At 34.2% G+C, this 92,663-nt stretch carries 89 protein-coding genes and 1 tRNA gene (1 of these 90 running past the window's edge); 39 read left to right on the top strand and 51 right to left on the bottom strand.

Annotation, left to right across the window (positions count from 1 at the left end; genetic code table 11):
• Positions 1 to 268: 268 nt before the first annotated feature.
• A tRNA-Ala gene (locus tag PQO00_RS08870) sits at positions 269 to 342 on the bottom strand.
• A gap of 238 nt (positions 343 to 580) precedes the next feature.
• Between PQO00_RS08870 and PQO00_RS08865 the strand changes: the two genes are divergently transcribed.
• The 13 genes from PQO00_RS08865 (at position 581) to PQO00_RS08805 (ending at position 12,322) form a co-directional block, all read left to right on the top strand.
• On the top strand, positions 581 to 2,074 hold the full coding sequence (locus tag PQO00_RS08865) for a TlpA disulfide reductase family protein (protein ID WP_274184484.1): 1,494 nt from the start codon (positions 581 to 583) through the stop codon (positions 2,072 to 2,074).
• A gap of 627 nt (positions 2,075 to 2,701) precedes the next feature.
• Positions 2,702 to 3,139 (top strand): HPP family protein, encoded by a 438-nt coding sequence (locus PQO00_RS08860; RefSeq protein WP_337992830.1) that lies wholly within the window; start codon positions 2,702 to 2,704, stop codon positions 3,137 to 3,139.
• Positions 3,140 to 3,424: 285 nt separating this feature from the next.
• The gene (locus PQO00_RS08855) at positions 3,425 to 3,949 is read left to right on the top strand and encodes a sigma-70 family RNA polymerase sigma factor (RefSeq protein WP_274184483.1); all 525 of its coding nucleotides are present in this window, start codon (positions 3,425 to 3,427) and stop codon (positions 3,947 to 3,949) included.
• Positions 3,950 to 4,276: 327 nt separating this feature from the next.
• On the top strand, positions 4,277 to 4,609 hold the full coding sequence (locus tag PQO00_RS08850; RefSeq protein ID WP_274184482.1) for a helix-turn-helix transcriptional regulator: 333 nt from the start codon (positions 4,277 to 4,279) through the stop codon (positions 4,607 to 4,609).
• Between the two features lie 58 nt (positions 4,610 to 4,667).
• Positions 4,668 to 5,291: a hypothetical protein gene (locus PQO00_RS08845; protein WP_274184481.1), complete on the top strand. Its 624-nt coding sequence runs from the start codon at positions 4,668 to 4,670 to the stop codon at positions 5,289 to 5,291.
• Between the two features lie 5 nt (positions 5,292 to 5,296).
• Positions 5,297 to 5,764: a DUF6428 family protein gene (locus PQO00_RS08840; RefSeq protein ID WP_274184480.1), complete on the top strand. Its 468-nt coding sequence runs from the start codon at positions 5,297 to 5,299 to the stop codon at positions 5,762 to 5,764.
• 22 nt (positions 5,765 to 5,786) lie between these two features.
• Positions 5,787 to 6,419 (top strand): low molecular weight phosphatase family protein, encoded by a 633-nt coding sequence (locus PQO00_RS08835; RefSeq protein ID WP_274184479.1) that lies wholly within the window; start codon positions 5,787 to 5,789, stop codon positions 6,417 to 6,419.
• A 3-nt stretch (positions 6,420 to 6,422) separates the two neighbouring features.
• Positions 6,423 to 7,454: an ACR3 family arsenite efflux transporter gene (gene arsB, locus PQO00_RS08830; protein WP_274184478.1), complete on the top strand. Its 1,032-nt coding sequence runs from the start codon at positions 6,423 to 6,425 to the stop codon at positions 7,452 to 7,454.
• Positions 7,455 to 7,670: 216 nt separating this feature from the next.
• Complete coding sequence (locus tag PQO00_RS08825; RefSeq protein WP_274184477.1) at positions 7,671 to 8,939, top strand: chloride channel protein; 1,269 nt, start codon at positions 7,671 to 7,673, stop codon at positions 8,937 to 8,939.
• Between the two features lie 437 nt (positions 8,940 to 9,376).
• Positions 9,377 to 10,501, top strand: a complete 1,125-nt coding sequence (locus tag PQO00_RS08820) for a Fic family protein (RefSeq protein ID WP_274184476.1) — start codon at positions 9,377 to 9,379, stop codon at positions 10,499 to 10,501.
• 127 nt (positions 10,502 to 10,628) lie between these two features.
• Positions 10,629 to 11,180 carry a YcxB family protein gene (locus tag PQO00_RS08815; RefSeq protein WP_274184475.1) on the top strand — a complete coding sequence of 184 codons (552 nt, stop codon included), beginning with the start codon at positions 10,629 to 10,631 and terminating at the stop codon, positions 11,178 to 11,180.
• A gap of 172 nt (positions 11,181 to 11,352) precedes the next feature.
• Positions 11,353 to 12,012 (top strand): DUF1801 domain-containing protein, encoded by a 660-nt coding sequence (locus tag PQO00_RS08810; RefSeq protein WP_274184474.1) that lies wholly within the window; start codon positions 11,353 to 11,355, stop codon positions 12,010 to 12,012.
• A gap of 94 nt (positions 12,013 to 12,106) precedes the next feature.
• Complete coding sequence (locus PQO00_RS08805) at positions 12,107 to 12,322, top strand: hypothetical protein (RefSeq protein WP_274184473.1); 216 nt, start codon at positions 12,107 to 12,109, stop codon at positions 12,320 to 12,322.
• Between the two features lie 390 nt (positions 12,323 to 12,712).
• Here the strand turns inward: PQO00_RS08805 and PQO00_RS08800 are convergent, their stop codons facing one another.
• The 5 genes from PQO00_RS08800 to PQO00_RS08780 form a co-directional block, all read right to left on the bottom strand.
• Positions 12,713 to 14,905, bottom strand: a complete 2,193-nt coding sequence (locus tag PQO00_RS08800; RefSeq protein WP_274184472.1) for a PepSY domain-containing protein — start codon at positions 14,903 to 14,905, stop codon at positions 12,713 to 12,715.
• Positions 14,906 to 14,917: 12 nt separating this feature from the next.
• A complete protein-coding gene (locus PQO00_RS08795) occupies positions 14,918 to 15,415 on the bottom strand; it encodes a DUF2271 domain-containing protein (RefSeq protein WP_274184471.1) in 498 nt (165 codons plus the stop codon).
• Between the two features lie 4 nt (positions 15,416 to 15,419).
• A complete protein-coding gene (locus PQO00_RS08790) occupies positions 15,420 to 16,901 on the bottom strand; it encodes an ankyrin repeat domain-containing protein (protein ID WP_274184470.1) in 1,482 nt (493 codons plus the stop codon).
• Between the two features lie 158 nt (positions 16,902 to 17,059).
• Positions 17,060 to 17,965, bottom strand: a complete 906-nt coding sequence (locus tag PQO00_RS08785; protein ID WP_274184469.1) for a DUF6607 family protein — start codon at positions 17,963 to 17,965, stop codon at positions 17,060 to 17,062.
• A gap of 1,135 nt (positions 17,966 to 19,100) precedes the next feature.
• On the bottom strand, positions 19,101 to 19,895 hold the full coding sequence (locus tag PQO00_RS08780; RefSeq protein WP_274184468.1) for a universal stress protein: 795 nt from the start codon (positions 19,893 to 19,895) through the stop codon (positions 19,101 to 19,103).
• Positions 19,896 to 19,955: 60 nt separating this feature from the next.
• Here PQO00_RS08780 and PQO00_RS08775 point away from each other — a divergent pair, with 60 nt between their 5' ends.
• The 4 genes from PQO00_RS08775 to PQO00_RS08760 all read left to right on the top strand — a co-directional run bounded on the left by PQO00_RS08775 (position 19,956) and on the right by PQO00_RS08760 (position 23,530).
• Positions 19,956 to 20,456 (top strand): GNAT family N-acetyltransferase, encoded by a 501-nt coding sequence (locus PQO00_RS08775; protein ID WP_274184467.1) that lies wholly within the window; start codon positions 19,956 to 19,958, stop codon positions 20,454 to 20,456.
• Positions 20,453 to 21,778 carry an MATE family efflux transporter gene (locus PQO00_RS08770; protein WP_274184466.1) on the top strand — a complete coding sequence of 442 codons (1,326 nt, stop codon included), beginning with the start codon at positions 20,453 to 20,455 and terminating at the stop codon, positions 21,776 to 21,778. Before PQO00_RS08775 ends, PQO00_RS08770 begins: the two co-directional genes overlap by 4 nt.
• A 307-nt stretch (positions 21,779 to 22,085) precedes the next feature.
• The gene (locus PQO00_RS08765; protein ID WP_274184465.1) at positions 22,086 to 22,541 is read left to right on the top strand and encodes a 6-carboxytetrahydropterin synthase; all 456 of its coding nucleotides are present in this window, start codon (positions 22,086 to 22,088) and stop codon (positions 22,539 to 22,541) included.
• 236 nt (positions 22,542 to 22,777) lie between these two features.
• Entirely contained in the window at positions 22,778 to 23,530 is a 753-nt protein-coding gene (locus PQO00_RS08760) for a UDP-2,3-diacylglucosamine diphosphatase (protein ID WP_274184488.1), read from the top strand.
• Here PQO00_RS08760 and PQO00_RS08755 read toward each other — a convergent pair.
• The 4 genes from PQO00_RS08755 to PQO00_RS08740 form a co-directional block, all read right to left on the bottom strand.
• Positions 23,527 to 24,795 carry an MFS transporter gene (locus PQO00_RS08755; protein ID WP_274184464.1) on the bottom strand — a complete coding sequence of 423 codons (1,269 nt, stop codon included), beginning with the start codon at positions 24,793 to 24,795 and terminating at the stop codon, positions 23,527 to 23,529. The two genes, PQO00_RS08760 and PQO00_RS08755, sit on opposite strands and share 4 nt — an antisense overlap.
• 520 nt (positions 24,796 to 25,315) lie before the next feature.
• The gene (gene recJ / locus PQO00_RS08750; RefSeq protein ID WP_274184463.1) at positions 25,316 to 27,004 is read right to left on the bottom strand and encodes a single-stranded-DNA-specific exonuclease RecJ; all 1,689 of its coding nucleotides are present in this window, start codon (positions 27,002 to 27,004) and stop codon (positions 25,316 to 25,318) included.
• 3 nt (positions 27,005 to 27,007) lie between these two features.
• Positions 27,008 to 28,915, bottom strand: coding sequence for a peptide-N-glycosidase F-related protein (locus PQO00_RS08745; RefSeq protein ID WP_274184462.1), 1,908 nt, complete (start codon positions 28,913 to 28,915; stop codon positions 27,008 to 27,010).
• 99 nt (positions 28,916 to 29,014) lie between these two features.
• Entirely contained in the window at positions 29,015 to 29,443 is a 429-nt protein-coding gene (locus PQO00_RS08740; RefSeq protein ID WP_274184461.1) for an OsmC family protein, read from the bottom strand.
• 144 nt (positions 29,444 to 29,587) lie between these two features.
• On the opposite strand from PQO00_RS08740, the gene PQO00_RS08735 reads away from it, so the two are divergent.
• Positions 29,588 to 30,178, top strand: a complete 591-nt coding sequence (locus PQO00_RS08735) for a carboxymuconolactone decarboxylase family protein (RefSeq protein ID WP_274184460.1) — start codon at positions 29,588 to 29,590, stop codon at positions 30,176 to 30,178.
• A gap of 161 nt (positions 30,179 to 30,339) precedes the next feature.
• Positions 30,340 to 31,122, top strand: a complete 783-nt coding sequence (locus PQO00_RS08730) for a toxin-antitoxin system YwqK family antitoxin (protein WP_274184459.1) — start codon at positions 30,340 to 30,342, stop codon at positions 31,120 to 31,122.
• 69 nt (positions 31,123 to 31,191) lie between these two features.
• On the opposite strand, the gene PQO00_RS08725 is transcribed toward PQO00_RS08730, so the two are convergent.
• The 5 genes from PQO00_RS08725 to PQO00_RS08705 form a co-directional block, all read right to left on the bottom strand.
• The gene (locus PQO00_RS08725; protein ID WP_274184458.1) at positions 31,192 to 31,764 is read right to left on the bottom strand and encodes a uracil-DNA glycosylase family protein; all 573 of its coding nucleotides are present in this window, start codon (positions 31,762 to 31,764) and stop codon (positions 31,192 to 31,194) included.
• An 11-nt stretch (positions 31,765 to 31,775) separates the two neighbouring features.
• Complete coding sequence (locus PQO00_RS08720; protein WP_274184457.1) at positions 31,776 to 32,120, bottom strand: HopJ type III effector protein; 345 nt, start codon at positions 32,118 to 32,120, stop codon at positions 31,776 to 31,778.
• A 6-nt stretch (positions 32,121 to 32,126) separates the two neighbouring features.
• A complete protein-coding gene (gene rsmI / locus PQO00_RS08715) occupies positions 32,127 to 32,798 on the bottom strand; it encodes a 16S rRNA (cytidine(1402)-2'-O)-methyltransferase (protein WP_274184456.1) in 672 nt (223 codons plus the stop codon).
• Positions 32,795 to 32,977, bottom strand: coding sequence for a hypothetical protein (locus tag PQO00_RS08710; RefSeq protein WP_274184455.1), 183 nt, complete (start codon positions 32,975 to 32,977; stop codon positions 32,795 to 32,797). The genes rsmI and PQO00_RS08710 overlap by 4 nt, the downstream gene beginning before the upstream one ends.
• 66 nt (positions 32,978 to 33,043) lie before the next feature.
• A complete protein-coding gene (locus PQO00_RS08705; RefSeq protein WP_274184454.1) occupies positions 33,044 to 33,784 on the bottom strand; it encodes a hypothetical protein in 741 nt (246 codons plus the stop codon).
• A 107-nt stretch (positions 33,785 to 33,891) separates the two neighbouring features.
• Between PQO00_RS08705 and PQO00_RS08700 the strand changes: the two genes are divergently transcribed.
• The 4 genes from PQO00_RS08700 (at position 33,892) to PQO00_RS08685 (ending at position 37,233) form a co-directional block, all read left to right on the top strand.
• Positions 33,892 to 34,533, top strand: a complete 642-nt coding sequence (locus PQO00_RS08700) for a thymidine kinase (protein ID WP_274184453.1) — start codon at positions 33,892 to 33,894, stop codon at positions 34,531 to 34,533.
• Position 34,534: 1 nt separating this feature from the next.
• Positions 34,535 to 35,644, top strand: coding sequence for an alanine racemase (gene alr / locus PQO00_RS08695; protein WP_274184452.1), 1,110 nt, complete (start codon positions 34,535 to 34,537; stop codon positions 35,642 to 35,644).
• A 59-nt stretch (positions 35,645 to 35,703) separates the two neighbouring features.
• A complete protein-coding gene (mscL, locus tag PQO00_RS08690; RefSeq protein WP_274184451.1) occupies positions 35,704 to 36,105 on the top strand; it encodes a large conductance mechanosensitive channel protein MscL in 402 nt (133 codons plus the stop codon).
• 138 nt (positions 36,106 to 36,243) lie between these two features.
• Entirely contained in the window at positions 36,244 to 37,233 is a 990-nt protein-coding gene (locus tag PQO00_RS08685) for an aspartate-semialdehyde dehydrogenase (protein WP_274184450.1), read from the top strand.
• Between the two features lie 188 nt (positions 37,234 to 37,421).
• Here the strand turns inward: PQO00_RS08685 and PQO00_RS08680 are convergent, their stop codons facing one another.
• Entirely contained in the window at positions 37,422 to 38,381 is a 960-nt protein-coding gene (locus PQO00_RS08680) for a M20/M25/M40 family metallo-hydrolase (protein ID WP_274184449.1), read from the bottom strand.
• A 112-nt stretch (positions 38,382 to 38,493) separates the two neighbouring features.
• Between PQO00_RS08680 and PQO00_RS08675 the strand changes: the two genes are divergently transcribed.
• From PQO00_RS08675 to PQO00_RS08640, 8 genes are all read left to right on the top strand, one after another.
• Positions 38,494 to 40,632 (top strand): prolyl oligopeptidase family protein, encoded by a 2,139-nt coding sequence (locus PQO00_RS08675; protein ID WP_274184448.1) that lies wholly within the window; start codon positions 38,494 to 38,496, stop codon positions 40,630 to 40,632.
• 69 nt (positions 40,633 to 40,701) lie between these two features.
• Complete coding sequence (locus PQO00_RS08670) at positions 40,702 to 41,094, top strand: hypothetical protein (protein ID WP_274184447.1); 393 nt, start codon at positions 40,702 to 40,704, stop codon at positions 41,092 to 41,094.
• Between the two features lie 130 nt (positions 41,095 to 41,224).
• The gene (locus PQO00_RS08665; RefSeq protein WP_274184446.1) at positions 41,225 to 42,307 is read left to right on the top strand and encodes an efflux RND transporter periplasmic adaptor subunit; all 1,083 of its coding nucleotides are present in this window, start codon (positions 41,225 to 41,227) and stop codon (positions 42,305 to 42,307) included.
• A 22-nt stretch (positions 42,308 to 42,329) separates the two neighbouring features.
• Positions 42,330 to 45,578 carry an efflux RND transporter permease subunit gene (locus tag PQO00_RS08660; RefSeq protein WP_274184445.1) on the top strand — a complete coding sequence of 1,083 codons (3,249 nt, stop codon included), beginning with the start codon at positions 42,330 to 42,332 and terminating at the stop codon, positions 45,576 to 45,578.
• Complete coding sequence (locus PQO00_RS08655; protein ID WP_274184444.1) at positions 45,571 to 47,019, top strand: TolC family protein; 1,449 nt, start codon at positions 45,571 to 45,573, stop codon at positions 47,017 to 47,019. Before PQO00_RS08660 ends, PQO00_RS08655 begins: the two co-directional genes overlap by 8 nt.
• Before the next feature lie 381 nt (positions 47,020 to 47,400).
• On the top strand, positions 47,401 to 48,312 hold the full coding sequence (locus PQO00_RS08650; RefSeq protein WP_274184443.1) for an ABC transporter ATP-binding protein: 912 nt from the start codon (positions 47,401 to 47,403) through the stop codon (positions 48,310 to 48,312).
• A 201-nt stretch (positions 48,313 to 48,513) separates the two neighbouring features.
• Positions 48,514 to 49,824, top strand: a complete 1,311-nt coding sequence (locus tag PQO00_RS08645; RefSeq protein ID WP_274184442.1) for a phosphoribosylamine--glycine ligase — start codon at positions 48,514 to 48,516, stop codon at positions 49,822 to 49,824.
• Positions 49,825 to 50,053: 229 nt separating this feature from the next.
• Entirely contained in the window at positions 50,054 to 50,506 is a 453-nt protein-coding gene (locus PQO00_RS08640; RefSeq protein WP_274184441.1) for a GNAT family N-acetyltransferase, read from the top strand.
• Positions 50,507 to 50,509: 3 nt separating this feature from the next.
• On the opposite strand, the gene PQO00_RS08635 is transcribed toward PQO00_RS08640, so the two are convergent.
• The 9 genes from PQO00_RS08635 to pdxA form a co-directional block, all read right to left on the bottom strand.
• Positions 50,510 to 50,974, bottom strand: a complete 465-nt coding sequence (locus PQO00_RS08635; protein WP_274184440.1) for a 3-oxoacyl-ACP synthase — start codon at positions 50,972 to 50,974, stop codon at positions 50,510 to 50,512.
• Positions 50,949 to 51,659, bottom strand: a complete 711-nt coding sequence (gene mtgA / locus PQO00_RS08630; RefSeq protein WP_274184439.1) for a monofunctional biosynthetic peptidoglycan transglycosylase — start codon at positions 51,657 to 51,659, stop codon at positions 50,949 to 50,951. The genes PQO00_RS08635 and mtgA overlap by 26 nt, the downstream gene beginning before the upstream one ends.
• A 367-nt stretch (positions 51,660 to 52,026) precedes the next feature.
• A complete protein-coding gene (locus tag PQO00_RS08625) occupies positions 52,027 to 53,160 on the bottom strand; it encodes an FAD-binding oxidoreductase (RefSeq protein ID WP_274184438.1) in 1,134 nt (377 codons plus the stop codon).
• Between the two features lie 584 nt (positions 53,161 to 53,744).
• Positions 53,745 to 55,100: an acetyl-CoA carboxylase biotin carboxylase subunit gene (gene accC / locus PQO00_RS08620; protein WP_274184437.1), complete on the bottom strand. Its 1,356-nt coding sequence runs from the start codon at positions 55,098 to 55,100 to the stop codon at positions 53,745 to 53,747.
• A gap of 86 nt (positions 55,101 to 55,186) precedes the next feature.
• Positions 55,187 to 55,669: an acetyl-CoA carboxylase biotin carboxyl carrier protein gene (gene accB / locus PQO00_RS08615; protein ID WP_274184436.1), complete on the bottom strand. Its 483-nt coding sequence runs from the start codon at positions 55,667 to 55,669 to the stop codon at positions 55,187 to 55,189.
• 21 nt (positions 55,670 to 55,690) lie between these two features.
• Complete coding sequence (locus PQO00_RS08610) at positions 55,691 to 56,692, bottom strand: beta-ketoacyl-ACP synthase III (RefSeq protein ID WP_274184435.1); 1,002 nt, start codon at positions 56,690 to 56,692, stop codon at positions 55,691 to 55,693.
• A 179-nt stretch (positions 56,693 to 56,871) separates the two neighbouring features.
• On the bottom strand, positions 56,872 to 57,072 hold the full coding sequence (rpmF, locus tag PQO00_RS08605; RefSeq protein WP_072400476.1) for a 50S ribosomal protein L32: 201 nt from the start codon (positions 57,070 to 57,072) through the stop codon (positions 56,872 to 56,874).
• Between the two features lie 9 nt (positions 57,073 to 57,081).
• Positions 57,082 to 57,618: a DUF177 domain-containing protein gene (locus tag PQO00_RS08600; protein WP_274184434.1), complete on the bottom strand. Its 537-nt coding sequence runs from the start codon at positions 57,616 to 57,618 to the stop codon at positions 57,082 to 57,084.
• A gap of 74 nt (positions 57,619 to 57,692) precedes the next feature.
• Positions 57,693 to 58,739 carry a 4-hydroxythreonine-4-phosphate dehydrogenase PdxA gene (pdxA, locus tag PQO00_RS08595; RefSeq protein WP_274184433.1) on the bottom strand — a complete coding sequence of 349 codons (1,047 nt, stop codon included), beginning with the start codon at positions 58,737 to 58,739 and terminating at the stop codon, positions 57,693 to 57,695.
• A 350-nt stretch (positions 58,740 to 59,089) separates the two neighbouring features.
• Between pdxA and PQO00_RS08590 the strand changes: the two genes are divergently transcribed.
• The gene (locus PQO00_RS08590) at positions 59,090 to 59,683 is read left to right on the top strand and encodes a riboflavin synthase (protein ID WP_274184432.1); all 594 of its coding nucleotides are present in this window, start codon (positions 59,090 to 59,092) and stop codon (positions 59,681 to 59,683) included.
• Here PQO00_RS08590 and PQO00_RS08585 read toward each other — a convergent pair whose 3' ends face one another.
• The 14 genes from PQO00_RS08585 to PQO00_RS08520 all read right to left on the bottom strand — a co-directional run bounded on the left by PQO00_RS08585 (position 59,684) and on the right by PQO00_RS08520 (position 70,678).
• Complete coding sequence (locus PQO00_RS08585; protein WP_274184431.1) at positions 59,684 to 59,878, bottom strand: PID-CTERM protein-sorting domain-containing protein; 195 nt, start codon at positions 59,876 to 59,878, stop codon at positions 59,684 to 59,686.
• 395 nt (positions 59,879 to 60,273) lie between these two features.
• Positions 60,274 to 61,407, bottom strand: a complete 1,134-nt coding sequence (locus tag PQO00_RS08580) for a type II secretion system F family protein (RefSeq protein ID WP_274184430.1) — start codon at positions 61,405 to 61,407, stop codon at positions 60,274 to 60,276.
• Positions 61,407 to 61,871, bottom strand: coding sequence for a prepilin-type N-terminal cleavage/methylation domain-containing protein (locus PQO00_RS08575; RefSeq protein WP_274184429.1), 465 nt, complete (start codon positions 61,869 to 61,871; stop codon positions 61,407 to 61,409). Before PQO00_RS08575 ends, PQO00_RS08580 begins: the two co-directional genes overlap by 1 nt.
• Positions 61,861 to 62,193, bottom strand: a complete 333-nt coding sequence (locus PQO00_RS08570) for a hypothetical protein (RefSeq protein ID WP_274184428.1) — start codon at positions 62,191 to 62,193, stop codon at positions 61,861 to 61,863. The genes PQO00_RS08575 and PQO00_RS08570 overlap by 11 nt, the downstream gene beginning before the upstream one ends.
• The gene (locus PQO00_RS08565) at positions 62,181 to 63,449 is read right to left on the bottom strand and encodes a hypothetical protein (RefSeq protein WP_274184427.1); all 1,269 of its coding nucleotides are present in this window, start codon (positions 63,447 to 63,449) and stop codon (positions 62,181 to 62,183) included. The genes PQO00_RS08570 and PQO00_RS08565 overlap by 13 nt, the downstream gene beginning before the upstream one ends.
• On the bottom strand, positions 63,446 to 63,907 hold the full coding sequence (locus PQO00_RS08560; protein WP_274184426.1) for a hypothetical protein: 462 nt from the start codon (positions 63,905 to 63,907) through the stop codon (positions 63,446 to 63,448). The genes PQO00_RS08565 and PQO00_RS08560 overlap by 4 nt, the downstream gene beginning before the upstream one ends.
• Positions 63,897 to 64,652 carry a tail fiber protein gene (locus PQO00_RS08555; RefSeq protein WP_274184425.1) on the bottom strand — a complete coding sequence of 252 codons (756 nt, stop codon included), beginning with the start codon at positions 64,650 to 64,652 and terminating at the stop codon, positions 63,897 to 63,899. Before PQO00_RS08555 ends, PQO00_RS08560 begins: the two co-directional genes overlap by 11 nt.
• An 87-nt stretch (positions 64,653 to 64,739) precedes the next feature.
• The gene (locus PQO00_RS08550; RefSeq protein WP_274184424.1) at positions 64,740 to 65,801 is read right to left on the bottom strand and encodes a hypothetical protein; all 1,062 of its coding nucleotides are present in this window, start codon (positions 65,799 to 65,801) and stop codon (positions 64,740 to 64,742) included.
• A gap of 87 nt (positions 65,802 to 65,888) precedes the next feature.
• Positions 65,889 to 66,908, bottom strand: a complete 1,020-nt coding sequence (locus PQO00_RS08545; protein WP_274184423.1) for a hypothetical protein — start codon at positions 66,906 to 66,908, stop codon at positions 65,889 to 65,891.
• A gap of 40 nt (positions 66,909 to 66,948) precedes the next feature.
• Positions 66,949 to 67,950, bottom strand: a complete 1,002-nt coding sequence (locus PQO00_RS08540; protein ID WP_274184422.1) for a hypothetical protein — start codon at positions 67,948 to 67,950, stop codon at positions 66,949 to 66,951.
• Positions 67,951 to 67,962: 12 nt separating this feature from the next.
• Positions 67,963 to 68,625, bottom strand: a complete 663-nt coding sequence (locus PQO00_RS08535) for a hypothetical protein (protein WP_274184421.1) — start codon at positions 68,623 to 68,625, stop codon at positions 67,963 to 67,965.
• 3 nt (positions 68,626 to 68,628) lie between these two features.
• The gene (locus PQO00_RS08530) at positions 68,629 to 69,357 is read right to left on the bottom strand and encodes a hypothetical protein (protein WP_274184420.1); all 729 of its coding nucleotides are present in this window, start codon (positions 69,355 to 69,357) and stop codon (positions 68,629 to 68,631) included.
• Between the two features lie 466 nt (positions 69,358 to 69,823).
• Positions 69,824 to 69,988 carry a hypothetical protein gene (locus tag PQO00_RS08525; protein WP_274184419.1) on the bottom strand — a complete coding sequence of 55 codons (165 nt, stop codon included), beginning with the start codon at positions 69,986 to 69,988 and terminating at the stop codon, positions 69,824 to 69,826.
• Between the two features lie 450 nt (positions 69,989 to 70,438).
• The gene (locus PQO00_RS08520) at positions 70,439 to 70,678 is read right to left on the bottom strand and encodes a hypothetical protein (protein ID WP_274184418.1); all 240 of its coding nucleotides are present in this window, start codon (positions 70,676 to 70,678) and stop codon (positions 70,439 to 70,441) included.
• Positions 70,679 to 70,854: 176 nt separating this feature from the next.
• Between PQO00_RS08520 and PQO00_RS08515 the strand changes: the two genes are divergently transcribed.
• The 3 genes from PQO00_RS08515 (at position 70,855) to PQO00_RS08505 (ending at position 72,692) form a co-directional block, all read left to right on the top strand.
• Complete coding sequence (locus tag PQO00_RS08515; protein ID WP_274184417.1) at positions 70,855 to 71,244, top strand: hypothetical protein; 390 nt, start codon at positions 70,855 to 70,857, stop codon at positions 71,242 to 71,244.
• 6 nt (positions 71,245 to 71,250) lie between these two features.
• Positions 71,251 to 72,150: an IS1380 family transposase gene (locus PQO00_RS08510; RefSeq protein ID WP_274184416.1), complete on the top strand. Its 900-nt coding sequence runs from the start codon at positions 71,251 to 71,253 to the stop codon at positions 72,148 to 72,150.
• Between the two features lie 296 nt (positions 72,151 to 72,446).
• Positions 72,447 to 72,692 (top strand): helix-turn-helix domain-containing protein, encoded by a 246-nt coding sequence (locus PQO00_RS08505; RefSeq protein WP_274184487.1) that lies wholly within the window; start codon positions 72,447 to 72,449, stop codon positions 72,690 to 72,692.
• 365 nt (positions 72,693 to 73,057) lie between these two features.
• Here the strand turns inward: PQO00_RS08505 and PQO00_RS08500 are convergent, their stop codons facing one another.
• The 12 genes from PQO00_RS08500 to PQO00_RS08445 form a co-directional block, all read right to left on the bottom strand.
• Positions 73,058 to 73,693, bottom strand: coding sequence for a hypothetical protein (locus PQO00_RS08500; protein ID WP_274184415.1), 636 nt, complete (start codon positions 73,691 to 73,693; stop codon positions 73,058 to 73,060).
• Between the two features lie 37 nt (positions 73,694 to 73,730).
• Entirely contained in the window at positions 73,731 to 74,051 is a 321-nt protein-coding gene (locus PQO00_RS08495; protein ID WP_274184414.1) for a hypothetical protein, read from the bottom strand.
• A 95-nt stretch (positions 74,052 to 74,146) separates the two neighbouring features.
• Entirely contained in the window at positions 74,147 to 74,515 is a 369-nt protein-coding gene (locus tag PQO00_RS08490) for a hypothetical protein (RefSeq protein WP_274184413.1), read from the bottom strand.
• Positions 74,516 to 74,525: 10 nt separating this feature from the next.
• Positions 74,526 to 78,452, bottom strand: a complete 3,927-nt coding sequence (locus PQO00_RS08485; RefSeq protein ID WP_274184412.1) for an RHS repeat domain-containing protein — start codon at positions 78,450 to 78,452, stop codon at positions 74,526 to 74,528.
• Positions 78,453 to 78,457: 5 nt separating this feature from the next.
• Positions 78,458 to 83,419: a hypothetical protein gene (locus PQO00_RS08480; protein ID WP_274184411.1), complete on the bottom strand. Its 4,962-nt coding sequence runs from the start codon at positions 83,417 to 83,419 to the stop codon at positions 78,458 to 78,460.
• A 13-nt stretch (positions 83,420 to 83,432) separates the two neighbouring features.
• The gene (locus PQO00_RS08475; RefSeq protein WP_274184410.1) at positions 83,433 to 84,011 is read right to left on the bottom strand and encodes a hypothetical protein; all 579 of its coding nucleotides are present in this window, start codon (positions 84,009 to 84,011) and stop codon (positions 83,433 to 83,435) included.
• Positions 84,011 to 84,712: a hypothetical protein gene (locus tag PQO00_RS08470; RefSeq protein ID WP_274184409.1), complete on the bottom strand. Its 702-nt coding sequence runs from the start codon at positions 84,710 to 84,712 to the stop codon at positions 84,011 to 84,013. Before PQO00_RS08470 ends, PQO00_RS08475 begins: the two co-directional genes overlap by 1 nt.
• Before the next feature lie 79 nt (positions 84,713 to 84,791).
• A complete protein-coding gene (locus PQO00_RS08465) occupies positions 84,792 to 85,328 on the bottom strand; it encodes an OmpH family outer membrane protein (protein WP_274184408.1) in 537 nt (178 codons plus the stop codon).
• A 34-nt stretch (positions 85,329 to 85,362) separates the two neighbouring features.
• Positions 85,363 to 86,652, bottom strand: a complete 1,290-nt coding sequence (locus PQO00_RS08460) for a tail fiber protein (protein ID WP_274184407.1) — start codon at positions 86,650 to 86,652, stop codon at positions 85,363 to 85,365.
• Positions 86,645 to 87,526, bottom strand: coding sequence for a hypothetical protein (locus PQO00_RS08455; protein WP_274184406.1), 882 nt, complete (start codon positions 87,524 to 87,526; stop codon positions 86,645 to 86,647). Before PQO00_RS08455 ends, PQO00_RS08460 begins: the two co-directional genes overlap by 8 nt.
• Position 87,527: 1 nt before the next feature.
• Positions 87,528 to 88,442: a tail fiber protein gene (locus PQO00_RS08450; protein WP_274184405.1), complete on the bottom strand. Its 915-nt coding sequence runs from the start codon at positions 88,440 to 88,442 to the stop codon at positions 87,528 to 87,530.
• A 4-nt stretch (positions 88,443 to 88,446) separates the two neighbouring features.
• The gene (locus tag PQO00_RS08445) at positions 88,447 to 89,409 is read right to left on the bottom strand and encodes a hypothetical protein (protein WP_274184404.1); all 963 of its coding nucleotides are present in this window, start codon (positions 89,407 to 89,409) and stop codon (positions 88,447 to 88,449) included.
• A 591-nt stretch (positions 89,410 to 90,000) separates the two neighbouring features.
• Here PQO00_RS08445 and PQO00_RS08440 point away from each other — a divergent pair.
• From PQO00_RS08440 to PQO00_RS08425, 4 genes are all read left to right on the top strand, one after another.
• Positions 90,001 to 90,675 (top strand): response regulator, encoded by a 675-nt coding sequence (locus tag PQO00_RS08440; RefSeq protein ID WP_274184403.1) that lies wholly within the window; start codon positions 90,001 to 90,003, stop codon positions 90,673 to 90,675.
• Between the two features lie 248 nt (positions 90,676 to 90,923).
• Positions 90,924 to 91,361, top strand: coding sequence for a prepilin-type N-terminal cleavage/methylation domain-containing protein (locus tag PQO00_RS08435; protein WP_274184486.1), 438 nt, complete (start codon positions 90,924 to 90,926; stop codon positions 91,359 to 91,361).
• Positions 91,362 to 91,838, top strand: coding sequence for a hypothetical protein (locus PQO00_RS08430; protein WP_274184402.1), 477 nt, complete (start codon positions 91,362 to 91,364; stop codon positions 91,836 to 91,838).
• A gap of 4 nt (positions 91,839 to 91,842) precedes the next feature.
• Positions 91,843 to 92,663, top strand: the 5' portion of a protein-coding gene (locus PQO00_RS08425) for a GspE/PulE family protein (protein WP_274184401.1). The gene runs 586 nt beyond the window's last position; only the first 821 of its 1,407 coding nucleotides appear in the window; its start codon is at positions 91,843 to 91,845; its stop codon lies beyond the right edge, outside the window.

Below are 92,663 nucleotides of genomic sequence, written 5' to 3'. Positions count from 1 at the left end.
CTTTTGTGTTTTTAATTCTCTTTTTCCTCGCTAATCAAATGAAAATTATCAAATGGAAGAATTAAAAACAAAAAATAGCATCAAAATTTAATTAAGGATGCTATTTTCTGAATGCGCCTAAAAATTTAGTTATTTTAGGATGATACAACTGGTTCGGCACTCGTCGCAGACGAGCGCTAGCGGGGGAATAATATTGAATAAAAAACACGCTATAAGCGTGCTACGTATAAAAAAGACAGTTACAAAAATTTGTAACTGTCTTTATAAGTGGAGAAGATCGGATTCGAACCGACGACCTCTTGACTGCCAGTCAAGCGCTCTAGCCAACTGAGCTACATCCCCATTATCTTTGTTTACAGTATATACACGCTTACAACACGTTTTATAACATTTAAGCTATGTTGCATTTACCTGCAAAGCGATGCAAATATATACATTTAAGTGCAAAAACCCACCACTAAATTCCACCACCAGTTAAAAATATTTAAACACGAATTTAATTACAAAAAGGGTTATATTAGTCTTAATAAACCAACATTTGGTTAGCATATAACGAGTTACCACACATTAAAACAAAAAAATGAAACGATTTCAAATAACTACAATAGTTCTACTATTAGGTCTTATAAGCTGCCAGAAAAACCAAAGTGAAAAAGAAATCATTATCACAGGAAAAATAACAGGAAAAATTCCCGATATCATTGAATATACCGCTCCTATAAATGGCATTAGCTTTTTTGGATTTAAAGATACCACCAATACAGATTCTTTAGGTAATTTTCAGATAAAACTAATGATTGACGAACCTTGCTTTATTGAACTGTCAAACGACTACAAAGCTTATGGAACTGTGATTGCAGAACCTGGAATGGAATATGACGTTCTTATTAATACCGAAGGTAAAAAAAACACATTTAGAGTGAAGAGCAACAATAAGGATGGTCAAGAATTGTATAATCAGATTGAAAATCGGAGTATGATTGCTGGTGGACATTTTGAATTGGAATCAAAGATATATATGAAAGACAGTATTGAATCAGAAATAATTCAAAAGATTGACGAAAGGAAGGAAGCTGAAATATTGAAATTTAAAAAATTACTAGAAAAAAAAGTTATCTCTGAAAGTTTCTATAAGTTAGTTAGTACAGACCGAGAATATTTTTTCAGTGGCATCCAAGGCAGTGTTGCTTTTGTAAACTATCTTTTAAGTGAAAGTGGACGTAACACATTAAATAAAGAAGAGTTCAGTGCATTATGGGAAAGGATTTTTAAATCACAACCCATATCTAATACCGAGCTGTTAAAATCACCTTGGTTTTATTATTACACAGAGAATTATTTGCGGTATAATGAACTTATAAAAGAGTCGATTGCAATAGAAAAATTATCAAATATTAGGCAAAAAGATTCAGTTCACACACATAATATTGAAAAAGCAAAGCAATACTTATCAGACAAACAATTAGAATATTATTATGCCGCATATATATATTATGAAGCAATCAATAAAAATTATGAAAAAGAATTGATATCACTTTTTCAACAATTTAAAAATGAATATCCTACAAGTCAGTACAGTCAATTTATAGAGCCCGAAATTATACCGATTATTGCATTTCATAAAAAGCAAAGTGATTCATTGAACGAGAAAATAAAATTCATTGACGATTTTAGTAATATAAACTCATTAAAAGAAGTCGTGAAAGGTTTAAACGCAAATCGTATTTATGTGGATATATGGGCAACTTGGTGTGGCCCGTGCAAGAAAGAGTTTCAATATAATGCTGAATTGTATAAATTTTTAAAATCAAAAGACGTGACTGTGGTTTATATTTCTATAGATAAAGAGAGCCGAGAGAAGAAATGGCGAGAAATGATTAATTACTATGAATTGGAGGGATATCATATTCGGGCAAATAAGTTATTAAATACTGATTTACACAACCTACGAGGTAAAGATGCATTCGGTATACCTTGGCATATCTTGACTGATGGAAACGGGAACATTATCAAGAAATATATTAGTGGTCCTTCTCAAATTGAAACTTTGGAAAAACAATTAAACGAGAAATAACGTGTGGTAACACCGGTAGCCGTTGCGCAACCCTATAATTTTTCAAAAACATGATACTAAAACGCCCATTTTAAGGGCGTTTTTTATTTTTCAATAGTTTTTATAATCTAATACCAAATAAACATCAAAACAACCTATAATGTTTGTTTAGTTCACTATCTTTCATTTTAAAAATAGGTGTTCATGAATCTTCGATTTCTTTTTAGCTCTTATTTCAATATAAAACATGTGCTCAGCTTGACTGGGTATATAACCGTAACGAATGCTATGCTTAGATTTTCTTTTTTATCTGATCTAAAAATAATTCAAAATTTTTACGGTTATTTTGAAATTCATTTGGTATAATACAACAACTGCAATACCAAGAACGAAGGTAAACAAAAGTGAAAATTTAAAGGTATTTTCGCAGTATTAGAAGTCAAACCAATTTGAAAATTTAAGTGTACGGAACAGGAAAGCGAAAAAGCGAAAAAATAAGAAAAAAAAATCAATAGAAATGTAAGGGTTTCAAGATATGTAATTTATAAAGAGATATTAATCGACTTTAGAGAACATTTTTGGTCTTTTATTGGAGCATTTTTTGGGATTGGACTAATTGCGTTTATTCAATCTTTCTATTTGCCTGAATTGGAAAGCATATTTTTGATTGGTTCCTTCAGAGCTTCAAGTGTACTTATTTTTGGCGCAATACAAAGTCCATTAGTACAGCCACGGAATTTTATAGGTGGACAATTAATTTCAGCGTTGATTGGAGTAACCATTTTTAAATTTGGTCCAAATATAATTTGGACTGCAGCACCACTTGCAGTAGCAACTTCAATTATTGCTATGCAAATTACTAAAACCTTACATCCGCCCGGTGGAGCAACTGCACTTATCGCAGTCATTGGAACTGAAAAGATAAAGGTTTTGGGCTATTTTTATATAATTTCACCTGTTTTAACCGGATGCTTGATATTATTTATTATCGCCCTGATTTTTAACAATGTGACAAAACATAGAAAATATCCAACAAATAGTGGATTGACTAGGGTTTTTAAGAGTAAAGGGCTGAATAAAAAATAAATTGAAAACAGAAAGCCTGCACACAATAAATCAGTATATAAAAAATACTCGGTACTAGGCATATAAAAAAACAAAAAATGTATCTTTTATGATGTTTATTAGTCTACTTAATGAACCATAAAATTGTAAAATTATGAATAATTGTAAATGCACTAATTGCGACTGCACCAAATGTAATTGTGAAAAGTGTTTAAAAAGCAATTGTCCTTGTGATAAATGCGAATGTAATAAATGCACTTGTTGCTAAAGGTCTGTTTATAAACAGACCTTTATCTATTTTTGATTATGGAAACTCAAAAGATATGGAGTAATTTCAATGAAGATTTATATTTCTTCATTCTCAAAAAAGTAAAAAATAAAGACGTTACAAACGATATTTTTCAAAATACATTCTTGAAAATCCATACTAATTTATCAAAGCTCAAAAATGAAGAAAAAGTAAGAGCGTGGATTTTTCAAATTGCCCGTAACGAAATAGTTAATTACTTTAATAAAGAATCCATTTATGTAGAAAATTTGAGTGTAAATAAAGAAATTTCTTTAAAAAAATATCAACACATATGTTGCTTTGATAAATTCATAAATGATTTACCCGAAATTTACATACAAGTAATTGAATTGATTTATATAAAAGGGCAAAAACAAAAAGAGGTTGCAACAGAATTAGAAATCAGTCTTGAAAACGTAAAAGCAAGAATTAAAAGAGCTAAAGACATTTTAAAGAAAAAATTTAACAAATGTTGCAAATATGAGTTTGATAAAAATGGTAAGTTAATTGGGGAATCTAATTGCTCTATTTGTAAAGAATAATAAAAGTACACCTACCAACAATAAAGTATACAAAAAATTGCTAGTTTTAGCTAAACCAAAGTTAATTGCTCGTTTGCTAGCTTCTAATTTTCCTTCAAGCGTGGGCGAAGCGAACAGACGAAGCAAAATCTTCGCTCACAAATACGCACTTATCTAAATACATAACCTTACCTACAAGCTAAAAACCAGCCGCACAAATTGTACATTTATTTTTTTTCACCACAAAACGCCAACACTTAAAAAAAGAGCAGTTTTTTTGGACTTTACTAAAAAAATTTTGAACATATATATATTAATCGTAATATTGCAATTAAATAATATGTTAGAATGGGTTTAACCAAATCAGAAATATTTACCGATGCGCAGAATGATATAGCTCTGTTTGCAAAAGCATTTGCACATCCTGCACGTGTTGCTATTTTGCAACAGCTATTTAAAATGGATAGCTGTTATTGTGGAAATTTGGTAGATGATATTGGTTTAGCACAGCCCACCATATCACAACATTTAAAGGAGTTGAGAAATCTTGGATTGATAAAAGGTAATGTTGAAGGCACGAGCGTTTGTTACTGTATTGATAAAGAAAACTGGGAAGGGATGAAACAGATGATGATGCAATTCTTCAATCAAAACATACAGACACCCAATGAATGCTGCTAAAAAAAAATTTGATATCATTAATCGTTTTATTGCGATAAATTAATATAAACCTAATGTAATGAAAACAAAAAAAATCCTTTCTCTAATGCTCATTTCTATATTGGGCATTCAATCATTCAAAGCACAATCCATAAACCAAAAGATTGAAAAATCGGTTGTTGAAATTGGAGAGACATTTACATCAATCCCTAATGATAGGTTGATGGTATTAGACCAAATAGCTTTCAAATTATTTAAACAGTACGATGGTATCAACACAGTAGATGTAATAATTGTTGACGAAAACAATAGTGAAGCGAGCCAATTAGCTATGATATGGTTAAATACAGGTTTGTTGTATTATGGGCATCAGCAAATGAGCAATATCCAATCGGCTGGTACAAAAAATAACCCTAATACCATTTTAAATCTAAACGATTTAAAGCAATTTGGTTTTAAGGTGATAAACAATTCTTCAAAATCTCTTAAGATTAAATATGGTTCTGGTTCTTGGAGTATATATCCTAAATCTTTACAAAGTTTGAATCCAAAATCAGATGCTATTGAAATTGTAATAGTAGAAGGAGTTATGAAACATAAAAACACCATCGTAATTACCTTTTCCAATACAGAAAGTATAGCAAGGGAAATGCTTTATCTTGCTACACGCATCAATAACTTGTTCGGAACAAAAAATAAATAATCACTATGAAATTATCACAAGTAAAATTAGCATTAAAAGAGTTGGGCACTATAGGTTTTAAATTACCAAATGGGGAATTAGTACCAAACCACTTTCACGTTACAGAAGTTGGTAAAATCACAAAGCATTTTATTGATTGTGGTGGAACTGAAAGAAACGAAGAAGTTGTAAACTTCCAACTTTGGAATGCAAACGATTATGACCACAGGTTACATCCAGAAAAACTACTGAATATCATTGAACTTTCTGAAAAAGTTTTGAAAATAGATGATTTAGAAATTGAAATAGAATATCAATCAGAAACGATTGGAAAATTCGGTCTTGATTTTGACGGAAAAAATTTCTTGTTAACTAATAAAAAAACCGACTGTTTGGCAAAGGACAAATGCGGAATTCCAGTTGAAAAGACAAAAGTAGAACTATCCACCTTGAATGATGAACCTTGTTGTTCACCAGATGGAAATTGTTGCTAAAATCAATTTAAATTTATAAAAAATGACAACAACAAAACCAACTCTATTTTTAGAAATAGAAAATTTAATCAAAGAATTTAATCCTAAAACTATTTCAAATGAGCGTAGAGAAGTTTTACAACCGCTAATTGATTTTATCCAGTCCAAAATTTCAAATAATCAAGAAATTAGAATCAACTTTATCTGTACCCACAACTCACGAAGAAGTCATTTGTCGCAAGTTTGGGCACAAACAATGGCAAATTACTTCAATATTAACAACGTGTTTTGTTATTCGGGCGGAACAGAGGCAACAGCACTTTTTCCAATGGTTGCCGAGACGTTGAAAAAGTCTGGTTTTCAGATTAAAACGATTTCAAAAAACGAGAATCCTGTTTACAGTATTAAATATGCTGACAACGAGCATCCAATAATAGGATTTTCAAAAAAGTTAGATGACGACTTTAACCCAAAATCTGAATTTGCAGCAATTATGACTTGCTCACAAGCTGATGATGGTTGTCCATTTATTGTAGGTGCAGAAAAACGTATCCCAATAACTTTTGAAGACCCAAAAGTATTTGACAATACGCCACAACAAGCAGAAAAATACATGGAAAGAAGTCTGCAAATTGCAACAGAATTATTCTACGTTTTCTCTCAAATAAATTCATAAAAAATGGCAACAAAAAAATTAAGTTTTCTTGACAGAAATCTAACTTTGTGGATATTTGTCGCAATGGCTTTTGGTGTTGGACTTGGTTATTTTATTCCAACATTCCCAAATATTATAAACTCATTCAATAGCGGAACAACAAATATTCCGATTGCAATCGGTTTGATTTTAATGATGTATCCACCTTTGGCAAAAGTCAATTATTCATTATTGCCAAAGGTTTTTAGAAACACAAAAATCCTTTCTATTTCACTTATTCTTAATTGGATAATTGGTCCTGTTTTAATGTTTGTTTTGGCAATTACATTTTTAAGAGATTATCCAGAATATATGGTCGGACTCATTTTAATTGGTTTGGCTCGGTGTATCGCCATGGTTTTGGTGTGGAACGACCTAGCGGAAGGAAGTAGCGAGTATGGAGCTGGTTTGGTTGCTTTAAATAGTGTTTTCCAAGTTTTTGCGTACAGCTTTTATGCTTGGATTTTTATAACAGTACTTCCGCCCTATTTTGGTTTTGAAGGCGCTATTGTAGATATTTCAATCAGCACAATTGCAGAAAGTGTAGCCATTTATTTAGGTATTCCTTTCTTATTGGGAATTTTAAGCAGATTAATATTGGTAAAACTAAAAGGCGAAGATTGGTATACAAATAAATTCATTCCAACAATTTCGCCAATAACTTTAATTGCTCTGTTATTTACCATTATTGTTATGTTCTCGCTGAAAGGGGAATTGATTGTAGAAATCCCAATGGACGTTGTGATTATTGCAGTGCCTTTACTAATCTATTTTACCTTAATGTTTATTATTGGATTTTTTGTTACCAAAGCAACAGGATCAGAATATGACAAAACAGCCTCAGTAGCCTTTACAGCGGCCGGAAATAATTTTGAATTAGCAATAGCAGTTGCCATTGCAGTTTTCGGACTGAATTCAGGACAAGCATTTGCAGGAGTAATTGGTCCGTTAGTAGAAGTTCCTGCATTAATTTTATTGGTTCGAGTTTCCTTTTGGTTGCGGAAAAAGTATTACTGAAAAACCAAAACTACGCCAAAAATCGCAAAAGAGTATGTCTTTGCCAATGCTAAAAACCAAGCTGAACAGAAAAACAAGACGTATATAAAAATAGTGGTTTAAGTGCTAATCTGAACCACTTTTTCCTTTAATTCAGTATCTTGCCTTCCAAAAAGATAGTGCTATAAATCCGCTACTTTTCAAGATATACAAATCGTTGTAAACAGAACCAATAAAGTGAAATTAAAACGAAGAAGAAAATTAGTAACGTATTTAAACATTTTAGACCAACCTGTCCGATTCAACCCATTCGTTTTCAATCGGACTTTTTTGTTATGGGCTTTACTTGGATTAATCGGTGGTGTAATAGCAGGAATTTATTGGATTGGACTTGGGTTTCTCACTCATCAATTAGCCTTTTTTAGTGGTTGGCAAGTCATTCCTGTAATGGCAATTTGCGGACTTTTAGCAGGTTTGATAATTCATTTCATAGGAGACCCGGGAGAAATACATTTAATTGTAAACAACATCCGATTTAATAAAGGAAAACTTGACCCTAAAAACAATCCCTCAATGATACTTTCATCATTATTATGCGTCGCATCAGGTGGAAGTCTCGGGCCAGAAGCGCCATTGGTACAAGTGACAGGCTCAACAGGTACTTGGATAGGAAAATTGTTTCGGCTTAAAGGCGAAGAATTACGGTCATTAAGTATAGCTGGAATGGCTTCGGGGTTTACCGCCTTATTTGGAGCACCTTTGGGGGGTAGCCTCTTTTCATTAGAAATACTTCACCATAAGCATGCAGTTGAGTATTACAAAGCCATAATTCCTGCGTTTGTTGCAAGTTGCTTTAGCTATTTGGTATTTGCTTTAATCATCCACTTGGGACTTGGTCCCGTTTGGGATTTATCTGCGTATGAATATTCAGGAATTTTTGATTTTGCTTATGCAGTTCTGTTCGCAATTATTGGAGCCGTTTTTGGTTGGGCATTTATTTTTTGTACCAAATTTTTCAAATCAGTTTTCGAGAAAAGACCAATTCCCATTTATATTAAAACGCTAATTGGAGGAATTCTACTTGGTACAATAGCACTCTACTTTCCATTAACCCGATACTTCGGACATCACGAAATTAACGAGCTGCTTTCAGGAAACTTTCCTTTGACTTTATTATTTGCCATTTTGGTCTTTAAGATAATCGCCATTTCAATAACCGTAACATCAGGTTGGAGGGGCGGTTTTATTATTCCTTTGTTTTTCGTAGGTGCGACTTTAGGACTAATAATCCATCAATTATTTCCAACCATTAACTTGACTTTAGCCATTGTTAGCTGCATGGCTGCAATTAACGCTTGTGTAACTAGAACCCCAATGAGTACAACCATTTTACTTGCTACTTTGACAGGCTTCGGACATTTCATCCCAATATTATTTGCGAGTTTGACAGGGTATTTTTTAGCACCGAGAATACCTTTTATAGGTTCTCAAATGGAAAAAGAATAAAGAAATACAGCCAAGACTCTTGATTACTTAACAATCAAGTATTAAAAATAGAGTTATAGCTACAAAGACGCGCCCTTTAGGAAGAACTGTGCAAAAACCCACCACTAAATTCCACCACCAGTTAAAAATATTTTAAATATGAATTTTCTCTATATTTATCAAGGAATTGTGCAACAGGCACAATGTATAACCGCAATTACGGCAGATTCGACTACATCCCAATCCACTCGGAATTGCTAAAGTAAGTGTCAAACCAAAAATAATCACTAATTTAACCGGTAACTGACGGTTATACGTATTCCGTTGGCAACATTAAATAGCACCTTTCGTTAATTAATAATTTAAGCGTATTCTTAATTTACATCTCCTCTTATTTAATATTTTTGCAATATTATTAATTAAGAGGTATCTTTGTTTAAGTTATACTTAAATGAAAAATGAAAACATTCAAATCTGGTAATTATATAAACCTAGGAACTCATAGAAGCTTTCAGCCTACTAAAATAAATCAACAATGGACTATTGACAATATGGAGGTATTAACTCTTTTAAGTCAAGCAGACAGACAACTTGGAAGGCTTGATATGTATTCTGAATACATTCCAAATATCGATTTATTTATCAGTATGCACGTTTTAAAAGAAGCAACTCAATCAAGTAAAATTGAAGGAACAAAAACAAATATAGAAGACGCTTTATTAGATAAAGAAGATGTAAATGAGGAAAAAAGAGATGATTGGGAAGAAGTGCAAAATTATATCGAAGCATTAAATTCTGCTATCAAAAATTTAGAAAAATTACCTTTTTCCTCTAGATTAATACGGGAAACCCATAAAATACTACTACAAGGAGTAAGAGGAAAACATAAACTTCCTGGAGAGTTTAGGAGTAGTCAAAACTGGATAGGAGGAGCAAGTATCAATGATGCTACATTTGTTCCACCAATTCACACAAGTGTTAATGAATATATGGGTGATTTAGAAAATTTTGCCCATAATATTGAATCATATTTCCCCGATTTACTTAAAATAGCATTAATACATTATCAATTTGAAACAATTCACCCCTTTCTTGATGGTAATGGTAGAGTTGGTAGATTAATGATTACGTTGTATTTAGTTGAGAAAGGAATATTAAAAAAACCTATTCTCTATCTTTCTGATTTTTTCGAAAGAAACAGAATGTTGTATTATGACAATCTAACAAGAGTTAGGGAGAAAAATGATTTAAGTCAATGGTTCAAATTCTTTTTAGTTGGAGTAATAGAAACTGCAAAAAACGGGATAAATACATTTGATAGTATTTTAAAACTACAAAAAGAAGTTGAAATTAAACTACAAACATTAGGAAGTCGCTCATATAATGCACAATTGATTTTAAACCATCTTTACCAACGACCAATTATAGACGCTCAAAAAGCTAAAGAATTGACAGGTTTATCGTCACCTTCCGTTTACAAGTTGATTGAAGAACTAGAAAAACTAGAAATATTAACTGAAATAACTGGTGCGAAAAGAGGGAAAATTTATTTATTCAAAGAATATACGAAACTATTTAAATAAAACGTTACCCAATAACTAAGTAAATGCTTGTCCTCTACCACTTTGAAAATTTTTGCAGAATTTTCAACTTGGTGTGTACTTGCAAAATTAACTACTAAACCACGCAACTACTCATAGCGAGATCGTTGTGCAACATACTGAAATGACTATAAACTATAAACTCACTAATTCTGATTTTTTAGAATATCAGCTTTACACTTCTTCAAAATCTGAAACACATAAAAAGAGACGTAGAAACAGTCGGGTTTTAGTCCCAATTCTATTTCTACTGTACGGGTTTTATTTGACTAAAAGAGATGAAAATTACATCGGAATTTTAGTTTTCGGAATCACAGCTATTTTGTGGTTTATTCTTTATCCATTGTATTCCAAATGGCGATATGAAAGACATTTCAAAAAACACGTGGAAGAAAATTATAAGAATCGCATTAATAAACCTGTGGAAATTGAATTTAACGAAAACTCTGTGAATGCCAAAGATTTCACATCTGAAAGTAAAATAAACGGAACTGAATTAAAAGAACTGATTGAAACGAAAAACCATTTCTTTATTAAATTAACAACTGACTTATCTCTAATTGTACCAAAACACTCGATTGAGAATCAAATGGAATTTAAAAAGCGTGTGACTGAATTAGGAGCTGAATATGTTAACGAACTGAATTGGAAATGGAAATAAAAAAGTACTAATGGCAACACCGTGTCCTATAATTAATTGAATGGTTCTAGCCTACTTACGAAAATCCTCACTCTATTTTCTATTTGGTTTCTATTTGCTAAATTAGGTGCTTAAACACGTAACAAACCATATAAACATGTTGTGCAACATTTAGGAAAAACCTCAAAAACCAATGAGCGAAGACATAAATAAATATCTTAACGGACTTAAAAAATGGAAGTTGGAATTGAAAAAACTTCGTGAAATTATTCTTGATTGTGGATTAAAGGAAGAATTTAAATGGATGCATCCTTGCTATACTGACAATGGAAAAAATATAGTTTTAATTCATGAGTTTAAAGATTACTGTGCGATTTTATTTCATAAAGGAGTATTACTCAAAGACCCTGAAAACATTTTAATACAACAAACAGAAAACGTACAATCGGCAAGACAAATACGATTTACCGACTTACCCGAAATCGAGGAGCTTGAACCGACTATCAAAAAATACATCCGAGAAGCAATCGGAATTGAAAAATCGGGAAAGAAAGTTGAAAAGAAACAAACTTCTGAATTTAATGTCCCAGAAGAATTGGAACAAATCTTTTCCGAAAATGCCGACTTTAAAAAAGCGTTCAAGAACTTGACTGCTGGACGTCAGCGAGGCTATCTTTTATATTTTGACAAACCAAAACAACCCAAGACAAAAATATCTCGAATTGAGAAAAATATGGAAAGAATAATGGATGGTTATGGATTGAATGACTGTGTTTGCGGACTTTCAAAACGAAAACCGAATTGTGATGGTTCGCATAAACAATTAGAAGGTTCTGGAAAAACCGAATGGTAATGAAGTTGCTAAAGAAAGTTTTAAAAAAGACTTACCATCAATAAAAATCAATTTAGTATCAAACTCATTTACGGGCTATGCAGGATGCAACAGAATGAATGGAAAACTGAACGGGGATACACTGTTTGGAGAGTACACCTTTATGTCTGAAGGCATTGAAAGCAAAAGAGAAGTTGCTTTTTTAATAAAAGACCATCAACTTATTGAAGGCTATGGCGAATTAAATGAAGACAGAACTGCCTTTGTTGATAAAAACAACATAAGTTACACTTCTACAATGCCATTGACAAAAACCGATTGTGATAAATGAAGAACTTCCTGTTTGTTTGTATATGGTAAGGTGTACTCTCATTTACGGCAAACGTGTTTAGAATTGACTGCCAGTCAAGCGTTATAGACAACTGAGCTACATCCCCCTTTATCTTTATTTACAATATATACTATACGCTTACAACACATCTTTTAACATTGAAGCTATGTTTCATTTACTTGCAAATCCATGCAATTAAGTGCTAAAACCCACCTGGAAAATTCGGTTAAAATTTTATTTAAAAACAGGCTTCTTTGAATATGGTGACAAGCCCCACTCAAAAAAGAAATTAACATTTCTAAACAATCTAAGAAAAGAAAAATAGTAAAACGTTGATGCTATTATATTTGAGATAAATTCAAGAGACACCTCCCTTATACAATAGTTCATTCAATAACAATCCATTTTTATTTGATTCATATTCAACGGTATATTTAATTTAGACGCTGAAATCTTTTCCAGGGTTTCCAAAACACCATTTCGCATAGCAATAGAACCACAAACCATAACAGTACCACCATTTTTCAAAACACGGGATATGAGTTCGTTTTTTTCTTCTAAAGTATTCTGAACATACTTTTTTTCATTTTCTTCATTCGAAAAACTTAAATAAAGCCCCGATACATTTTTGTTATAAAACGCTTTGTCAATTTGTTTGGCGTATATTTTATAGGAATCTTTTGTACGACCTCCCCAAAATAAATAGTTTTTGGTTTGATGGCGGTTTTCATTATTGATCATTCCCAGAAAAGGGGCAATGCCTGTTCCGTTAGCAATCATAACCACTTCCTTTACTGATGTAGGAAGGTGAAATTCTTTATTTTGTTTTATATCTGCCGATATAATATCATTTTCCTTAAGTTCACTAAAGTACTTTGAGCACGTACCAAAGGCATGTTTTTTAATACTTAGCAGTATCTTATTATTTAGTTTCCCAATGGAATACAAGCGCTCTACAGGATCATTTTTAGGATAGACACTTAGTAAATCTCCAGAGGTAAACGTCTCCTTTTGCATAGGCTCTAATTCAATTAAAAAAGAGTGGTCTGAGTTAATTTCAGATCTATAGACCACTTTAAACAACTTTGCTTTTTTTGAATGGCCCACTTTTATCGGCTCTTCAATTTTCAGGCTTAAACCTTTGATTTTGCTCCATAATTCTGCCCACCCCTTAAAAGCATTAAAAGATTGATTATTTATTTTATAAAGTGATAAACTAGGGATAAATTTTTGATGTACTTGCAATAAAGAATCAACCACAATGGCATATTTACAAAAGCCCTTGTAAGCTAAAGAGCCAAAACCTACAACCGAATATTGAAGGGTGTTTTGCTGAGGAACCTTACTAATTAATCTTTCAAAATACTTTGCATTAGTAGGGGCTTCCCCATCTCCATAAGTAGAAGTAAATACCACCAAATGTGCTGCTTTTTTATAATTCGAATAATGATTTAATTCTGAAACAAAAACCGACTTTCCTTGCGCAATTAAAGCATGGTACAAAGCTTTGGCAAACCCGAAGGTACTTCCTGTTTCCGAACCAACCAGAATAATATATTCGGCAGTATCCTTACTAAACTTATTTTTAATTTGGATCCTGTTGCTTCTTCTGTTTAGTGTCATAGCAAACCCCGAATACATAAAAAACAAGATGGCAAAGCACGTAAACAACAAAACAATAGACCATAATGTGGAACCTTGCCCTGTATGCAACACCATACTCCAACTAGAAGCCAAGGTCACCAAACTATCTTTTTTTTCACTTACTACCCTTCCATTGTACTGGTTTACAAGCAATTCTTTGTCTTTCAACTTTAAAACAAAGTAATCCTCAATAGCGTCGGAAAAAGGAAATTCAACATGCTTTATATCATTTAAGGTGATTGATTTAAAAAGGGGGAAGTCTGTAATATTTAATTTTGAAGTTTTAGTTAAAACGTCTTCATTTAAAACATGTTCGTTTTTATTTGAAGGCAATAACGAAAACTTTTCCAGGGATAAATATACACCTGAAAGGGTAACAATAATAAGCGGGATTAAAGTATATCTCCCAATGATAATATGATAATATTGCTCGAAATCTTCTTTAATGGTTTTTGAAAAGAAACGTTTTATGCCGCCTTGTCGCTTTACAATTAAAAGCAGGCCCGTAATCGCCATTAAAAACAGTAAAAAGGATACAAAACCAACAATAGCGCGCCCTGTGGACTTTAAAAATAACGATCTATGTATAGTGGTCGCAAATTTAAAAAGGGGCGCTTTTTCAATAATATCGCCTGTTTTTTGAGCGGTAAAAGGGTTTATATAAAAGGTTTCATTTTTTCCTTCTTTTGTAAAAACGGAGGCTATTACAAAATCATTTTTATCCATTTCTATATATACGACTTCATCATATGCACCTTTTAAGTTTTCAATGGTTTTAGAAAGTGAAAGGGCACGGGCATTTTTAACAGCATACGGTTTTTGCTGATCTAAAATGGGCTCAAAGGCCAAAATAATACCTGTTAATGCTGCTAATAAGATAAAAATAGAAGCTGATATAGCCAGTGTTAAATGACTGTATCTCCATATAGAAATGGTCATTTTAATGATATATTATTGGGGCATCATACGCACATAACGTATAAAACCATTGCCTTCAACTTTACTTTTTACAGATTCGGAAGTTAATTCAAACTCCACATCATTCTTATAATACGCCTGGTCTTCAACGGCCGACTCAAAACGGATCTTGCAACCTTTGTCAATCTTATCATCGTCTATTTGAATCACACTTATCGTCCGTCCGCCTCCACTAATAGTTGCTCCTGTAATGGCGTCTATATTTGTACGGACTTTTCCGTGAAAGCTCCACCATTCGGTAATATCAGAATACCATTCGTCATCGTCTCCTTGAACATAAAGTGTTTTTTCGTAGCTGCCATCTGGATTTAACAATGAAACAACTATATAAGCCCCTTCACCTATATAATTGGTCATTTGTATCATACATTTATAAGACGATTCATTTGTAAGCCTACTTTTAAATCCGAAAAAAACAAATAGAGCTATCGTGAATATGGGAAGCATTTTAAAAGCCAATCTATCTCTCATAATATTATTTTAGAAAATTGATATTTTGTTTGTTTAACAATTCGTTCTCTTTGGCCAAATCGTAAACAGATTCCCCAAAATTAGTTTTGATGTCTTTATTAGCTCCTATGGACAGCAAATATTTCAAAGCCTTTAAGTTTTTTTCTTTCATAGTCAACACATGTAAAGCTGTTAATCCGTCTTTATTTTTAATATTTATATCGACCCCTAGAGTATTCACATATTTTAATAAATCTATATTACCGGTATCGACAGCTAAATGAAACAAGGTATTTCCATTTTTTTGAATCGTGGTAATATCAAACCCATTGTTAGATAATATATTCACCTTATGATGGAATTCTTCCTGCTTTTTAGCTTGAAATGATTTGATCAAATAATACGAAAGATTATTTCCTCTAGCATCAACAACATGGACATCTGCTCCTTTTTTAATCAAAAGACTAATGATTGAGGGCACATTACCCATAGATTTAGTTAAAGCAGATTGTCCATTATTATTAACAAGGTTAATGTTTTTTGTGTCTTCGGCCAGCTTGCTAATAATGCCTATAGAGTTTCTTCCAGAAGCGTTAATAAGTGCCGTATTGCCATCTTTATCTATTTGGTTTACGTCCACTGCCTTGCTTATAAAATAATTGAATGTTTCAAGATCCTTATTTCCATACGCCAAATTATGAAGCGGTGTAACACCATCCTTATTAGTAATATTGGCATCAACCCCTAAGCCCTCTAAATATTTAAAAAAGTCAAGTGAATGGTATCCGTTTCTTGACCCTCTAGTGGCTAACAACATGGCATTTCCTCCTTTATCATTTAGTTTATGTGAAATACCTTTTTCAATGAGTTTCTCAAGCATGACTTTATTTCCAGCTTTGGCCGTATAATGAAACACCCCATTGCCATCATTGTCTTCACTAGCTAGATCTAATCCTTTATCAGTAAAATAATCAACAATTTCAAAATTTTTAAGATGGGGCATCAATAACAATAAAGCATTTGCCCCATGTTCGTCTACATCACTTTTTATATCTATCCCATTTTTAATACATAAATCATAGATATCAAGATTAGTGATCCCAGCTACTGCCGCAAATGTTAAAACCGAAAAATGATGGGCATCTTTTAAATCCATTTTGGCTTTCATAGAAATAAGATATGTCATTAATTCCATGTTATTTTTGTAAGCTGCCCAAAAAATATATGTTCGTTTATCATGTGTGAGCTTGTTAACCCCATTACCTTCTTTTGATAGTAAGTGCTTGATGACCCTATTTGGTGCTTTTTCCAAAATGGCATAAACGATAGCATCAAAACCATGAGGATTTAATGCTGTAGCGCTATGGCCTTCTTCAATTTTTTCTTCTATGGATTCGATGGTCGGATTCGTTTTCCAAAAATCTCTTTCCCAAAATACATTTTCAGACTGCGCCTGTAAAACATTTACAAACATTAGACATACTATAAGACATTTAATAGTTTTCATATAGTTTAAAATTTATAGCGTAATGTGGTTCCAAAAGTTGCTGGGGAAATTCGGTTTAGATAAACCGTTTGACCATAAGCTATACAGATACCGTTTATTATCAGTAATAATACTCGTGTGCTTTTCTTTTTTAAGACTTGGTAGATTTTTGTTTTGGCTTATTTAATTACAAAAGATTCTATAACCTTGTTAATGGCATCGGCCTCTGTATAATCTTCAGAAAACAGGTATTTATAAAGTAATTTATTTTCAACTTTAGATTCTAAAGCTAAATTTTTATTTCTGCCGTAAACATCAGACCATTTAGAACGGACTAAAGCCCACTTTTCCTGGTTTTTAACCCACCAATCTGCCGCAGCTTTGCATCTACTATCATCAACTCTTACATAGGTATTATAACCTTTTTCTCTTGCTAGGAGCATATCTTCTTTTCCTTTTTCGCGAACCACCTTCGCATTATCCTGGTCATGTACCCACCCATTTTTAGTGATTTCCTGACGGTTGCCCCTAACCGTTATATTGTAATCGTTGCGCTTGGTATATTCCCTTCTTGGAAGCGGAGCATCTGTCATATTTTCCCAATAACTCTTCCCGTCTACATGCACCCATGTTGCAGAACCTTCATATCTTGGGCTATCATCAACTTGATATACTTTTTGAGTCCATTGGCCTTTAACTTCAGCCTTTGGCTTTGAGACATAGTTCCAAGTATTATCCCCATTAAACATATAAAAATTAGTGTTTTCGAAAAGCCAATCTTGTCTCCAGTGCTTTACTATGTGCGGTTTAGACGGATCTCCTACTTGAAGTAAGTGTTGGATCGAAATTTTGTTTTTATCGTTCTCAACTAACTGTGCCCACTCTAAAGCTTTGTCTGTTTTGGTTTTTGATGGTTTGTAAAGAGAATCTTTACTGTAATTAAAAGTTTCTGCAAAATTGAAGGTAACCTCGTAGCATCCACACATTTTTTTAATGGCTTCTGCATCTTGTTTTTTCTTGCTTTGAGCATTTCCACACATTGAAAATGTTAACACTAATAGTGGCAAAATTGCTAATTGTTTCATTTTTAATGATTTGTTTTTATTTAGACTGAATTTAAATAATATATGTTCGACAAATGTAATTAAGAATGATTCTAAATAAAAAATATTTAAGCATTTATTTTCAATTTTTTTCAAGCTTGGTGTTCTTTCGAGAATTAATACCAATTACCGTAAAATAAAAATAGAAGTGGTTTAAACTTTTTTGATTGAAGCGAAAAATAGTGATTTTATTCCCACATAAAGGCTTTTTTGCACTGCATAGCATCGCTACGGAGTAATAAAAAGATAAAATGTGGGGATAAAAGGGCATTTTGCAGCCAATTATAAAAAGTTTAAACCACTTCATATAGTCAAACCAAGATAAAATGCCATTCGAAGCTATTTTTTCAAATCAGAAACAATATCATCTTATCAATTGTTTTTCATATATATTTAGACCAGTCAGGTTTTTAAAACCTAACTGGTCTGGGCTGTAAATAAAAATGGTTTTTTTGAAGTTTGTGCTGAGCCTTTCCGCTTTGGTTTATACTGAACGGAATAGAAAGACCAGCTAAAGTCGAAGTACTGAAATAAAAAGGAGAAAAGGCAGTTTTCTACAGAAAATATCACATGGGAAATGGTATTATACCAAATGAATTTTAAAATGATTGGTAATAAATTTGATTTATATTTTCTTTAGATGTGATAAAAAACAAATGCATAGCCTAGTTCAATGTCATTAAGTTAAGGAAATTTGTTCTTTATTTGTCACATTGAGCGCAGTCGAAATGCTAATAAAAACTAGAACTTCAATTGGTCTTCGACTGCGCTCAGACTGACATTACGGCCTTAACTTAATGACATTGAGCCTAGTTATGGTTATGTTTTTTATTGAAATTTAAAGGAAATTGTAATCGAAGATTCTTGAACTCCTTTTATAAAAATAAATGATAGTGAGCTAAACGGTTTTAACCTGTTATTTTGAAGTTTATTTGGTATTATGTCTTATTTTATGCTCAAATTGGTATTATTGCGAAATAATGATACCGCCAGCATTTCTAGCTCAAAAACTACCGTGTGTACACATCTTTAAAAAAGAAGGTTTAATTAAAGCAATACGACGACACCAATAAATTAAAACATTGCATGCTAGTCAATAGCTATGTATTTCTGTCGATTATTTTAACCCTCTTAAAACTAAAACGGGTATTAAACTTGAGAAATCTTTCTTCAAAATGACATTCTTCTCCCATTTTTTAGTAAAAAAACCTCTTTTACGCCTAACCACACAAAGCAGGTCTGGATTATAAGATTGTAAATGTTGTAATACCCCCTGAAACGTCGTTGCATTCTCTGTCTCTGCCGTATTATCTACAGTGTCTTGTAGTTTTTGCCCAATCACAAAATCGCCTTCGTTATAATACGGCGTTTTTACCAACAACATATTTACTGTAGCCTGAAAATTGTTTTTAATTCTTAATAATGGATCTAAAGCATCATGCTTTTTGATGATGGCAGATTTAATGGCTAATAATACATTACTAAATGGTTTAAACTTGTATCCTTCAGGTACGATTAATGCAGGTATCTGGGTTTGCTTTATAATTTTTCCTGAGGTTTTCCCTAAAAACACCTCATCTCTAATGGAATTCGTTCTGGGTTCTACTATAATTAAATCAATATCGGCTGCTTTACTTACCAGTTCAAGAGTGTCGACTAACTTTCCTTTTAAGACCTTTGTAACGACCTCGACATTTTTAGTATCTATCTTAGAGACCAAATCCTTCAAAAAAGCTTTGCCTTCCCGCTCTATTATATCGTCTACTTTAATCATGGTTCCCGCCTTTGTATAGACATTATACACCTGTACAATAAAAAGTTTTGCCTTTAAAGCTTCAGCAAAATCTACAGCATATTGCAAATGGCTCAAAGCATTTTTCGATGATCCCACAGGAACTAGAATATTCTTCATAATAAATATAGTTTACTGACTAAATTTTTAACGATATTTATGCAAAAATATAACATTTAAATGATTCGTAAAGGGAACCTTTCAGATATTGGTCGTATTATGGAGATTACCAAATCTTGTGCTGTAACTATGATAGAGAAAAACATTTATCAATGGAATGAGCATTACCCCAACAAAGAAGCTTTTTTAAAAGATGTTGAGCGTGACGAATTGTACGTTTTAGAAATTGAAAACACCATCATTGGTTGTATGACCATTTCTACTTTAATGGATGAAGAATACATTCCTATTTCATGGTTAACTAAAAACACAAACCATATTTACATACACAGGTTGGCCGTGCATCCAACATATCAAGGGAAGGGATATGCGCAAGAACTTATGACTTTTGCTGAAACATTTGCTACAAAGAACCACTATATCTCAGTACGACTAGATACCTTTTCTCAAAATCATGGGAATCAAAAATTTTATGAACAGCGTGGCTATAAACGTTTAGGAAACATTTATTTTCCTAAACAAAGTAAGCATCCTTTTTATTGTTATGAATTAATACTGTGAGTCCCGATATCAGTCTAAAGCATATAAACAAATTAGCCATACCAGCACTTATTTCTGGTATATCAGAGCCTATTCTATCATTAACAGATGCTGCCATAGTTGGTAACATAGATTTAAACGCTACCGAATCTTTGGCAGCAGTGGGCATTGTTACCACATTCTTATCTATGTTGATCTGGGTATTAGGACAAACACGAAGTGCCATCTCGTCTATCGTATCGCAATATGTTGGTGCCAATCAACTGGACAAAGTAAAAAACCTGCCTGCACAGGCTATTTTCATTATTACATCCCTAAGTGTTTTGATTATAATAACGACCTTTCCTTTTGCTCAAAGTATTTTTAAACTATACAATGCCTCCGGTCCCATTCTAGACTATAGTGTCGATTATTATAAAATTCGTGTTTTCGGATTTCCTTTTACGTTATTTACTATTGCTGTTTTTGGAGTCTTTAGAGGTTTACAAAACACTTACTATCCCATGATCATTGCCATTATAGGTGCCTCTGCCAATATTATACTGGACATTATTCTGGTGTATGGTATTTCGGGTTTTATTCCCGCTATGCATATAAAAGGAGCGGCCTACGCCAGTATTATTGCGCAATTAATAATGGCTGCTTTTTCAACCTATTACCTACTTAAAAAAACATCCATTCCCTTAAAAATAAGTTTTCCTTTTAATAAAGAAATCGATAGGTTTATCATCATGATCCTTAATCTATTTGTTAGAACACTGGCTCTTAATACTACGCTTTACTTTGCTACTCGTTTTGCTACAGGTTATGGTGCTGCTTATATTGCAACGTATACCATTGCTATAAATTTATGGTTTTTTGCAGCTTTTTTTATAGATGGTTATGCTAGTGCAGGTAATATTCTATCAGGAAAATTATTTGGTGGCAAAGCCTATAACCTACTTCTTAAACTAAGTAATAAACTAATTAAATATGCTCTAATTATTGGTATATTACTAGCACTGGTCGGTGCTATTTTCTATTATCCAATAGGACGCCTTTTCTCTAAAGACCCAGAAGTTTTAGCACTTTTCTATGACTCTTTTTGGATGATACTTATCATGCAGCCCTTATGCGCTTTAGCATTTATTTTCGATGGTATGTTTAAGGGCCTGGGCAAAATGAAAACTTTAAGAAATGTACTACTATTCTCGACCTTTATCGTTTTTATACCCATGCTTTTTTGGTTAGATAGCTTAGGTTATAAGCTACACGGTATATTTTTTGCACTTACATTTTGGATTCTTGCCAGGGGCCTTCCCTTAATTGTAAAATTTAGAAAAATATTCATTCCGCTTTCTTAACTTTGCAGTATGGTATAATAAATCGATATGCTATTATTGCTAACCTGTCGTTTTCAACAAATTAACATAGAAGAAAAAATACAAAACACCCCGATAAAGGTTACAAAATAGGTGTTTTTATTGGCTCCATATTACCGTTTGTTGTCCTTGTATTAATGGCATATTCAATTTATAGATATAACAAAAAGAAGCATCAATAAAGAATCATTATGGATATTATGTCATTTATAAGCGGAAACGGATTATTTCTGTTATTAGCTTTAGTTTTAATAATTGTTTATCTCGTAAATAAAAGAAAAAGAAGATAATGGGTCATCACATTCGCATCACAAAGCAATTTTCTTTCGAAACAGGTCATGCCCTTTACGGGTACGACGGTAAGTGCAAAAATGTACACGGCCACAGTTACAAACTATCGGTAACGGTTATAGGAAAGCCCATTACAGATAAAACTCATGTAAAATTTGGAATGGTTATCGATTTTGGGGATTTAAAAAAAATCGTACAGGAGGAAATTGTTAATGTATTCGATCATGCTACGGTATTTAATAAAAACACCCCGCATGTAGAACTTGCTAAAGAACTGAAAGATCGCGGGCATAATGTGCTATTGGTAGATTATCAACCTACTAGTGAGATGATGGTCATCGATTTTTCTAAAAAAATAAAAAAGCGTTTACCAGAACATATTTCGTTGCACGCATTAAAACTTCAGGAAACCGACACTTCTTTTGCAGAGTGGTATGCTTACGATAATCAGTGATCAGTCCCAGTTTACAGAGTTCATTAAAGGTTTCAAGTTTTTCTTCGCAGCTTTGCGCCTTTGCGCCTTTGCGAGAAACATTTTCAGTGTTCAGTGTTCAGTGTTCAGTGTTCAAAACTTGTGAAATTCTTGTCAAAAAAACCTAAAATCGACGACATCGTTTCAATTGAGATCTAAAACTAATCAATAATGAGATTCCTGCCTGCACAGGAATTAATTATATTTACAGCATGCAAATTCAAATTCCTAAAGGAAAAAAAATATACTTTGCCTCCGATAACCATTTAGGAGCACCCACCAGGGAAGCATCGCTCCCTCGGGAAAAAAAGTTTGTAGCATGGTTGGACGAAGTCAAACAAGATGCCGCCGCTATTTTTCTTTTAGGCGATCTGTTCGACTTTTGGATGGACTATAAAAGTGTCGTTCCAAAGGGCTTTACAAGAACATTGGGTAAATTAGCCGAAATCTCAGATTCTGGCATCCCCATTTATTACTTTGTTGGCAATCATGATTTATGGATGAACGGCTATTTTGAAGAAGAACTAAATATTCCTGTTTATCACAAACCAAAAGAATTTACATTTAACGACAAAACATTTTTTATTGGTCATGGCGATGGATTAGGGCCAGGGGATAAAGGCTATAAACGTATGAAAAAAGTGTTTACAAATTCATTTTGTAAATGGCTATTCAGATGGCTACACCCTGATTTAGGGGTTAAAATGGCACAATATTTATCGGTAAAGAACAAACTTATTTCTGGTGAAGAAGACGCTGAATTTTTAGGCGAAGATAACGAGTGGCTGGTGCAATATTGTAAACAAAAACTAGAAGACAAACACCGTGATTATTTTGTGTTTGGACACCGTCACTTACCTTTAAATATAGACCTTAAAGACCAATCAAAGTATATTAACCTAGGCGATTGGATTAAATATTACACTTATGGTGTTTTTGATGGAGAACGTTTTGAGCTAAAAGAGTATTAATCGGCATTCTCATGAGCCTCAATATCCTTTGTTAAGTCCAACTTTCTAAACGATGGCGACACCAATCCCGTAGTTATAACGGTTATTAAGGTCATCGTACCTCCAAAAACAACAGCTGTAACAGCTCCCATATATTTTGCGGTGATGCCGCTTTCAAAAGCTCCCAATTCGTTAGAAGAACCAACGAACATAGAGTTTACAGAAGACACACGCCCGCGCATATGGTCGGGTGTTTTAATTTGTAATATGGTTTGTCTAATTACCATAGAAACACCATCTGTCATGCCACTAAAGAACAGCGCTAGTAGTGAAACCCAAAAAATAGACGACAATCCAAAGACTATAATACAAACCCCAAATCCGAAGATAGCGGCCAATAATTTCATACCTGCATTTTTACTTATTGGTATATATGCTGTTACCAACATGGTTAAAAAAGCACCAACAGCAGGTGCGGCACGTAATACCCCAAAGCCTTCACTTCCTACTTTTAAAATATCCTGGGCAAACAAGGGTAATAAGGCAATGGCACCACCAAATAAAACAGCCACCATGTCTAAGGTCATAGCCCCTAAAATGGCTTTTGTTTTAAATACAAATCGAACCCCTTCTTTAAGGCTCTGTATAACGGGCTCTCCAATTTTAGGGTTTAAAATAGGCTTCCGCTTTATTTGAAATAAAATAATCAAGGACAGCAAAACCAACCCGAAAATAATGCAAAGCGACCAATGCACTCCTATCCATCCAATAAAAAGCCCTCCAAATGCAGGTCCTAAAACACCTGCCATTTGCCAGGTAGAACTATTCCAGGTAGCAGCATTGGGATATATTTTTTTAGGAACAATCAATGCCACCAAAGAAAAAATGGTCGGCCCGAAAAAAGAGCGTAAAAAACCACCAAAAAACACGAGACCATAAATAACGTAAAGTATTGTTTTTGTTGCCCAACCCTTAACGATAACGTCCCAGGTCAATAAAAACAGCCCTAAACTAATCAATGAAAAGGCCGCAATACATAAGGCTAAAAGATTTCGCTTTTCCTTCTGATCTACAATATGCCCCGCAAATAAAGCCATGGTAAACGCCGGAATTATTTCCATGAGGCCTATGATTCCAAGAGAAAGAGGGTCTTTAGTTAAGGTATAAACCTGCCATTCAATAATAATAAATTGCATAGACCATCCAAACACCAATATAAAACGAACCAATAAAAAAATATTGAATTCCTTAATTCGTAAGGCTGCATACGGGTCTTTTTTCGCCATGTTTAATTAAAGGGTTTTGTTTTCACTTTCAGTAAATTTTTAATTGATTGTCCGTAATTTATCATAAACCTAAAAATATATTGTTTTGTCATCTCGAGGAAACGAGAGGTCTCATTGATTATCAACAGATTCCCTGCCTGCCGGCAGGCAGGTTCTCTTCGTTCTGAATGACAAAAATAGCATTATGTATGATTATGGACATTCAGATTTTTAAAAAAATAGGTGAAACTAAAATATGAAAGACCTTTATTTCATTTTTATGTTAAAATTTAAAATAAGAAAGGCCTTTGTTTCATTTTTATGTTAAAAACTAAAATAACAAAAAGAGCTATTTTACTTTTATCACAAATTTTAAAATTGAACTCATCTTGACTTTTTGTGTTTAACCGAAAATGAGATAAAATTTACCCAAATAAGGCACTTTTTGAAAGGCATAGCATAGCTACGGATAATAAAAGTAACGAAATATGGGTGGATTTTAGCCATTTTTTAGGAAATAGAAAAAGTCAAGATGAGTTCATTATTTAATATCTCTCAATTTCAATTGTAAACTCACGTCTCCGTTCCATTCATTTTCATCAATAGAATAGACTGCTTTAAAGGGTTTTCCGTTAGAGATCAAATCCAATTTATCTCCCATACCAAAACCAATACAGACCATATTATTTGCATCGGGTTGTGTCACTGTTAATCGTAAATGTGTTTTATCTGCTCCCACACACTTACCATAACCTGTATCCACTAAATTTTCAGTTATAAAAATAGGCGTCATATTATTGGGCCCAAAAGGAGCAAATTGTTTTAAGATCCTGTAAAACTTTGGCGTAATATCCTTTAAGTCTATTTGAGCATCTATCTTTATTTCGGGCGTTAGCAGGTTTCTATCAATGGTTTTGGCAACCTGTTCTTCAAATGCTTGTTTAAAAGCTTCGTATTGCTCCTCTTTAAGGGTTAGTCCAGCAGCATATTTATGACCTCCAAATTGCTCAATATGATCGGTACACGCCTCCAAAGCACTATAAACATCGAATCCTTTGACCGATCGTGCCGAAGCCGCTAATTTCTCACCGCTTTTTGTAAATACCAAGGTTGGCCTGTAATAAGTTTCCGTTAATCTAGAAGCCACAATACCAATAACTCCCTTATGCCATGTTTTATCGTAAACAACAGTAGTAAAACGTTTCTGTTCTTTCTGTTCTTCAATTTGCTGTAGTGCTTCTTTCGTAATTTGCTTGTCTATTTCACGCCTGTCGAGGTTATATTCATTAATTTCAGAAGCATATTTTTTTGCCAAATCCTCTTCCGCTTCTGTTAATAAAGCCACTGCATAATTACCATGTTTCATACGTCCTGCGGCATTGATCCTAGGGGCAACTATAAATACAACATCGGTAATAGTGAGTTCTGTTTTTTTAACCTGATCTAAAATAGCTTTGATCCCTGGTCTTGGATTCTTATTGATTACTTGAAGCCCAAAGTAGGCCAATACTCTATTTTCTCCAGTAATGGGCACAATATCGGCTCCTATAGCTGTGGCCACCAAATCCAAATACCCTATTAGATCTTCAACCGTTTTATTTTCTTTTGATGCTAATGCCTGTATTAATTTAAAACCAACACCACAGCCACATAATTCTTTGTATGGGTATTGGCAATCGTTGCGTTTAGGGTCTAAAACAGCAGCTGCATTCGGGATTTTGTCTCCAGGCCTGTGATGATCGCAAATAACAAAATCGATACCAAGCTCTTTAGCGTAAGCGACTTTATCAACAGACTTGATACCACAATCTAACGCTATAATAAGCGAGAAATCATTTTCTAGGGCAAAATTGATCCCCTTATACGAAATACCATACCCTTCGTCATAACGGTTGGGAATGTAGGTATGTACAAGCTCATATTTAGATTTTAAATAGGTAGACATTAAAGCGACCGCGGTTGTTCCGTCGACATCATAATCGCCATAGACCAAAATGTTTTCATTATTGGCCATGGCTTTTTCAATACGGGCAACGGCCTTATCCATATCTTTCATTAAGAACGGATCATGTAAATCGCTTAAACGGGGCCTAAAAAACGTTTTAGCGTCCTCGTAAGTTTCGATACCCCGTTGCAATAACAATGATGCAACGATGGGATCTACTTGAAGCGCTTCCTGCAAAGCTTTTATTTTTTCTGGTTCCTGTTTAGGTTTTAATGTCCAACGCATGTATTATTCCTTTAAGCGAATACGATTTTTATACATTTCTTTTCCATCGACAAATACCTTAACATAATACCTCTTTTTAGGTAAATAAGACAGGTCGAAACTAAGAGTCCCTCTACCAAAATTGGTATAAGAATGTGTTTCAAGTATCTGCGTTTCATCTTCTTGATCTACAATAAGGACTTTTACATTTGCGGGTTTATTTGAAAAGTAATCTAATGTAAAAGGACCATTTGTTCTCGCTGGAAAAGCAGCTATGGATGGCATATTATCCAACTCGTAAGGCATATCTGTTCTTACCGAAAAATGATAGTTGATACGGCTTCCAAAATCTGACCTAAATTGCTTTATGGCATTCCCTAAGGAATCTAATAATTTTACTTCACCGCGGCCATCTTTTGCTTTAAACCAAAACTCTAAGCCATCGCCTTTAGTGTCACTAAACATAAAACTATAATTTCCTTTTTTAAGTTTAATAGTATCTTGATAAATCGTATTGGGTTTCATATCTACACTATCCTTTTTAAAAAAAACATCTCCAAAACTATCTTGGATGCTGTACATATTTTGACCGGGTTTATTATTGGTTTTATAATATACAATAATATTTTCTGGCAAAATATTAGGTCGTACATAACCGGATTGCTGTTTGTTATCGGCTATAAAAGCATCTTTTTTTCCATTAGGTTTTAGTAATTCAACATGAAAATTTGCAGATTCTTTTTTACTGAACACCTCTGTGGGGAGTGTAATAATTGCAGATTCACCAAAAGAAATATGGCCAGTCCATTTAAAGTTTTGAGCACGCGCTCCTTCAATAAAATATTTTATGTCCATTTTCTTTAATGGCTTGCTCCCATTATTTTTAACCTGTATTACAGGTAAGCCCCCTATGGGGTTTTTTCTACTATGTTCTAAACGTGTTGAAGGTTGGATAATATCTACTAAGGTGACATCGTTAGCCGCATTTACTTCTCCGTATTCTATAACGTAAGCCGTTAAAAGCTCATAAGCACTGGGGTTTTCTGTTTCATAGGGTTCCATATTAATGTCTACAGAAAATGATTCATTGGCTTTGGTCTTTAAAAACACTTCATCTGGTTGTACCAAATACCCAGGACACCAATTAGCACGATCGAAAATCCAAGTCCCTGCCTGAGGATACAATGGGTTATCGCCACATTTTTTCCATAGATCCTGGTGATCTACAAGCGTTCCATTAAACACGATATCTCGGTATTTGCTGCAAAACTCACCACAACCATTGGCATCCATGCCATGTCCTGTTTGATGAATTTTAATTTTCGAGAAATTGGCTTTAGGGTTTGCCTTTATGGTTACAGGTTTTAAATGGTTTTCAATAGGATCGTCTTTATATCCATATTTATAATTACCGTCATAAATTTTGTGAATGTCCACTGGATTGGCAACAGGGCTACCATAAGTTATTTCAAAATCTACGGTTACTTTCCAGCCTCTGGTTTTATTATCTTCATACCCTGTATGAATATAATCTATTTCTACGGTTTCTCTTAATATCTGACTAAAGTCGGTAATATCTACCCGCCATTCGAATCCCCAATCTTTTTGAAAAAAACCGCCGTAAGGTGTTAACATACGGGCAATTTCGTATACTGTAGAATCGTTTTCCTTTCTGGCTTTAATATGGTCTACATAATCCCAATCGGCACAACGCATCTTATCGGGGCACTCAAACTTTAGATTTAAAATAATACTACGTATTTTCTTTGTTTTATCAGGAAAAACGGCAAATCGTTTATAACTGTTACGCCCTTTTGAGGGGTCTGTAACAATCGTTTCTTGGTTATGGGAAATCACATGCGTTTTTTGTTGTGCATAACTTATAATACTATTTAATAATAGGCCAGTAATTAGTAAATGTATTTTATTCATTTAAACTTTTATTTATTGAACCCGTTTAAACTTTTTCAATTGGTTAAAACCTGCCTACGCAGGCAGGAAACTGGTAATTTTCACTACAATCCAAAAAATTTAATCGCCTTCATTATGAAAATGTATGTCTGTTTTTATTTCGGCAAACTGACGAAACATTTCCATAACACCGCAATATTTTTCGACAGACAGATCGACTGCTGTTTTTATTTTGTTTTCATTCAAATCTTTTCCATAAAAATGGTAATCGACAGAGACTTTGTGATAATATTTTGGGTGTTCGTCTGTAAGCTCTCCTTCTACAACCATTTTAAAATCATCTATTTTAACTCTCATTTTATTTAAAACGGAAATAACATCCAATCCAGAACATCCCGCAAGCGACGATAACATCATAGCCTTGGGAGCCATTCCCGAGTTAGTACCTCCAAAATCTTTTGATGCATCCATCATTATTGATGGCCACCTTGGATTGTCTGATTCAAATACCATATCTCCTTTCCACTGCGTGGTAATTTTGTCTGCCATATCTAAATTTTTTTTGTTTCTTGTGTAAAATTTAAAAAAATCCGGTTACAAGCAACATCCTTAAACAGCTCAAATCGCGATGAGATCTATAATCTTAATTGATGTTTCTTGTTGCTTCAAAAATACTACTAAAAAATAAAAAATATGCCCTTAGTGACACCTTTATCTGCAGACCACAATTTAGAAACTAAAGAACTTGCGGAATTCTTTAATGAAACGCTTGGGTTTTGTCCAAATTCAGTGCTTACTATGCAACACCGGCCCGCCATAAGTAAAGCTTTCATTAATTTGAATAAAGCCGTTATGGCCAACGAAGGCAGGGTGACCTCTGCCTTAAAACGTATGATTGCCTGGGTAAGTAGCAACGCTACGGGCTGTAGATACTGCCAAGCACATGCCATTCGAGCAGCAGAACGCTATGGTGCCGAACAAGAACAGTTGGATAATATTTGGGACTATAGAACACACCCTGCATTTAGTGAGGCCGAACGTGCTGCTTTAGACTTCTCTTTACAAGCTTCCCTAATACCAAATGGTGTTGATGAAAACACTAAAAAACGTTTATATGAACATTGGAACGAAGGTGAGATTGTAGAAATGTTAGGTGTTATTTCCCTTTTTGGGTACTTAAACCGTTGGAATGATTCTATGGGGACTTCTATTGAAGATGGTGCTGTTGAAAGTGGCGAAAAACACCTTGGAAAATATGGCTGGGAAAAAGGTAAACACAAATAATTTTTAAATAAATGCTTAGTGGTTAAATAACGGATATTTAATCTATTGGGTTTATTTTATAGGAGGTTCTACGGTTAGAAACATAAATAATTTCCAACTAAACACTTGGCGATTAGGCAATTATTACTTATGTTAGCCTCAACTATTATAACCCAAAAATAATGAATTTACCTACAACAACCGCTCGCATGCTCCTATTTTGTGCGCTCTTAAGTTTTTTTAATTGCAACAATAAAGCAAACAAAGATCACAGCATACCGAATTACATTCCAAGAAACTCATATTTTGTAGACTCTTATGATGATGTGAAAATTTATAGGGACAACAGTACTAAAGAACCTATGGATGGGTACTTCATCGTTGGTAATAAAACAACCAAATGGGAAGAGTTTCATATTAAAGAAGGTCTTTTATATGGCGATTATGTTTTCTATCATCAAAATGGAGAGAAATTTATGCATTCCACATATAAAAACGGAAAACTTCATGGTGAAGAAATTACATATTTCCCTTCTGGAAAAGTGAAAAAAGAAAGTCATTATAAAAACGGGGCACTTAACGGGAAAGTTATATCATATTTTGAAAACGGTCAAATACTTTCTGAGTCTGTACTTAAAGATAATCAACCCATCACTTCAATAACATATAACGATACAGGGGACATTGAATCTAAAATGTTTGTTGAAAACGGAAAAAATATTACACAATCCATTAAAAACGGTAAGGTGTTTAAGGAGCAAATATCATCTAATTATGATAATTTTGAAGGCGTAAAATTTTATAATGACGATAACACTATGAAAATTTACCTCCAGATGTTAGATGAAGGAAATGACACTTATTTAGTTGAGCTAAATGAAGAAGGTGAAGAAATAAAACGTATTAATGTTGCTACTAATCCTAGAGAAATCTCAAAATACAGAGAATATATAAGTAGTCTTTAATAACTGTTTTTTTATAGAGCTCATTTAAACTTTTTCGCTATAATCCAAAAAGTTTAAATAAGTTCATAATTAAATCAATTGTTTTACCCTTGTTTGCAACTCAGGTAAAACCCCAATATCAAACCAGGGGTTCTTTGTTAACCAAAAGCGGTTTCTTGGTGAAGGATGTGGCAGGGGCAAATAGCCCTTTGGCAAGTAATCTCTATAATTCGCTACTGTTTCGGTCAATGTTTTCTTAGCTTCTTTTTTTAAATAATATTTTTGGGAATACATGCCTATTAAGATAACCAACTCAATATTTGGTAACTTATCCAATAATGGTTCGTGCCATTGTGGGGCACATTCAGGGCGAGGCGGTAAATCGCCCGTTTTTCCTTTTCCAGGGTAGCAAAAACCCATTGGAATTAAAGCTATTTTGGTTTCATCATAAAACTGTTGGTCTGTAACATGTAGCCATTTTCGTAATTGCCTGCCACTCGGATCGTCCCAAGGAATGCCTGTTTTATGAACCCTTGTCCCAGGGGCTTGACCAATAATAACAATTTTAGCAGCAGGATGTGCTGTTACGACAGGGCGAGGGCCCCATGGTAAATGTTTTGAACATATGGTACATTGCCTAATATTGTGAAGTAAGTCGTCCACTACATAAAAATCTATTTTTCGCTCAGCGGTTCTTCATTAAAAGAAAGACCATCAAAACCTGTTTTTATAAAATTTCTAATGTTCTGGTGACCAGAACCGTTAGGATCATTCAATACCTCTTCGTAATAAAACTTACCAAAACACGCTAAAGTTTCTTCTTTTGATAAACGCTGTGCTTTTGCAAAGGCAAACAATTTGCAAGAACCGGAATTCTCCCCTTTTTTATTCTGTAATGTTCCATTTAAAAATGTCGTTGGTGAGAAATTGTAATTTGCTTCAATAACGGCCATTGTTTCAGAAAATTCAATACTTTTTGGAGTGTTTTTAAGTTTGTTTTTAAATAGTTCTATTGTCATTAAATTTTATTTTTTACCACCCACAACAATCACAATTTCTCCCTTTGGTGGTTTATTAGTATAATATTCTAAAACTTCTTTGGCTGTTCCTCTAATGGTCTCTTCGTAAAGTTTTGTGAGCTCCCTGGATACTGATACCTGTCTTTCCTCACCAAAATATTCGCAAAAGTGGCCAAGTGTTTTTACTAATTTATGCGGGCTTTCATAAAAAATAATAGTTCTGGTTTCTTCTGCCAGTAACAGCAATCGTGTTTGCCTCCCTTTTTTAACAGGCAAAAAACCCTCAAACACAAACTTATCGTTTGGCAGTCCGGAATTCACCAAAGCCGGTACAAACGCGGTCGCTCCGGGAAGACAGTCCACTTCAATATTATTTTCTATACACGCTCGGGTCAATAAAAACCCTGGATCGGAAATAGCGGGTGTTCCCGCATCACTTATTAATGCTACGATTGTTCCGCTTTTTATTTTATGAACAACACTTTCTACCGTCTTATGCTCATTATGCATATGGTGTGATTGCATAGGTGTTGTGATTTCAAAATGCTTTAAAAGTTTTCCAGAAGTCCGCGTATCCTCTGCAAGAATTAGATCAGCTTCCTTTAAAACTTCAACAGCCCTAAAAGTAATATCCTTTAAGTTTCCTATAGGTGTTGGTACGATATAGACTTTGCTCATTGTTCCCTAATTTGTTTTCCTAAAAAATAAGATGGAAAAATTAATACCAATCCATAAAATGAAAAGCCTACAAGCCCATGTCCCGCATAATAATGTGCTACTGTTGCCAATACCATATCAAAGAAAAAACCTTCAACCATTTCTGTGCTTGTAAAGTACATAGAGGCAGAATATCTCATTAACAAGCACAGTGCTTGCCCAGTATAAGATTTTGTTTATTTTCATCAGGTTATGGTCGGTACGTTTTACTCAAACTTACTTTCTATAATTTGCATAAACCGTGTCTCAAACTCTTCTTTATTAACCCAATTATTATAATCTGGCTTTATAATGTCTTCAATTAAACGTTTTGCTTCACCAAAAGTAACCGATGTGTTTAGCTGGGAAACGACACGATCATAATCTTCATTTTTACCATCGAATAAATGTTTTATAAAAGCAATTTTATCATTAAGCCCAATGTTAAACCCGCCTGTTTTTAATTTGTCGTTCAATGATTTTTTTTCATCTACTTTTTTATTCTGTACTTTAGAAACAGGTTCAAAAATCGGGGTGTCCTTAAACCCCTCTGTAATTTCTTCCAAATCTGTTTTATGGTATTGCTTAGGAAGGGCTTCTTCAAAAATAGCATCAACTTCCTGCGTTTCATGAGGCATTTGTGCTACCATGTCTTTAATCTTTTCTATAACAGGTTCCATAATATCGTCCTCTTCGACCTCATCAAGATTAATATAAATTTTATCTTCAATTTCGATATTATCACTAACCTTGTTATTAAATGCTTTATCTAGCATACCAAAAAAGGACGAGTCACTTCCAATTGTGGGCAAACCATCTTCAAAATTCTCGTGAGCAAACTTTAATACCGACAATTTTTCATAAAGGGATGCTACTTCTGTATGCATCTTAATAATATCTTCTTTCCCTTTTAGTTTGAGAATTCTATGCGCTATACTAATGAGCTCCGACTCTAACTTCTTCTTCATTGTTTATAATTTTTAAATTATTGCTGTTTTGGCTTTTGATTTTTAATAAATTTACGCCACCTTTATACAAACCAATAATTGCTTTGTTTTAGTGCTAAAATTACGAAATGTTTCTCGAAAATACAGTAAATCATAAAGAACAATTTGGATGGATTGAAGTTATCTGTGGTTCCATGTTTTCTGGGAAAACAGAAGAATTAATCCGTAGGCTTAAACGTGCCCAATTTGCAAGACAAAAAGTAGAAATTTTTAAACCTGTTGTTGACGTACGTTACAACGAAGAAATGGTTGTCTCCCACGATGCCAATGAAATTCGTTCGACACCTGTCCCTGCTGCCGCTAATATTCCTATTTTGGCCGATGGTTGTGATGTTATAGGTATCGATGAGGCTCAGTTTTTTGATGATGAAATTGTACGGGTCTGTAACGATTTGGCAAATAAAGGTGTTCGGGTTATTGTTGCCGGACTTGATATGGATTTTAAAGGAAACCCTTTCGGGCCTATGCCTTTTTTAATGGCAACTGCAGATTATGTTACAAAAGTACATGCCGTTTGCACTCGAACCGGTAATTTAGCTCAATACAGCTATCGCAAAGCCAAAAGCGATAATTTAGTGCTTCTTGGTGAAGTCGATGAATATGAACCCTTAAGTAGGGCCGCTTATTACAAGGCCATGATGCGCGATAAAGTTAGAAATATGAAAGTAAACGATGCCGAAGAAGTGCCCCCTAAACCCAACAATACCTAAGATGCCCAAAGCGCAAGAAACGGTACTTGAAATTGATTTAAAAGCGCTTAAACATAATTTTGAGTATCTAAAATCAAAACTCCGGAAAAACACCAAGTTTTTAGCTGTAGTCAAGGCTTTCGGCTATGGCAGTGATGCCTGCGAAATAGCAAGTTACTTGCAAACATTAGGCGCCGACTATTTTGCCGTAGCCTATGTAAATGAAGGTGTAGCGTTACGTAAAGCTGGAATCACAAAACCTATTTTGGTTTTACATCCGCAGGCCGTAAACTTAAAAACATTAATAGCATATTCCTTAGAACCAAGTTTATACAGCATAAAGATCTTAAAGGAATTTATCAACATAGCTACATTAAAAAAACAATGTGATTATCCTGTTCATATAAAATTCAATACAGGTTTAAACCGACTTGGTTTTTGGGAAAATGATGTTGATGATATCGTTTCGGAAATAAACAAAACAGACACCGTAAGAGTCACATCTATTTTTTCCCATTTAGCTGCAAGTGAAGATTTAAATGAAAAAGAATTCACTCTAAATCAAATAACAAGCTTTCGTTCTATTTCTAAAAACCTCATGGACAAACTAGCTTACAAACCTATGCTCCACATGTGCAATACTTCGGGGATATTAAATTATCCTGAGGCACATTTTGATATGGTAAGAGGTGGTATTGGCCTTTACGGGTTTGGAAATTCTGACAAAGAAAATAAAAACTTAATACCTATAGCTACTTTAAAAACCATTATTTCCCAAATTCATAAGATTGAAAAAGGGGAATCTGTAGGATATAACAGAGCTTTTAAATCTAATTCATTTTTAAAAACAGCGACACTTCCCATTGGCCATGCCGATGGCATTGGTAGACAATATGGTCATGGAAAAGGCTTTGTGACCATAAAAGGACAAAGAGCCCCTATTGTTGGTAATGTTTGTATGGATATGATCATGGTCGACATTACCAACATAGATTGCAAAGAAGGGGATGAGGTTGTTATTTTTGGACAAGACACGACCGCAGAACAATGGGCAAAAACGACAAACACTATTTCCTACGAACTTATAACCTCTGTTTCACAAAGGGTTAAACGCATTTTTTCTAATAAATAGCTTAACAAATATAAACTTTTAACTATTTTAGTATTCGCTAACTAAAAATTTTAAAGATTATGCTTAAAGAATTCAAAGAGTTTGCAATGAAAGGCAATTTGGTAGATATTGCCGTTGGTTTTGTAATGGGTGCTGCCTTTAAACAGGTCGTAACCTCTTTTACCGGAGGTATTGTTTCTCCTTTAATTGGATTGATTTTTAAATCGGACTTCAAAGATGTAAAATGGATCATTAAAGAAGGGGTTGCCAATGCCGAAGGTACAGTTGAAGGAGAAGTTGCGGTATTAATAGGGGAATTTGCTACTAATGTCATAGACTTTATCATCGTTGCATTTGTGATGTTCATGGTTGTTAAGGGCATCAACAAAATGAAGAAAAAAGAAGAAGCAGCTCCTGAGGAACCTAAAGGGCCTTCACAAGAAGATTTGCTTACAGAAATACGAGATTTGCTTAAAAAATAACTATTTGTTAAATAAATAACAACGTGTTATTTGTTGTTAAAAAGACCTCATTTAAAGAAAATGAGGTCTTTTTTTAGATTCTAAAATAGAATTAATACTTAATTTTGTTCGAAAGAAATTTATTAAATATTATACAAAATGAAAGTAGCAGTTGTTGGAGCCACTGGCATGGTTGGCGAAGTGATGCTTAAGGTATTAGAGGAACGTAATTTTCCCGTAACGGAATTATTGCTTGTAGCATCAGAACGTTCGGTTGGGAAAAAAATAACTTTTAAAAATAAAGAATATACCGTTATTGGTTTAGCAGATGCCGTAGCCGCAAAACCTCAGATTGCTATTTTTTCTGCAGGAGGAGATACTTCTTTGGAATGGGCCCCTAAATTTGCAGAAGCTGGTACTACGGTGGTTGATAATTCTTCGGCCTGGAGAATGGATCCTACTAAAAAACTGGTGGTTCCTGAAATAAATGCTGGTGAGCTAACTAAAGAGGATAAAATTATTGCTAACCCCAATTGCTCAACCATACAAATGGTTATGGCATTAGCACCTCTTCATAAAAAGTATAAAATGAAACGCGTTATCGTTTCTACCTACCAATCGGTTTCCGGTACGGGTGTAAAAGCTGTAAAACAATTAGAAAATGAAATTGCGGGGATTGATGGCGAAATGGCCTACCCTTATCCTATTGGTAGAAATGCGCTACCACATTGTGACGTTTTTTTAGAAAATGGTTATACTAAAGAAGAAATGAAATTGGCTCGCGAGCCTCAAAAAATATTTAATGACAAGACTTTTTCTGTTACGGCAACAGCGGTTAGGATTCCAACTGCTGGAGGGCATTCGGAATCTGTAAATGTAGAGTTTGAAAATGATTTTGACTTATCCGATGTTCGTAAAATGCTTCACGAAACACCTGGAGTCGTGGTACAGGACAACACAGATACCAACACATATCCAATGCCAATTTATGCACACGATAAAGATGAGGTTTTTGTAGGTAGACTTCGAAGAGACGAAACACAACCAAATACGCTTAACATGTGGATTGTTGCCGATAATTTACGTAAAGGCGCAGCAACAAATACCATTCAAATAGCAGAATATCTGGTTGAAAAGGGTTTGGTGTAAGTTCTTTTAGCCTGAAAAAATTAGAAGACCTGACAGGTTTTTAAAACCTGTCAGGTCTAATAGGGTTACAAAATACGTTACTTTTTAAACACAAGCTCTGCAAAGTCGCAGACTTCGCAGGAATATATTATACTAAAAAGCATACTAAGTTACAAACTTAACACAGTCATTATCTTTAATTAAGTTGCTTAATCCTGCTTAATAAATGTCATCTCATAAGTCGTGGTAGCAAGTTTCATGATAGTTTTATAAATGTATTCACAAACCTGTTTTTCTCCTTTAATATTTATTAAATCAATAGTATCTTCTGGAGTATGATACTGCGGATGTGCCCCAGTGTGCATCCCTAAAACAGAGCGGTTTTTTTTATAGAAAGACACATGATCGGACCCCCCAACAGAACCAGCATGCACAACGGGGTTTAAACCTAAGGACTTTCCTAATTCTGACATAAAATTTACGCCGTCCGGAAATGTACCTGCACCTCCCATATAAACCTGTTTTTGGTCATTTAATCTTCCAACCATATCCATGTTGATCATTAATTTAATTTGGGATATGGGCACTAATGGATTTTCCACAAAATACTTACTTCCTAATAAGCCCTGTTCTTCGGCTCCAAAAGCAATAAACAAAATACTTCGTTTTAATTGTTGTTGTTGAGAGACTATTTTTTCGGCAATTTCCAATAATGCAGCAGTACCACTGGCATTATCGTCTGCACCATAATGTATGGCATTTTTTTTATCCGATTTAGACGAAGGCCCTCCTAGCCCCAAATGGTCGTAATGCGCTCCTAAGACAATATATTCGCTTTTCAAAATAGGATCGTTCCCTTCAACGAAACCAATCACATTACATGTTTTCACAACGGGTTTCTTTTCAATGCCTTTTTCTACACGCAATGCCGCTTTAAAGGTTTGCTTATATTTCTTTTTAATGGGATGGACCCCCATTTTTTTAAATTCGCTTTCTATGTATTTTACAACAAGCTTGTTCCCCTTTCCTCCGGGGTACCTCCCACCATTTACTTCAGAGGTTAAAAATAACAGATGGTCCTTTAGCTCATCTTCTGTTATTTCTGCCTGGGAAAATACACTAGCACAAAAAATAGTTAACAATAGAAATAAAGTCTCCTTTTTCATCATTTCTTTATAAATTTATCCAAAAGTGTGATAAAGGTATAATAAGCATCCTTAATATTCAGCAAATACATAAACGATTTTGTTTATTTTTGGAACATGTAAAAACACATCTGTCATGAAAAAAATAATTATAACCCTATTAACCCTATTAATTTTAGTGGCTTGCAAAAAAAATAACGAAGAAAAAAAAGCTGTAGTTGTGAATTATCCTGAAACAAAAACCGTAGACACTATAGACACTTATTTTAATGTAGAAGTAAAAGATCCATATCGTTGGCTAGAAGACGACAGAAGCCCAGAAACTGAAGCTTGGGTTAAATCACAAAACGAAACAACATATGGCTATTTAGACCATATTCCGTTTAGAAGCGAGCTAAAGGAACGTCTTTCAAGTTTATGGAATTATGAAAAAATTAGCGCTCCTTTTATTGAGGGCGATTATACTTACTTTTCTAAAAACGATGGTTTACAAAACCAAAATGTGATCTATAGAAAACAGAATCATGGCACCTCTGAAATCTTTTTAGATCCCAATACTTTTTCTAAAGATGGCACGGTATCTTTAGGAGACGCCAGTTTTTCAAAAGACGGCAGCATTTTAGCATATTCCATTTCTGAGGGCGGTAGTGATTGGAGAAAAATTCTTGTCATGGATACCGAAACTAAAGAAATTATAGAAGACACCCTTATAGATGTGAAATTCACCCAAATATCCTGGTATAAAAACGAAGGGTTTTACTATTCCAGCTATGATAAACCAAAAGGCAGTGAGCTTTCTGCAAAAACAGATCAACATAAAGTATACTATCATAAATTAGGCACGCCCCAAAAAGAAGATATCTTAATTTTTGGAGGTACTAAAGAAGAAAAACATCGCTATATATATGCTCATGTTACCGAAGACAATAAATATTTAGTTATTACACCTCGCGTCTCGACCTCTGGAAATAAGCTGTATATAAAAGACCTTTCTGTTCCTAACGGTAAATTGACTACGGTCTTGGATCATACAGACAGTGACACTAATATCATTGAGAACGAAGGCAGCAAATTGTTCTTGGTCACCAATCTTAACGCTCCAAACAAAAAAATAGTTACGGTCGATGCTTCCAACCCAACGCCGGAAAATTGGGTAGATCTCATTCCAGAAACCAAGCATGTCCTAAATCCGTCAACAAGTGGAGGCTACTTTTTTACGGAATATATGGTCGATGCCATTTCTAAAGTGATGCAATATGACTATAACGGTAAATTGATTAGGGATATTAACTTGCCCGGTGTTGGAAAAGTGAATGGTTTTGGTAGTAAAAAAGAAGAAAAAACAGATTATTACTCTTTTACAAACTACAACACGCCTACTAGTATTTATAAATTGAATATTGAAACGGGGGCATCTGAGCTGTATTGGAAGCCTTCCATAGAATTCAATAGTGACGATTATGAAAGTAATCAAGTGTTTTATACCTCAAAAGATGGTACTAAGGTACCCATGATAATCACTCATAAAAAAGGGCTTGAGCTTAATGGTAAAAACCCGACTATATTGTATGGTTATGGCGGATTCAACATTAGCCTAAACCCCTCATTTAGTATTACAAATGCCGTTTGGATGGAGCAAGGTGGTATTTTAGCCGTTCCGAACCTTCGTGGCGGCGGCGAATATGGTAAGGCCTGGCACGATGCGGGCACCAAAATGCAAAAACAAAATGTATTCGACGACTTTATCGCAGCAGGCGAATACCTCATCGAAAACAAGTATACAACTTCTGATTATTTGGCTGTAAGAGGTGGTTCTAATGGCGGTTTATTAGTCGGAGCCACGATGACCCAACGTCCAGATTTAGCAAAAGTCGCTTTACCAGCGGTTGGCGTGCTGGATATGTTACGATACCACACCTTTACCGCTGGCGCTGGTTGGGCTTATGATTTTGGAACTGCAGAACAAAACAAAGACATGTTCGAATACTTAAAAGGATACTCCCCCGTACACAATGTAAAAGCAGGCGTGCAATACCCTGCCACGTTAATAACGACAGGAGACCATGATGATCGTGTGGTCCCTGCGCATAGTTTTAAATTTGCTGCCGAATTACAAAGCAAACAAACAGGTAGCAACCCGACCTTAATACGCATTGAAACCGATGCTGGCCATGGCGCCGGAACACCTGTTAGCAAAATCATTGAGCAATATGCCGATATATTCAGTTTTACACTTTACAATATGGGGTTTGAGATGTTGCCTAAAAGCATTTAGCCACAAAAATTAAAGACTCCATTCTAAAAATTTGGTAATAAATAAATATTAAAATAATTTTGCGCCTTGATGAGCAAAAACATATTTAAATATTTATTTATTATCAACATTGTTATCCTTTCTGGGATTTCAGGTTTATATGCTAATTCTTTAGCGAATAATAGTGATATATGCTCAGTTCATCAAACTGAAATTAATAACAACGTTACTTTCAGACCGCTTCAGCAAAACAATGATAAAAATTTAATTTTTGAAATTGCTGAAACCCAAGAAATAGAAAATGAGGAACCTGTTTCTAAGAGCCATCATGATTCTTTTCAAAGCTTTTTAGCTGAACGCTATTATATTTCAGCTTTAAATGATTTATTGCTTCAAAATCATAAATACTTATACCCTTATAAAAACTATCACGATAAGTCTTCAACAAAACTACATGTAAGACTTCAGGTATTTATTATTTGATAATACTTTTTTAGTGCCAACCAACATTCTGGTTTATACACATTTTCAACATTACATTATTTAGCTAGTAAATCCACCGTATTTACTAAGCTATCATTCATTTTATCTTCAAATTATTTTCAAAAAAATTATGAAAAAATCATTCGTTTTCATGAGCTTATTAGTGCTCACAATATTAACAAGCTGTGATGCCAAAAAAAAAGAAAAGAAAGAACACACAGCCTTTTTAGTAACCAATCCAATAAAAAAAGACACTTCATTAACTAAAGATTATGTGAGTCAAATCCACGCTTACAGGCACATCGAGATAAGGGCTTTAGAAAAAGGATATCTTCAAAAAATATCTGTAGACGAAGGGCAACATGTTAAAAAGGGACAAGCTATGTTCCAAATTATGCCAAATATTTATCAAGCAGAATTAGAAAAAGCGAAAGCAGAATCGAAAGCTGCCGAAATAGAATTACAAAACACAAAATTATTAGCAGACGGTAATGTAGTTTCTCAAAACGAATTGGCCTTAGCTAATGCCAATTATCAAAAAGCAAATGCCGAAGTTGTTTTAGCGCAAACCCATTTAGGTTTCACAAAAATCAAGGCGCCTTTTAATGGTATTATGGACCACCTTGAAGCAAGAGAAGGGAGTTTATTGGACGAAGGCGAATTGCTCACTACACTTTCAGACAATAGTAAAATGTGGGTCTATTTTAATGTACCCGAAGCCGAATATTTAGATTACATAACTGGCCCGGACAAAAACTCTAAAAAAGAAGTCGAGCTATTAATGGCCAATAACAAACGTTTTAACCAAAAAGGTATTGTTGAAACTATTGAAGGAGAGTTTAACAACGAAACCGGTAACATTGCATTTAGAGCTACTTTCCCTAATCCTGATGGAATTTTAAGACATGGCGAGACCGGCAGTGTTTTAATGTCCGTTCCTTTTAAAGGCGTTATCATTATACCTCAAAAAGCAACCTTCGAAATTTTAGACAAAACCTATGTTTTTACAGTAGATAAAAATAACACAGTAAAACAAAAAGAAATTACTATTGGTGCCGAATTGCCTCATTTGTTTGTTGTTAATAAAGGCTTATCGGAAAACGATACCATCTTGTTGGAAGGTATTAGAATGGTAAAAAACAACGAAAAAATCCACACCAAATTCCTAGAGCCAAACAAAGTGTTGGCCGCGTTAGATTTATATGCCGAATAATTAGAATTTAATCTACAAAAACATGTTTAAAAAATTTATAAAAAGACCCGTTTTGGCCATTGTCATTTCGGTCATTATAGTATTTGTTGGTGGACTTGCCATAAAGCAATTGCCCATCTCACAATTCCCGCAAATTGCACCAACAACGGTAAATATTTTTATTGCCTATCCCGGTTCAAGTTCGGAGGTATTGGTAAATTCCACGCTAATTCCTTTAGAGACTGCCATTAATGGTGTACAAGGTATGCGCTATATTTCTTCTGATGCTACAAGTGCAGGAGAAGCAACCGTTAGGGTTATTTTTGAACCTGGCACGGACCCAAACCAAGCAGTCGTTAGGGTTAAAACGCGCGTAGACCAAGTGATGCCCTTATTACCAGAATTAGTACAACGTGAAGGTGTTATTATTACGCCTATTCAGCCTAGTATGTTAATGTACGTTAACCTGTCCAGTACCGATAAGAATAATGACGAAAAGTTTCTTTACAATTACGCTTATACTAAGATTATCCCAGAAATCCAGCGTATAAATGGTATAGCCAGTGCCAAAATTTTAGGAAGTAGAAAATATGCCATGAGAGTTTGGTTAAAACCAGACCGCATGCGTGCTTATAATATTTCTGCTGAAGAAATTTTGGAAGCCATGGAAGAGCAAAGTATACTAGCAAGACCCGGTAGATTGGGTCGAAGCTCTGGTATATCTTCTCAAGCTTTGGAATATGTATTGACCTATCAAAACCGATATAATGAGCCCGAACAATATAAAGACATCATTATTCGCGCTAACAAAGAAGGCGAAATTATAAAACTTGCAGATGTTGCCGACGTTAAGTTAGGTAGTGAGTTTTTTGATATTTATTCCAATTTAGACGGAAAACCTTCGGCTTCCATCGTATTAAAACAAACCTTTGGCAGTAATGGTAGCGATGTCATCGAAGCCGTAAAAGAAAAACTTGCCGAACTTGAGCAAGAACTACCGCCAGATGTTGATTTTCTAATTAGTTATGACGTATCCAATTTCTTAAATGCATCAATAGACCAAGTATTACATACCTTACGTGATGCCTTTATACTTGTTGCTATCGTTGTGTTTTTATTTTTGGGCGATTGGCGTTCAACCTTAATTCCAATTATTGCTGTTCCAGTCTCTTTAATTGGTGCCTTTTTTATTATGCAATTATTTGGGTTATCCATAAACCTAATCACATTGTTTGCATTGGTATTGGCCATTGGTATTGTGGTAGATAACGCCATTGTTGTTGTAGAAGCGGTGCATGTAAAAATGGAAGAAGAACATCTTACCCCTTACAAAGCGTCGTCTGAAGTTTTGGGTGAAATTGGTGGTGCCATCATCGCAATAACCTTGGTAATGGTTTCGGTATTTATCCCCATTTCGTTTATGACGGGGCCTGTTGGTGTATTTTACCGCCAATTCTCAATTACCATGGCCGGTGCCATTGTTATTTCTGCAATCGTAGCATTAACGCTAACACCTGTTTTATGTGCCATGCTACTGAAAAACAACCATGGTAAAATCAAAAAATCGCCAATAGACCGATTTATCAACTGGTTTAATAAAGGCTTCGAAAAAATCACAGGAAAATATGTTCAGATATTAAACAAAATTGTTGCCAGACGTATTGTAACCTTCGGGATTTTAATCGCTTTCTGTGCCGGAATATATTTTACAAACAAAGTCTTACCAGCAGGTTTTATCCCAAATGAAGACCAAGGGATGATTTACGCCATTATTCAAACGCCTCCAGGAGCAACCTTAGAGCGTACTAACGATGTAGCTAGAAAACTTCAAAAAATTTGCGAAGAAACCGAAGGTGTAGAATCGGTATCCTCTTTAGCAGGATATGAGATTATGACCGAAGGCCGTGGTTCTAACGCGGGAACCTGTTTAATTAACCTAAAACCTTGGTCTGAACGCCATCATTCCGTTCATGAAATTATGGAAGAACTGGAAGAAGAAACCAAAGATTTAGGTGCGGTAATAGAATATTTTGAGCCACCAGCAGTACCGGGATTTGGTTCATCGGGCGGATTCGCCATGCGTTTATTGGATAAAACCAACTCAACCGATTATCATGAATTTGAAAACATCAATAATAATTTCATGGAAGCTTTATCTAAACGAAAAGAGTTAACGGGATTATTTACCTTCTTCTCTGCCAATTATCCGCAGTACGAGTTAAAAATAAACAACAAAATTGCCATGCAAAAAGGCATAACCATTGGAAAAGCCATGGAAAACCTTAATATTTTAATTGGTAGTACTTACGAGCAAGGGTTTATTCGTTTTGGACGCTTTTTTAAAGTGTACACGCAAGCTGGTCCGGAATACCGAAGATTACCATCAGATTTAGAAAAGCTGTTTGTAAAAAATGAAGAAGGCGAAATGGTGCCCTATTCGGCATTCATGACTATTGAAAAGAAATTGGGGCCAAACGAAATTACCCGATACAATCTATACAATTCTGCATCCATTAGAGGTTTGCCTGCTAAAGGTTTTACCAGTGGCGATGCTATTAATGCTATAAAAGAAGTAGCTGCAAAAGAATTACCAAGAGGTTACGATATTGCATGGGAAGGCTTATCTTTTGACGAGGCCAATAGAGGTAACGAATCCATCTACATTTTTATTATTGTATTGATATTTGTATACTTTGTATTAGCCGCACAATATGAGAGTTTCTTGTTGCCATTGGCAGTCATTTTATCGTTGCCCGTTGGTGTTTTTGGTTCATTTATTTTACTAAAAGCTATGGGATTGGCCAACGATGTTTATGCACAAATTGGTGTCATTATGCTGGTTGGCCTTCTTGGTAAAAATGCCGTATTAATTGTGGAATATGCGGTACAAAAACACAGACAGGGCGCCACGGTTTTAGAAGCTGCCATTGAAGGCTCTAAAGCACGTTTTAGACCCATTTTAATGACCTCTTTGGCATTTATTGCTGGTTTAATTCCTTTGGTTGTGGCAACAGGTGCAGGCGCCATAGGCAATAGGACCATTGGAGGCTCCTCTTTGGGCGGTATGCTAATAGGAACCTTTTTTGGTGTACTTGTTATTCCTGGCCTGTACTACGTTTTTGCAAAAATGTCTGACGGTAAAAGCCTGATTAAAGATGAGGTTTTCGAGCCCCTTTCTGAAGAATTCATTAGAAATAGTGAAGCAGAAAATCAAGCAAGAGCCAATACACTTCGCATTACCAAGTTGAAGAAGCTCATTAAAAATTTAAGAAAAAACAACAAAAATGAATAACTTAAGATCATATATAAAAATTAGCAAACTATTTTGGGTTGGTTTCCTAATGGCCATGACATTGTTTTCATGTGTACCTACCAAGAACATTAGAGAAGCAAACATAAACGTGCCTGAGCGGTATAAAAACTTAACTAACGATACACTAAATACGGCAACGGTTAAATGGAAAGACTTCTTTTCAGATTCATATTTAATCGCTTTAATTGATACTGCCCTAACCCATAATCAAGAGCTAAATATTATGCTTCAAAAAATTGGTATGGCACAAAACAACATCAAAGCCAAAAAAGGAGAATACTTGCCTTTTGTAGGTATTTATGCAGGTGCAGATGTTGATAAAGTGGGCGAATTTACGCGAAATGGTGCCGTTGAAAAGAATTTGAATATTGTTGAGGAAGAAGCATTTCCAGAACCCTTAACCCATTTTTCAGTTGGCCTTTCCGCTTCTTGGGAACTTGATGTTTGGAAAAAACTTCGCAACGAGAAAAAAGCAGCAGTTCTGGAATATTTAGCATCTGTTGAAGGTAAAAACTTTATGGTTACACAGTTGGTTTCAGAAATTGCAGGTGCTTATTATGAGCTTTTGGCATTGGATAACCAATTAACCATTATCCAACAGAATTTAGACATTCAACAAGATGCACTTAAAATGGTTAAACTTCAAAAAGAAGCTGCCCGTACAACGCAACTTGCCGTAAGGCGTTTTGAAGCCGATGTCTATAAAAACCGAAGCAATAAGTACCAAATTCGGCAACAAATAATAGAGACCGAGAATTTGATTAATTTTTTGGTCGGACGCTACCCACAACCTGTAAAACGAAATTCCGAAACATTTTTAAACAGAAAAATCGACACCATGTATTCTGGAATTCCTTCACAGTTGTTAACCAACCGTCCAGATATCAAACAGGCAGAGCTTGAACTTTTGGCTTCAAAATTAAATGTAAAAGTTGCCAGAGCTCATTTTTATCCTTCGTTTGGCATTAAAGCTGGTATTGGCCTAGGGGCCTTTAAAACTAAGTTTTTAACAAGTACGCCAGAATCTTTGGCGTATCATTTAGTCGGGGATATGGTGTCGCCTTTAATAAACCGAAATGCCATTAAAGCGACGTATAACAGTGCTAATAATAAGCAACTGCAAGCGGTTTTCGACTATGAAAAAGTTATTTTAAATGCATATATGGAGGTTTCAAACCGTTTATCCAAGGCTGAAAACTTAAAAGAAAGCTACTTTTTAAAGGGAAAACAAGTAGAAGGTTTAACCCAATCTATAGACCTTTCCATCCAGTTGTTTAAATCTGCAAGGGCAGAATATACCGAGGTTTTACAGACACAGCGTGAAGCTTTGGATTCTAAAATTGAACTTATAGAAACCAAGAGGAACCAATTGCTGGCCCATGTAAAACTATATCAAGCTTTAGGAGGTGGTTGGAATTAGTTTTTATTTAACGTGAGTTCGATGTAAGCGTAATATTATTGAACAGACTATCAATAATTTAATTCTGGTTGTCAGGTTGAGTACTTCGGTAAACTCAGCACAGGCTCTGTCGAAACCCATTTAAATAGCAGGTTTTAAAAACCTTTCGGCTTTAGTTTATCATGAGTACTTCGACTACGCTCAGTATAAACTAAAAGACGAAAGGCTCAAGGCGACAAATCGCATTATTAGTAAATTTATTGTTAAAAACTCCCTTGCCTGCCTGTCGGCAGACAGGTTTTAAATCGAACTCTCGTTATTTATTTTTAAAATCCTATCAAATTAAACCCGCTCAATAATCAAGAGCGGGTTATTTGTTTTATTTTTGTGTGCAAAATAGCAATGCTGTACGTTAAAAACATATCATTTTCATATAAAAAAACACCTGTTTTAAAGGCCATTTCTTTTAAAGCAAATCAAGGTGAACATGTCTCTATTATTGGCGAAAGCGGCTCTGGTAAAAGCACGCTTTTAAAGCTACTTTATGGTACTTACGATTTAGAGGAAGGGCAGATTTTTTGGAAAGGCGAAGAAATTTTGGGACCTAAACACAACCTTATCATTGGACCGGAATTTATGAAGTATGTCGCCCAGGAATTCGATCTCATGCCGTTTATTACTGTTTCCGAAAATATTGGTGCTTTCCTTTCCAATTTCTATCCCGAAGAAAAACAAGCGCGCATCAACGAGTTATTGGATGTTGTTGAACTAAAACCTTTTGCGAAAACGAAAGTTAAAGAATTAAGTGGCGGACAAAAACAACGTGTTGCCCTGGCAAGGGCCATTGCCAAACAACCTGAAGTCATTTTATTGGACGAACCTTTTAGCCATATCGATAATTTTAAAAAACAATCTTTACGCAGAAGTCTATTCAAATACTTAAAGGAAAAGAACATCACCTGTATCGTTGCAACGCATGATAAAGATGATGTATTATCTTTTTCTGATTATATGATTGTTTTGCACAACACTAAAATGATAGCTAACAACACCCCTAAAGACTTATATAATAATCCAGAAAACAAGTTGATCGCTTCTTTCTTTGATGAATTTAACGAGATAGATGGTAAAATTGTTTATGCCAATCGGTTAAAAGTGGTTGCTACATCCAATTTAAAAGCTATAGCAAAACAATCTTACTATAAAGGATATTATTATTTAATTGAAGCTTATTTGAATGGTGAAACCATATTTTTTGAGCATAAAAAAATGATTGAAAAAAACACAGAAATTTATTTATTAATTGAAAAATAGTATATTTTTGATTATGAAGTAGTTTAAACTTTTTCTTATGGCTGCAAATTTATCTTGTTTCACCCTGATTTTGACTTTTCTTCGCAACGTAGCGAAGGCTATGTCGCTCGAAAAAGCCTTCATCAGGGCAAAAAATCTTTAATTTTCGCTTCAAAACAAAAAGTTTAAACTACTTCTATAAAAACTCTGTTTCTATAACGGTTGAAAACACTACATAACGTTAAAAATCCCCAACCAAAAAGATCGTTTCTTTTTGTGTCAAAATGGGGTGAAATACTTGATATTGCTTATGCAATACAAGAAGAAGGACACTCGGTAAAATTTTTTATCGAAGATAAATTATCAAGAGAAATAGGTTTTGGCTTTGTAAAAAAAGTCAACGATTGGCAAAAACATATCGATTGGGCAGATATTATTGTATTCGATTATACAGGATATGGCAAGATCTGCGACGATTTAAGAGCTTCAGGCAAATTAGTTATTGGTGGCTCCCAATACACCGACCTGTTAGAACTCGATAGAAATTTTGGGCAAGAACAGCTTAAAAAACATAAAATAAAAACACTTCCTTTTAAAGAGTTTACAAACTTTCAAGACGCCATAAAATATGTAGAACAAAAGCCAGATACCTATGTCATTAAACCTTGTGGGGAAATACAGGACTTAAAGCAATTATTATTTGTGGGGAATGACGATGAAGGTATAGATGTTATTAGGGTTCTTAAAGCCTACGAGAAATCATGGGGCAATAAATTCGGGAATTTTCAATTACAAAGAAAAGTTCGAGGTGTCGAGATATCTGTAGCAGCTTTTTTTAACGGGAAACAATTTTTAAAACCTGTTAACATAACTTTTGAGCATAAAAAACTATTTCCCAATGAACTTGGCGTTTCAACGGGCGAAATGGGCACAAGCATGTTTTGGGTAAAAGAGTCTCCAATTTTCAATGCTACACTAAAAAAGTTCGAAACCTCATTAGCAAACAACAACTTTGTAGGGCATATAGATATTAACTGCATTGTAAATGGCAACGGAATTTATCCATTAGAATTTACATCCCGATTCGGCTACCCTCAAATTTACATCCAACGCGACGGTTTAAATGAACCCATTGGAAACCTATTATACAAAATTGCCAATGGAGAAAACTTCATTATAAACACAAAAAAAGGGTTTCAAATCGGAGCGTATATTGTCGTTCCGCCTTTTCCCTTTACAGATAAAAAAAGTTTTGATTTATTTTCAAAAGACTCTGTTATAATATTTAAAAAGGAATCAAAAGAAGGCATACATCCCATACATATAAAACGTATAAACAACGAATGGCTAATAACGGGTGCCTCGGGTATAGCCCTCTTAATAACAGGAACAGGTATTACCATGAAAGATGCACAACGTATGATGCAAAATCGCATAAGCAATGTTATTGTAAATAACAGTTACTACAGAATAGACATTGGAAATCGTTGGATGGAAGATTCGGATAAACTTTGGGCTTGGGGACTCATGTAAAAGGAAATGAATAAAACAAGGATCAACTATAGTCAAACCAAGATAAAATGTCATTCCAAAGATATTTTTTTAGACCTGAAACAATAGGGTCTTATCAGTTGTTTTTCTGCTTTAGACCTGTCAGATTTTAAAACCTAACAGGTCTGGGCTGTAATTTTTATAATGATTTAGCTATAGTATTTTTGATTTTTATCAAACCTATATAACATATTTTATCTAACTTCATTTTATGTGTGTAGAAACGACCTTTAAAAAGTGTAAAAAAAGCGCCTTATTTTTTAGCATCCTACCTTTAGAGTGGCAAGATATTATTATACCCCAATGGGAGCACTATAAAGACGCTTCTATTATTTACGTATTAAAAGAGAACAAAAAAGTTATAGCTGGAGGTATTGTGTTTTCAAAAACACCCCCAAATGCAACACTTCTAGAACTTGAATACGATTATTTGTTCGAATATGGTTATCGCTACTTGGGTTTTATTTTTGTACTGCCAGAATATCGCAATAAAAAACTAGCAAGTAAATGGTTAGAGGCGTTAAAAAGCTTAGACAAAACCCAGAAATTCTGGTTGACTATTGAAGAATATGCATTAAAATCGTTTTACGAAAAAAATGAATTTAAGATTATTGACGAAAGCACCTCTTCTAAGTATAAAGAATGGGTTTTAGTCTTAACATAGTTTTTATATTATTTCTTGAACGATAAATTTCCGCTCTCTAAAAATCACCTCATCACCAAACTGTTTTCCCATCAATAACCGTCCTATAGGCGTACTGGGAGAAATAGCATAAAACCGAACCCCATCAACAGTTAGTTCGCCAACACTAATTGCTATAAAATAATTCGCTTTAGAAGTATAAACAATACTCCCTAAACCTACTACTTTTAACGTTTTGGAAATATCTATTTTAGATAGAATTTCCTTAACTTTTTGAATTTCGGCCAATTGATTCCCTGCTTTTTCACGTTCTAACTGTAGCATAGCACGCCCCGTTTCATGTTTATCTCCCGCACTGCTTTTAGTTTCTGAGGTTAATGAAACTTGTATTTCGCTTATCGTATTCTGTATGGTCTGAAACCTATCATTTACAACGTTTATACATTGTAAATAAAGGGCTTCTTTAATTTTTAAGGGATTTTTTTTCATGCTTAGTATAATCTAGTTGTCCAAAATAGTTCATTTGTTTTACGATCCAAGTCTTTCTGGCCTGAATATAGTTTGATGCCGGATTTGCTTTATAAACTCTCGGGTTTGGCAAAATAGCGGCCATGGCAGCGGCTTCTAACTGCGACAATTTACTTGCTGGTTTTTTAAACCAATACTGCGATGCTGCTTCAGCTCCATAAATTCCATGCCCCATTTCTATACTATTTAAATAGACTTCGATGATACGCTCTTTGGTCCATATCCATTCAATTAAAAAGGCAAAATAGGCTTCTAACCCTTTGCGAAACCAGCTACGCTGGGGCCATAAAAAAACATTTTTTGCCGTTTGTTGGGTTATCGTACTGGCACCTTTTAATCTTTTACCTTTTTTATTATCCCTATAAGCTTTTTCAATCGCTTTTATATCGAATCCGTTATGGGTTAAAAAGTTTTGATCTTCGCTACAAATGACTGCTAACTGTAAGTTTTTGGAAATAGCATCGATCGACACCCAATCGTGTTTCCAAAAGGTCTTTTTTATGGCATCTGAATTTTCAAAATGCCTTATTACCATAAGGGGCGTCACAGGAACAGGTACCCATTTATATAGAAAAACAAGCCCTATAGATGCTATAATGAACCATAATATGGTTTTAAATATAAATTTAAAAAAACGCTTTATCACTTGAACATTTTAATTTTTAAGATTCCTTATTTCTTAGGTTCCTGCTTTAACGGGAATGACCATCCTGCCTGGCTGGTAGCTACGGTGTACCCACATCTTTTTTTAATATAATGAACAAAAGCTTATTTCCCTTTTTACTTACTTTTAGCTCACAGATCTAATTTGATAAATCGGAGTTCGTGAATCTTCGATTTTGCTCACTCATCTTATTTGATAAGTCGGAGTTCGTGAATCTTCGTTTTCTTTGCTCGTCCAAAGAAAAGTAACAAACCTGCCTGCCGGCAGCTACGGCAAACCTATACAGAAAGCACAGAAGATCATGATGTGGGTACACCGTAGCTGCCGCAGGCAGGTTAAACGGAAACTCCTAGCCTAACCTAAGAGGGTTTTCTTCGATTAAATCTGCTAATTCCTTTCCAACCAAACTCCCTATGGCAACACCCATACCCCCTAAACGAACTCCGCAAAACACATGATTTGATACTTGTTTTACAAGCGTTTTTTTCTGATTCCCTAATCCCATAATGCCACTCCATCTATGATCGATTTCGAAATTGGTTTCTGGTAAAACAATTGTTTTTAAAAGTGTTTCCAATTTATTTTGGATTAAATCTGTTTGGTTAAACGCTACGGTTTCTTCTCCTTCAAAATCAAGATGTCGACCTCCGCCCAGTAATATTCTATCGTCAATATTTCTAAAATAATAATAGCCTTTATCTAAATGAAATGTCCCTTTTATATGAAGGTTTTTAACAGGCTTCGTAATGAGCACTTGAGCACGGGCAGGTTTTACGTTTTCATCTAATAATTGCGATGCAAAACCATTCGTGGCTATTAATAGTTTAGACGTTGAAAGCTCAAATTGATCCGTTTCTATTTTTACCTTATCGATGGTTTCTGAAAAACTTTTAACAGTAACATTGTTAAGAATTTTTATTCCTTTTTTAAATGTCAACTGTGTTAATGACGCCATCATTTTTCCCGTATCAATTTGTCCTTCAAATGGGTTGAAAATATATTGGTTCTCTATGTTCTGAAATTTAAAACTATTGGGTTTTATGCTAAATACATCTTCTTTGAATATAGGCTGAAGCAGTTTGTTTATATATGCCCTTTTTGAAAGACATGCCTCTAATAACCCATCTTCTTTTGTGAATAGCTCATAACCTCCAAGTTCTTGATAGTTAATGGTGTTATCCCCTAAGGTTTTACGTAATAATCGCAAGCCATCCATCCGCTTTTTTACGAGTTCTAAAACTTCAGATTCGGTATGTGTCTTTAAATCTTCAAGGATTTCGCTTAGACTGCCAAAGCAGGCAAACCCAGCATTTTTAGTACTCGCTCCTTGGGGCAAGATCCCTTTTTCGAGTACCAAAATATGGGCTCTAGGAAAGCGTTTCTTTAAATTTAAAGCACAATTTAGGCCAACAATACCGCTACCAACAATAGTAAAATCTATATTAGTTAGCCAGCTTTTTATTTCCCAATATGACAGGTTCAAGGTGTTCGTTGTTCGTTGTTCGTTGTTCGTTGTTCGTTGTTCGTTGTTCGTTGTTCGTTGTTCGTAAAAATAGCGATTTATGATACCAATTATTGTTTGAATTTAATGTAAAATGACCATTTTTCCTTTCTGTGATATAGAAATATAAAGAGGAAAAGAATAATTTATTGTGGTAAACATGGCACGTTCTATATATACAGCTAAATCAGAATGATGTGTCATAAAATATTCTTTCTTATGCTAGGGATGAGATCAATTAAGCAGAGGTATAAAAAAGTATTATATTTTCATTCAGAGTACTTCGACTACGCTCAGTACAGGCTATAGCGAAGAATCTTATATCAATAAAGATTAGCACATTATATTTTCAAGAGATTCTTCATTGCATTCAGAATGACACTTTTTAGACCTCTAAAATTTATGACATTTTATCTTGATTCAACTATAGCTTTGTTAAGAGTTAAGAATAGAAGAGCATCCTTTTTCGTATCTCAAAAAGCTATAATAGAATCGCCTTACTTTTGTCTTTTTTAGCAAAAGTAACACCATAAAAAACTCCGAAAGTAATTTCGGAGTTTAATGGCTTATTCTTCTATTTCTTCTTTTTCTATGACAAAGTCTTCCATAAACTTAGTAGTGTAATTTCCTGCTAAGTAATCTGGATGCTCCATAAGCTGTCTGTGGAATGGAATGGTCGTTTTAATACCTTCTATTACAAACTCATCTAGGGCCCGCTTCATTTTATTAATGGCCTCTTCTCTGGTTTGTGCCGTTGTAATTAACTTAGCAATCATAGAATCGTAATTTGGCGGGATCGCATAACCGGCATAAACATGTGTGTCTAAACGCACACCATGTCCTCCTGGAGCATGTAACGTCGATATAACACCTGGTGATGGACGAAATCCATTAAATGGATCTTCTGCATTTATACGACATTCAATAGAATGCAATTTAGGCGTATAATTTTTTCCGGAAATAGGTACGCCTGCCGCTACCAAAATTTGCTCACGAATTAAGTCGAAATCTATGACTTGTTCAGTTATAGGATGTTCTACCTGAATACGTGTATTCATTTCCATAAAATAGAAATTACGATGCTTGTCTACCAAAAACTCTATAGTCCCCGCACCTTCGTATTTAATATATTCTGCTGCTCTAACAGCCGCCGCTCCCATATCATCACGAAGCTTTTTTGTCATGAAAGGAGATGGCGTTTCTTCAGTTAATTTTTGATGACGGCGTTGGATTGAACAGTCTCTTTCTGATAAGTGACAAGCTTTACCTCGAGAATCTCCTACAACTTGAATTTCAATATGCCTTGGCTCTTCAATAAGCTTTTCCATATACATATCGTCGTTACCAAATGCAGCCTTACTTTCTTGTCTTGCCGAGTCCCACGCATCTTTTAATGCCTCTGGTTTCCAAACGGCACGCATACCTTTACCACCGCCTCCGGCTGATGCTTTTAACATAACAGGATAACCTGTCTCTTTTGCTATTTTTTCACAGTCTTCAAAGGTTTCTATAATACCATCACTTCCTGGAACACATGGCACGCCTGCAGCTTTCATAGTCGCTTTAGCATTTGCCTTATCTCCCATTCTATCGATCATCTCTGGTGAGGCTCCAATAAATTTTATACCGTGTTCATCACAGATTTTCGAAAATTTAGCATTTTCGGATAAAAATCCATATCCCGGGTGAATCGCATCTGCATTGGTGATCTCTGCTGCTGCAATGATGTTAGACATTTTCAAATAGGACTCACTACTTGATGCTGGTCCTATACAAACAGCTTCATCTGCAAATTTAACATGCAAACTTTCTTGGTCTACAGTCGAGTAAACAGCTACTGTTTTAATACCCATCTCTTTACAGGTTCTAATAACACGTAATGCTATTTCACCTCTATTGGCTATTAATATTTTTTTGAACATAACTTGTTGAATTAAAAATTACAAATTCCAATCACCAAATTCCAAACATTGGATTTCGAGATTTGTGGGTTGGAATTTTTAATAGGTTATGACGGGTCTACTAAAAATAGTGGTTGATCAAATTCTACAGGTGAAGAATCGTCAACTAATATTTTAACTATTTTTCCTGAAACTTCAGATTCAATTTCATTGAAAAGTTTCATGGCTTCAATAATACAAAGTACATCTCCTTCTGCAATGGTTTGCCCTACCTCTACGAATAAAGGTTTGTCCGGTGATGGTTTTCTATAAAAAGTCCCAATGATTGGAGACTTGATCGTAATGTATTTTGAGTCGGCTTCTGCTGTAGGTTCGGTTTTTTGAGCCGTAGCTTCAACTGTAGCTGGCTGCTGTACAGGAACTGAAGCAGCCTGAGGTATATGAGCGGCAGGAACCTGATGCACGATAGTTGTGTCTGATTCTGATCCTGTTCTAATAGTAATTTTAATATCGTCCATCTCTAATTTAACCTCACTTGCACCAGATTTGGCAACAAACTTGATTAAGTTTTGAATCTCTTTTATATCCATAATTTTGCAATTAGTTAATGGTTAGTTTATTGTATTATATGCCCATTTTAAATAAATGGCTCCCCAATTAAATCCGCCTCCAAAAGCGGCAAATATTATATTATCTCCTTTTTTAAGTTTCGATTCGTAGTCGTTTAAAAGCAATGGTAATGTTGCAGATGTCGTATTGCCGTATTTTTCAATATTCATCATGACCTTTTCTTCTTCTAAATTCATACGTTGTGCTGTGGCATCAATAATGCGCTTATTTGCTTGATGCGCTGCCAACCAAGAAACATCATCTTTAGTCAAGTTGTTTCGTTCTAGCACTTTAAGCGTTGCATCTGCCATATTGAACACGGCATTTTTAAACACCGTTCTTCCTTCTTGAAAGACATATTGTCCCCCTTGATCCAAAGTTTCTGGTGTTAGCGGAAAAGAAGACCCTCCATAGGTAGCTCGTAAAAACTCCCTACCAGAACCATCACTTCTTAAATATTCATCTTGAAGTCCTAAATTCTCTTCATTTGGTTCAAATAAAACAGCGCCTGCTCCATCACCAAAAATGATACAAGTAGCTCTATCTTTATAATTAATAATGGAGGACATTTTATCTGCCCCAATTAATAATACATTTTTATACTTACCTGATTGGATATAACCCGCTGCTACAGACATCCCAAACAAAAAACTAGAGCACGCCGCATCCATATCGAACGAAAAGGCATTCACGGCTCCAATATTATATGCTGTATAAGCTGCAGTTGAAGCGGCTTTCACATCTGGAGTTGCTGTCGCGACAATAACAAGTTCTATATCTTTGGGATCAATACCTCTTTTATTAATAAGGTCTTGGGCAGCTTTAATGGCTAAGTAAGAAGTTCCTTTTCCCTCGTCTTTAAGAATCCTACGTTCTTTAATTCCCGTACGAGAGGTAATCCATTCATCATTTGTATCGACCATAGTTTCAAGAATTTGGTTGGTCAATACATATTCTGGCACATATGCGCCTACAGCCGTAATTGCTGCTGAGAGTTTACTCATAATTTTATAGTTAATTCGGCCAAAAAATCATTAGAATTGGACAAAAAAGTTCAAATTTTGGTGAAAACTACTAAATTTTAGTTTAATAACACACAAATAAATTGTTTTTGTCTTAGAAAAAACACTTCATAAAAAAAAACGCCCACATGTGAGCGTTTTATTATATGCGTGCATACTATTTATGCTACGTTTTCTACCTCAGAGTTGTCAATTAAAACCTGACCTCTGTAATATAATTTCCCTTCATGCCAATGAGCTCTGTGATATAAATGAGCTTCTCCAGTGGTTGGACATGTAGCAATCTGTGGCGCAGTTGCCTTATAATGAGTTCTTCTCTTATCTCTTCTTGTTTTTGAGATTTTTCTTTTAGGATGTGCCATTTTTATATTTTATTTATCCGTTAATAGTTTCTTTAATGTATTCCAACGAGGATCTATATCCTCTTTTTCTTTATCTTCTTTAAGCTTTGGGCTCAATTCTTCTAGCTTTTTAAGTATGTCCGAATTTAAAGTGCCATCTTCAACGCCTGGATGTACTCTTTTAGTTGGTACGGCCAGCACAATCAATTCGTAAATATACTGTTGTATATTAATCTCATAAGTTCCGTGAGGAATTATAAGAATATCAATATGTTCATCGTTATACACATCTCCAAATTTCACCACTAAATCAAACTCATTTTCTATGGTTTGATTATATGGTTCGTTTGTTAGATCGCAATTAAGATTAACCCATCCCGAAACTTTAAAATGCAGTTCAAGTAATGTTGTTTTCTTTTCAAGCTCAACATTTACATCGATGTTTACATCATTAAATTCTTCATACTCAAAATATTCAAAGAACGCTTGTTCAATCTTGTACTCAAAAAGATGTTTCGCTATTTTTAACCCTACAAATGGAATTGTAAACTCTTTCAATGGCTTCATTTTCTCATCTATTTTGAGCCTGCAAATATATGAATTTTTATGTTATGCAACATTACTTATAAACATTTTTTTGTTTATACCTTTTTGTTTGCTTTTTTTAACGGATTTATGGTAAGTTCTTCATAATCAAATCTATTCTTATAGATCTGTATGGCTGTAAAAACAGCTTCCTTGAATGAACTTGAATCCGCCTTTCCTTCTCCTGCTATTTCGTAAGCGGTACCATGATCTGGCGAGGTTCTTACCTTATTTAGACCTGCCGTATAATTAACCCCTTGACCAAAAGATAATGTTTTAAAAGGAATTAAGCCCTGATCGTGATATGTGGCAATGATAGCATCGAAATTTTTATAATTATTAGACCCAAAAAAGCTGTCTGCAGCATAAGGGCCATACACTAATTTTCCTTCCTCTTTGATTTTTTTAAGGGTAGGCCTTAAAATAGCATCATCTTCATGACCAATAACGCCATTATCACCTGTATGTGGATTAATCCCTAAAACAGCAATTTTGGGCTTGCCAATTTTAAAATCCCGTTTCAGGGAATCGTAAACCATATTTATTTTTCTTACGATTAAATCTTCTGAAATATGCCCAACAATATCTTTTACGGGCACATGATCTGTTAATAATCCAACTCTTAATGAATCGGTTACCATAAACATTAAGCTTTCTCCTTCTAGCTGTTTTGCTAAATAATCGGTATGGCCAGGGAATTTGAAATTTTCCGATTGAATATTATGCTTATTTATTGGTGCTGTGACCAAAACATGGACGTCATTGTTCTTTAATGCTTTTGTTGCTGCTTCTAAAGACTTTATAGCATACTCACCTATTTTGACATCGGCTTTTCCAAATTCAATTTTAACAGGAGCGTTCCAGCAATTAAACACATTAACTTTTCCAATTGCCAATTGATCTATGTTATTAATGTTATGAAAATTAATACCAGATTTAAAATGGGTCTTAAAAAAAGTCATGGTTTTTGCGGAAGCAAAAATGACTGGTGTACAAAAATCCAGGATTCTTGCGTCTTCAAATGTTTTCAAAATTATTTCACTACCAATACCGTTTAAATCCCCTATCGATATCCCTACTATTATATTTTCTGTTTGTACCATTAAAATAACAACTTTTGTTCGTAATTTTGATGCTATACCAAATTAGCATATCAATAACCTATTGTATTTGTTTCTTTTTGTTCGTATAAAATATAATCGTAACTAATCCCAGTGTCCCAAAATTAAGGGAACAATATGGTTCAGGTACATTGAGCGCAGTCGGAATGCAGCTAAAACAAGGTTTTTACAATGTCTTCGACTGCGCTCAGACTGACAATTCATCCTTAACTTAAGGATATTGAACTTAGGCCATGCTAGATTTTATATGAACAAAAAATAATTCAAAATAATAATGCTTATTTTGAATATCGTTTGGTACGGCAAATTTAACCAAATAAAAAGAGAATAATATGTTTACAGGAATTATTGAAGATATAGGTATTGTTTCTAACTTAAAAGAAGATCTGGATAATCTCCACATATCCATTAAAAGCAATATAACGGCAGAATTAAAAATCGATCAGAGTGTTGCCCACAATGGTGTATGTTTAACGGTCGTAAATATTAATGATGATGAATATACCGTGACGGCTATAAAAGAAACATTGGACAAAACAAGCCTTAATACCTTAAAGATCAATGATAAGGTGAATTTAGAGCGCGCCATGAAACTAGGGGATAGACTTGACGGACATATTGTGCAAGGCCATGTAGACCAGACAGCTACTTGCACCAAGATAGAAGAAGCAAATGGCAGTTGGGTATTTACCTTTGCTTACGATGCTTCCCTTAACAATATTACTATAGAAAAAGGCTCTATAACAATTAACGGCACCAGTTTAACGGTTGTAAATTCGAAAAAAGACAGCTTTAGTGTTGCTATTATACCTTATACATACCACCATACCAATTTTAATACTTTTAAGATAGGTACTACCGTAAACTTAGAGTTTGATGTTTTAGGAAAGTATGTGGCTAGACTGATAGCGTTGAATAAACAATAGTTAATGATCCCTATTCTTGATCAATAACTTTCTTACGCCATAAAATAAAGCAAAAACGATTCCCATTAGCACCCCTCCATCAATAGGAAGACCTGGTGGCGGTCCCGGTGGCGGTGGCGGATCTTGGGCAAAAGACACAAAGCTTATTAATAAAAATAAGACCGAGGCTAGTATTCTTTTATTTTGTACTGTCATGGGGTCACAAATGTATTAAAAAAAGCGAGGTCGCAAAAAAAACATGTTATTATTCATACAAAAATATCCACGAAACGACATAAATCATCGTTGAAATGCATGTTTTGGCTTATCATTAGATGGTAATGACCAATTACTTTTTTGTTAAAAAAGCATCTGTTTACACAAAACAATCCCCCTTTTTTATTTTACGGAGTAAAGATATATAATTTAGTGGTAAAAATATATCAAATATTAAGTACTTAATTTTCAGTTGCTTATATAAGAATTATCTGACGTATTAAAGTTACAATTCTGATAGGCTTATTCAACAACATCTTTAAGCCTATTTGCCATGTTTTTCTTTTGCTTCTACTAAATACTTTATGCTTAATAAAACAACATCGATTACCTTATTAGCCCATAACACTGCTCAATTTAAACATTGGCAAGTACATGGCAACTAAAATAACCCCCACCAAAACACCTACTATCAAAATAATAAAGGGCTCCATAATGGTCGATAACATTTTGGATTGTTGTTGTACTTGTGTATTGTATTGCATATTGAGTCTATCAAAAATATATTCTGTTTGATTCGTTTCTTCTGCTACTTTTACGAGTGCTATCATTTTATCATCGAACAGTTTATGATGGCCTAAACTTTTACTGAGTGGTTCTCCTTTTAGGATATGCTGTTCAACAATTTCCAGAGCATGCTGTAGCGGATAAAAGTTGATCATCTGCTTTACGAGCTGAATACTGTTGACCACTGGAACTTTAGAGGCCGTGAGCAATGAAACGGCTTGTGTAAATTGCGACAAATAGACTGTTTTAACGAAATTCCCTATAAAAGGGGTTTTTAAAATAAGTTTATCTTTTATCTGTTTTATCCGTTTCTTTTTATTTAAATAAGATTGTGAAATTATAACACCTATAAAGGCAATAAGAATGATCCAACCATAGCTACTTAAAAAGCCTGAAACCTTAATAATAAATTTTGTGATCCCCGGCAGGTCTACACCTTGCTGTTCAAATATATCCTGAAACATGGGGACTACATACTGCAGCATAAATACGACTACCAGAACAGCGGTAGTCAATATAATAATAGGGTAAGTCAAGGCGCTTATCAGGTTTCTTCGCTGTTCGTTCTTTCTGGCAAAGAAACTTCCCAGTTGCTCGCTTACCTGCGCCAAGGTCCCTGTTTCTTCTCCTATTTTTATAGAGTAGTATTCATAGCTGGTAAATTGTTTGTCTTCTCTTAGGGCATCCGATAGGGTTTTACCCGATACTATATCCTTTAAAATCTTATTTACGGTATCCTTATTCTGGCGCTTCTTTTGTGAGTTTTGAATGAGTTCCAGTCCATCTTTTAACGAAACGCCCGCTTTTAACAAAACGCCCATCTCGGTATAAAAGTCTTCTTTTATTTTATTTGAAAAAGTGTTCTTAAAGAGTGTGATTTCCTTTTTTAGAAAAGAAAGATTCTCTGTCGGTTCTTCTTTTTCTGAAGCTTTCTTGGATATGTTATCTAACTGAAATGCCATTAATTCATGTATTGGGTCGCGTCGTTTTGTTTATATATAAAGAGCTGCTGGCTTTGCAGGGCTTTGGTGGTCTCTAACTTTATGGCATCCATGAATCCGCTTTGCTTTTCCTGGCCGTCAAAAAAGATCGTTTTATGCTGTAATGGGAGCTTAAAAGTGTCCAAACCTTTTACTATATACGCTTTGGTAAACTTATAGTTTATGGTGTCTATTTCTGAAGTAAATATCAGTTTGTCTTCCATCCCATTATAACTGATTTTTGCATATCTATTGAAATCAATCCATAGTGCCTGTTCTAGCTTATCGAGCTCTGTGCTTTTATTAAAATTGCTCTGAATACTGCCCATATGCCTTTGTACTAAAGACAGTACAGAAAATGCCATGCCCACAACGATACTGGTTATAATGATAACGATAATCATTTCGCTTAATGTAAAGGCCTCTATTTTATGTTTAGTGTTCAATAATGGCTTTATTAATGGTTTTATCGGTTTTTGTATGTATGGCTTCAAACTGTATAATCTCTTGTCCTTTAGAATGCTGTGATTCTATGGTGACCTCCCAGGCCTTATAATTATCATAGTAGGGCAAGGTCAGTTTATTGTTTTCATATAGGTATTGTAGTTCATTTAAATGGGCATTGATATTTCTGGTATTATTTTTAATGCTGTTTGAAAACAAATTGTTCAGTATCATGCTAGCTATCATAAATACAACAACCAAGAGCACTGTGGCAACTAAGGTTTCCATTAAAGTGGATGCTTTTATTTTTTTTAGTACAACCATTTCGCAATCCCTTTTTTGGTGTTCTTGAATGGGAGCCCTATATATTCCTGGGGCAACTTATCCACTTCTATCGTACCATTATAGATATGGTTTTGGTATACCGACCCCGATTGATTGGCTACAAAGCCCGCCGTGTACACACTGCCATATACATTTCCTAAAAGCTCTAGGTTTTTATTGCAATACACTTCTCCTGTGATGCTTGCACCTTCATCTATAAAGACTTGTGATTTATAATTTTTAGTGCTTCCCAAGTAAGTAATAGCTCCTTTTATTTTGGTTCCTTTTTGTATTTTAATAAATGGGGTTTCTTTTATGTTGCCTACGACCTCTGTTGTGCTATTTTCTTCTTTTAAAACTAGCGCGCTGGGATAATTTAATTTACAGTTGTTTCCAACAATGATCTCTTTGGTCGCAAAGGCCTGAAAGGTACCTTCTACATAATTTGTAAGTTCTATTTTAGGGGCCATCAAGACCACGTCCCTTAATTTCGATGATGCATCTACTACTATTTTGGTTTCAGATTGCACCAAGATGTGCCCTGTCAATGATATCTCTGAAAGATTAATAATCGATGGGTCATAGATAACTTGTAAGGGGCTGTAAAATGAATTCTGATAGGTTCTGCTTTTATTTAAATCTAAAAAATATTCTGAATCGACACCTTTATAAATATGCGCTATGGACTTAATTTGTTCGTGGGTCTCTAGAGGAAGCTTAGGTAATTGGGAGCTTGTTCTTTCTGTTCCATAGATAAGGTGTTCTCCATAATAGGAGTGTCCAGATATATTACCGGTCCGCACCCCTTGTTTTGGCAAATAAACGACGCCTTCTATTTTGGTATGGCCTACGACTACCAAAGGCCTGTTATTATCCTGTAGGTATAAGGCTGTTCTATTAATTTCTGGCTGTGCGGTCCCTGTTAGGGCTATTTTTTTAAAGACCTTGGTTTTTATCTTGGAAACGGCCGTTACTTTTTTAAAGAGACCCCAATAATCCTGATGTACTTTTAATGTTTTATAGTCTTGATCATTTAGGCTAACTGAAATGGTATCGTTTAACCGAAAATCATTATTCAAAGCATGGTGTATGCCTTTATCGGCATTGTTAACTGTTTCTATAACGAAATCGGTTTGAGTTTTAAAGGTTTTATGGGTATGTATTAAAAGGATAAAAGCGGCCAGCAATAAGGCGATGACCACCACGACGAACATGGTAAGCTGTAAGGCGCCTGCTTTTAATTTTAAAAACATCATGTTTTTTGAATGGTTTTTCTTGCTTCCTTATAAGTTAGCGTTACGCTATTACTATTTCCTTTTATTAATTTAACGCCATGAATGGTCTGCCCTATTTTCATGAGGTTTTGCTGACCATTAATGGACACTATAAACACTTTGGTCTTGGTATCTTGTTTTGAAATACTACCATGATATAAAACCGGTAACCAAACTACTTTTGGTTGTGTTGGCTTCTTAAACGTTCTTTTTGGTTTCTTTTTTACCAACAGGGTACCCAAAAAAGGATCTCTATTGACGGGTTGAATGGAAAAGGTATCGACCTCTATTTGTGCTTTTGGGTTAAAAGCCACTTCAAAACCTTGTTGAACCACATCTGGCGCTACAGGGTTTATCGTAGACACGATTCTATAGCCTATGATGCCCCAAATACCCAGAACCAAAGCCAATAATACATATGTCTTTGTTTTATTCTTCACCTGTTCTTTCTAATAGTTTTTCAACTAACAAAATAAGGGTTTCATTTTTAGATTCTAAATTTTTAATTCTTTTTTCTTGATTGATCGTATATAGGGTTAGCTCTTCTATTTTTTGAAGGAGCTTTACATTCATTTCAGCTAAATGAATGCCTTTTTCTTGCATTTCTTTCTCTGAAGCAATTTCTGGCAAGTGTTTGTTCTTCTTAATAAATACTTCTGTATCTTCTAAATCAGGGAGATTATAATCGTCTTTAAAAACAAAATCTGCACCTGCATTTATTGTTACTTTTACTTCTTGGGCATGTACTTTTCCTGCTACGGTAAGTTTTGAGTCTGGAGAGGTAGTACCGATACCAACATTGCCATCAGATTTAATTGTTATTTTATTTTGGTTATCATGTTGATTATTAACACCAAAATTTATACGAAAACTTGAATCACCATTTCCGTCAGTCGTCTGCCTCGTTATAGACCATACATCTCTATTTGACGAGTTATTGCCTTCAATAAAATTAATTGACGACCCCCAAGTACCTGATGAACTAGAAATAATATCCAACTGTGCATCGGTAGCTTCAACTATAAAACTTGAATATATAGATTTTATTCCTACGTTATTTTTTAATATATGCAATTTTGTTTGTGGGTTGCTGGTTCCAATCCCCACTTTATCCCCAGTATCCGTTACTTGTGAAAACCCAAAGTGGCTTAAAATCAAACTTAAAATGATTGCTGCTTTTCTCATGATTATATTTTCGCTAACTATTATTTACCTTTAATATATGTTTTTTATATGAAGCATATAGGCATACTAAATATCCTTACAAACTTTTTATTTTTTGGATTCGAGTTTTTCTAACCTTATTTGTAATTCAAAAAGTTTTTCATTGAGGGATTTCAATTCCATAATTTCCTGTTCTTGTTTTTTTATTTTAGAACTTTGTTTTTTTATTTTCTTTTCTTGGGCAATGGTATACAAAGTCAATTCCTCAATCTTCTGTAATAATTTAGCATCCATTTCTCCTAAAAAAATGCCGTTTTTAGCGACTTCCTCAGCAGAAGGAATATCTTGCAAATGCCCTTTTTCTTTGATATGCTGTTCTACTTCTTTAAGTGTTGGTAGCTTGTAATTGTTTTCGAAAACGAAATCTGCCCAATTAGCATGTAATGCGACTTTAACTTCTTCGGCTGCTATTTTCCCTTGAACGCCTAGTTTAAAGCCTTTGGTATCCGTAGTGCCGATACCTACATTACCAAAACTAGGTTGAAGTAATAAATTCCCACCTCTATACATTCTTAAATGTTCATATTCTGTTGTTTCATTATTAGTCACTAACTGTAAATAATTACTAGCACCGTTATATTTTATAAAAGCTCCTGATTTATTTGTTGTATTCTCAGAATATTCATTCCACCTAATCACCCCACTATCCTCTTGATTAACGGAACTGTTATTTAAATATATATTACCCTCATAAGAAGATATATTCCCCACTACCTGTAACTTTTCATTTGGATTTGTTGTGCCAATACCGATTTTACCACTTGATCTTACTGTAAATAAATCTGTTCCACCAGTCATATCCACATTATAATTAATATTTCTTACTCTAAAAGCATTTCGTTCGTTAGCATACATCCAAATAATGGGAGAAACAATATTATTGCCATTAGCCACACCAAATCCAGCATGTTGGTCGGTAAACCCTAATAGATTATATGCAGTAGCGCTATGCCCCGTATTTAACCAGTTTGAAAATACTCCATCGGATTTAGTTCCAACAAAAGCATGATCACCAGTAGCACTATCTGTAGATGTTATCCCTGGATGTGAAATTTGCGAAAACCCCAAATGACTTAATATTAAACTTAAAATAATTACTGTTTTTCTCATGACCTATTTGTATTGTTAAATTGTGCTGCTTTACAACTGTATATTATTTCTTCCATTATATTAAAATGACAAGTCCTTAATAACTTTTCACTTTCCAGATTCCAACTTTTCAAGTCTCCCTTGCAATTCAAGAAGTTTAGAGTTAATAACCTTTAACGTTTCATTTTCCTCTTCTAATTTGTTCATCCTTTTCTCCTGAGCTATGGTGTAAAGCGTTAATTCCTCAATCTTCTGTAATAACTTAGCATCCATTTCCCCTAAAAAGACACCATTTTTAGCTACTTCTTCTGCGGAAGGGATGTCTTTTAAGTGGCCTTTTTCTTTGATGTGCTGTTCTACTTCTTTAAGTGTTGGCAGCTTGTAATTGTTTTCGAAAACGAAATCTGACCAACCTGTTTCAACCTTTATTTCTTTTGCCTTTATGTTTCCGTTAACTGCTAACTTATACCCAGGTTGCCTGTTTACTGTACCAATACTTACTATGCCGTCATGACTTATTCGCATTCTATTTTGACCTAATGTAAAAAAATCGACACCAAAATAGCCGGACATATAAGTATTTTGAGGCTCAGCAAATGTAGTTGACCCGTCTTGGTAACCATGAAATCCAAAGGCATAATGATTTATATATTGCCCGTCATACAAAAAATCATCATTGCTTGCTAAAACAATACCTGGTGAATCATTATCAACATTGGTTGCTGATCCTATTCGTATAAGGCCATTAACTTGTAGTTTTTCATATGGAGCCATAGTACCAATACCAACATTGCCATTATTTTTTATTATCATTTTATCTGATGCATTAGATGTTTCTGAAACAGTTCTAAAAACTGCTATGTCTCCAGATTTAGAACCAAAATGCAAAGCACTACTACCATAAATTTCGTTTGGATCCAACAATAACATACTCCCATTGCCGCTATCAAGAGTTAAATAACTATTATTTGGAATCCATTTGCCTCCTAAAGTATTTCCGAGTCTTTTTACTTCTAATTTTGCAGATGGAGAGGTAGTGCCAATTCCCACCTTATCACCAGTATCGGTTACTTGCGAAAACCCTAAATGACTTAACATTAAACTTAAAATAATGGTTGTTTTTCTCATGATTGTATTTTTGCTAATTACTATTAAATCGTAAAACTTTTTATTTTTTGGATTCGAGTTTTTCTAACCTTATTTGTAATTCAAAAAGTTTTTCATTGAGGGATTTCAATTCCATAATTTCCTGTTCTTGTTTTTTTATTTTAGAACTTTGTTTTTTTATTTTCTTTTCTTGGGCAATGGTATACAAAGTCAATTCCTCAATCTTCTGTAATAATTTAGCATCCATTTCTCCTAAAAAAATGCCATTTTTAGCGACTTCCTCAGCAGAAGGAATATCTTGCAAATGCCCTTTTTCTTTGATATGCTGTTCTACTTCTTTAAGTGTTGGTAGCTTGTAATTGTTTTCGAAAACGAAATCCGCCCAATTAGCATGTAATGCGACTTTAACTTCTTCGGCTGCTATTTTCCCTTGAACCCCTAGTTTATAGCCTTTGGTATCCGTAGTGCCGATACCTACATTACCCGTCGAGTTTTCTATTCTCATATATTCTGTATAACTACCTCCTAAATCCCTTCCAAAAGTTAAATGAGAATTATTAGATGCAATGGCAGCATCGTTGGATCCATCATTTCCAAGGTATAGAGCGGGGACATTACTATTTGGCCTATTAACTGCTAATAATTGATGTGTGTAGCCTCCACTAATTTGAAGCTTAGCAAATGTTGGACTTGAAGTCCCAATACCAATATTACCAGACTTTAATACAGTAAATACTCCAAATTTATTGGTATTTGCCTGTCCATCATTAATATAAAGTTCTAATCTTCCACCATTATTTGGATTATGAAAGTTATAAGTATCATTACTATAGGCGTCCAAAAAAGTCATCCAGTTCCCCCAAGTAGAGCTAACACTCAAATGATCGCCGTTATATAATGTATGGGGCAAACCTAGTCTAATATTCCCTTCCACTACTAACTTTTCTGAAGGCGTTGTTGTACCAATACCTACGTTTCCAGAAGTTGGGAAAGTATTGGTCTGTGCATTTAGCCGTAAACCTATAAATAAGCTAAGGCTTAATATAATGGCTGTTTTTCTCATATCTATTTTATATTATTTAATTGTAAAACCTTGTAATGTATATGCCGTTTCATAGCTTGCGTTTTTTGCCTTCACACGCCATTGATAATTCCCTACGCTTAAGTTACTTTTAGAAAAGCTTGCTATTGAAATCGTTTCATTTTCAATAACCTCTGTGGGGTTATCAAAATTGGGCGTTGCTATTTGAAACACATAATTATCTGCGCCATCCAGAGTTTCCCAAGAAAAATTTATAGTATCGGTCGTTGAAAATTCCACATTATTTGCTGGAGCTGTTATAATAACCGTTTCATTGGAAATGTCTTTGGGTTCAGAAGCGGCCAGTGTAAACTCATAAGATGCATAGGCTGTTACATATCCCGAATTTTCGGCACGTACGCGCCACTCGTAATGACCAGGACTCAATGTTTTTGTAAATGATGTCACAGCCATAGTTGAGTCGGTTACTATCTGTGCTGCATTTTCGAAATTTGGTGTGGCTATCTGTAACTTATAATTTTCTGCATCTTCTACAGCATCCCACGTAAAAACAACGTCTTTATCGGTTACAACCGTATTACTTTTTGGCGCTAGTCCTATTACTGTCTTATCCGAAATATCAACTACTTCGGTTATATGCTCACATCCCATAATGCACAAGGGCAAAGCCAGCACTATATTTTTTATTAACTTCATAAATTAAAATAATTTTGTTTTCTTTTTTGCGCGTTTTGAAGACCGATAGGTTTTATTGGGACAATGACTAAACTCACTTACTAAATCAACAATGTTTATTTGTCGTCTGTTATTTTCCTGCCAACAGCAATTAGAACCCTTGTACCCAAATACAACGCCTCGATTAAATGGAATAACTTGTGTTTTTGCTCCGCCTTTGTATAATTGCAATACATAGGTTTTTAGCCCTTTTTCAACTAAAAATACCGCATCTGCATTCATAACGGCATCTATATCGCTTTGACCTAAAGCCCATGAAATACTTGTTATAATATTAGTATGCGCATTATGGCCTAAATAATTTTTTACAGACCTGTTGTTTGTATCGTTTAGGGCATCTATCATAGCTACTTTATCGGCTATTTGTAGCTTAATATATCTGGGTTTGTTTTTTACTGAATCGATATAATTAACTCTTACTGTTGCAGATTGCAATGCTTCGGCCTTATTAAAAGCTTTATAGGCTTGCTTGTTAAACGGCATAAGTTTTACAGATATTTTTAACGGGGCTGTATAATTAGGAAGAGCAGCATTATTAAATTCTTCTTGCAGTATAAAATCTTTATCCAAACCAACGCTGCCTAAAGAAACTTGCTGTGTTGTATTTGTTTGGGATCTTTGGCGTAAATCTATTGTTTTACAGCCTTGCAAAAGCCAAACAACAAGGCATATTAATAAAAAGTTTTTTAGCATTTTTCTACTTATTTTTCGCAAATAAAAGTATGGCTTTTTTTATAAAAAAAGTAAGGATTCCCCTTAGAATTACTAAGGTTTTTACTTAGAAATTATGAAACGTCCTTATCTATGCTTAAACCAAGATTATTTGTAATCATAATGCCTATATATATTCATTTTATTGGCTTTTCATCCATAGAACGTGAGGGAGCGGGTGTAAGTTAAAATACAGAAAGTCAATTGTTAAGATACTTGTCGCGCGCTAAATTAACGTGTTATTTTTAACTGCCCCTTTTTAACCTTATATCTTTATTGTGTTATGCCTTTTTAAAAAAATTAAAGTGTCTTTTAAATTTACATAAAAAATTTAACTATTGTTAAACAAAAAATATACCTATAAGTAAATGAACGAGTCTTGACTTTTTCTGTTTCCTAAAACTTGCCTGCGGTAGCTACGGTGCCCTTATATTTCTATAAAAGCTTTTCATTCTTTTATTTTCTTACTAGGTACTGCCACTAAACGCAGTTTAGCGGGAGCGAGGTCGTACATTCTTAACTCAAACGCATTCAAGCCAGTTTCTTCATCCTTTTCAGAATATTCACCTTGATAGCCGTAACGATAATACCCAACGATATTCCTGTTAGGCATTGCCATCCCGAAGGGATAACGCCTTATACACTATTTCAGTACTACTTTTGCTTTAAAAAACGTATGATTAATCCTAAAATTAATCAAAAACTAAAGTATAAAAAAACCACCTAGTTTCCTAGATGGTTCTTATTAATTTATCTTGAAATTCTTATTTACGAAGCTTTAATGGACTTTGATAAGTATCAAAAACTTGAAGTATTTTTATTTCATTATTATTAACTGACTTGTAGATAATTTTAAAATGTCTTATAACCATTCTTCTATAAGGTTCTCCCAAAAATTCATCTAATTGATATTGTTTAACATATTTAATACTTACACCTGTATTATAAATATCATTAATTACATTTCGGGCTAAATTTTCAGATTTAGTCTTCTTTTTACTCTTTCAAAAATGTGCTTTATATCATTTTCAGCACTCTCTGACCATTCTACTTTTAAACTCATCTACCAAGAAAGCATCCGTTTTTTTAATTCCTCGGATGAAATAAAGTTGCCTTTTTCGGCATCTTTAACTCTTTGGATATACTTTTCTTTTGTTAATGGCTCTCCCTGAACTGTATAAGCTACAATTTCATCTTTGTTCTTAATTGCTTCAACGAAATCCAACACTTTAGCCAGCATAGAAGAATCCTCAATGGCATTGAGTTTATTTAAAATGATATTTCTTAATTCTACTGTTCCCATAATAATAACAAATATACAAATTATTAAATTTCTTTTATATATAATACCCCCGCTCCCGCTAAGCTGTGCCCTAAATCCGCATGTCTTTAGATAAAAACAACCGCAAACCTTTGTAAACAAATAGTTTGCGGTTTTGTGTGTTTTCACCTAACTTGGTGTTGCTTACAAAACACACTATGAAAATACTTAAATCTTCACACATAAGTCCTTTTGGAGGATTAAATCTTGTTTTACAAGAGTTTGAAAACAAAAGAATAGGACATCTATTAGAGCAACACTTACCAAAATTGCCCACTCAATGTAAATATTCTTGGAAAGACTTATTATATTCTTTTTGGTCTATTTATTTCTGTGGCGGTGATTGTATGGAGGATTTAGGTGGTAATTTTCGTGATCATTTAAAAGATAACTACTTTTTAAATATACCAAGCCCAGATAGAGTTTTAGACAGGTTTAAAGAATTATCTATTCCTAAAAAAATATTGAAAAGTCCACGCGGGAAAAAATCGCACCAGTTTAGCATTAATCAAAAAGTCAATGCTTTAAATTTAAAAATGTTAAAATAATTGCAGGTGTTCTCAGAAAGGGAACTTGTCTTGGATTATGACAATACTTTTATTTTCAATAACAAAGCCGATAGTGCCAATACCTATAAAAAGGCATATGGCTACTGCCCTGGAATTGGCATTACAGGGAAACATGTTGTGTATGCAGAAAACAGAAATGGCAATAGTGACGTTAGGACTTTACAAGACCAAACGGTATCCAGGATGTTTGATTTATTGGAACAACACCATATCAAGATTAAAGCTTTTAGAGCAGATAGTGGTTCGTGTCTTTATGAAGTGATTAAACTAGCTAATGAAAGAGCAAATCGTTTTTATATAAAAGCTCGTATGAATGCTGCTCTGGCAAGAGCTATAAGTCAAATTGAATCTTGGGAAAAGATTGAGTCTTTAGAAGAGACTATGTACCGTGGAGAAATAAAATACACGCCTTTTGTAAAGACACATAGAGAATTGAAAAAAGCAGAGCCTCTTCAAACATATCGTTTAGTGGTCACTAAAACTAAAAGAAAAGATAGACAGGTAAATTTATTTACTAATGAAGCTTACATTTATTCTGCCATCATAACTAATGATTGGGATATGAGCAATGATAACATTGTGTTTTTTTATAATCAGAGAGGGACTGTAGAAAAAGAATTTGATGTTTTAAAGAATGACTTTGGGTGGAACCATGTGCCTTTCTCAAAGCTTGAACAAAATACCGTTTTCCTTTTGTTTACCGCAATGTGCCGAAATTTATATCAATACATAATCACAGGGTTTTCTAAAACATATAAAAACCTAAAAGCTAACTTTAGAATCAAAAAATTCATCTTTAGATTTATCTGCATCCCTGCTAAATGGATTAAAACGGCTAGACAATACAAACTTAAAATATATGGAAACATACATTTTAAAACCTAGCTATATTTTATAAAAACGCTCTTTTAAATATTGTAAAACCATAAAAGAAAGATTGAAACGCTTTAATGGGGAAACTATGCTTTATTTGTAATACTAAAGAACTGAAGATCTTATCAATTTTATTGATTTTAAAAAATTTGTACCAAATCGCATAATGATATTATCTATTTGAATAACATACGGATTTAAGGCACAGCTTAGCGGGAGCGGGGTAATCTGTTTTTTGCTTTATAACTTTTTCCTTAACGCCACTAACAAATGCTAGCGGTAGCCGTTGCGTGCTAAACTAGCGGCAGCTGGGGGGGGGTAAATATGAGCGTGGAGATGCTATTCCTTCTATTGAGGTTTCTAAAAAAATTGCCGATGCTTTTGAAGTGTCTTTAGATTATTTAGTTGGAGAAGGTGTCAACGCTTCTTTTGATAAAAAAACGGTACAGCGTTTACAGGATATTCTTAATCTTGACAAGGAAACTCAAAGTGTATTGTTTAGATTAATTGATACCATGATTAGAGATACCAAGGCTAAAAAAGCATACTCCTAATTTTATTGCATAAAAAAACTACCCTATCTCTAAAGTAGCTTCTTTAATATTTTATTTCTTACTCATACTCGGTACTAGTTACAAACTAGCACTAGCGGGGCAGCTGGGGTAGCCGTTACTTTGATAAACTAGCACAAGCAGGGCTAAAAAGGCTTATACCTAATTTTAATACATAAAAAAAGCTACTCTATTTCTAAAGTAACTTTTCTCATTATATTTTCTCACTCTTAACGCCACTAGTTTTGAAAACTAGCGGTAGCCGTCACTTTGATAAACTAGCACCATCAGGGGAAATTTGAGAGGTTTGAGAAATTACCGTATTCATCCTCAACACTATAAGAATTTATTTTCTTTAACATGATAAGCTATATAAATAACTTTTTTGTAAATACATCCTTTAAAGTTGTCTCATTTAACAGTAATATTTCATAGGGGTCATGAGTAATTTTATAAATATTTTTTTCTTTATCAACCGCAATAAAATCACCATCTTCTAAATTGAGGATGTTATAATATTCTTTATTAGATAAGGAGACTTTATATACTTCGGAAGGATTAATTAGTTCTTTTTCATTAGCATTAAGAAATTTAGAAAGCTCTTTAAAGTCCTCATTATCACTTTTTATAATTTTAACATTATTTGTATCTGTTCTATCTAAATTCAGACTAACTCCCTTTTTAGGAGGGACTATAGCGTACCCATTAATTGTACCAGTAGACACATAAATAGTATAATTATAGGCTGTTCCTTTTTTATCGAAAACTTTAATATTAGTTATTCTATAATTATGTGCTTCTAAATTATCATACCTTTTTAACACTTCAGGGTTGTATGTGAATGCTACATACCCCGGTATATCACTAACATTAGTTAAAACACCTTTAAGCAAATTATTATTTACCTGTTCTAATAGCTCTTTTTCATTTATTTCACTTAAAACAAGTTTGAGCAATTCTATTTCCCAATCTTTGATTTTTATTCTTTTAAATAATCCAAACATTTTTTTCCTTTATATCATTGAAAAAACCAATATACTATTAAAACTTTGTAAACCAATTATACTTTCCAGAGAAAAAACCTATTTCTGACTTAAACCCTTTTCTTAAAAATCTATATCTAAATTTATCTACTAGGGCATGTTGTACCGTATTTAATTTAGCAACACTTAACCTGTTATTAACCAACCAATTAGGAAAACTATATGCTCTTTGCACCCTCTGTGTAATAAATACATGATGAAATTCTGTACTTATTCTCTGAACACTTGTGGATGTCTCTATCTTTGCTAGAGTTTGAGTACCTCCTCGAGCTTTCTTAAATTGAGAAAAAGTTTTACCTCCCTTTCTTACATAATTCACTATCTTGGGAAATTACCGTATTCATCCTTAATACTGTAAAAGTGTATTTTCTTTTTCAAAATAGACTTATTGAGTCATTTATCATTAAATTTACTTTAATAAATATCCACTCTCTCACAATAAAGTGAAACATATTCTCCTTCTTTTATATCCTTTGGTAATGGAAAATCTAGCTCTAATACAAATTCTCCAACTCTAATTCTATTATTATTCCTTTCTATAACTTCCCCAGAAAACTCATAATCATAAGAGTTATTTAACTTTTTTACCAAGCTTTTTCTTTCATTATCAATTATTAGAATGTTAGAAACTGAAAACAAATAAATAGTCTCAAAATCATGGTTTTCAATATCATATTCGAAAGGTTGAGAATAACACAAAATATCAAAGGTTCCATCCGTCAACAACACTTCAGCTTCCTTTGCACTTTCAGATATCCAATTTATTTTCTTAATTTTTAACATAATTTTGTATTTAATATCCAAACATATTTGGTGCTTTTTTTGCCAATTCTTTAACAGTTTTTAAATGAAAGCTTGTTATTGCTCCTGTCGCCCTATCAACTCCAACAAATGCATATTTAGCACTTCCTTTTCCTCCAATTAATCTAATGTATCCATTTAACTGTGGTACAAATGTACCTGTATTTATTACATGATTTGCATCATCTATATATTTAGTTAATGTATAGATTTTTTCTCCCAATGCTTTCATGACACTACTACCGTGTTTATTAAAATGTGTCAAAGCACTTCCTGGCTTAAAACTTCTTACCCCTTGAGTTAATAACTTGACTCCTGTATTGGCTGTTTTAATTACTTTTGTAGTTCTCAATAACTTTAAACCATGCTTAAGCAAACCTAACTTAGGAACGGGAGCAATTGCCATAGCAGTTTCTAAGATAATCTCAGCAGCTTGCCCTGTTGCAGCATGCATACTAGAAATCATATCATCATATTGAGGTTTGTAATAAAACTGATACGCCCATTGGTTAAGTGCATTATCTCCAGTAAAATTGGTGCTGTACATGTTATTGTACTCTTTTAATGTACCATCAAAAGAGCTTTGCCACCAATCTGTAGATACTTGCTGAAATGTACGCATCCCACTAAAATCAAAGCTCTTTCTGGATTTAGAATAGAATAAATATACAGGGTCTAAGTCAACAGGAGGGTCATCCGGTCCTATAGACATACCGCCATCTGGGTCTATGTTAGTTATAGGGTTATTTCCCATACCTAAATAAGGCGATGCAAATTGCCCATAAGGGTCTGTACTTAACCACCTTCCAATTCTGCCATCCCATAATCTTAACTGGAATGCTTCCTTTCCTGTTTCTCCATCCAATTCTTGGCCTTGAAATGCATACCTGTAGTCGGCAGCAATATTCCTGAATGGCATTGGCATACCAAAGGGATAATAGTCTGAATATGTATTACTACTACCTGTAACCACAGCCCTAACATTACCTAAATGGTCTGTTACCTCATAGCTAGTAGCACCCGTAGTTTTGTTATAAACCCCCAATCTGGAAACACCATATACAGGGTACTCTTTAGCACTTAAGGCTACATTATGTGTTGTGCCATGAGCGCCTTCGTAAATTGCCAAAACATCTCCAGATAGGTCTCTAACGTAATACGTATCAAACCAGTTTAAGCCATTATCATTGGTTACTTCTTTACGTATACGTTGGCCTTTATCGTCATAGTATAAATTTAGATAGGGTTGTCCGCCTTTTTCTATTTTAGTAACCAAACCAGAATCGTTATAAAAATACTCTATATCGTCCTGAACATTTTTAACTAACTGGCCTATGCTGTTGTATTCATAATTGTTATTAGACTGGGATGCTAAATCACCAACATTTGCATTACCTGCTGCATCACTTACATGATTTAATTGGTTTGTTGACCCGTTATAATGGTATGTAAAGTTATCCATAGCATTATTACCAGATTCTGTATTCTTATTTCTGATCAAGGTTAACAGGTTGCCATTGGCATCGTAGGTGATATTATCTACATCGTAATCTGTTGTATTGGTGTTATAGCCCCCTGGGTTTATAATTTTTGCAGTGAAATTACTTCCGTTTTGAGCATGGAAGCCCGGTTGTAAAGTAATGCTCCCTGTGGCTTCAATATTTAATGAGTTACTACTGGTAGTTACTGCTGTAGACGTTTCGTGTTCTTCCGCATTGGTTTCAACTATTGGGCTATATGTACCGTAATCTGCTTTGCTTAACCATTTGTCATTATTATAGGTATAAGCATAGGCGTTTTGTAACGTATTAGGTGTTGGGTCTACACCCTTAATTGCCCAACGGGTTGCTTTTATTCTACCGTCGTACCTGTTAATACCTTGTGTAGATGTTGTTATAGGTTTTGGCGTGTTTGCTCTATTATAATCACCATTATAATAGTCTATATGCATACCAAAAACATCATTGGTATCACCCCCAGGGTCTTTGGCACTGTTTAAAGATGGATGATTGATAGCTTTTAATTGCCCTTGCAAATTATATACGTAGTCTATGCCCTGAAGATTATTACCTAAAATGGTACGCTTTAGCTCTCCTATTTCTGTGTACTCATAGGTTGCCTGAGTAGTAAAACTAGAATTGTTTGTAGAGGTTTTTACCTCGATTATTTCACCTACATTATTGTAAATATATTGATGAGCAAATAATTCTGACGGTACATGTTTTTGATAAATAACCTTAGTAACCACTCCTTTTATAGGGTCATATTCATAATCTATAGTTTTTGTTCCTAAGCCTTCTATATCTTGTACCATCCATTCTATACGACCATGGATATCATAACTGTACCAACTGGTTGTAGTAGTTGGTGTTCTGGTATATGTTTTTGAAATATTACCTGCTACAAAGTTTTGCTTGGGATAATTACTGGTGCTAATGCTCGCAGCATTTAAGGCCGCTATTAACTCTGGGTCTCCATTAGGGTCTTGTGGATTATCATATACCGTGATGTAACGGTCTTTACAATTATTGACGTCTAAAACTGTAGTTACCGAAACACTGGATAATGCTCCCTCGTACACCCCATTTTCAACAGGTCTTTCATATTCATCGTAGTTAGTATATGAAAACTCATTGTTAAGCGCTTGTTCTGAATCTTGAGAATATCGAATCTGCCCATCTTCTCTATAGATAAATTCAACATGGCCTTCATCTGGGTCGGTAACTTCGGTTATTTGGTCTAAAGCATTATATTTATAAACACTTTTTAGCTGATGGTTTGGATTTTCTGTAGTTAAATTGAAAGATGCCGTATCAAACCCTTTGTATTGGGTAGTTTCAGATAGACGTCCTACTTTATCATAATAGTTTAAGGCATAGTTATAATAATTCACCTTATAGCGAATACCTTTGGTATTGCCTGGTGTTGTTATTAGCCCTGAACTACTTATGAATGATTGGGTGTTTTCTATGGCTGCTAAATATTCTACACGGTAAAAGTGACCACCTGTCATTTGCGAAGTTGACACCATTTCTTCTGTACGTAAGTCAAAAACCTTATAATTACTGCTGTTTCCTAAAAACTGAATATCACTGTTTACTATACCTTGAGGGATATGAATATCTACAAACCCTTGTTTCCCAATTACAGAAACCACTTCATATTTAACATTGCCTCCAGAACGTGCAACGGCTAATAATTTACCTTCACCATCCGAGAACGAAACAGATTCAACACCATGCACATCTATATTTACAGTTTTGTAGAACTTTGTAATAACTTCTTCTGAAGGTTCAACTGTATCAGGTGTGCCAAAATACCCTTTACCAAATACATAATACATTTCTTGGGCTGCTGGCATGGTATAGGTAAAACCATTAAGCCATTGTTCCTGCCCATTTACATTTATCTTATTCCCCCCGATAGCTTTTAAAGTGCTTCCCGGATTAAGTTTGCTATATATAGTCCTTACAAAAGGATAATCGGTTACATCTTGATAGGATTCATTTGTGTTATTTTCACTGTAGTACCACCCCAAAGAGTTTGTTTGGTTTCCTATTTTTTCTGGATCTTCGGGATTGCTTTCAAAATCTGAATTTGTATATGGGTTACCGTTTGTCTTTTTTATAAAGCCTGAAGAATACAGAAATGTTCCATCACTTCTAATAGGAGCACTTAGAGACTGTAATGCAGGTCTTCCTTTTGCGTCGTTTAAAGTTTGTGTTGCCCAAGTTTTTCCTGTTTTTAAATCTATACTTTGTGTTTGTAAACCTTTACCTAACTCATCAAAATAAGATTTGGTGTTTGAGGTAACATTTCCGTTTATATCAAATGTTTTTGTAATTACCCAATTCATATCTTCTTGGGCAAATAGTCCAAATGTTAGCAATAACATTAAAGAGGTTAGAATATTCTTCATAGTTATTATTGATTTTTATAGTTATAAATATTCTCGCTTGTCTTTTTAAACCCTCCGGTTATAACGCCTGGTACATCAATAATTTCGGAATAGGTCTCGGTCAATCTTCCTTGTGAATCGTAAACAAAGCAAACAGATAGGTTGTTTGCATCTGTAATAAACGTTAGTTCATCCCATTCGTTATAGACATATGTTGTCATTGAAGATTGCATAGGATGTATTCTAAAATCATCAAAATATACATTACCTCCTCCAGAAGTTAACACCACATTTTGTTCACTGGCGCTTAATGTCATATAATGGTTCATTAACACCCAATCTCCCGCAGGAGTAACCTCTCCATTTAAAACTGTTGAAGACCCGGAGCCTATTTTAATTTGGGCATTAAAGTAGTTGTCTTTATGAACCCAAACAGAGATTTTGTAGCGCTCTGCTCTATGTTCATTCGCTTTTAAAACTACTCCAAATTCATTCCCTGTATTTAGTTTTACAGAGTATTTACCTGTATGCCACTTTTCTGATGATTGGTATACAGCTCCTTTAATCTCATTTTCTAAATAAATGCCTCCAGATTTATATTCTGCACCACTATAATACATCTCTCCATACCAAGAATTACCTGTTGCTAAAACCTTGGAATCTTTATCTCCCATTTTAGTTGAAGCTCTATTATCATTTATATCCTTGAATTCTAAAGGTGATGAGTAACGCGAATATTTTGTAATTTCTGATACCTCTTTCCACTCTGAAGATTGGGATGTTGATGCCCAATTAAAGTTATCTGAGAAATTTTTTAAGGTTCCATCATCGTTAAGGTCTCCTTCCCAAACATATTCTTTATGTCGTCGCCAAACTTTAGCATCGTTATCCGTTTCTAAAGTTTCAGAACCACTATTTGACCTATAACTCCAATTGTTATTCCAAGTAGATATTTCTACACCTGTTTCTTTCCAGTTTCCACTTACAGGGTCTTTAATAAAGGTATAATTTGCTGTATTTTGTGATAACATATTTTCGTTATCTACATCATCTACTTTAGATCCCATATCTGGGTATTTATGGTAAGCAGGAACTGACTTAGATTTTATTTCTGTACCATCGCTTGCCACCGATAATATTTCATTGGCTCTACCGGTAATACCGTCTAACTCTCCAAACTCTGAGGTGAATTCAAAACCTCCTTTATATTCGGTTGAATGTTTTAGTAAGTTTGGATATTTTATTCTTGCAGACGAATTTACCAACCATCTATCTTTTTGAGAGGTGTTATCTGTATAATCTACAATTTTATAGGTTTGGTAGGCCTCTTTAGTAACCCCAACCTGGTTAGGGGTTTGATCAGTAGGACTGTAATAGGTGTTTTCTATTTTACTAAGTAAATGATCTTCATTATTAAATGTAGACACCTCCAATAATTGACCCAATGCTGCTAGGTTATCTTTTACAGTATAGCTGCTCACCACAACGTCTTTATTTGCTGTGTTGTTTGTATGTTCTTGTGTTGTAACGTCTATCTCATATAAGTCGCCAAACTTAATGTCGTTTGCTTCTTTCTCTTTTAAGACTTTAAATTTATACTGTATTTTACCTTCTGATTGATTATCTGCACCTAAAGCTTCCATAGACACATATTCATACATGACTCTTGGTGGTGGTAATTCGGCACTGTAGGGCAACTCTTTCTGTAACTCAGGTGCAAAAGGCAAATAACTTATATAGCCTATTCCATCTCCATTTTCACCATAATTGTATTTGGTTGTATAAGTATTTGAAGTTGTGCCATCTGTAGTGACTAAACTTGAGACCCTGACACCTCCATTATTATACACATAGGTTTTATCTACAGGAGCAGTAATTTCTAAAACATTTTTATGGTATTTAGGTGATAGGTCAACACAATTAAAAATTGGCCCTGAAACACTATATGCAGCATCTGCTGTTACTAAGTACTCTTGGGTTCCAAGCTGTTGTGTTACAGTCCCTTTTCCTGAATATGTTAATAAACGAACATACTGCTGTCCATCACATATAAACCTATTAAAACTGATATCTACTCTTTGACCAATCAAAAAGTTATAATCCATATTAGATAAATTTTTAAAACTATACGATTTGTTATCAGAACCATAAATTGAAGCTTCAAAGTTTTCATCATTTTCTTTAAAAATAATAGTATGCCCTACTACACTTTTAAACTTATTATTCTCATAATTTATTTGAATTTTTCCCCCTTGTGGTGTTGTAATTTCATTTAAAGACCACAAGCTATTATCATTTATATAATAACCAAACCCATCTTTATCATCTTTGTTATATGTATATGAGGTGTTATTATAGCCAAAACTGTATGAGGGGATTAATTCTTCTCCCTGTTTACCTTTAAAGTGAACAGATTTTAACGTCAAACTACCATAAGAAGGTAAATTCGTCCTTGGCCTACCAACAACCAAACTATTATCGTACTGGAAATCCACTACTTTCAATGCTTTAGGCAGAATACTATTAATATTATCGCTAATATCTAGCACATTATCTTTCAAGTTATACCATGCCTCTTCTAAAGGCTTACTTGAATTATTATACAGTATATCAATATGGTTCTCATTAGATGCACTATAAGTTCTATCCAATGTATCATCTTCTTCTTTTACTAAAATTATTTTGTCCAATTTTAAAGGCTCTTGTTCTGGAATAGTAAAACGTGCTTGATAAGCACTGCTGGTTTGGTCCTCATCATCAAGATGGACCACAGATTTATAATTCCATTGCGAAGACAAAGCATCGTTACGAGGACTTTTTATAAATAAGGCTGTATGTGTTCTTGTCTTAACTTTATCTAGGTAATAAACCTGTTTTCGCCCCCTTATCCATGTTTTAATATCACTATTATTCTGGTCTATAAAATAATCTTCTGCATAAGGGCTTTTCCAAGCAAAAGCATCAGACCATTTACCATACTCAAAGGCTACCCAATAACCATAATCTCCTTTATCTGCAACACCATTGTTATTGGTGTCAAAAAAATCTGGACCAGTAATGGCTGTTAGCAACCAATGTGTTGCATAAGGTTCTAACTGGCGCTTTTCAAAATAGGATTGGCTCTCATTAGGTCTAGCAGCTATAGTACCAAATGTTCGGGTAACTGTTTCATGGTTATATACAGGTAGTGAATAGTGATACGTTTTACCATCAAGTGATGTTATCTTAAAAGCTCCAATGGCATCCTCAGGGATGTTTGAATTAAGAAGCGCATCATACCCTATTTCAGGAAGCAAATACCCATTAGATTTTATGGAATTATAATTGGCACTTATATCTTCATTGGTAAAATAGTCTACATAAGTTGCGTTCTTACGTCTGGGTTTTGCCGTAAGTTCTACACCATTATTATAATATGATAAAATATCACTATTAGCGGTATTGTAATTAAAAGAAGCTTCATTAACCCCTAAATAAGTACTGATTTCATTATCGAGATAAAAATAAGGCTTGCTATCAAATTGAACATAATTAGGGAAATCAGTAGTAGAACCATCCAAAGAATATCTTAATTCGTAACCTAGATTATTTTCTTTGTTTGCTAAACCAAATAAATTTCCATTTTCAAACAATCTAGATGACATGCTCCCAGACAAACCTTGAGCTTGAATATTATAATTATCATAGCTTGGAAATATAGCATTATCAATATCCATTTTAGATTTAATTGAAAAATCATTCGCATCTAGCGGAACTTCATAAATATCCATAAAAGCTTCTTTTTTTTCAGTCTCATCTATACTACAGTTTGCATCTGGATTTCCACTTTGACAAAATGGAATTGAATTAGCCTCAGCTGTTGCCTCAGCTAGAGAATCAAATGTTTTCCTATATAAGATTTGACCTGTTGACGAATGAAAAGCAGTTAATGTATATATGTATTGATTACTTGTTCCTTCATAAAAATAAATAGGCCCATTAACAATATTCTTATCTTTTTTTCCTAAATAATACCTGAATTTCTGCTTACCAAATGACAAACTAAAAACACCTATAGGTGTCGGCACAGATAGCGGCACTTGCCAACCACTGGTTTTAGTCGTATAATTACCCATGTTAACAGTATTTTCAAATTGAAGATTCAAACCACCACCAAGGCCTCCATCAACATCATTTCCTGTTTTATTTGTTACACCAGCATCAATACCAATACCATTAGAAGACAATGTTATTCCTAAAGACACAGTGTTGTCTTTTCCACTTTCTTGAGCGATGCTAATATTAACACTTCCATTACTAGAGACGCTAAAACCTGTACCGTTATTATCAAAGCCTATTGAACCACCTAAGCCCCCATTAGTACTTGCTCCAACACCAACCGATAACCCTCCACTGGTAGTTAGCCCTAAATTCACACCAACACCATCTGTACCCGCTTTTATTGAACCCCCAAGCTTATTATCTCCTCCCAAATCAAACCCATAACCAACACTTACATAGCCTCCTAAACTTCTATTACTTCCCCATGAAAACCCCAAACCAACAGATGCCGCACCATAGGCTGAATATCCTAAAGACAAACTGTAGATAGATTCTTCATCACCTTCATCGTAAAAATACTCAGTGAGTAATACATTATTATAATCGTCCGGGTAACCATTTACTGATCGGTTTATGGCTCCCGCATTTAGGTTCCAGCCTAAACCTGTCCAAGATGCTTCTTGATCCATAGCAATTCCTGCATGGTATGCCAATGCTAATGGGTAGCCGCCTTCTGGCGAGGGCACATTTATTATTGGTAAAACATAGGTAAAATCTCCTGTTGACAGGTTTACCATATCTGTTGCATCTATGGGCTCAAAACTTGCAGCTTCTGGAGCATTTGGTCCTTGGGCATATAGCTTTGTAGCTATTGAACTTATAATTAAAATAATAATGAAACCAAATATGGTTATCGGTTTCAAAAAAGGTAATTGGAGTTTCTTCATTGGGTGTTTTTATTTAATTACAATGATTATTATAGAATTTGACAATTTCTATAATGTCTCTTTTTTTTAATTCTTTGTTCTTGATTTTATTGGTCAGATCTTCACAATCTTTAAAAAACGCTGTTGAGCCTTCTATGAAATTTTTAGAAAATAACCGATTGGAAGCAAGATGGATAACTTCATCGTCGCTTTGCTTTTTTAGATAGTAATTTTCTATGGTATAGGGCATTCTACCCATTCCTGAAGCGAATGGGTTCATGTAACCACTAGAACTGGTTATGTATAAGGATACTTTACCTTTTTCGATTTCTTCTAAGACTTTAAATTTGCCCGAACTCTCTACCTTAAAATATTTGTATATTTTAAAATCATCTTCAGAATAATTAACTTTTACAGAGCCTATTTCAGAAAAGTGGATTTTATGGATTTTATTTTGACCGGATAACTTATACTTAAATTTGGAACCGCCTATTTTTCCTTGAACAATTGATTTACTACCATTGCTAAGGATTAATTCGCAGCTCTGTAACTGGGCATTTGCTAATTGTATAAAGCTGCAAATTGTAAAAAAAAGAAATAAACTTTTTTTCATTAGTTAAATTTTAGCATAGGTTCTTTCTTGATTTTTTCTATTGGAATTTTAAATTTCACTTCTCCCGTATACAGCCCTAAATCTTCTATAGTGAAATTTAAATACTCCTGTTTTAGTGCTTCATTGTCTCTAGGATATACAAACATGATGGTAGTAGCCCTACTCATACCATACATACGCGGATAAATAAAATCCGCCATTTCTAAAGTGTCTTTACTTGGCGTGTACACATGCACCTTTTCGTTCATTCCAAATGCCAATTGATTTACCATGGCTCCAAATTCGTTTCTGTTTTTTGGGGCTACACTTAATAGCTCTTGATTGTTTTTACTCATGCTTAAATTAAAGTACAGGTATTTGTTGTACTTGTTACGTAATGCATTAATTTTATTACCGTTAACGCTATCTCCTAGCTCTTGCTTTACCAACATATCCGTAGGGTGATACATTAGGGTATAATCTACACCATTTATAGTTTTATGCTGGGTATAGCCATTTTCAGGAGTTTTTATGTACTCTAAGAGTTCGGATTCGTTATTGAATGTTTTTTGGGTGCAGCTAGAAAAAAATATTATGGTCAGAAGACCGAAGACAGAAGTTGGAAGTTGAAAGCTGGGAGCTGATAGCTTAAAGTTTAAAGCTCCAAATAATCCTAGCATCAGATTTTTTGACTTCAATCTTTTTTGATCTTTATGTAACATATTTTTATATTATCTTTTAAGCTTAGGTTAATGTTGTCTTATTAGACTCTTAGCTCCGGACTCCTGCCTTTCTAGCTTTTTACTTTTCCCCTTCAAATTCTGCATTAAGTCCGTTTAAAACATCTTGGGTTAAATCTGTTCCCTCATCGGCATACATAATATTACCGCCACCACTGGCTCCAAATATGATTTTATGGTTGTGCTTTTTGCCATATTCCTTTATATAATCATTGATATCATTAATCACTGTTTGGGTTGATTTTTTATCTGCTTCCTGAATCTGTTTTTGTATGGCCTGCTGGTAATTATTTATTTGTTGTTGTTTATTACTTAATAATTGCTGTTTAAGCTCCAATTCTTTTTTACTCATTTTAGAACGTTCTTTTTCATAAGTTTTCAGTTCTTTTTGCCAATCGGTCATTAAGCTATCTACATTGGCATTAAGGGTTTTGGCCTTGGCTTCGAATGCTGCTTTTACAATTTTGGTACGCTTGTAACCGTCTAGAAGTTTATTAACATCTACATAGACCAGTTCTGAGTTTGATTGTATATAAAAAAAAGAAAAAATACTTGCTGCTATGGCAATTAAGGATACTGGGAATGCTAGTTTGTTCATTTAAAAAAGTTTATCTGTTTATGGGTTTATTCGTTTAATTTTTCTGATCGTTGCTCAATAATAAGTGTTCCAATTTTAAAAGACGTTCTTTGAGTTCTTGATTGGTAGCATCTTGTTCTTTTAATTTTTTGTCTTGTTGTATGGTATAAAGTGTTAATTCTTCTACTTTTTGGAGTAATTTTATATTCATTTCTGCTAAAAGAAGACCGTTATCTTGCATCTCTTTTTCTGAGGCTATTTCTGGCAAATGTTTGTTTTCTTTTATGTATTTCTCGACTTCTTTTAGAGAGGGAAGTTTATAATCATCATTAAAAACAAAATCTGCTCCTGCATTTATAGTTACTTTTACTTCTTGAGCATGTATTTTACCTGCTACGGTTAGCTTGGAGTCTGGTGTTATTGTACCGATGCCGATGTTGCCTGTAATAATATGAGCAAACATAAATGCATTGTTCAAAAATTCAGCATTAGTATATTCTAATTGAGTTCCTGCTCCATCACGAAGAAAATAAGTCCCCTCATCTTGATATACTATACCTCCAATATCATTATAAGTACCCGAAGGACGAACCCATTTAGCTATTGATTGATTCCATTTAGCTGGACCATAGCTGCCTGTAAGCCATTCATCTCTAATCCAACTATTTTCAGCAGAAGCCAAAGTGACTCCTAATGTAGTTTTTCTAATTTGACCACCTGATGTAACATGTAGTTTGTATTCTGGAGTTGCTGTTCCTATCCCTACATTTCCATTATTCGCTACAATAGCATTATTATATAACTGAAATTCTGGTCTTGTAGAATTTGACCTCGACAGTTTTAATACAGCTTCTTGATTATCAGCCCCATCTGATACAGTGATATCCATATCTATAGCATATCCTCTATCAATAGTATTAAATCTCCAACGGTGTTTATCTATATAATTAGCAGATAAAATTAAATTGGTTGTGTTTGAGTTTGCGCCGTATATATCCAACTTTCCATTTGGATTCGATGTTCCCATACCAATATTTCCATTTTGCCCATTAATGACAATTCTATTATAGTTATCAACATTCGAGTATCTTGTACCTATTCTAAAAAGGTTATCTGGAGCAACACCACCCCAATCTGCATTAAACCCTATATAGGCTCCTAAACCTCCTCCATCTTGCACTAACTCAATTCTAGGGTTGTCTGATTCATTATTATTATCCGTATCAGCCTCAATTTTTAATGTAGCATCACCTGATGTTCCTGATGATACTGTTTCCACAACTGTTTGTGCTTCAGCGTATAATGACAAAAGGCATATAAAAAATAAAAAATAGTATTTATTCATTGCTTATTAATTTTTCTATTTTCTTGAGTCTTTTATCTTGTTCTTTCAATACGTCTTCTAAGCTCTTTATTTTAGATTCTTTTGACTTTAATTCCTTTTCTTGTTGAATGGTATATAGCATTAGCTCTTCTATTTTTTGCAAAAGTCTTGCATCCATTTCTCCAATTAAGATTCCGTTTTCTAAAACCTCTTTGGCTGATGGTATATCTTTTAAATGACCTTTTTCCTTGATATATATTTCCACCTCATTTAAAGAAGGTAAATTATAAGTGCTTTCAAAGACAAAATCACTCCAACCTGTTAAATCAACACGTACTTCTTTGGCATGTATTTTTCCATTTATGGCAAGTTTTTCATCGGGAGCTGTTGTACCAATACCTACATTGCCATTATAAGCAAGGAAAAAGTCGTCTTCTCCAAAATTCAGTCTTCCAAATTTTGAAGTTAGAATAACGGTATCACCTCCATTAGGCAGTGCTCCACTAAAAATATTACCACCAACCCAAGCAGATTGATTAAAATAGATATTCATCGAATTAATAACCTTGGTGAAATTAACTTCTAAATAAGCTTTTGTTCCATCGTAAGTTATTCTAGCTTCTGTCCAGTAACCATTATCGCTTATAGAAACAAGGTTAAGACCACCATAACTAGACCAACCCTTTAGCCACGATATTTTAGCAACTCTAGGAGCAGAATCTCCACCCGTAGTCATTAAAATAACTTCGTGATACCCTCTTCCAGAAGCCCCATTAAGTTGAGCTACTCTTTTCCATCCGGCCGCATCAACACTAACGGTATTGGTAAGTTCGGTCTGGGAATATATGTTGAACGTTAGTAGTATTGCAACACCATAGATTATTGTCTTTATCATGTCATTTTTTATTCTCTAATTTTTCAATTTTTTCAAGTAAGATGTTTAATTTCTTTTCTTGCTCAATTGTGTAAAGTGTTAATTCCTCGATCTTTTGAAGTAACTTTGCATTCATATCTCCAAGCAGAATACCCTTTTCCTCCACTTCTTTTTCTGATGGAATATCTTTTAAATGCCCTTTCTCATTAATATGTTGTTCGACTTCTTTAAGTGTTGGTAAATTGTAGTCTTTTTCAAAAACGAAATCGCTCCAACCTGTTAAATCCACTTTTACTTCTTTGGTATGGATGTTACCATTTACGGCTAGTTTTGCGTCTGGGGTGGTGGTACCGATGCCTACGTTGCCTGTTTCAACATAAACATCATTCTCGAAACTGGTTTTTAACTTATTAATTAAACCATAACCTTGTCCTTTTTTATAATCTCCCCAGCCTCCAATAACTATAACAGAATTTTGGTAAGGCATATGCATAAAATTGGTCGGCTCAGTATCACCAGAGAGTATTGCAGAGCTAAGCTTTATTGCATTTTTATCTAAATCATCAAGCCTTAATTCTTGAATTACCAAACTATTGTTATAATGTCCTGAATCAGGTTTACTTTCTATACTTACACCCATTTTACCATTATCAGCTCTATATACACCAACATAGCCTCCTCCCTTCCAATTTCCATCTAAATCAATAGTTTTTTTATTTGTTGGTGCATAAATCTTATGGTTAAGGTTCGTATTAATCTCTGTTCTTGCTCCATTTGGGTCTCCAATTAACAAATCATTAGAAAACCGCCCAGTTCCTACTACATCCAATTTATAGGAAGGTGTTGTCGTTCCTATACCAACGTTACCTCCAGTATCTGTAACCTGGGCTATGATTGCATTGCAGGTAAAAAGACTAAATAAAAGAATTCTCTTCATAATTTTAATTGCTTAATTTTTCTTGTATTTTTTTAATAGTTTCAGCTTGATCTTTCAAAGCCTTTGATTGCGCTTCTATAAGCTTTTGTTGCTCTATCGTATAAAGGGTCAATTCCTCAATTTTTTGAAGAAGTTTAGCGTGCATATCGCCAAGTAGAATACCATTTGAAGCTACATCTTTAGCAGAAGGAATATCTTGTAAATGCCCTTTCTCATTAATATGTTGTTCGACTTCTTTAAGTGTTGGTAAATTGTAGTCTTTTTCAAAAACAAAATCTGGCCATCCAGAATTTTTTAATTGCACTTTTACTTCTTCACTTATAATTCTTCCTGCTATTGCCAAATTATAATCTGCTGGAATCTCTGAAGATGTAACACCAATACCAATTTTATTATTGGTAATAATATTGCCTTCTATTAAAGCACTCCCATCTTTAACTACTAATTTGTGCTCTGGCAAATAATCACCATAACCAGCAATTACAATTCTACTATTTGCTTTTGGTAAATGCATAAAAACGTTAGAATTACCATCATCTTTTACATAAAAATATTGCGTTTGGTTTTTACCAAATAAAAGAAAGTCGGTAGAACCACCTGTAACCCCCTGAAACCTAAGTCTCGAGTTGAAATTTCTATCTTCAATAGCTAGATAGCTTACAGCTTTTGGGTCTAAATTGGAAACTGGAAATTCATAGTAATTAAAAGTCCTGCTCTGCGAATCATTATCAACAAGTGTTCCTGCTGAAAAAATTAAACTTTTATTTTCTCTGTCTCGATAATTTGCAAAAACAGAACCGTCAGGAGGAACACTTGTCAAAATTCCTTTATCTGCTTTCACTGTCCCTACTACATCCAATTTATAGGAAGGTGTTGTCGTTCCTATACCAACGTTATCTCCAGTATCTGTAACCTGGGCTATGATTGCATTGCAGGTAAAAAGACTAAATAAAAGAATTCTCTTCATAATTTTAATTGTTTAATTTTTCTTGTATTTTTTTAATAGTTTCAGCTTGATCTTTTAAAACTTTTGACCGCTCCTCTATAAGCTTTTGTTGCCGTCATCTGTGAAAACAGGACAGTCATTGAAAAGCAGAATAAAAAAGTTAGGTCATATTTTTTCATTGATTCAAACACTTTTTGTCAGTTATTATAAACACGCTAAAACTACCGTATTGCAATAAAAAAACAGCTAAGGTTTTCCTTATAATGTATAAGGTTTTTATCTTTTTTTTGTAAGGTTTTTAAAAACCACACATTAGAGCTTAAAAGCCTATTTAAGGCGCTTAAACGAAAAATAGAGAAAACAAACTGTGCTTTAATAATTCTACAGATATTACAAAAAAAAACATAAATTGTTGTTTTACAGTAGTTTAAAATGAATCAAAAACCTAAATTCATGTCCTAAACTATCAAGTAAAAAAAGTAAGGTAAAACCTCAATAAAAATACGGATTTACCTTATCTAAATTTTAAATATTATTTATAGATTAGCTGTTACAATAGAGCTGTTATTACTACCACCACAATAATATTAGTTTTAATTATATAAAATAAAGATGAGCAAACCCCTCCACGTCTTGATTATTGATGATCATCTAGCAATAATTGAATATTACGAAAGAATCTTTTCCTATTTAAGTACAAATGCAAATTTTGTTTTTGAAATTGACACAGCGACAAATTGTGATGCGGCCATGTTAAAATTGAAAAACGCCTTTAAAACAAATCCATACGATTTAATTTTTTTAGATATTAGTTTGCCCCCTTCTAAGGATGGCACTATTTTGTCTGGGGAAGACTTAGGGAAAGTTATACGTCAATTATTCAATAGTACCAAAATAGTTGTATCGACACATCTTAACAATAACTACCGAATAAACAATATTTTTAATAATATTAACCCAGAAGGCTTTTTAATTAAAGGGGAGGCTGGTTTTAACCACTTTACTGAGGCTATTAAAATGGTATTGAATGATACCCCCTATTATACTAAAACCGTTTTGGAATTATTAAGAAAAAACGTAATGAATGATTTTAATTTAGATGAAAAAGACAGACAACTACTATACGAATTGTCTAAAGGCACAAAAATGAAAGATTTGCCCAAAACCATCAATTTGTCTATTGGTGGTATAGAACGAAGAAAACGCTTATTAAAACAAACCTTTAATGTTTCTAAAAAAAGTGATTTAGTCTTGATAAAAACAGCTCAGGAATACGGGGTTTTATAATTTTTTCAAGAGCCACATAAAACGAATAGAAATCCTTAGTTTTTCTAAGGTTATTCCTTAGTCATTTTACCATAATAATTTGTATTTTGGAGCTGTTTAATCTGCTTGCCAAACTTATTTTAAACCATTGATTATCAAATCAAAAAATAACTCTTTATTTAATAGGGGTTGTATCATAAACATTATAAAAACAAGACCAAATGCGCTTGACTAGAAATTTAATAACACCTGTTATGGCTAAGATCCAAATGGCATCGGCCAAAAAAAATAATAGATACGAACCGACAAAAACATTAAAATTACCCGCCTATAATTTACAAGAAGTTTTAATTGTTCTTGTCATAATAGGCATCTTGCTATTATTGGCCCTCCCTAATTTAATGCCATTAATTAGTAAAACCAAAAGTGTAGAAGCCCAAACCCAACTAAAGTTTATTTACAATTCGCAAACTTCATATAGGTATATGTACTCAAAATATAGCCCGGACCTGAACGAGATAGATTTTGAAGCGCCTAAAACAGTTAATGAAAATGGCACCAGTAATTATACTTATGAGATCTTAAGTGCCACAAATAACAGTTTTAAGGCAAAGGCTACCGCTATTACGGATTTTGATGGTGATGGTATTTTTAATGTATGGGAAATAGACGAAAACGGAACGCCAAAACAAATTATAAAAGACTAGATGGTTTTTATAAAGATCCTATTAACGGTGTCCCTTCTTTTTGTCTTTTTTCAGGATTTTAAGGAACGGCTCGTGTATTGGTTTTTATTTCCAATCATTGGGTTGTTATGCGCATGGCTCTTTTACAACAATACACTTCCAGAGTTATTTTATAATGCTTTAAAAATGAACCTGGCCTTTATCCTAATATTCGTTTTAATTATTTCTTTATACGCAAAGCTTAAGCTTAAAACTTCTATTTTAAAAACGGTTGGACTGGGTGATTTACTGTTGTTTGTTGCGGTGTCATTTATATGCACTACCGTTTCTTTTATTGTTCTTTTTATAAGCGCCCTTATTTTTTCATTGGTCTTACATCTGGCATTATCTAAAAATAAAAAAGTGATGACGGTGCCTCTTGCTGGTTATATGAGCTTGTTTTTTCTAGCTATCTATTTGGTTCAATGGTCTGGTTATGTAAACATTTATACTATTTAACTTTATGAATAATAAATATACCATTCCAACCGATCTATTACAACTCTTAAGCAGTGAACAAGCTTATCATTATAAAATTATTCCTGTTGAGTCCCAAAATGGAACACTCGTATTTAAAACAGATACACTTACCGAAAGCCTTAAAAGGGAATTGCATGTTGTTTTTGGAAAAAAAATTGAGCTACTTCCTGAAACTTCTGAAAATATTAACTTATATCTATCCAATAATTTTAGGAAAAAGGATTTTAATAAGGCCGAAGATTTACATTATACTAATGATTTTCTTGAAAAGTTATTGTTATCTGCCAAAGATATTGGCAGTAGTGATATTCATTTTGAACCCTATGAACACAAGTGCAGGGTCCGTTTTCGTTTAGACGGTAAGCTGAAAGAACATTTTATTATTGCCTTATCTGAATATCCCGTTATAGTCAATAAACTCAAAATAAAAGCAGGTCTGGATATTTCTGAAAAAAGGCTGCCTCAGGATGGCCGTATTACGGTTAAAACGCAAACAGATGAATTTGATATTAGGGTCTCTAGTCTACCGACCTTACACGGTGAAAAAATAGTACTGCGTATTTTAAGCAAGGATGCCAACCATATAGACATTCAGGATTTAGGTTTTACGGATAGGGAACTAAAAACATATAAGGAAGCCATTAAAAACCCCAACGGCATTGTGCTTATTTCCGGACCAACGGGCTCTGGAAAAACAACCACGTTGTATGCCACTTTAAAATTGCTCAATGACGACAAAACCAATATCGTAACCATTGAAGACCCTATTGAATATACGCTCGAAGGGATTAATCAGGTACAGTT

The organism is Flavivirga sp. 57AJ16 (assembly GCF_028736925.1).
Taxonomy (GTDB): domain Bacteria; phylum Bacteroidota; class Bacteroidia; order Flavobacteriales; family Flavobacteriaceae; genus Flavivirga.
Note: the sequence above shows the minus strand (reverse complement) of the source record. Positions and strands in the feature narration are given on the sequence as shown.

Bases quoted from the DNA above. Each gene is read 5' to 3' on its own strand.
- PQO00_RS08865 (WP_274184484.1), top strand. From the start codon at position 581: ATGAAACGATTTCAAATAACTACAATAGTTCTACTATTAGGTCTTATA.
- PQO00_RS08790 (WP_274184470.1), bottom strand. From the start codon at position 16,901: ATGAAAACTATTAAATGTCTTATAGTATGTCTAATGTTTGTAAATGTT.
- PQO00_RS08455 (WP_274184406.1), bottom strand. From the start codon at position 87,526: ATGATAAAGACAATAATCTATGGTGTTGCAATACTACTAACGTTCAAC.
- PQO00_RS08545 (WP_274184423.1), bottom strand. From the start codon at position 66,908: ATGAGAAAAACAACCATTATTTTAAGTTTAATGTTAAGTCATTTAGGG.
- PQO00_RS08635 (WP_274184440.1), bottom strand. From the start codon at position 50,974: ATGAAAAAAAATCCCTTAAAAATTAAAGAAGCCCTTTATTTACAATGT.
- PQO00_RS08610 (WP_274184435.1), bottom strand. From the start codon at position 56,692: ATGAGTAAACTCTCAGCAGCAATTACGGCTGTAGGCGCATATGTGCCA.
- PQO00_RS08675 (WP_274184448.1), top strand. From the start codon at position 38,494: ATGAAAAAAATAATTATAACCCTATTAACCCTATTAATTTTAGTGGCT.
- PQO00_RS08835 (WP_274184479.1), top strand. From the start codon at position 5,787: ATGACAACAACAAAACCAACTCTATTTTTAGAAATAGAAAATTTAATC.
- PQO00_RS08780 (WP_274184468.1), bottom strand. From the start codon at position 19,895: ATGAAGAATATTCTAGTTCCTGTGGGATCATCGAAAAATGCTTTGAGC.
- PQO00_RS08735 (WP_274184460.1), top strand. From the start codon at position 29,588: ATGCCCTTAGTGACACCTTTATCTGCAGACCACAATTTAGAAACTAAA.
- PQO00_RS08600 (WP_274184434.1), bottom strand. From the start codon at position 57,618: ATGAAGCCATTGAAAGAGTTTACAATTCCATTTGTAGGGTTAAAAATA.
- PQO00_RS08720 (WP_274184457.1), bottom strand. From the start codon at position 32,120: ATGACAATAGAACTATTTAAAAACAAACTTAAAAACACTCCAAAAAGT.
- PQO00_RS08680 (WP_274184449.1), bottom strand. From the start codon at position 38,381: ATGATGAAAAAGGAGACTTTATTTCTATTGTTAACTATTTTTTGTGCT.
- PQO00_RS08740 (WP_274184461.1), bottom strand. From the start codon at position 29,443: ATGGCAGACAAAATTACCACGCAGTGGAAAGGAGATATGGTATTTGAA.
- PQO00_RS08775 (WP_274184467.1), top strand. From the start codon at position 19,956: ATGATTCGTAAAGGGAACCTTTCAGATATTGGTCGTATTATGGAGATT.
- PQO00_RS08445 (WP_274184404.1), bottom strand. From the start codon at position 89,409: ATGAAGAGAATTCTTTTATTTAGTCTTTTTACCTGCAATGCAATCATA.
- PQO00_RS08470 (WP_274184409.1), bottom strand. From the start codon at position 84,712: ATGTTACATAAAGATCAAAAAAGATTGAAGTCAAAAAATCTGATGCTA.
- PQO00_RS08530 (WP_274184420.1), bottom strand. From the start codon at position 69,357: ATGCTAAAAAACTTTTTATTAATATGCCTTGTTGTTTGGCTTTTGCAA.
- PQO00_RS08745 (WP_274184462.1), bottom strand. From the start codon at position 28,915: ATGAATAAAATACATTTACTAATTACTGGCCTATTATTAAATAGTATT.
- PQO00_RS08465 (WP_274184408.1), bottom strand. From the start codon at position 85,328: ATGAACAAACTAGCATTCCCAGTATCCTTAATTGCCATAGCAGCAAGT.
- PQO00_RS08765 (WP_274184465.1), top strand. From the start codon at position 22,086: ATGGGTCATCACATTCGCATCACAAAGCAATTTTCTTTCGAAACAGGT.
- PQO00_RS08840 (WP_274184480.1), top strand. From the start codon at position 5,297: ATGAAATTATCACAAGTAAAATTAGCATTAAAAGAGTTGGGCACTATA.
- arsB (WP_274184478.1), top strand. From the start codon at position 6,423: ATGGCAACAAAAAAATTAAGTTTTCTTGACAGAAATCTAACTTTGTGG.
- PQO00_RS08805 (WP_274184473.1), top strand. From the start codon at position 12,107: ATGAATGGAAAACTGAACGGGGATACACTGTTTGGAGAGTACACCTTT.
- PQO00_RS08440 (WP_274184403.1), top strand. From the start codon at position 90,001: ATGAGCAAACCCCTCCACGTCTTGATTATTGATGATCATCTAGCAATA.
- PQO00_RS08480 (WP_274184411.1), bottom strand. From the start codon at position 83,419: ATGAAGAAACTCCAATTACCTTTTTTGAAACCGATAACCATATTTGGT.
- PQO00_RS08475 (WP_274184410.1), bottom strand. From the start codon at position 84,011: ATGAAAAAAAGTTTATTTCTTTTTTTTACAATTTGCAGCTTTATACAA.
- PQO00_RS08550 (WP_274184424.1), bottom strand. From the start codon at position 65,801: ATGAGAAAAACAGTAATTATTTTAAGTTTAATATTAAGTCATTTGGGG.
- PQO00_RS08435 (WP_274184486.1), top strand. From the start codon at position 90,924: ATGGCATCGGCCAAAAAAAATAATAGATACGAACCGACAAAAACATTA.
- rsmI (WP_274184456.1), bottom strand. From the start codon at position 32,798: ATGAGCAAAGTCTATATCGTACCAACACCTATAGGAAACTTAAAGGAT.
- PQO00_RS08640 (WP_274184441.1), top strand. From the start codon at position 50,054: ATGTGTGTAGAAACGACCTTTAAAAAGTGTAAAAAAAGCGCCTTATTT.
- PQO00_RS08540 (WP_274184422.1), bottom strand. From the start codon at position 67,950: ATGAGAAAAACAGCCATTATATTAAGCCTTAGCTTATTTATAGGTTTA.
- PQO00_RS08730 (WP_274184459.1), top strand. From the start codon at position 30,340: ATGAATTTACCTACAACAACCGCTCGCATGCTCCTATTTTGTGCGCTC.
- rpmF (WP_072400476.1), bottom strand. From the start codon at position 57,072: ATGGCACATCCTAAAAGAAAAATCTCAAAAACAAGAAGAGATAAGAGA.
- PQO00_RS08855 (WP_274184483.1), top strand. From the start codon at position 3,425: ATGGAAACTCAAAAGATATGGAGTAATTTCAATGAAGATTTATATTTC.
- PQO00_RS08565 (WP_274184427.1), bottom strand. From the start codon at position 63,449: ATGATGTTTTTAAAATTAAAAGCAGGCGCCTTACAGCTTACCATGTTC.
- PQO00_RS08485 (WP_274184412.1), bottom strand. From the start codon at position 78,452: ATGAAGAATATTCTAACCTCTTTAATGTTATTGCTAACATTTGGACTA.
- PQO00_RS08700 (WP_274184453.1), top strand. From the start codon at position 33,892: ATGTTTCTCGAAAATACAGTAAATCATAAAGAACAATTTGGATGGATT.
- mscL (WP_274184451.1), top strand. From the start codon at position 35,704: ATGCTTAAAGAATTCAAAGAGTTTGCAATGAAAGGCAATTTGGTAGAT.
- recJ (WP_274184463.1), bottom strand. From the start codon at position 27,004: ATGCGTTGGACATTAAAACCTAAACAGGAACCAGAAAAAATAAAAGCT.
- alr (WP_274184452.1), top strand. From the start codon at position 34,535: ATGCCCAAAGCGCAAGAAACGGTACTTGAAATTGATTTAAAAGCGCTT.
- PQO00_RS08810 (WP_274184474.1), top strand. From the start codon at position 11,353: ATGAGCGAAGACATAAATAAATATCTTAACGGACTTAAAAAATGGAAG.
- PQO00_RS08670 (WP_274184447.1), top strand. From the start codon at position 40,702: ATGAGCAAAAACATATTTAAATATTTATTTATTATCAACATTGTTATC.
- PQO00_RS08460 (WP_274184407.1), bottom strand. From the start codon at position 86,652: ATGAATAAATACTATTTTTTATTTTTTATATGCCTTTTGTCATTATAC.
- PQO00_RS08500 (WP_274184415.1), bottom strand. From the start codon at position 73,693: ATGTTTGGATTATTTAAAAGAATAAAAATCAAAGATTGGGAAATAGAA.
- PQO00_RS08800 (WP_274184472.1), bottom strand. From the start codon at position 14,905: ATGACCATTTCTATATGGAGATACAGTCATTTAACACTGGCTATATCA.
- PQO00_RS08570 (WP_274184428.1), bottom strand. From the start codon at position 62,193: ATGGTTGTACTAAAAAAAATAAAAGCATCCACTTTAATGGAAACCTTA.
- PQO00_RS08785 (WP_274184469.1), bottom strand. From the start codon at position 17,965: ATGAAACAATTAGCAATTTTGCCACTATTAGTGTTAACATTTTCAATG.
- PQO00_RS08710 (WP_274184455.1), bottom strand. From the start codon at position 32,977: ATGAGATATTCTGCCTCTATGTACTTTACAAGCACAGAAATGGTTGAA.
- PQO00_RS08515 (WP_274184417.1), top strand. From the start codon at position 70,855: ATGAAAATACTTAAATCTTCACACATAAGTCCTTTTGGAGGATTAAAT.
- PQO00_RS08555 (WP_274184425.1), bottom strand. From the start codon at position 64,652: ATGAGAAAAGCAGCAATCATTTTAAGTTTGATTTTAAGCCACTTTGGG.
- PQO00_RS08520 (WP_274184418.1), bottom strand. From the start codon at position 70,678: ATGGGAACAGTAGAATTAAGAAATATCATTTTAAATAAACTCAATGCC.
- pdxA (WP_274184433.1), bottom strand. From the start codon at position 58,739: ATGGTACAAACAGAAAATATAATAGTAGGGATATCGATAGGGGATTTA.
- PQO00_RS08650 (WP_274184443.1), top strand. From the start codon at position 47,401: ATGCTGTACGTTAAAAACATATCATTTTCATATAAAAAAACACCTGTT.
- PQO00_RS08590 (WP_274184432.1), top strand. From the start codon at position 59,090: ATGTTTACAGGAATTATTGAAGATATAGGTATTGTTTCTAACTTAAAA.
- PQO00_RS08450 (WP_274184405.1), bottom strand. From the start codon at position 88,442: ATGAAGAGAATTCTTTTATTTAGTCTTTTTACCTGCAATGCAATCATA.
- accC (WP_274184437.1), bottom strand. From the start codon at position 55,100: ATGTTCAAAAAAATATTAATAGCCAATAGAGGTGAAATAGCATTACGT.
- PQO00_RS08655 (WP_274184444.1), top strand. From the start codon at position 45,571: ATGAATAACTTAAGATCATATATAAAAATTAGCAAACTATTTTGGGTT.
- accB (WP_274184436.1), bottom strand. From the start codon at position 55,669: ATGGATATAAAAGAGATTCAAAACTTAATCAAGTTTGTTGCCAAATCT.
- PQO00_RS08850 (WP_274184482.1), top strand. From the start codon at position 4,277: ATGGGTTTAACCAAATCAGAAATATTTACCGATGCGCAGAATGATATA.
- PQO00_RS08535 (WP_274184421.1), bottom strand. From the start codon at position 68,625: ATGAAGTTAATAAAAAATATAGTGCTGGCTTTGCCCTTGTGCATTATG.
- PQO00_RS08820 (WP_274184476.1), top strand. From the start codon at position 9,377: ATGAAAACATTCAAATCTGGTAATTATATAAACCTAGGAACTCATAGA.
- PQO00_RS08490 (WP_274184413.1), bottom strand. From the start codon at position 74,515: ATGTTAAAAATTAAGAAAATAAATTGGATATCTGAAAGTGCAAAGGAA.
- PQO00_RS08525 (WP_274184419.1), bottom strand. From the start codon at position 69,988: ATGCCTAACAGGAATATCGTTGGGTATTATCGTTACGGCTATCAAGGT.
- PQO00_RS08660 (WP_274184445.1), top strand. From the start codon at position 42,330: ATGTTTAAAAAATTTATAAAAAGACCCGTTTTGGCCATTGTCATTTCG.
- PQO00_RS08665 (WP_274184446.1), top strand. From the start codon at position 41,225: ATGAAAAAATCATTCGTTTTCATGAGCTTATTAGTGCTCACAATATTA.
- PQO00_RS08755 (WP_274184464.1), bottom strand. From the start codon at position 24,795: ATGGCGAAAAAAGACCCGTATGCAGCCTTACGAATTAAGGAATTCAAT.
- PQO00_RS08845 (WP_274184481.1), top strand. From the start codon at position 4,668: ATGAAAACAAAAAAAATCCTTTCTCTAATGCTCATTTCTATATTGGGC.
- PQO00_RS08580 (WP_274184430.1), bottom strand. From the start codon at position 61,407: ATGGCATTTCAGTTAGATAACATATCCAAGAAAGCTTCAGAAAAAGAA.
- PQO00_RS08795 (WP_274184471.1), bottom strand. From the start codon at position 15,415: ATGAGAGATAGATTGGCTTTTAAAATGCTTCCCATATTCACGATAGCT.
- PQO00_RS08430 (WP_274184402.1), top strand. From the start codon at position 91,362: ATGGTTTTTATAAAGATCCTATTAACGGTGTCCCTTCTTTTTGTCTTT.
- PQO00_RS08685 (WP_274184450.1), top strand. From the start codon at position 36,244: ATGAAAGTAGCAGTTGTTGGAGCCACTGGCATGGTTGGCGAAGTGATG.
- PQO00_RS08705 (WP_274184454.1), bottom strand. From the start codon at position 33,784: ATGAAGAAGAAGTTAGAGTCGGAGCTCATTAGTATAGCGCATAGAATT.
- PQO00_RS08585 (WP_274184431.1), bottom strand. From the start codon at position 59,878: ATGACAGTACAAAATAAAAGAATACTAGCCTCGGTCTTATTTTTATTA.